107 protein-coding genes (1 of these 107 running past the window's edge) are annotated in these 115,343 nt (G+C 42.2%); 52 read left to right on the top strand and 55 right to left on the bottom strand.

Features of this window, described 5'->3' with window-relative positions:
* The 4 genes in view from ACXAH9_RS09755 to ACXAH9_RS09740 are tightly spaced (at most 59 nt apart) and all read right to left on the bottom strand, a layout consistent with a single transcriptional unit that may run on beyond the window.
* Window positions 1–175, bottom strand: the start of a protein-coding gene (locus tag ACXAH9_RS09755) for a prolipoprotein diacylglyceryl transferase (RefSeq protein WP_474894676.1). It extends 920 nt beyond the left edge of the window; only the first 175 of its 1,095 coding nucleotides appear in the window; its start codon is at window positions 173–175; its stop codon lies beyond the left edge, outside the window.
* Window positions 176–228: 53 nt separating this feature from the next.
* Window positions 229–1,686 (bottom strand): TrkH family potassium uptake protein, encoded by a 1,458-nt coding sequence (locus ACXAH9_RS09750; protein WP_474894675.1) that lies wholly within the window; start codon window positions 1,684–1,686, stop codon window positions 229–231.
* Window positions 1,686–3,026 (bottom strand): Trk system potassium transporter TrkA, encoded by a 1,341-nt coding sequence (gene trkA, locus ACXAH9_RS09745; RefSeq protein ID WP_474894674.1) that lies wholly within the window; start codon window positions 3,024–3,026, stop codon window positions 1,686–1,688. The genes ACXAH9_RS09750 and trkA overlap by 1 nt, the downstream gene beginning before the upstream one ends.
* A 59-nt stretch (window positions 3,027–3,085) precedes the next feature.
* The gene (locus ACXAH9_RS09740; RefSeq protein ID WP_474894673.1) at window positions 3,086–4,444 is read right to left on the bottom strand and encodes an alanine/glycine:cation symporter family protein; all 1,359 of its coding nucleotides are present in this window, start codon (window positions 4,442–4,444) and stop codon (window positions 3,086–3,088) included.
* Window positions 4,445–4,558: 114 nt separating this feature from the next.
* Here ACXAH9_RS09740 and ACXAH9_RS09735 point away from each other — a divergent pair, with 114 nt between their 5' ends.
* Window positions 4,559–5,320, top strand: a complete 762-nt coding sequence (locus ACXAH9_RS09735) for an alpha/beta fold hydrolase (protein ID WP_474894672.1) — start codon at window positions 4,559–4,561, stop codon at window positions 5,318–5,320.
* A 162-nt stretch (window positions 5,321–5,482) separates the two neighbouring features.
* Here ACXAH9_RS09735 and ACXAH9_RS09730 read toward each other — a convergent pair whose 3' ends face one another.
* Window positions 5,483–5,632: a DUF2905 domain-containing protein gene (locus tag ACXAH9_RS09730; protein WP_474894671.1), complete on the bottom strand. Its 150-nt coding sequence runs from the start codon at window positions 5,630–5,632 to the stop codon at window positions 5,483–5,485.
* Between ACXAH9_RS09730 and ACXAH9_RS09725 the strand changes: the two genes are divergently transcribed.
* The 4 genes from ACXAH9_RS09725 to ACXAH9_RS09710 are packed head-to-tail and all read left to right on the top strand — an operon-like array spanning window position 5,633 to window position 8,783.
* Entirely contained in the window at window positions 5,633–6,343 is a 711-nt protein-coding gene (locus ACXAH9_RS09725; RefSeq protein ID WP_474894670.1) for an SAM-dependent methyltransferase, read from the top strand.
* Window positions 6,344–6,402: 59 nt separating this feature from the next.
* On the top strand, window positions 6,403–7,656 hold the full coding sequence (gene metK / locus ACXAH9_RS09720; RefSeq protein WP_474894669.1) for a methionine adenosyltransferase: 1,254 nt from the start codon (window positions 6,403–6,405) through the stop codon (window positions 7,654–7,656).
* A gap of 3 nt (window positions 7,657–7,659) precedes the next feature.
* Entirely contained in the window at window positions 7,660–8,073 is a 414-nt protein-coding gene (locus ACXAH9_RS09715; RefSeq protein WP_474894668.1) for a nuclear transport factor 2 family protein, read from the top strand.
* The gene (locus ACXAH9_RS09710) at window positions 8,070–8,783 is read left to right on the top strand and encodes a DJ-1/PfpI family protein (protein WP_474894667.1); all 714 of its coding nucleotides are present in this window, start codon (window positions 8,070–8,072) and stop codon (window positions 8,781–8,783) included. Before ACXAH9_RS09715 ends, ACXAH9_RS09710 begins: the two co-directional genes overlap by 4 nt.
* Window position 8,784: 1 nt before the next feature.
* Here the strand turns inward: ACXAH9_RS09710 and ACXAH9_RS09705 are convergent, their stop codons facing one another.
* Window positions 8,785–9,462 (bottom strand): SDR family NAD(P)-dependent oxidoreductase, encoded by a 678-nt coding sequence (locus tag ACXAH9_RS09705; protein WP_474894666.1) that lies wholly within the window; start codon window positions 9,460–9,462, stop codon window positions 8,785–8,787.
* Window positions 9,462–10,109, bottom strand: a complete 648-nt coding sequence (locus ACXAH9_RS09700) for an NADPH-dependent F420 reductase (RefSeq protein WP_474894665.1) — start codon at window positions 10,107–10,109, stop codon at window positions 9,462–9,464. Before ACXAH9_RS09700 ends, ACXAH9_RS09705 begins: the two co-directional genes overlap by 1 nt.
* Before the next feature lie 37 nt (window positions 10,110–10,146).
* Here ACXAH9_RS09700 and ACXAH9_RS09695 point away from each other — a divergent pair, with 37 nt between their 5' ends.
* Window positions 10,147–11,313 carry a hypothetical protein gene (locus ACXAH9_RS09695; protein ID WP_474894664.1) on the top strand — a complete coding sequence of 389 codons (1,167 nt, stop codon included), beginning with the start codon at window positions 10,147–10,149 and terminating at the stop codon, window positions 11,311–11,313.
* On the opposite strand, the gene ACXAH9_RS09690 is transcribed toward ACXAH9_RS09695, so the two are convergent.
* Window positions 11,314–11,832, bottom strand: a complete 519-nt coding sequence (locus ACXAH9_RS09690) for a DUF4442 domain-containing protein (RefSeq protein WP_474894663.1) — start codon at window positions 11,830–11,832, stop codon at window positions 11,314–11,316.
* A gap of 109 nt (window positions 11,833–11,941) precedes the next feature.
* Between ACXAH9_RS09690 and ACXAH9_RS09685 the strand changes: the two genes are divergently transcribed.
* Window positions 11,942–12,658, top strand: a complete 717-nt coding sequence (locus ACXAH9_RS09685) for a DUF2306 domain-containing protein (RefSeq protein WP_474894662.1) — start codon at window positions 11,942–11,944, stop codon at window positions 12,656–12,658.
* On the opposite strand, the gene ACXAH9_RS09680 is transcribed toward ACXAH9_RS09685, so the two are convergent.
* Together ACXAH9_RS09680 and ACXAH9_RS09675 are read right to left on the bottom strand one after the other, a co-directional pair.
* Window positions 12,612–14,282, bottom strand: a complete 1,671-nt coding sequence (locus ACXAH9_RS09680) for a M1 family metallopeptidase (protein ID WP_474894661.1) — start codon at window positions 14,280–14,282, stop codon at window positions 12,612–12,614. The two genes, ACXAH9_RS09685 and ACXAH9_RS09680, sit on opposite strands and share 47 nt — an antisense overlap.
* 104 nt (window positions 14,283–14,386) lie before the next feature.
* Window positions 14,387–17,251: an FAD-binding and (Fe-S)-binding domain-containing protein gene (locus ACXAH9_RS09675; protein ID WP_474894660.1), complete on the bottom strand. Its 2,865-nt coding sequence runs from the start codon at window positions 17,249–17,251 to the stop codon at window positions 14,387–14,389.
* A 142-nt stretch (window positions 17,252–17,393) separates the two neighbouring features.
* Between ACXAH9_RS09675 and ACXAH9_RS09670 the strand changes: the two genes are divergently transcribed.
* From ACXAH9_RS09670 to ACXAH9_RS09595, 16 genes are all read left to right on the top strand, one after another.
* Window positions 17,394–17,945, top strand: coding sequence for an RNA polymerase sigma factor (locus tag ACXAH9_RS09670; RefSeq protein ID WP_474894659.1), 552 nt, complete (start codon window positions 17,394–17,396; stop codon window positions 17,943–17,945).
* 88 nt (window positions 17,946–18,033) lie between these two features.
* On the top strand, window positions 18,034–18,828 hold the full coding sequence (locus ACXAH9_RS09665) for a HEAT repeat domain-containing protein (protein WP_474894658.1): 795 nt from the start codon (window positions 18,034–18,036) through the stop codon (window positions 18,826–18,828).
* Window positions 18,829–18,845: 17 nt separating this feature from the next.
* Window positions 18,846–19,673, top strand: coding sequence for a DUF4097 family beta strand repeat-containing protein (locus ACXAH9_RS09660; protein WP_474894657.1), 828 nt, complete (start codon window positions 18,846–18,848; stop codon window positions 19,671–19,673).
* 30 nt (window positions 19,674–19,703) lie between these two features.
* Complete coding sequence (locus ACXAH9_RS09655; RefSeq protein ID WP_474894656.1) at window positions 19,704–20,531, top strand: DUF4097 family beta strand repeat-containing protein; 828 nt, start codon at window positions 19,704–19,706, stop codon at window positions 20,529–20,531.
* Window positions 20,532–20,651: 120 nt separating this feature from the next.
* Window positions 20,652–21,587: a bile acid:sodium symporter family protein gene (locus ACXAH9_RS09650; RefSeq protein WP_474894655.1), complete on the top strand. Its 936-nt coding sequence runs from the start codon at window positions 20,652–20,654 to the stop codon at window positions 21,585–21,587.
* A gap of 156 nt (window positions 21,588–21,743) precedes the next feature.
* Entirely contained in the window at window positions 21,744–23,576 is a 1,833-nt protein-coding gene (locus tag ACXAH9_RS09645; RefSeq protein WP_474894654.1) for a peptidylprolyl isomerase, read from the top strand.
* Between the two features lie 70 nt (window positions 23,577–23,646).
* A complete protein-coding gene (locus ACXAH9_RS09640) occupies window positions 23,647–23,907 on the top strand; it encodes a DUF493 family protein (protein WP_474894653.1) in 261 nt (86 codons plus the stop codon).
* Window positions 23,908–23,918: 11 nt separating this feature from the next.
* Complete coding sequence (locus ACXAH9_RS09635) at window positions 23,919–24,155, top strand: 4a-hydroxytetrahydrobiopterin dehydratase (RefSeq protein ID WP_474894652.1); 237 nt, start codon at window positions 23,919–23,921, stop codon at window positions 24,153–24,155.
* A gap of 167 nt (window positions 24,156–24,322) precedes the next feature.
* Complete coding sequence (gene rsmI, locus ACXAH9_RS09630; protein ID WP_474894651.1) at window positions 24,323–25,003, top strand: 16S rRNA (cytidine(1402)-2'-O)-methyltransferase; 681 nt, start codon at window positions 24,323–24,325, stop codon at window positions 25,001–25,003.
* Window positions 25,000–25,785 carry an inositol monophosphatase family protein gene (locus tag ACXAH9_RS09625; protein WP_474894650.1) on the top strand — a complete coding sequence of 262 codons (786 nt, stop codon included), beginning with the start codon at window positions 25,000–25,002 and terminating at the stop codon, window positions 25,783–25,785. The genes rsmI and ACXAH9_RS09625 overlap by 4 nt, the downstream gene beginning before the upstream one ends.
* 34 nt (window positions 25,786–25,819) lie before the next feature.
* Window positions 25,820–26,650, top strand: coding sequence for a DUF4349 domain-containing protein (locus ACXAH9_RS09620; RefSeq protein ID WP_474894649.1), 831 nt, complete (start codon window positions 25,820–25,822; stop codon window positions 26,648–26,650).
* 90 nt (window positions 26,651–26,740) lie between these two features.
* Window positions 26,741–27,229, top strand: coding sequence for a 2-C-methyl-D-erythritol 2,4-cyclodiphosphate synthase (gene ispF / locus ACXAH9_RS09615; RefSeq protein WP_474894648.1), 489 nt, complete (start codon window positions 26,741–26,743; stop codon window positions 27,227–27,229).
* Window positions 27,230–27,318: 89 nt separating this feature from the next.
* On the top strand, window positions 27,319–28,545 hold the full coding sequence (locus ACXAH9_RS09610) for a carboxypeptidase-like regulatory domain-containing protein (protein ID WP_474894647.1): 1,227 nt from the start codon (window positions 27,319–27,321) through the stop codon (window positions 28,543–28,545).
* Complete coding sequence (mnmC2, locus tag ACXAH9_RS09605; RefSeq protein ID WP_474894646.1) at window positions 28,542–29,204, top strand: tRNA (5-methylaminomethyl-2-thiouridine)(34)-methyltransferase MnmC2; 663 nt, start codon at window positions 28,542–28,544, stop codon at window positions 29,202–29,204. Before ACXAH9_RS09610 ends, mnmC2 begins: the two co-directional genes overlap by 4 nt.
* A gap of 46 nt (window positions 29,205–29,250) precedes the next feature.
* The gene (locus ACXAH9_RS09600) at window positions 29,251–29,508 is read left to right on the top strand and encodes an FISUMP domain-containing protein (RefSeq protein WP_474894645.1); all 258 of its coding nucleotides are present in this window, start codon (window positions 29,251–29,253) and stop codon (window positions 29,506–29,508) included.
* 137 nt (window positions 29,509–29,645) lie between these two features.
* On the top strand, window positions 29,646–29,849 hold the full coding sequence (locus ACXAH9_RS09595) for a hypothetical protein (RefSeq protein ID WP_474894644.1): 204 nt from the start codon (window positions 29,646–29,648) through the stop codon (window positions 29,847–29,849).
* Here ACXAH9_RS09595 and ACXAH9_RS09590 read toward each other — a convergent pair whose 3' ends face one another.
* Entirely contained in the window at window positions 29,850–30,569 is a 720-nt protein-coding gene (locus ACXAH9_RS09590) for a hypothetical protein (RefSeq protein ID WP_474894643.1), read from the bottom strand.
* A 146-nt stretch (window positions 30,570–30,715) separates the two neighbouring features.
* On the opposite strand from ACXAH9_RS09590, the gene ACXAH9_RS09585 reads away from it, so the two are divergent.
* Together ACXAH9_RS09585 and polA are read left to right on the top strand one after the other, a co-directional pair.
* A complete protein-coding gene (locus tag ACXAH9_RS09585) occupies window positions 30,716–31,195 on the top strand; it encodes a hypothetical protein (RefSeq protein ID WP_474894642.1) in 480 nt (159 codons plus the stop codon).
* Between the two features lie 50 nt (window positions 31,196–31,245).
* On the top strand, window positions 31,246–34,005 hold the full coding sequence (gene polA, locus ACXAH9_RS09580) for a DNA polymerase I (protein ID WP_474894641.1): 2,760 nt from the start codon (window positions 31,246–31,248) through the stop codon (window positions 34,003–34,005).
* 205 nt (window positions 34,006–34,210) lie between these two features.
* Here polA and ACXAH9_RS09575 read toward each other — a convergent pair whose 3' ends face one another.
* Window positions 34,211–34,597, bottom strand: a complete 387-nt coding sequence (locus ACXAH9_RS09575) for an endonuclease domain-containing protein (RefSeq protein WP_474894640.1) — start codon at window positions 34,595–34,597, stop codon at window positions 34,211–34,213.
* A gap of 79 nt (window positions 34,598–34,676) precedes the next feature.
* Here ACXAH9_RS09575 and ACXAH9_RS09570 point away from each other — a divergent pair, with 79 nt between their 5' ends.
* Both ACXAH9_RS09570 and ACXAH9_RS09565 read left to right on the top strand, forming a co-directional pair.
* Window positions 34,677–35,627, top strand: a complete 951-nt coding sequence (locus ACXAH9_RS09570; protein ID WP_474894639.1) for a threonine ammonia-lyase — start codon at window positions 34,677–34,679, stop codon at window positions 35,625–35,627.
* Window positions 35,627–36,508: a diacylglycerol/lipid kinase family protein gene (locus ACXAH9_RS09565; RefSeq protein ID WP_474894638.1), complete on the top strand. Its 882-nt coding sequence runs from the start codon at window positions 35,627–35,629 to the stop codon at window positions 36,506–36,508. The genes ACXAH9_RS09570 and ACXAH9_RS09565 overlap by 1 nt, the downstream gene beginning before the upstream one ends.
* Before the next feature lie 81 nt (window positions 36,509–36,589).
* Here the strand turns inward: ACXAH9_RS09565 and lgt are convergent, their stop codons facing one another.
* Together lgt and ACXAH9_RS09555 are read right to left on the bottom strand one after the other, a co-directional pair.
* Window positions 36,590–37,372 carry a prolipoprotein diacylglyceryl transferase gene (gene lgt / locus ACXAH9_RS09560; protein WP_474894637.1) on the bottom strand — a complete coding sequence of 261 codons (783 nt, stop codon included), beginning with the start codon at window positions 37,370–37,372 and terminating at the stop codon, window positions 36,590–36,592.
* A 9-nt stretch (window positions 37,373–37,381) separates the two neighbouring features.
* Window positions 37,382–37,864 carry a PaaI family thioesterase gene (locus tag ACXAH9_RS09555; protein ID WP_474894636.1) on the bottom strand — a complete coding sequence of 161 codons (483 nt, stop codon included), beginning with the start codon at window positions 37,862–37,864 and terminating at the stop codon, window positions 37,382–37,384.
* Window positions 37,865–37,899: 35 nt separating this feature from the next.
* Between ACXAH9_RS09555 and ACXAH9_RS09550 the strand changes: the two genes are divergently transcribed.
* Together ACXAH9_RS09550 and ACXAH9_RS09545 are read left to right on the top strand one after the other, a co-directional pair.
* Window positions 37,900–38,787: an MBL fold metallo-hydrolase gene (locus ACXAH9_RS09550; RefSeq protein WP_474894635.1), complete on the top strand. Its 888-nt coding sequence runs from the start codon at window positions 37,900–37,902 to the stop codon at window positions 38,785–38,787.
* Window position 38,788: 1 nt separating this feature from the next.
* Entirely contained in the window at window positions 38,789–39,352 is a 564-nt protein-coding gene (locus ACXAH9_RS09545) for a pentapeptide repeat-containing protein (protein WP_474894634.1), read from the top strand.
* A gap of 14 nt (window positions 39,353–39,366) precedes the next feature.
* Here the strand turns inward: ACXAH9_RS09545 and ACXAH9_RS09540 are convergent, their stop codons facing one another.
* The 3 genes from ACXAH9_RS09540 to ACXAH9_RS09530 form a co-directional block, all read right to left on the bottom strand.
* Window positions 39,367–41,736 (bottom strand): ABC transporter permease, encoded by a 2,370-nt coding sequence (locus ACXAH9_RS09540; protein WP_474894633.1) that lies wholly within the window; start codon window positions 41,734–41,736, stop codon window positions 39,367–39,369.
* 180 nt (window positions 41,737–41,916) lie between these two features.
* Window positions 41,917–44,292 (bottom strand): ABC transporter permease, encoded by a 2,376-nt coding sequence (locus ACXAH9_RS09535; RefSeq protein WP_474894632.1) that lies wholly within the window; start codon window positions 44,290–44,292, stop codon window positions 41,917–41,919.
* A gap of 60 nt (window positions 44,293–44,352) precedes the next feature.
* Window positions 44,353–44,706, bottom strand: coding sequence for a DoxX family protein (locus tag ACXAH9_RS09530; protein ID WP_474894631.1), 354 nt, complete (start codon window positions 44,704–44,706; stop codon window positions 44,353–44,355).
* 48 nt (window positions 44,707–44,754) lie between these two features.
* On the opposite strand from ACXAH9_RS09530, the gene ACXAH9_RS09525 reads away from it, so the two are divergent.
* The 3 genes from ACXAH9_RS09525 to ACXAH9_RS09515 are packed head-to-tail and all read left to right on the top strand — an operon-like array spanning window position 44,755 to window position 48,961.
* Window positions 44,755–46,995, top strand: a complete 2,241-nt coding sequence (locus ACXAH9_RS09525; protein WP_474894630.1) for a penicillin acylase family protein — start codon at window positions 44,755–44,757, stop codon at window positions 46,993–46,995.
* 6 nt (window positions 46,996–47,001) lie between these two features.
* On the top strand, window positions 47,002–48,360 hold the full coding sequence (locus ACXAH9_RS09520) for a hypothetical protein (RefSeq protein ID WP_474894629.1): 1,359 nt from the start codon (window positions 47,002–47,004) through the stop codon (window positions 48,358–48,360).
* Between the two features lie 13 nt (window positions 48,361–48,373).
* Window positions 48,374–48,961, top strand: coding sequence for a membrane or secreted protein (locus ACXAH9_RS09515; protein ID WP_474894628.1), 588 nt, complete (start codon window positions 48,374–48,376; stop codon window positions 48,959–48,961).
* Window positions 48,962–49,197: 236 nt separating this feature from the next.
* Here ACXAH9_RS09515 and ACXAH9_RS09510 read toward each other — a convergent pair whose 3' ends face one another.
* Genes ACXAH9_RS09510 through ACXAH9_RS09495 form a run of 4 tightly spaced genes read right to left on the bottom strand, consistent with a single transcriptional unit; the run spans window position 49,198 to window position 52,798 of the window.
* Window positions 49,198–49,986, bottom strand: coding sequence for an MOSC domain-containing protein (locus ACXAH9_RS09510; protein ID WP_474894627.1), 789 nt, complete (start codon window positions 49,984–49,986; stop codon window positions 49,198–49,200).
* Window positions 49,987–50,019: 33 nt separating this feature from the next.
* Window positions 50,020–50,583: a hypothetical protein gene (locus tag ACXAH9_RS09505; RefSeq protein ID WP_474894626.1), complete on the bottom strand. Its 564-nt coding sequence runs from the start codon at window positions 50,581–50,583 to the stop codon at window positions 50,020–50,022.
* A gap of 8 nt (window positions 50,584–50,591) precedes the next feature.
* A complete protein-coding gene (locus ACXAH9_RS09500) occupies window positions 50,592–52,256 on the bottom strand; it encodes a glutamine--tRNA ligase/YqeY domain fusion protein (RefSeq protein WP_474894625.1) in 1,665 nt (554 codons plus the stop codon).
* Window positions 52,257–52,306: 50 nt separating this feature from the next.
* The gene (locus ACXAH9_RS09495) at window positions 52,307–52,798 is read right to left on the bottom strand and encodes an N-acetyltransferase family protein (RefSeq protein WP_474894624.1); all 492 of its coding nucleotides are present in this window, start codon (window positions 52,796–52,798) and stop codon (window positions 52,307–52,309) included.
* A gap of 39 nt (window positions 52,799–52,837) precedes the next feature.
* Here ACXAH9_RS09495 and ACXAH9_RS09490 point away from each other — a divergent pair, with 39 nt between their 5' ends.
* Window positions 52,838–53,278 (top strand): SRPBCC family protein, encoded by a 441-nt coding sequence (locus ACXAH9_RS09490; protein WP_474894623.1) that lies wholly within the window; start codon window positions 52,838–52,840, stop codon window positions 53,276–53,278.
* 22 nt (window positions 53,279–53,300) lie between these two features.
* Here ACXAH9_RS09490 and ACXAH9_RS09485 read toward each other — a convergent pair whose 3' ends face one another.
* Window positions 53,301–55,970 (bottom strand): FtsX-like permease family protein, encoded by a 2,670-nt coding sequence (locus ACXAH9_RS09485; RefSeq protein WP_474894622.1) that lies wholly within the window; start codon window positions 55,968–55,970, stop codon window positions 53,301–53,303.
* The gene (locus tag ACXAH9_RS09480) at window positions 55,967–56,299 is read right to left on the bottom strand and encodes a PadR family transcriptional regulator (RefSeq protein WP_474894621.1); all 333 of its coding nucleotides are present in this window, start codon (window positions 56,297–56,299) and stop codon (window positions 55,967–55,969) included. Before ACXAH9_RS09480 ends, ACXAH9_RS09485 begins: the two co-directional genes overlap by 4 nt.
* Window positions 56,300–56,431: 132 nt before the next feature.
* On the opposite strand from ACXAH9_RS09480, the gene ACXAH9_RS09475 reads away from it, so the two are divergent.
* The gene (locus ACXAH9_RS09475) at window positions 56,432–56,905 is read left to right on the top strand and encodes a hypothetical protein (RefSeq protein ID WP_474894620.1); all 474 of its coding nucleotides are present in this window, start codon (window positions 56,432–56,434) and stop codon (window positions 56,903–56,905) included.
* A gap of 78 nt (window positions 56,906–56,983) precedes the next feature.
* Here the strand turns inward: ACXAH9_RS09475 and ACXAH9_RS09470 are convergent, their stop codons facing one another.
* The 6 genes from ACXAH9_RS09470 to ACXAH9_RS09445 form a co-directional block, all read right to left on the bottom strand.
* Entirely contained in the window at window positions 56,984–59,632 is a 2,649-nt protein-coding gene (locus ACXAH9_RS09470) for an ABC transporter permease (RefSeq protein WP_474894619.1), read from the bottom strand.
* The gene (locus ACXAH9_RS09465; protein WP_474894618.1) at window positions 59,625–59,963 is read right to left on the bottom strand and encodes a PadR family transcriptional regulator; all 339 of its coding nucleotides are present in this window, start codon (window positions 59,961–59,963) and stop codon (window positions 59,625–59,627) included. The genes ACXAH9_RS09470 and ACXAH9_RS09465 overlap by 8 nt, the downstream gene beginning before the upstream one ends.
* A 232-nt stretch (window positions 59,964–60,195) precedes the next feature.
* The gene (locus ACXAH9_RS09460; protein ID WP_474894617.1) at window positions 60,196–62,928 is read right to left on the bottom strand and encodes an ABC transporter permease; all 2,733 of its coding nucleotides are present in this window, start codon (window positions 62,926–62,928) and stop codon (window positions 60,196–60,198) included.
* A complete protein-coding gene (locus tag ACXAH9_RS09455; RefSeq protein ID WP_474894616.1) occupies window positions 62,925–63,269 on the bottom strand; it encodes a PadR family transcriptional regulator in 345 nt (114 codons plus the stop codon). Before ACXAH9_RS09455 ends, ACXAH9_RS09460 begins: the two co-directional genes overlap by 4 nt.
* Window positions 63,270–63,409: 140 nt before the next feature.
* A complete protein-coding gene (locus tag ACXAH9_RS09450; protein WP_474894615.1) occupies window positions 63,410–65,992 on the bottom strand; it encodes an ABC transporter permease in 2,583 nt (860 codons plus the stop codon).
* Between the two features lie 4 nt (window positions 65,993–65,996).
* Window positions 65,997–66,362, bottom strand: a complete 366-nt coding sequence (locus ACXAH9_RS09445; RefSeq protein WP_474894614.1) for a PadR family transcriptional regulator — start codon at window positions 66,360–66,362, stop codon at window positions 65,997–65,999.
* Between the two features lie 180 nt (window positions 66,363–66,542).
* Here ACXAH9_RS09445 and ACXAH9_RS09440 point away from each other — a divergent pair, with 180 nt between their 5' ends.
* Together ACXAH9_RS09440 and ACXAH9_RS09435 are read left to right on the top strand one after the other, a co-directional pair.
* Window positions 66,543–67,331 (top strand): DUF6503 family protein, encoded by a 789-nt coding sequence (locus ACXAH9_RS09440; RefSeq protein ID WP_474894613.1) that lies wholly within the window; start codon window positions 66,543–66,545, stop codon window positions 67,329–67,331.
* Window positions 67,332–67,386: 55 nt separating this feature from the next.
* Window positions 67,387–68,421, top strand: a complete 1,035-nt coding sequence (locus ACXAH9_RS09435) for a TolB-like translocation protein (RefSeq protein WP_474894612.1) — start codon at window positions 67,387–67,389, stop codon at window positions 68,419–68,421.
* An 8-nt stretch (window positions 68,422–68,429) separates the two neighbouring features.
* Here ACXAH9_RS09435 and ACXAH9_RS09430 read toward each other — a convergent pair whose 3' ends face one another.
* From ACXAH9_RS09430 to rbfA, 4 genes are all read right to left on the bottom strand, one after another.
* Window positions 68,430–69,674: a PDZ domain-containing protein gene (locus ACXAH9_RS09430; RefSeq protein ID WP_474894611.1), complete on the bottom strand. Its 1,245-nt coding sequence runs from the start codon at window positions 69,672–69,674 to the stop codon at window positions 68,430–68,432.
* A gap of 77 nt (window positions 69,675–69,751) precedes the next feature.
* Complete coding sequence (locus tag ACXAH9_RS09425; protein ID WP_474894610.1) at window positions 69,752–72,664, bottom strand: DEAD/DEAH box helicase; 2,913 nt, start codon at window positions 72,662–72,664, stop codon at window positions 69,752–69,754.
* Window positions 72,665–72,745: 81 nt separating this feature from the next.
* The gene (locus ACXAH9_RS09420) at window positions 72,746–73,972 is read right to left on the bottom strand and encodes an FtsX-like permease family protein (protein ID WP_474894609.1); all 1,227 of its coding nucleotides are present in this window, start codon (window positions 73,970–73,972) and stop codon (window positions 72,746–72,748) included.
* Window positions 73,969–74,331 carry a 30S ribosome-binding factor RbfA gene (rbfA, locus tag ACXAH9_RS09415; protein ID WP_349566511.1) on the bottom strand — a complete coding sequence of 121 codons (363 nt, stop codon included), beginning with the start codon at window positions 74,329–74,331 and terminating at the stop codon, window positions 73,969–73,971. Before rbfA ends, ACXAH9_RS09420 begins: the two co-directional genes overlap by 4 nt.
* 93 nt (window positions 74,332–74,424) lie before the next feature.
* Here rbfA and ACXAH9_RS09410 point away from each other — a divergent pair, with 93 nt between their 5' ends.
* Window positions 74,425–75,795: a hypothetical protein gene (locus ACXAH9_RS09410; RefSeq protein ID WP_474894608.1), complete on the top strand. Its 1,371-nt coding sequence runs from the start codon at window positions 74,425–74,427 to the stop codon at window positions 75,793–75,795.
* On the opposite strand, the gene rpiB is transcribed toward ACXAH9_RS09410, so the two are convergent.
* From rpiB to ACXAH9_RS09395, 3 genes are read right to left on the bottom strand one after another with little or no spacing between them, the layout of a single operon-like run.
* Window positions 75,785–76,213 carry a ribose 5-phosphate isomerase B gene (gene rpiB / locus ACXAH9_RS09405; RefSeq protein ID WP_474894607.1) on the bottom strand — a complete coding sequence of 143 codons (429 nt, stop codon included), beginning with the start codon at window positions 76,211–76,213 and terminating at the stop codon, window positions 75,785–75,787. The genes ACXAH9_RS09410 and rpiB overlap by 11 nt on opposite strands.
* Window positions 76,210–77,037, bottom strand: a complete 828-nt coding sequence (tatC, locus tag ACXAH9_RS09400) for a twin-arginine translocase subunit TatC (RefSeq protein ID WP_474894606.1) — start codon at window positions 77,035–77,037, stop codon at window positions 76,210–76,212. Before tatC ends, rpiB begins: the two co-directional genes overlap by 4 nt.
* Before the next feature lie 3 nt (window positions 77,038–77,040).
* Entirely contained in the window at window positions 77,041–78,315 is a 1,275-nt protein-coding gene (locus ACXAH9_RS09395; RefSeq protein WP_474894605.1) for a serine hydroxymethyltransferase, read from the bottom strand.
* 52 nt (window positions 78,316–78,367) lie between these two features.
* Here ACXAH9_RS09395 and radA point away from each other — a divergent pair, with 52 nt between their 5' ends.
* Genes radA through ACXAH9_RS09380 form a run of 3 tightly spaced genes read left to right on the top strand, consistent with a single transcriptional unit; the run spans window position 78,368 to window position 81,082 of the window.
* Complete coding sequence (gene radA, locus ACXAH9_RS09390) at window positions 78,368–79,723, top strand: DNA repair protein RadA (protein WP_474894604.1); 1,356 nt, start codon at window positions 78,368–78,370, stop codon at window positions 79,721–79,723.
* Window positions 79,723–80,376: a 7-cyano-7-deazaguanine synthase gene (locus tag ACXAH9_RS09385; RefSeq protein WP_474894603.1), complete on the top strand. Its 654-nt coding sequence runs from the start codon at window positions 79,723–79,725 to the stop codon at window positions 80,374–80,376. The genes radA and ACXAH9_RS09385 overlap by 1 nt, the downstream gene beginning before the upstream one ends.
* On the top strand, window positions 80,363–81,082 hold the full coding sequence (locus ACXAH9_RS09380) for a class I SAM-dependent methyltransferase (RefSeq protein WP_474894602.1): 720 nt from the start codon (window positions 80,363–80,365) through the stop codon (window positions 81,080–81,082). Before ACXAH9_RS09385 ends, ACXAH9_RS09380 begins: the two co-directional genes overlap by 14 nt.
* Before the next feature lie 2 nt (window positions 81,083–81,084).
* On the opposite strand, the gene ACXAH9_RS09375 is transcribed toward ACXAH9_RS09380, so the two are convergent.
* The 3 genes from ACXAH9_RS09375 to ACXAH9_RS09365 are packed head-to-tail and all read right to left on the bottom strand — an operon-like array spanning window position 81,085 to window position 85,234.
* Window positions 81,085–82,626, bottom strand: a complete 1,542-nt coding sequence (locus tag ACXAH9_RS09375; RefSeq protein WP_474894601.1) for a DUF5723 family protein — start codon at window positions 82,624–82,626, stop codon at window positions 81,085–81,087.
* Window positions 82,627–84,303 (bottom strand): hypothetical protein, encoded by a 1,677-nt coding sequence (locus ACXAH9_RS09370; protein ID WP_474894600.1) that lies wholly within the window; start codon window positions 84,301–84,303, stop codon window positions 82,627–82,629.
* A 28-nt stretch (window positions 84,304–84,331) separates the two neighbouring features.
* Complete coding sequence (locus ACXAH9_RS09365; protein WP_474894599.1) at window positions 84,332–85,234, bottom strand: 1-aminocyclopropane-1-carboxylate deaminase/D-cysteine desulfhydrase; 903 nt, start codon at window positions 85,232–85,234, stop codon at window positions 84,332–84,334.
* A gap of 17 nt (window positions 85,235–85,251) precedes the next feature.
* Between ACXAH9_RS09365 and ACXAH9_RS09360 the strand changes: the two genes are divergently transcribed.
* Complete coding sequence (locus tag ACXAH9_RS09360; RefSeq protein ID WP_474894598.1) at window positions 85,252–86,277, top strand: RluA family pseudouridine synthase; 1,026 nt, start codon at window positions 85,252–85,254, stop codon at window positions 86,275–86,277.
* A gap of 35 nt (window positions 86,278–86,312) precedes the next feature.
* Here the strand turns inward: ACXAH9_RS09360 and ACXAH9_RS09355 are convergent, their stop codons facing one another.
* The 5 genes from ACXAH9_RS09355 to recJ form a co-directional block, all read right to left on the bottom strand.
* Window positions 86,313–87,899 carry a SulP family inorganic anion transporter gene (locus tag ACXAH9_RS09355; protein WP_474894597.1) on the bottom strand — a complete coding sequence of 529 codons (1,587 nt, stop codon included), beginning with the start codon at window positions 87,897–87,899 and terminating at the stop codon, window positions 86,313–86,315.
* Window positions 87,900–87,952: 53 nt separating this feature from the next.
* Window positions 87,953–88,231 (bottom strand): hypothetical protein, encoded by a 279-nt coding sequence (locus tag ACXAH9_RS09350; protein ID WP_474894596.1) that lies wholly within the window; start codon window positions 88,229–88,231, stop codon window positions 87,953–87,955.
* A 76-nt stretch (window positions 88,232–88,307) separates the two neighbouring features.
* Window positions 88,308–89,834 (bottom strand): GH3 auxin-responsive promoter family protein, encoded by a 1,527-nt coding sequence (locus tag ACXAH9_RS09345; protein ID WP_474894595.1) that lies wholly within the window; start codon window positions 89,832–89,834, stop codon window positions 88,308–88,310.
* A 7-nt stretch (window positions 89,835–89,841) separates the two neighbouring features.
* Window positions 89,842–90,573 (bottom strand): LPS export ABC transporter ATP-binding protein, encoded by a 732-nt coding sequence (gene lptB / locus ACXAH9_RS09340; RefSeq protein ID WP_474894594.1) that lies wholly within the window; start codon window positions 90,571–90,573, stop codon window positions 89,842–89,844.
* Between the two features lie 14 nt (window positions 90,574–90,587).
* Complete coding sequence (gene recJ / locus ACXAH9_RS09335; protein ID WP_474894593.1) at window positions 90,588–92,285, bottom strand: single-stranded-DNA-specific exonuclease RecJ; 1,698 nt, start codon at window positions 92,283–92,285, stop codon at window positions 90,588–90,590.
* Window positions 92,286–92,373: 88 nt separating this feature from the next.
* On the opposite strand from recJ, the gene ACXAH9_RS09330 reads away from it, so the two are divergent.
* The 3 genes from ACXAH9_RS09330 to hemH are packed head-to-tail and all read left to right on the top strand — an operon-like array spanning window position 92,374 to window position 94,645.
* The gene (locus tag ACXAH9_RS09330; RefSeq protein WP_474894592.1) at window positions 92,374–93,006 is read left to right on the top strand and encodes a hypothetical protein; all 633 of its coding nucleotides are present in this window, start codon (window positions 92,374–92,376) and stop codon (window positions 93,004–93,006) included.
* A 27-nt stretch (window positions 93,007–93,033) separates the two neighbouring features.
* Entirely contained in the window at window positions 93,034–93,624 is a 591-nt protein-coding gene (locus tag ACXAH9_RS09325; RefSeq protein ID WP_424962488.1) for a VTT domain-containing protein, read from the top strand.
* Between the two features lie 4 nt (window positions 93,625–93,628).
* On the top strand, window positions 93,629–94,645 hold the full coding sequence (hemH, locus tag ACXAH9_RS09320) for a ferrochelatase (RefSeq protein ID WP_474894591.1): 1,017 nt from the start codon (window positions 93,629–93,631) through the stop codon (window positions 94,643–94,645).
* A 36-nt stretch (window positions 94,646–94,681) separates the two neighbouring features.
* On the opposite strand, the gene ACXAH9_RS09315 is transcribed toward hemH, so the two are convergent.
* The 5 genes from ACXAH9_RS09315 to ACXAH9_RS09295 all read right to left on the bottom strand — a co-directional run bounded on the left by ACXAH9_RS09315 (window position 94,682) and on the right by ACXAH9_RS09295 (window position 98,472).
* Entirely contained in the window at window positions 94,682–95,152 is a 471-nt protein-coding gene (locus ACXAH9_RS09315; RefSeq protein ID WP_474894590.1) for a hypothetical protein, read from the bottom strand.
* Window positions 95,153–95,178: 26 nt separating this feature from the next.
* Window positions 95,179–95,631 carry a hypothetical protein gene (locus tag ACXAH9_RS09310; protein ID WP_474894589.1) on the bottom strand — a complete coding sequence of 151 codons (453 nt, stop codon included), beginning with the start codon at window positions 95,629–95,631 and terminating at the stop codon, window positions 95,179–95,181.
* Window positions 95,628–96,773, bottom strand: coding sequence for a cysteine desulfurase family protein (locus ACXAH9_RS09305; RefSeq protein ID WP_474894588.1), 1,146 nt, complete (start codon window positions 96,771–96,773; stop codon window positions 95,628–95,630). Before ACXAH9_RS09305 ends, ACXAH9_RS09310 begins: the two co-directional genes overlap by 4 nt.
* Before the next feature lie 12 nt (window positions 96,774–96,785).
* Window positions 96,786–98,168: a phosphoglucosamine mutase gene (gene glmM, locus ACXAH9_RS09300; protein ID WP_474894587.1), complete on the bottom strand. Its 1,383-nt coding sequence runs from the start codon at window positions 98,166–98,168 to the stop codon at window positions 96,786–96,788.
* A gap of 76 nt (window positions 98,169–98,244) precedes the next feature.
* Window positions 98,245–98,472 (bottom strand): hypothetical protein, encoded by a 228-nt coding sequence (locus ACXAH9_RS09295; protein ID WP_348279408.1) that lies wholly within the window; start codon window positions 98,470–98,472, stop codon window positions 98,245–98,247.
* 180 nt (window positions 98,473–98,652) lie between these two features.
* Between ACXAH9_RS09295 and mazG the strand changes: the two genes are divergently transcribed.
* Both mazG and ACXAH9_RS09285 read left to right on the top strand, forming a co-directional pair.
* Window positions 98,653–99,447: a nucleoside triphosphate pyrophosphohydrolase gene (gene mazG, locus ACXAH9_RS09290; protein ID WP_474894586.1), complete on the top strand. Its 795-nt coding sequence runs from the start codon at window positions 98,653–98,655 to the stop codon at window positions 99,445–99,447.
* 41 nt (window positions 99,448–99,488) lie between these two features.
* Window positions 99,489–99,779: a hypothetical protein gene (locus ACXAH9_RS09285; RefSeq protein ID WP_474894585.1), complete on the top strand. Its 291-nt coding sequence runs from the start codon at window positions 99,489–99,491 to the stop codon at window positions 99,777–99,779.
* A gap of 121 nt (window positions 99,780–99,900) precedes the next feature.
* Here the strand turns inward: ACXAH9_RS09285 and ACXAH9_RS09280 are convergent, their stop codons facing one another.
* On the bottom strand, window positions 99,901–100,266 hold the full coding sequence (locus tag ACXAH9_RS09280) for a DUF1573 domain-containing protein (protein ID WP_474894584.1): 366 nt from the start codon (window positions 100,264–100,266) through the stop codon (window positions 99,901–99,903).
* 128 nt (window positions 100,267–100,394) lie between these two features.
* Here ACXAH9_RS09280 and ACXAH9_RS09275 point away from each other — a divergent pair, with 128 nt between their 5' ends.
* Both ACXAH9_RS09275 and ACXAH9_RS09270 read left to right on the top strand, forming a co-directional pair.
* Window positions 100,395–101,630, top strand: a complete 1,236-nt coding sequence (locus ACXAH9_RS09275) for a sensor histidine kinase (protein ID WP_474894583.1) — start codon at window positions 100,395–100,397, stop codon at window positions 101,628–101,630.
* Window positions 101,623–102,309 (top strand): response regulator transcription factor, encoded by a 687-nt coding sequence (locus tag ACXAH9_RS09270; protein ID WP_474894582.1) that lies wholly within the window; start codon window positions 101,623–101,625, stop codon window positions 102,307–102,309. The genes ACXAH9_RS09275 and ACXAH9_RS09270 overlap by 8 nt, the downstream gene beginning before the upstream one ends.
* A gap of 53 nt (window positions 102,310–102,362) precedes the next feature.
* On the opposite strand, the gene ACXAH9_RS09265 is transcribed toward ACXAH9_RS09270, so the two are convergent.
* Window positions 102,363–103,196, bottom strand: coding sequence for a T9SS type A sorting domain-containing protein (locus ACXAH9_RS09265; protein WP_474894581.1), 834 nt, complete (start codon window positions 103,194–103,196; stop codon window positions 102,363–102,365).
* Window positions 103,197–103,337: 141 nt separating this feature from the next.
* Between ACXAH9_RS09265 and ACXAH9_RS09260 the strand changes: the two genes are divergently transcribed.
* The 3 genes from ACXAH9_RS09260 (at window position 103,338) to ACXAH9_RS09250 (ending at window position 106,429) form a co-directional block, all read left to right on the top strand.
* The gene (locus tag ACXAH9_RS09260; RefSeq protein ID WP_474894580.1) at window positions 103,338–104,951 is read left to right on the top strand and encodes a sensor histidine kinase; all 1,614 of its coding nucleotides are present in this window, start codon (window positions 103,338–103,340) and stop codon (window positions 104,949–104,951) included.
* A complete protein-coding gene (locus tag ACXAH9_RS09255) occupies window positions 104,941–105,633 on the top strand; it encodes a response regulator transcription factor (RefSeq protein WP_474894579.1) in 693 nt (230 codons plus the stop codon). The genes ACXAH9_RS09260 and ACXAH9_RS09255 overlap by 11 nt, the downstream gene beginning before the upstream one ends.
* 67 nt (window positions 105,634–105,700) lie before the next feature.
* Entirely contained in the window at window positions 105,701–106,429 is a 729-nt protein-coding gene (locus tag ACXAH9_RS09250) for a 1-(5-phosphoribosyl)-5-[(5-phosphoribosylamino)methylideneamino]imidazole-4-carboxamide isomerase (protein WP_474894578.1), read from the top strand.
* On the opposite strand, the gene ACXAH9_RS09245 is transcribed toward ACXAH9_RS09250, so the two are convergent.
* The 4 genes from ACXAH9_RS09245 to ACXAH9_RS09230 all read right to left on the bottom strand — a co-directional run bounded on the left by ACXAH9_RS09245 (window position 106,426) and on the right by ACXAH9_RS09230 (window position 111,363).
* Window positions 106,426–106,776, bottom strand: a complete 351-nt coding sequence (locus ACXAH9_RS09245) for a hypothetical protein (RefSeq protein WP_474894577.1) — start codon at window positions 106,774–106,776, stop codon at window positions 106,426–106,428. The two genes, ACXAH9_RS09250 and ACXAH9_RS09245, sit on opposite strands and share 4 nt — an antisense overlap.
* 162 nt (window positions 106,777–106,938) lie before the next feature.
* A complete protein-coding gene (infB, locus tag ACXAH9_RS09240) occupies window positions 106,939–109,653 on the bottom strand; it encodes a translation initiation factor IF-2 (RefSeq protein ID WP_474894576.1) in 2,715 nt (904 codons plus the stop codon).
* Between the two features lie 20 nt (window positions 109,654–109,673).
* Window positions 109,674–110,915: a transcription termination factor NusA gene (gene nusA, locus ACXAH9_RS09235; protein ID WP_349566582.1), complete on the bottom strand. Its 1,242-nt coding sequence runs from the start codon at window positions 110,913–110,915 to the stop codon at window positions 109,674–109,676.
* A gap of 1 nt (window position 110,916) precedes the next feature.
* Window positions 110,917–111,363 (bottom strand): ribosome maturation factor RimP, encoded by a 447-nt coding sequence (locus ACXAH9_RS09230; protein WP_474894575.1) that lies wholly within the window; start codon window positions 111,361–111,363, stop codon window positions 110,917–110,919.
* 328 nt (window positions 111,364–111,691) lie between these two features.
* Here ACXAH9_RS09230 and ACXAH9_RS09225 point away from each other — a divergent pair.
* Window positions 111,692–115,343, top strand: a 3,652-nt coding sequence (locus ACXAH9_RS09225; RefSeq protein ID WP_474894574.1) for a beta strand repeat-containing protein, incomplete at its 3' end; no start/stop codon positions are given.

The raw sequence follows: 115,343 nt of genomic DNA, 5'->3' as shown, positions 1-115,343 counted from the left end.
GTTCCACATCCTTTTCCGGTCGTCCTTCCGCTTTGAAAATTCGAAAGAAAACCTGCTGGGAAAGCAAGAATCCTAACGCAAACAACACACCATACCATCGTGGAGCATAGTCTGTAAAAGGGATGGTGAAAATGGCCGGATCTACCGTCCAAATGATATAGCTGAGGATATTCATTTATTCATTTTTTGATGAAATCGCTCAAAGATGAGTTAATCTATTGAAAGGCCTTAAACTTTTCTCCAGAAAAATGGAGTAAAGAGGATAAGGACAGTAAATAGTTCAAGTCGGCCTAGTAGCATCATAAATGAAAGAATCCATTTAACCCCTGTAGGAAGGTGAGCAAAATTGTCAACAGGCCCAACATCGCCAATCCCCGGCCCAATATTACCAAGTGTAGTTGCTACTGCTCCTAAAGAGGTATTGAAATCAATTCCAAACGAGGAAACAGCGATCGCCCCAAAACACACAATAAGGATATAGATCATGATGAAGGCCAATACATTAAAAGTAATGTCCCTGCTAACAGATTTCCCATTAAACCGAACGGGAATAATCGCTGATGGGTGCAGAATCCGCTTTAGCTCTAGCAAACTGTTCTTGATTAGGAGGATATGTCTTACAAGCTTCACTCCGCCGGCAGTTGAGCCAGCAGAGCCTCCGGCAAACATCAACAGAAAGAAAATCACGGTTAGAAAGGATGTCCATGCGGTATAGTCATGTGTCACATAACCGGTGGTGGTTACCACGGAAACAATCTGGAACAATGCGTCGCGAATGGATTTCTCAAAGGTGTCATGACCAAGATTGAAAATAATTAACCCCACAATCAAGGATGAGATAACACAGAAAATGAGATAAAATCGAAACTCTTCGTTTCTTAACACTTTCCGAAACTTGCCATGCAGTCCGAAATATGTCATGGTGAAATTGGTTCCTGCCATGAACATAAAAAAGATGATTACATACTGAATGAAGGGATCTTGATAATGAGCGATGCTAGCGTTTTTTGTTGAAAAGCCCCCTGTAGCCATGGTGGTAAGGCTGTGATTGATCGCATCATAAAACGTCATTCCCCCGGCCCATAGCAACACCAGCTCAGTCACTGTCAATCCACAGTAGATGATCCATAAACGTTTGGCAGTTTCTTTTATTCGAGGTTGGAGCTTATCAGGAGAAATACCGGGCGCCTCTGCTACAAACAGCTGCATCCCACCAATTCCTAGAAGAGGAAGGATCGCAACCGTTAAGACAATAATCCCCATTCCTCCGATCCATTGAGTCAAGCTTCTCCAAAAAAGGATCCCTTTGTCCACAGACTCAATGTCTGTAAGTACAGTTGCCCCGGTAGTGGAAAAGCCAGAGAGTGTTTCGAAAAATGCATTGGTAATATCAGGAATCGCCCCACTAATTAAATACGGTAGTGTTCCGAAAAAAGACATGGAAAGCCACCCCATCGTAACGATAAGGTATCCATCTTTTTTCCGCATCTCATTAGTACGAAGATTTCTGGTAAGCAGGAGTAGAAGAGACCCGACACCAATTGTAATGAACGAGGAGCTTATCAGGGCCAGGTGGTCACCCTCATTATAATAAAAGCTGAAAGGCAAACAAGTGAGCATGAAGCCTCCGTTGATTAGAAGCAGAATGCCAATTACTTTGAAAATTACCTTATAGTTAAACTGCATTATTTGAAGAAGCTCTCCACTTTTCTAATACATTCTGGCTTTGACAATACGACCACCCGGTCTTTGGGTTGAAATTCAAAGTTTCCTCTAACAGCAATTCCTTTTCCATCCCGAATTACACCACCAACAATGGCTGTTTTTGGAAAATCCAAGTCTTTCAGTGGCTGCTCAGTTATTCTTGATTTCTCTCCAAGTTCAAACTCAAGTATTTCTGCATCAACACCATGAATACCTGCGATATTTAATACTTCGCCTTTTCGGATGTATCTAAAGATAAAGCTGGCTGCTATTAATTTTTTATTGATCAGCGTATCGATACCAATGCTCTGAGAAAGATGGATATAGTCCACATTTTCCACCAGTGCGATGGTTTTTCTGACTCCCTGGTTTTTAGCAACCAGAGAAGCCATAATATTAGTCTCGGAGTTTTCTGTAAGCGCTACAAATGCGTCCATCCGATCAATGCTTTCCTCTTTCAAAAGGTTAATGTCACGTCCATCACCATTGATAATCATGGTATCCGGCAGTTCATCAACCAGGTGGAGGCATTTTTCTTTGTCCGCCTCAATCAACTTAATATTGTACTTTTTGCTAAGGAGCTTAGCAGTGTTTATTCCAACCTTGCTGGCCCCAAGGATCATCACATTTTTGATCTCAAAACTTTCTTTTCCGGCTAGTGAAGTCACCCGCTCAATTCCATCAGGTTGGGCAATGAAATACGCATGATCTCCATCCTGAAATTTATTTTCACCGTATGGAATTATGGTTTTGTTGTCCCTGAGAATCGCTACCGTAGTGAAATTGTGGTCAGGGTTCAAATAAGCCGTTTCGGTTAGTGTTTTTCCATAAAGCTGTGACCCCTCGTCCACAGTGATACCCACTAGCGAAAGCATTCCCTTTTCAAACTCAAAGGTGTCGGTTAAAGCAGACTGTTTGAGTAATCGTTTGATCTCCCTTGCCGCAAGTGAGGCCGGGGATATAATCTCATCGATTCCAACATTGCTTAGATTTAACTCATCACGTGAGTGAAGGAGCTCTGTATTGGATATACGTGCAATGGTTTTCTTTGCTCCCAGACTTTTCCCCAAAATGCAAGTTGTGATATTCGTCTCCTGAATAGAAGTAACGGCAATTAGCAAGTCGGTTTTTCCAATATTCGCTTCTTTTAAGATACGTGGGGAAGTCGAGCTCCCACGCACTGTGCTTACATCCAGGTGTTGAGAGACATACTCCAGCACAGTTGGATTTGAATCTATGATTACAATATCCTGCTCTTCGGCGGTTAAAAGCTTTGCAAGATGAAACCCCATCTCACCGGCTCCAGCTATTACAATTCTCATCCTATCTTAAATGATATCGGCACAAAGATATGGCATCTAAGTACCAGCATTCCAAATGATTACGATTTATATACTTCACTAAAATACTTCTTGGTGGCTTGCATCACTTTGGGAGCAAGTATCACTGCTGAAATCATAGTGGGAAAAGCCATCAGTCCATATGCTACAAACACCAAATTGACCACATCTGTTAAAGATGCTACTGAACCCACCAGGACTAAGGCAATGTACCAATAATAAAAATACTTGCCGTATCTCGCTCCAATCAAAAAAGACAAACATTTCTGGCCATAATAGGCCAGCCCAAAAATGGTGGTGATTGCAAAAACCATTACACAGATCATTAATACTATGGGGCCAACCCCAGGCAACCCTATTTCAAAGGCTCTTGCTGTCATTACTATCCCATCTGCCTCCCCACTGTTCCAAACCCCCGTGATCAAAATACAAATACCGGTCATTGTACAGATGATGATAGTATCGATGGTTGGTCCTAGCATTGCTACCAATCCCTCTCGTACAGGTTCCTTTGTTTTAGCTGCACCGTGCATCAGTGGTGCCATCCCGATCCCTGCTTCATTTGAGAATGCAGCTCGTTTAGCCCCCTCTACAATAACAGCTCCAACAGCTCCTCCCAAAACTGCTTTGGCAGTAAATGCATCTTCAATGATGAACATAAAGGATGGAATAATTTCCTCAGGGTTCGTGATCATTATCGAAAGCACACTTAGCACAAATAGAATCACCATGAAAGGAACCAGCTTGGAAGCAACATTTCCTATTCGCTTGATCCCTCCTAAAATCACAATAGCAACAAGCGTTGCAATCACAATCCCTACGGTCAGGTTAACTGTAAATGAGCTTTCGATACCTGCCGGAATAAGGACCACATTTTTAAAAACTGCTACCATCTGATTGGTCTGGAAAACGGGAGTAGCTCCAAAAAAGCCAGCCACACAAAAGAAAAGCGCTAGTGGCATCCATTTTTTTCCCAGGGCTTCACGGATTACGTACATAGGCCCTCCTTGTAATTCACCCTCAGAGTCTTTTCCTCTAAACTGAACAGCAAGCGTACAGGTGAAATATTTAGTTGCCATTCCCACAAACGCACTCATCCACATCCAGAACATTGCACCTGGACCACCAGCAGCTATAGCCAAGGCCACTCCGCTAATGTTGCCCATTCCTATGGTCGCGGCAAGCGCACCGCTTAATGCCTGAAAATGGCTGATTTCCCCCGGGTCGTCAGGGTCATCATACTTTCCCCTCAATATATTAACTGCGTGAAGGAGGTATCTAAAAGGAAGGAATCGCGAATAAACCAGTAGAAAAAGCCCTCCTCCTAAAAGAAGAATAAGCAAAGGAGGTCCCCATATGAAGTTTACCGCATCTGCAAGAAATGTGCTGATCGAATTCATAAAGCTCGTGAAGGTAATATGTAACTTTGAGTCAAAAACATTTTATTGGTAGGAAATGAACAAAACCAATCATTTTGTCCTTTCATAGACCTGTAATCAAATTCTTCCTGATTAATGAAATTAAACTTTAGAACATTGGGGTCGGGTGATCCCCTCATCATTATGCATGGGGTATTCGGATCGTCTGATAACTGGCAAACCCTTGGAAAAGTTTTCGCAGAAAATTTTAAAGTCTATCTGGTGGACCTAAGAAATCACGGGAATTCACCACACAGCGACGAGTTTGACTATGATGTGATGGTAAAGGATGTGGTAGAGTTGATGGATGATGAAGGTCTGAAAAAAGCACATATTCTAGGCCATTCCATGGGTGGAAAAGTAGCCATGCACCTCGCCACACAGCACGCTGATAGGGTTGATAAACTGATAGTCGTGGATATCGCTCCAAAATATTACCCTCCTCACCACCAGCAGATTTTTGAGGGGTTTCATTCAGTAGATCTCGATAGCCTTGAAAACAGAAAGGATGCAGATGAACAAATGTCAAAAGTGATTTCCAACATGGGCGTTCGTCAGTTTATCTTGAAAAACCTGGATCGAAAAAAAGATGGAAGCTTTGGGTGGAAGCTAAATGTTGATGCTATAGAGCGAGCTATTGAAAGCGTGGGTGAGGGCATAGAAGGTGATGTTAGTTTTGACGGAAAAACCCTTTTCATTGCCGGAAGCAAATCAGATTATATTACGGAGGAGGATCATGATCTGATTCGCGAGCATTTTCCAAAGGCATTGATTGCGAGCGTTAAAGATGCCGGCCACTGGGTGCACGCTGAGAAGCCGAGGGAATTAGGAGAAATGGTGATGGAGTTTCTGAGCTAAAGGGAAGCCAATTATTTTAACCACGGAGATAACTGAGTGCATACACGGAGAAAACAGAGTGTTTCACTTAGTGTCCCCTGTGATTTTTGTGGTTAAAGAAATGCGTTACCTGATTTTATTCCATAAATAACCAAACAGCATTAAAACCAAACTGATAAGAATTTATGTGGTGATCGGGAAGTAAAAACTGAAATTTTCTCGCTCAATACGGATTTCTCCCGGAAGCCGACCTAATACGATATTCGGAACAAACTCCATGATTGCACCTACAACAACGAGTACTAATCCAATTAAAATCAATATTTTGCCCATATGAGTCAAGGTAAATTATTTCTGATTCCTACCTATCTGTCAACGGATAACGATGCGTCATTTGTTTCTCCAATGGTAACAGAAGTATTAAAAAACACAAAGCACTACTTCGCGGAAAATGTCCGTACTGCACGGAGGTTTATTAGCAGTCTGAAAGCCGGGATCACCATAGAGGATCTGGAGTTTTGTGTGCTAGACAAAAAATCAAACTGGGATCAGATGTACCCGCTATTTGAGCCTGCCAGAAATGGACAAGATATGGCGGTGATCTCAGAAGCAGGCGTTCCCTGTTTGGCCGATCCGGGTAATTTGGCAGTAAGTTTCGCCCATCAGACGGGCATACAGGTGGTACCCATGCCAGGAACCTCCTCCATTCAAATGGCGCTCATCGCCTCGGGGTTTAATGGGCAGCAGTTTACGTTTCATGGTTATTTACCAATCGATAAAAACCCTCGGCAGAAAAAAATTAAGGAATTGGAGCGGTTAAGTCAATCAGGATATACACAACTCTTTATGGAAACGCCTTATCGTAATCACCAATTGATTACAGATATTTTAAAATCTTGCCGGGCAGACACCTTGTTAAGTATTGCTGCAGATATCTCAGGATCGAATGAAAAGATCCTGACACAGCCCATCTCAAAGTGGCAGAAGACTGACATTCAGATACATAAAATCCCGGCGATATTCAGTTTTGGTCAATTCCCCTAACAGAGTTCAGCGAATCTTCTAAATTTGCCGACCAACTTTTAAATTAATATCAAACATACATGCCTTACTTATTTACCTCAGAGTCCGTTAGTGAAGGACACCCAGATAAGATTGCAGATCAGATTTCAGATGCACTTCTCGATCATTTTCTTGCTTTTGATCCAGATAGCAAGGTAGCCTGTGAAACCATGGTTACCACGGGGCTGGTGACCCTGGCCGGTGAGGTCAAAACTACCGCTTATGTAGACGTGCAGAATATTGCCAGAGAGGTCATTAACCGCATCGGGTATACCAAAGGAGAATACATGTTTGATGGGAACTCGTGTGGTGTTATTTCTGCCATTCACGAGCAATCACCAGATATCAATCAGGGTGTAGATAGAGATTCTGAAGATGAGCAGGGAGCCGGTGATCAGGGCATGATGTTCGGCTATGCCACTACAGAAACCGATAATTACATGCCTTTGGCATTGAATATTTCTCACAGCATTCTAATGGAACTTGCTGCTATTAGAAAAGAGGGGAAGGAAATGACCTACCTGAGACCTGATGCCAAATCTCAGGTGACCATTGAATACGATGATGACAACCATCCGGTTCGAATTGACGCGATTGTAGTGTCAACCCAGCATGATGACTTTGACAATGAGGATAACATGCTGAAAAAGATCAAAGAGGATGTGATCAATATTCTTATTCCTCGAGTGATCAAGAAAATGAAGCCGGACAATCAGGCTCTTTTCAATGACCAAATCAAATACCACATCAACCCGACCGGAAAATTTGTAATAGGTGGGCCACACGGTGATGCCGGACTTACTGGAAGAAAAATCATCGTAGATACTTACGGAGGAAAAGGCGCACACGGAGGGGGTGCGTTCTCAGGAAAGGATCCATCCAAGGTAGACCGCTCTGCCGCCTATGCAACGCGTCATATTGCAAAAAATCTGGTAGCTGCCGGTGTTGCAAATGAAATATTGGTACAGGTGTCATATGCCATTGGAGTACCTGAACCGATGGGTATTTACGTGAACACATACGGCACAGCCAATGTGGACATGAACGACGGTGAAATCGCTAAAATCGTTGAGAAGATATTCGATATGCGCCCTGCATATATCATCAAGCGATTGAAACTAAAAGAGCCGATCTATTCAGAATCAGCTGCGTACGGCCATATGGGTAGAACACCCGAAGTGAAGCAGGTGAACTTCATAGGAAATGGAGGCGAGGAGGTGAAGAAAGTGGTAGAAACCTTCACCTGGGAAAAATTGGATTACGTAGATCAGGTTAAAGAGGCCTTCGGTCTGTAAGACATGGAGGAGGTTTTGAGTAGCTGGCACAACGTGGTGAAAAACCAGGATGCCAGATTGCTTAAATCGATACTAGATAAAGACGCGGTATTTTATTCTCCAATTCTTTTCAATCCTCAAAAAGGCAGAAAGAAGGTCTTGACTTATCTGCATTCTGCTGCTAAAATGTTTGAGGAAGCCAACTTTCACTATGTAAAGGAAGTCATCGGTTCTGAAGAAGCGATTCTGGAATTCAATGCAGAAATTGATGGTATTCATATAGACGGTGTTGATATCATAACTGTAAAAAACGGATTAATCACAGAGTTTAAAGTGATGCTCCGCCCATTGAAAGCCATTGAAAAAGTGGGTGAAAAAATGAAAGCTCAGCTGGAAAGCATGAGTCTCTGGGACAAGCTTAAATGGAAGCTATCATGAAAAACATTCTGTTATTTTTATTCATTGCTTTGTTGGGGTGTAAACCATACAACACAAATAAAGACATTGTGATTGAACCTATCGCTTCTGGCCAATCCTTCAATGCAGCATTTCTTATGATTGATGGAGTATACAACTCTGAGCTCATGGCACCATTCGACATCTTTCAGCACACCATTTTCCATACTGAAGGTGGTATTCAGGTTTTCACCGTCGCAGAAACGATGGATACCGTCACTTCCTTTGAAGGGTTAAGGCTGCTTCCTGATTATTCATTCGATAGCGAAGAACTTCCGGAAATCGACATATTGGTTGTTCCCAGCGCAGAGCACAACATGGATTCCGACTTAGAAAATGAAACACTAATAAACTGGGTTTCTGAAATCGGTAGCAAGGCTGATTATGTAATGTCGCTTTGCGACGGGGCATTTGTTTTAGCAAAGGCAGGACTGGTTGATGGAAAAGAGTCGACTACTTTTCCATCTGATATAGTCAAATACAGAGAAACATTTCCTTCTTTGAAAGTTCATGAAGGAGTTTCCTTCGTTCATCATGACAACCTGCTAACCTCAGCTGGCGGTGCGAAATCGTATGATGTAGCGCTCTATTTAGTCCATTATCTTTACGGAGATGAAGTAGCGAAAGGTGTTGGCCGTGGCTTGGTGATCGACTGGGAAGTGAATGATTATGCCTTTGTTCGGGTGGAATAACTCACCAATCAATCACCTTTTTATCTCTCAAAAATTTCCCATTCGGAATTTCATCTGCTGTTGCTAACCAGACCGCTGTTTCAGCTCCCTTCTCGACAGGTCTTGAAGCACCAGCACCTCCCATGTCTGTTCGCACCCAGCCTGGACACAGGGCATTTACTTTTACGCTAGCCCCAATTTGCTGATACGTCATGATTGTTAAGGAGTTTAAAGCTGTTTTGGAGATTCGATAAGCCGGATGATCCGCTCGTAAATCATCAATGGCTCCCATCCCACTGGAAAGGTTAATGATCCTGCCATCTGATGACTTTTCTAAAAGTGGAGCAAGCTCCTGAATAAGCATCCATGGGCCTAAAACGTTTGTTTCAATGGTCTGCTGAACCACTTCGAGATCAGCATTCAAAACATTCATACCATCATCAATCAGAATGCCTGCATTGTTGATCAACACATCCAGTTCACCCACCTCGTCCTTATACTTTTGAGTGAATGCCAGGATATTATCCTTTTTGGAAACATCCAGTTCACGAAACTTAGCTCCAACCTCTATAGCAGCATCTTCACCTTTTTCGACCGATCGTGCAGTGAGCACCACGTCGTGCCCCTGCGCTACCAGCTGTCGACAGATTTCTTTTCCGATTCCTCTATTTCCCCCTGTAACGATGATTTGTTTTCGCATTATCTCAAAAGTTTAAACGCATGTGACCATTGATTTTCTTTGAAGCCGGGAATACACCAGAGCATACAAAGTGGCTCTATCGCCCGGGCCGCCTCTACAGATCCCATGTCTTCGGTTTCCCAGCCAAACAGATCCAGAATGGTTGAGACTTCTTTCTTCGCAGACTCATCATTTCCGGCAATAAACATGGATGGTTTTTGGCCTTCTCCAATCTCCGGGTTGACCATCAGATGAGCCCCAACTGAGCTAAAGCATTTCACAAAATGTGCTTCAGGATTCGATTCCTGTAAGTCCTCCATTAACGATCGGTTAATGTCTGTAAAAAACTGAAGCACCCCATTCACGGGACCAGCTTTTTCATCAATCGGATTGGTGGCATCTATCACAGTTTTTCCATTGATCTCATCTCCGGCCATTTTCAACACATCCTTTGCTGCATACCCTTTCACGGCTAAAACGATGATCTCACCAAAGTCTGCTGTTTCCGAGAATGATCCGGCACTCCCCTTTTCTCCGGCTTCCTTTTTCCAGTCATCCAGTTTGCTTGAGTCACGTGTCCCTATCATCACAGCATGGCCGTGTTTGATAAATCCGTCTGCCAGGGTGCGTCCTACTACCCCTGATCCTAATATTCCAATTTTCTTCATGTTAGATTAGTGTTTTATTTGCCTAAAATTTGCGTTCATGCACGTCATAGAAGTACAGGATAAAAAAACAGCCAAAGAATTTTTGCAGTTCCCCATTCGTCTTTACAAGGATGAGCCCAACTGGATACGACCACTTGACAAAGACATCAATGGGGTATTTGACCCGAAGGTGAATAAGTTTTTCCGAAATGGAGAGTGTACTCGCTGGATTTTGAAGAATGACAAGGGAGAAACAATTGGCCGAATAGCGGCTTTTATCAATCAAAAGACGGTAAACAAAGACAATGATCAGCCCACCGGTGGAGTTGGTTTTTTTGAATGCATCGATGATCAGGAAGCTGCTAACTTGCTCTTTGATACAGGGAAAAATTGGCTGGAAGAAAAAGGGATGGAAGCGATGGATGGCCCTATCAATTTTGGCGATCGCGACACCTGGTGGGGGCTATTGGTAGATGGGTTTGACCGACCACCCAACTATCAATGCAATTACAACTTTCCGTATTATGTAGACCTATTTGAAAAGTACGGCTTCCAAACTTACTTCAAGCAGTTTACTTTCGGCAGACCGGTGATGGACCCATTGAGTGACCGACTTTATGAGAAGTCTAAAGTTGCTAATGAGGATCCTGATTATACCTTCAGGCATATTGAAAAAAAGAAGCTAGAGGAATACGCAGAGGACTTTCGCACGGTATATAATGATGCCTGGGCACGACACCCGGGTGTTGCTAAAATGACTTCTGTACAGGCCAACGCGATCATAAAAAAAATGAAGCCAATCATGGATGAAAAAATCATGTGGTTTGGCTATCACAAAGACAAGCCGGTTGGTTTTTACATTAATATTCCTGAGCTAAACCAGGTGTTTAAGCATGTAAACGGAAAGCTGGACCTCATTGGGAAGCTTAAGTTTCTCTATCACAAACTTATGCGCACCAATACCAAAATGATCGGTTTGGTTTTTGGAATCTCTCCTGATCATCAGGGCAAAGGAGTGGATGGTGCTTTAATCATGGCAACCCGAGACATGGTGCAAGACAAATACACCCGATACAAAGACCTGGAGATGAACTGGATCGGCGATTTTAATCCAAAGATGCTCAAGGTAGTGGAGCAGGTTGGTGGTGATGTGGTGAAAACGCACCACACGTATCGATACCTTTTTGACCGAACGAAGGAGTTTAAACGCATGCCAATAAAGTGATCATTGCTTCCTGGATTTCTTCTCTTTGTAAAATTTCTTCTCTGCAACATAAATCACTTTTTCTATCTCACAGAAAAGCTTTCCTTCTTTGCTCGTGAGCCTGACCGGTTTAATCAGGTCAACTTCTTTCTTTTCGGAGATATCTGCTTTGAGTTGGTTAATTTCATCATCTGAAAATGCAAAGACAGCATAGGCATCTGAGCTGGCCGGACGTTTAAATTTTACTATCGACGACTTGTCCCAGACCACATAATCCTTTCCCAGGATTTGAATCAGCTGAACCATGTAAATGGGATCAGTAGCTGAGAAAAGGCTGCCACCGAATATCGTCCCCACATAGTTTTTGTTCTTGTAAGAGATGGGGATTCGTATTTCCACACTGCTAAAATCAGGCTCCACTTTTGTAACTCTCCCGGTCGTTCTTCTGTACATCGGAGACAAATTGAAAAACAGCTTGAAAAGTCTGTGCTTTTGCTTTGGAAAATAGGTACTCGAAAACTTTGATAACGCCTGGTACATAGAACTAAGTTAGTTTGCATCATACAACTCATCCACCCTATTCAACAGTTCAGTATGGTTTTTTTTGAATTGGTGGATTCTGTTATTGAATTGCAAAAAGCATTTCAAGATGGAACAATTCCTAATCATTTCTCACATCCTTTGTGGAGGAACCGTGCTCCTCCTCGGGCTGGTACAAATGTTTAACCGAAAGGGTGGAGCCAATCACAAAACCATTGGTAGGGTATATGTAGCAGCCATGTGGTGGATTTGTATCAGCGCATGGGGCATCATTTTGTTTTATCGGTTTAGCGCCTTTTTAATGGTGATTGCCGTCCTCACTTTCTATGCTTCTTTCACAGGTGTACGAGTGCTTCGTAGAAAGAAAGTTGGGTCCGAAAAGTGGTATGACAGAGGGGTTGCTTTAATGACAGGACTCTTTGGTATTGGTCTCATAGTTTATGGAGGCCATTTAGCCTTTAATACAAATAATCAGATACTTGGCATCCTGTGTTTGCTATTTGGGTTTTTCACTGCAAACTCAGGCATTCAGGATTTCCGTTTTTTCATTCGTAAGCCCGAGAGGGTCAAAAGCTGGTGGCTGAAGCAACACATTGAAGCCATGGGCGGTAGTTACATTGCTGCCATCACGGCATTTGCTGTGCAAAATCCTGATATTTTCATGCCTGGCAGCTCCTATCAGTGGTTGTTGTGGGTATTACCTGCAACAATTGGCAGTCCACTAGTTTCTCGAATGGCTAATAAATGGATGAGAAAGTCAGGTGTTACAGTTTTAAACATCAGTCCAATTCCTCAGTCAGGATATAACCAAAATCCTCAACCTTAAATGTTGGAGTGCTGCGTAGATTCATTATCTGTATGGATGTCGTGGGAATTATGTTCTCTTTGTTATCGCCCACGGTAGCTACAACAGTAAAAGGAAAATTATCTTTAAATCCGGTTTTCCATTTATACTTTAAGGTCGATTGTGCAGAATCATAGGAATACTGAAGAACAGGTGGTGATTTTTCTTTCAGATATACTTCAAAAAGAGGCTGAAAATCTCTCCCCGCCATTTCGTTGAAATACGAAATGAAGGTTTCCGTGGAAATGTTTTGCCTGGCATAGCGCTTCAAAGCTCCTTTTAATAGGGAGAAAAATTTTTCATCATCATCCAGCTGCCGCCTTAAGGTATGGATAAAGAGCGCTCCTTTATAATAAATGTCCGCATCTTTTGGGCTCACCCAACTGTTGTATCGTACGCCACAAGGCTTCAAGATTGGGCGCTCATTATCTACATATGGAGGAAGGTTCCAAATGTAGTGATCATAATAGTTCGGCTGATAAAGTTCGGCTACCACTAACGCCTCTGAATAGGTTGCAAACCCTTCATGCAACCACATATCACAATAGTCCATTCCGGAGACCAGATTGCCCCACCACTCATGTGCCAGTTCGTGGATTAAAGTCGCATTCACTTTTAATGAATAGGCAGGGGGCGCATAGTCATTGTAAAAGTAAGAACCCATCGAAATGGCCGATTGATGCTCCATGGCTCCACCACCCAGCGTAGACTGCACAATTTTACACCCATCTCTCCACCAGGGGAATGGTCCGTATAATTCTTCAAGCTCTTTTAAGTGAAGCGAGGTTTGTGAATATATGGAGCGTGCAGTATCAATTTGATGGCTTAGGGCATAGACCTCTATTTCTCTATCCTTACCCGTGATATCAGTGTAGGGAAAAGTTATTTTTTCATAATTGCCGATGTTGAACGAGATGTTGTAAATATTGATGGGGTTAAGAACTGAGTGATGATACACCCGATTAACGCCATTGATTGTAACACTATCCAACTTTCCGTTTGCCACAGCTACGAGGGGATTGGGAACTTCTACACGAATGAAGCACTGTTCTGTTTCCTCATACAAAAGTTCTTTACAGGGCATCATGTAGTGTGCCCCGATACCCTCGGTCTGGGTGGAAATCCATGGGTTACCATTCCTGTCGGTTCGCCACATAACAGGTCCCTGGTTTGCCATGTTTGCGGGTTTACCGCCATAGTCTATGGTAATTGATCCCATTGTGCCGGCTTCTGTTTGCTCCGTAAAAACGATGTAAATCAAATCCTTCTGATGCTTCCAGGTTTTCATAGGAATGGAGCTTTCAATGTTGTCTACTTGCAGCTTTCGGTGGAGGTCTATCAGGATGGAATCTTGAAGCATCTCTATCTCGAAATCAATACGCATGGTGCCTTCGATTCGCTCTTCTTCCGGCTCGACTTTTACGTACCAATCATAGGTAGTGATATCGTATGCCCTGAGGCGATTAGCTTCTCCTTGAAGGTAATCTCGTTTCGAAAATCGCGGAAACCCTTCTTTCTTTTTTGGGAAATAATACTTGACGAAGGGTTTGTATCTGCATGCGCCTGTCAGCAGCGATATTGTGATTAGGAGGATTAACTTTTTCATTTTGCTTTCAAAATGCTTTAAATGCGTAGTTTACGTCTTATGCTAAGATATATTACGTTAAACGCTTTCCTACCAATTAACCCCACTACTGATGAAACAAACCCTTATAAAATCTCCACAATATGCCTGGCTACTTTCCCAGTCCCATCCAAAATCTGATGACGGCAGGACGTACCCGAAGCTAGAATAATTGCATCTGACTCTGACTCCCTAACTTTTGGAAACAGTACCAGTTCACCGATTTTCATCGAGACCTCATAGTGCTCTTTTTCATAGCCAAATGAGCCAGCCATACCACAACACCCACTCGGGATCATTTGCACTTCAAATCCCTTAGCGGCTTTTAATATTTTCATCGTAGGCGTCATGGATGAAAGGGCCTTTTGATGGCAGTGGCCATGCACCAGTACTTTCTGTTTTTTGCGTGGAAAATCCTCAGGCTTCAGATTACCTGCATCCAGTTCTTTGGCAAGGAATTCTTCAATAGTAAAGGTTCTCTCCGCGACTTTCAGGGCCTGCTCTTTTTCGTTTCCTCTCAAAAGATCCGGGTATTCGTCTCTAAACGTTAGTATGGCAGACGGCTCAATTCCTACCAGACAGATGTCTTTCTTCAATAAAGAATGGAACAGGCTCACATTGGTCTGCGCTAATTCCTTCGCCTCTTTCAGTAATCCTTTGGATAAATAAGCTCGGCCGCTTATTTCATGATTTGCTGCGCGCACTTCATATCCCATCCGATCGAGCAACATGATGGCCTTTTTCCCGATCTCTACATCCAGATAGTTAGTAAACTCATCAAAGAAGAAATAGACTGTTTTTTTTGGCTTCCGCTGTAGAGAGTGAAATTTTTTGTCAAACCAGGAGCGCAATGTCTGATTTGCCATCTTAGGGATGGAGCGCTTACTGGCAAACCCTAATATGGGTTTGGAAAGGTTTCTTGTCAGGTTAAAGGCCCATGGTGCCTTCTCAAAACGCTCCATGCTCTTGGCATAATTGGCAATCATCTTTGTGCGAAAAGGCACACCTTTTTCCTTCATGGATTGATACTGCCACTCCGCTTTTAACTTGCCCATATCCACATTGGAAGGACACTCCCGCTTGCAGCCTTTGCACGACAAGCACAGATCAAGGACTTCTTTTATCGCCGGCTCCTCAAAAGGGTTCAATTTTTTTGAGCGAGTCAACATCTCACGTAAGATATTAGCTCGTGCCCTTGTAGTGTCTTTTTCATCACGTGTAGCCTGATAGCTGGGGCACATCGTGCCACCTGTAAGTTCCGATTTTCTGCAATCTCCGGAACCATTACACAGCTCTGCAGACCGAACAATACCCTGATCTTTGGAGAAATCCAGCATGGTTTCAAATTCTGGAGTATCTTGATTCTTCTCATATCGAAGCGAGGTATCCATGGGTGCTGTATCCACAATCTTACCTGGATTAAAGATGTTGTTTGGGTCCCACGCTTGCTTCACTCTTTTAAGTAGCTGGTAGTTTTCCTCCCCGATCATTTTTGGAATAAACTCCCCACGTAAACGACCGTCTCCATGCTCTCCGGATAGCGAGCCATTGTACTTCTTGACCAGGTCAGCTATCTCTTCTGCTATGGTTCGGAAGAGTCTGACACCTTCTTCTGTCTTCAAGTTCAGATATGGACGCAGGTGCAACTCCCCAGAGCCCGCATGGGCATAGTGTACGCTGTACAAGCCATGCTTGTGGAGGATTTTGTTGAAGTCACCGATATAGTTTGGCAGGTCTTTTACATCTACTGCTGTATCCTCAATAACAGGAGCTGGCTTGGTGTCTCCTGGGATATTGGAAAGAAGTCCAAGCCCTGCTTTTCTCAGGTTCCAGACCTTTACAATATCATCCCCTTTAATGATTGGGAATGCATAGCCTAGTCGTTGTTTCCCTAATTCAGTCAGAAAATTAAGTATGCGAATATCTACTTCTTTCTCAGTCTCACCTATCAGCTCAACAACTAAAATTGCCATCGGCTCTCCTTCTACAAAAAATCGATTTTCCGCCTGCTCTTTGTTTCGTGCAGTTGCTTCCAATATGTAGTGATCCATCAGCTCGCAGGCATACGGCTGGTAGTTTAAAGCCACCAGATTTGCCTTCAGCGCATCGTCAATGCTCTTGGTATGAATGCACACTAATCTTTTTTCACCTTTTGGAAGCTTGGTGATCTTCAGTTTGGCAGCAGTAACAAATGCTAGTGTACCTTCTGAGCCCGCAATCAATGAACAGAAATTAAATGGCTTCCCTTTCGGATTGAAGGGTTGCATATCTGCGAGCAAATCCAGGGCATAACCGGTATTTCTTCGAGGGATGTCCGGCTTAGGAAATTCCTTTTTTATGCGTTTGACGTTTCCTTCATCCAGGAGAATGTCTGAGATATTTTGGTAGAGCTTATTTTCTAATTCGGAGGAACCTCTCAAGTCATCAGAAGCTTTAAAATGGGCTTCCGAACCATCGGAAAGTAAGGCTTTGGCCTCCAACAAATGTTCTCGGGTGCTACCATACACTACTGAATTTGATCCACAGCTATTGTTCCCGATCATGCCCCCGATCATGGCGCGATTGGCGGTGGAGGTTTCAGGCGCAAAAAAGTAGCCGTGTTTTGAAAGCTCCCTATTTAGCTCATCACGTACAATTCCCGGCTGAACCCATACATATTCTTCCTCAACATCGATCTCAAGAATCTGCGTGAAGTGTTTGGAGACATCCACCACAACGCCTCCACCCACAACCTGGCCGGCTAAGGAGGTTCCGGCTGTCCGAGGGATAAGTGACGTATTGTTTTCCCTGGCAAAAGAGATCAACTTTTTGAGGTCTTCCTCATCCTTTGGATAAGCCACCGCTTTTGGAACTTCTCGGTATGCGGATGCATCTGTCGCATAGATACGCCGAATGGCTTCACCGGTGTGCAGCTCTCCTTTTAGCTCTTTTTGAAGTCCCGAAAAGTTCATCGTTCAAACCTAATCAACTCACCCCATTTCCTTTTGGAAATTTCCCCTCTCTTTCAAGAGAAGGGGCAGGGAGAGTTAAATAATTTCCAATCCCCATGTAACCTTCCGAAATTACTGAAGTTTCCCCGACAGAATGCACCGAATGAACCTACTGGAAGACCACAGTCTGATGTTGAAAGTGAAAGAGGGAGAGGTAGATAAACTCAACCTGCTTTACAAAAGGTATAGTCGCCGTTTTTTTGGCTTTTTCTATGGGATGACCCATGATGGAGCTACCAGTGAGGACCTAGTTCAGAATGTGTTCATGCGTATTCTAAAGTATAAACATACCTACAAGGAAAACGGTGATTTTGAAGTGTGGGCCTTCCAGATGGCGCGTAATGTGCATCACGACCATTATAGAAAGAACAAGCGCTATGCCTTTCAGGAAGATATGAATCCTTATGAGGAACGCTTAAGTGAGAACAAAAACCAGGAGGTGGAAATGGAAAAATGTGATGAGTTGAGTTACCTGAAGAAGGCGTTGGCCAATCTTTCAGACGAAAAAAGAGAGCTGATTGAGTTGGTGAGATTTCAAAAAGTGAAATACGCCAAGGTTGCGGAGATGCTTGGAGTGACTGAAAGCGCCATAAAGGTGCGAGTGCATCGAATATTGAAAGAATTGAGAGAATCCTACATAAAAATGGATGTGTGATTCTAAAAGAATAAACTGTCAGGTTGAGCCTGTCGAAACCTACACTTCGACAGGCTCAGTGTGACAGAAATCTCAAAACGAGATAACTATGAAAATAAATGAAGCAAAAGCAGAGGAGCTCTTGCAAGATAAGCTTGCCGGAAACATCAGTGAGAATGAAGGAAAAGCACTAGCTGACTTTCTTGCATCAAATCCTGAAAAGGTGAAAGAGCTGCAAGATTTAGAGCAGACCTGGAACTTATTTGAGGAAATTGAACGGCCGGAACCGAGCGCTGAGATGGATGCTCGATTTGAGGGTATGATGGCAGCCTATACCGAGAAGCAAAAAGAAGCTCGTCCGAATGTGCTGGATTGGATTGTAGCACAAATGACCAAAAGCTGGCAGGTAGGTTTAGCCTCTCTGGTGATGGGCTTGTTCATTGGTTGGTGGATGTTGCCGTCGCAGGATCAGAAGGAAGACATAGCTCAGCTGAGCAGTGAAATTCAAAGCATGAAGGAAATGATGATGCTGACGCTAATAGAGCAGCCAAAGGCACAGGAACGAATTCGGGCGGTAAACCTTGCTGCTGAGTTGCCAAAGGCGGATAAAAAAGTCATCAATGCGCTGATATCCACATTAAACCACGATGAAAACATCAATGTGCGATTGGCGTCATTGGAATCTCTAGTGCGCTATGTGGATGAGCCAGATGTAAGACAAGCATTGGTAGACGCATTGAAAATGCAGGAGTCACCACTCATATTGGTGGCCATTGCAGATGTGTTGGTGGCCATCCAGGAAAAATCTTCTGTAAATGCGATGGAGCAACTAAAAGAAAATACTCAAGATGAATTCGTAAAGGAAAAGCTTAACGAAAGTATAGAAACACTCAAGAATACATAAACTCAAAATAAGGACTAATGAAATTATTACTCATACTATTAACACTGATCGATCCTGTTTTCAAGGAGGACAAAAAAGAGATCAACAAAACCTACTCCATTGAAAACCTAGGTCAAATGACCGTGGTTATCGACAATATCAATGGAGATGTGGAAGTGGAGGCATCATGGGACAATAAAGTTTACTTAAGCCTGACAATTATCATGTCCGCAAAGACAGATGATCTATTAGAAAAAGCAAAGGAAGAGCTGGAGCTTGGGGAGTTGATAACTGATGATACCCTCATGTTTTCTACTAAAGCACCATTTATTAAAAAATGTAAATGGGGCAATTATACCGGCTATGATAGGTACGACTATCCCAAATATTCTTTCAAATATCAATACAAACTGAGAGTGCCCAAAGATGTCTCCTTAGAGGCAAAAACGGTGAACAATGGAGATGTACTTGTGAAGAATATTGATGGCCCTGTAAAGGCGTGTAATGTGAACGGCGAGGTAGAAATCAGGAATGCAAGAAAAGTACTCCAGGCATCCACCGTAAATGGAGATGTGACCATCAATTTTCTGGAGAGTCCAAAGGAAGCCATTGATTTCCATACGGTAAATGGGGATTTCAAATTTGACTTGCCTGAAAACTTCAGTGCCAAGGTCTTCTTTGATTCCATGCATGGAGATTTATACACATCATTTGACTATAAACGGATGAGTCCGAAAGTAGAGAAAAGTGAACGAGACGGGACTTTCAAAATTGGAACCAAAACCGGTGTGGAAATAGGATCAGGAGGCCCAGAGCTATCTTTTCGAAGCATCAATGGAAATGTATATTTAAAAAAAAGTGAATAACCGCACCTAAGAGTGCATAAAAATAGAAACATGAAAAAGTTAGTTATCATATTATTTCTTGTAGCCTCCGCTAGCGTTTGGGCACAGGATTTCAACGAACGGTTAGCGATTCCATTAAGCTCACCAAATGCAAAAGGCAAATTGGAAGTAGGCCTTGTTCGTGGTGACATCAAAGTAGAAGCCTATAACGGGAAGGAAGTAATCATCGAAGCAACAGCTAAAACCTCTGATCATGACCATGACGATGATTGTGCAAGCTGCGATGATGATAACGATGATCGCCCCGTTCTTGCAGGCATGAAAAAGATTGCCAGTAGCCCAATCGAGCTGAGTGCGTCGGAGAATAACAACCGGGTAAAGATTGAAACGAACTCATGGAAAAAGCCCATCAATTTGTCAATCAGAATACCGGCTAATTTTGACCTGGAGGTTTCTACTGTACATGGAAAGGTGGATGTAGCAGGCATTAGTGGCATTCATGAGATATCTGCTGTACATGGACCATTGACACTAAAAGACATGAGTGGATCTGTTGTATCCAATACGGTCCATGGTGACATCATTGCCAACTTTCTGAAAGTAACTCCGAATGAACCCATGTCATTTGTCACGCTGCATGGTAACGTTGATGTGACCTTCCCCGGAAATATTAAAGCTACGGCTAAAATGCGCTCAGACAGAGGTGAGATTTACACCGATTATGATATGACTGTTGATCGCTCCAAGCCGGAGGTAAAATCAGACGATGGTAAATACAAAGTGTCTATTAACTCGTGGGTCTATGGCGATATCAACGGTGGAGGTCCGGAGTACACATTTAAAAATATGCACGGAGATATCATTATCCGAAAGAAGTAATTACTTCATCACTCTTCTCGGAGAAAATCCCCCTTTGAAGCCGTCGTGGATCAGGGGGTGAGGGGGATGTTTAGAACCCACCCCTACCCCTCCCAGGAGGGGATTTGTTATCTTGCCTGAATGGATTCCATCGATCAGGTCACCTTAAACTTCAGTGAGGCCAATCTTTTTTACCTGAATCTAAGCCTCGGCTTTATCATGTTTGGTGTTGCAATTAATCTCCGGGTGGAAGATTTTATTCGGGTGATCAGGAATCCCAGGTCTGCTTTGGTGGGAATGATTTCTCAATTCCTGATGCTTCCTGCATTGACCTTTCTACTGATCCTAATAATTCAGCCAAGACCCAGCTTTGCATTAGGGATGATGCTGGTAGCGGCATGTCCCGGAGGAAATATCTCCAATTTTATGACGGCTATGGCCAGAGGGAACACCGCCCTCTCCGTTAGCCTGACAGCAGTGTCCAGCACATTGGCAATTGTTATGACTCCTGTAAACATCGCCTTCTGGGGGAGCATATATGGTCCCACTGAAACCATTCTGACAGAGGTGAGCCTGGACTTTTGGCAATTGCTGAAAACAATTACCATGCTGTTGCTCATTCCGATTGTTTTAGGAATGGCTTTAAGAAAAGGGAAGCCTGCAATAGCTGACAAACTCCATCCGGTCATGCATTATAGCTCCATCGCCATTTTTGCCGGTATCGTGATCATGGCCTTTAGTGCCAATTTCAATCTTTTCCTCTCCTATATTCATCTGGTAATATTATTGGTGCTGGCCCACAATGCTGTGGCGTTATTAGCTGGATATAATCTTGGAGCACTTTTCAATCTGGAGCAACAGGATCGCAGATCCATCGCCATAGAAACCGGCATCCAGAATTCCGGTCTGGGCCTGATACTCATTTTTGGTTTTTTTGATGGACTGGGTGGAATGGCCATTGTGGCCGCCTGGTGGGGCATTTGGCACATCATTTCCGGTTTGAGCCTGGCATATATTTGGAACAATAGACCGGTCATAAACCAATCAGCAAAATCAAACATTCAAACGGAAGTCTGAAAATATTCACTCTCTGAGTGCTGATTGAAAAAAGCTGAGCACTAACCATTTGATCTCCTGATAATTGTGGCTCATTTATTAAAATCCACTGTGTGGGTCAATAGCAAATTATTTCCTTATTTTTGCCGACCTTATTCAAAAGAGTATTTAGATAATATGGCACTAATAGGCACACTGAGAAACAAGATGGGAAAGATCGTGGTGGGAGCTATCATGGTCACGATGGTTGCTTTCATCGGCACGGATTTGATTGGAAACGCTTCCTTCTTAGGTGGAGGAGACAATCCTGATATCGGAGAGATTGCCGGAGAAACGATCTCCAACACTCAGTTCCAAAATAAAGTAGACGAGCTGTCTTACAACTTTGCTATCAACACCGGGAGAAACCCGCTACAGCAGGAGACAGACCAAATCAGAAATCAGGCTTGGAATGCACTGATCCTGGAGAAGGCATATGATAAGCAATTCGAAGAGCTAGGCATTGAAGTTACCAATAAAGAATTGGTCGACATGGTTCAGGGGAGCAACATCAGCCCTCAGATCAAGCAGTTTTTTGCAGATCCTCAAACTGGTCAGTTCAGAAAAGAAAATGTAACTGCTTTTCTTGGTAGCCTTCAGCAGGCGCCACCACAGCAACGAAATTCCTGGATTTCATTTGAGCAGTCGTTGGTTCCAAGCAGGAAGCTTGAGAAGTACTCAAACTTATTTACCAAGACCAACTACGTAACAAAGTACGAGGCGAAAGATGAGTATGTGAGTCAGAATGCCAACGCGACCATAGACTATGTGTACGTTCCATTCCTTAGCATGGCAGATTCCTTAGTAAGTGTTACAGATGGTGAGCTCCAGGCGTATCTTGATGATCATGAATCTGAATTTCAGCGCGAGGAAACAAGAAATATGGAATATGTCATTTTTGATGTTGTACCATCGGGTGCAGATTCCTCCATCGTTGCAGATGAGGTTGCCGATTTACAACAGTCATTGGCAGCAGCTACGAATGATTCCAGCTTTGTAAGCATCAATTCAGATGATCCTTACCCATTCATCACATACACGGATGATAACCTGCCTGCGGTACTTCAGGATCAGGAAATTGGTTTTGTGTCAGAGCCTGAGATAGTAAATGGGGCATACGAGTTTTACAAGCTTTCGAGAAAAGATGAGCTGGCTCCAGATAGCGTCTTATACCGTGTGGCTAAAATGAAAAAAGAATTTTTCGTTTCTGATGAAACGATCAACGAAGTATACAGACAAGCTGACCTTTTTGCTGCATCTGCTGGTAATGTCGAAGAATTCAGAAGGCTTGCAGAAGAGCAAGGTTTGAATGTCAGAACGGCTAACCGAATTGGAAAGAATGCCCAGCGAGTAGGGCAAATGTCTGAGGCAAGAAGCTTGGTCCTTTGGCTGTATAATGATGCTTCTACTGGGGCGGTTTCCGACGTGAAGGAAGTAGGTGACCGATACATTGTAGCAGCGATGACTGCTGAGCAAGAAGAGGGAGTTGCCAACCTGGAGGAAGTAAGAAACCAGGTAGAGAGAAGAGTTCGAAACGAGAAGAAAGCAGAAGCAATCATTAGTAAGGTGAAAGGTCTGAATGCAGGAGATATCGAATCAATGACATCTGGATACGGAGAGGGAGCTAAGTCTGGGTCAGCTGATTTCCAGATGTTCTCAAATAGTATCACTGGAGTAGGTTATGCACCGGAAGCAATCGGGCTTTCTTTTGCATTGGATGAGGAGGAAATGACGAACGCTTTTGACATTCAGGACGGAGTGATTGTAGTTAAACTTATCGCAAAAGATATTCCGGCAGATTTAGATGATTACTCTTCATTCGCATTGCAGGTTTCTCGTCAGCGACTTGGGCAAAACGCGATGGTTGCAGACTTCCCGCTTTCATACTTCAGACTTTTCGTTCCTAGAAAAATAGACGAAGCAGTGAAAGAATTCGCAGAGATTGAAGACATGCGATACAAGTTTTTCTAAAGAAGAAATTGAAACTAAATGAAGCCATTCCGAACTTTATCGGGATGGCTTTTTTTATATTACTAATACTATGAGTTGGGACGAAAAAGCATTTCTGGATAAGCTGGAGGGGGCACATCAGTTCCCAGACAACTACATCTTTAAGTTCATTGTAAAACCTGAGCATCAGGCTAAAGTGGAGGCTCTCCTGCCGCAAGCAGATGTAAAACTCAAGCCTAGTTCAGGAAACAAATATGTGAGTATCACGCTGAGCCAAAAGATGAACTCCAGTCAGGAGGTGGTAGAAGTGTACAAGCAGGCACATGCCATTGAGGGTATTATCGCACTTTAAAAATCAAGATTATGAGTTGGAAAGAAGAAGATAATAAACTGAAGAAAACCTTTGAATTCAAAGATTTTGTCGAGGCTTTTGGCTTCATGAGTCGGGTGGCGATCATTGCAGAAAAGATGAACCACCACCCAAACTGGAGCAATGTGTATAATACCGTAAGCTTTGAGCTTAATACCCACGATGCGGGTGATGTGGTCACCGAGAAGGACCATCAGTTAGCGAAAGCGATTGATGAGTTGGTTTCTTAAACAATTATAATTTGATGTCATTTCGAGGGAAGTGCAACGAAGAGAAATCTCATTGTCAATGTGTGAGGTAAAGATTTCTCACTGCGTTCGAAATGACAAATAAAATTGAATATGCTGTCTGTGATCATTCTCTGTGTCCTCTTTGGTTAAATCTCTAACTTAGCCTTATGACCGTCGAGCCCGGCAAACTATACCTCGTCCCTACACCCATCGGCAACCTGGCCGATATGACCTACCGAGCAGTAGAGGTCCTGAAAAACGTTGACTTAATTTTAGCTGAGGACACACGCACATCTGGTGTGTTGCTAAAGCACTACGACATTGGAACTCCTGCGCAAAGTTTTCATGCGCACAATGAGCATAAAAAAGTAGAAGATGCAATTGTAAGGCTAAAAGAAGGCAAGTCCATCGCTCAAATATCAGATGCAGGCACTCCAGGCATTTCCGATCCAGGATTTTTGCTTGTCCGAGAGGCTCTTGCCAATGAAATTCCGGTGGATTCACTTCCGGGAGCTACCGCATTTATTCCCGCTTTGGTCAAATCCGGGTTTCCTTGTGATCGTTTTGTTTTCGAAGGGTTCTTACCTCACAAAAAAGGGAGGCAAACCAGAATTGAGTCAATAAAGGAGGAAACGCGCACAGTCGTTTATTACGAGTCCCCGCACAGACTCCTAAAAACCTTGCAACAATTCAAGGATATTTTGGGGGATCGAAACGTTTCGGTTTCCAGAGAGTTAACAAAGAAGTTTGAAGAAACGGTGACCGGGCCTGTTGACGAAGTGCTTGCATATTTCAGCACCAAATCCATCAAGGGAGAATTTGTCATTGTTCTAGAAGGAGCCAAATGAATCTCGAAAAGTTAACCGAAAAAGTTGCGAATGTAGCCATGAAAACCGGAGGGTTTATTCGTGAGGAAAGAAAACGGTTTTCTTATGATGAGGTAGAGTTTAAAGGAGATAGTGACCTGGTTTCATACGTTGACAAGGAATCTGAGAAACAGATTATTGCTGGCTTAGAAAAAATTCTTCCGGAAGCTGGATTTATAACTGAAGAAGAAACCACCGAGCAGGGGCAAAAAGAATTCACCTGGATCATAGACCCTCTGGACGGCACCACCAACTTTGTTCACGGGATTCCCAACTACTGTGTAAGCATTGGCTTGATGCATGAAGGGAAGATTGTTTTAGGGGTAGTTTATGAAGTTGCCAACGATGAGTGTTTTTACGCCTGGAAAAACGGTGGAGCATACCTAAACAAACAACCGGTCAGGGTTTCGGACGCAAAATTTTTCACAGACACTGTACTCGCCACTGGATTTCCATATTATGAATTTGAACGGTTGGATGAATACTTGCTGATTTTACATCAACTAATGGAGGGGACACAGGGACTGAGGCGCATGGGTAGCGCTGCAGCAGATATGGCCTATGTGGCATGTGGTAGATATGGAGGGTATTTCGAGTACAACCTCAATTCCTATGACATAGCTGGAGGGGTAATTTTGGTTAAAGAAGCAGGGGGAACAGTCACAGACTTCAAAGGAGGTGATGACTACATCTTTGGTCGGGAGATTGTTGCTGGTGGGGCGGTACACCCTCAGCTACTGCATGTAATCAAAAAATACTGGTAGGATTGTTGTAGCTTCATCTGCAAAATTAATAACGATGAAGACTCTCACTATGCTCTTGACCTTTCTAATGGCTGCCTGTGGCGGCAATGATGGATCTAGTTCCTCAATGGCGGATATGGAAGTCCCCATGACGATGCAACCGGCAGTAGAAGAAGCTACTGATGCCGCCTACCGAAAAGTTTCTGTTGATGAACAGATTCAAGATGAAATAGAAAAGAAAGTCATTAAAACCGGCGGACTTTCCTATCGTGTGGAAAGCACCAAGGAGGAGTATCAACGGATCAGCAAGCTTCTTGATCAGTATGATGCGTATATCTCCTCGGAAAACGAGAACAAAGGATACGACCGCATCAATTACAATGTAAGTCTTAAAGTTCCGCCGCAACATTTTGATGCACTTATTAAGGAAGTTACCGAAGGGAAGAGACTTGACAATCGCTGGGTGAACACTGATGATGTGACCAGCAGGTATTATGATTTGCAATCACGCATTGAAAACAAAAAGAAACTGGAAGAACGTTATCAGGAGATTCTGAAGAAAGCCGATAAGATCAGCGATATCCTGGAGATCGAAAGAAATTTGAATCAGGTTCGTTCGGAAATCGAGTCACTTCAGGGACAGTTTAAATTGCTGAATCATCAAATCAATTACAGCACACTGGATATCTCCTTTTACGAGCTCGTTCCATACGAATTGGATCAGGAACAGCGTCCGGGTTTTGGTACGCGTTTGCTCAATGCCATGTCCGCAGGGTGGCAAGGCTTTCAAACCTTCATCGTTTATTTACTGGCACTTTGGCCCTTTGGATTGTTGGCACTAGGTATCGTTTGGGTGGTTAAAAAAATAAGAGCCCGCAAGAAATAAGATTAGACAAAGCTCAATCAGGAGTTATTCCCCCTTTGAAGGGGGGTGTGATTGGCTGTGGGTAAGCAGGGGGATGTTTATCTTTACACCATGGCAAAACCCAACATACGTGTCGGATACGGTTACGATGTACATGCCCTGGCAGAGGGCGTGGATTTTTGGATCGGAGGAATTAAAATCACTCATACTCACGGAGCATTTGGACATTCAGATGCGGATGTATTGATTCATGTGATTTGCGATGCTTTGCTTGGAGCAGCCAATATGCGGGATATTGGTTTTCATTTCTCAGACAAAGACCCAAAATACAAGGGGATCGATAGCAAAATCTTACTCAAAGAAGTTATCAGGATCATTGGGGAGAAAGGTTACAAAGTTGGAAACATCGATTCTACTGTATGTCTGGAAATGCCTAAACTAAACCCTCATATTCCTGAGATGAAAAAGGTTCTTGCCAAAGTAATGCAGATAGAAGAAGACGATATTTCCATCAAAGCAACTACCACCGAAAAATTAGGGTTTGTTGGAAAGGAAGAGGGTGTGGCGGCTCACGCTACCGTGTTGATTTATAAGGATTGAAGGAAAAGCAGCCCCTTTTTTAAGGTGTCATGCTGAACTTGTTTCAGCATCTAGACCTTGAAATAAATTCAGGGTGACTAGTTTCGCTTATGCACAGAGCAATTCTAGCATTAACCTTAATAGTCCATAGCTTTTTAGTAAGGCCTCAAGAACCTTTTGATTTAACAGCTCAAATAGAAAAGTACACCTATTTAACTACAGAATCTTCACAAAATACAGTAACCTTCAAAGGCCGAATTCTGGACGAGAATAAAGAAGGAGTCCCCTTTGCGAATATTGGAATCAGAGGAACACTTTATGGGACTGCCGCAGATGAGAATGGTTTTTTTAGCCTAAAGCTTCCCGAATCCGAAAAGGGTAAGAGCATAACAATTTCATGTGTGGGTTTCCAATCGGTAACTGTACCTGTTGCTGAGCTACATGGAAAATATCAGTTTGTTCTCGATGACGATATTTCTCAGCTTCTAGATATAGAAGTCAAATCCAAGCGTATTACAGCTCGTGATGTAATAAAAGAAGTCATCAAGCGTATTCCAGAGAACTATTTACAAGACCCATACACACAGTTTAAGCATTTTAAGATAAAAATTAAGGGACGGAATAGTGATTTTTTCTTGTATGAAAAAATATCAGAGGAATATGATCAGGATGGTTATCAAAGCACTCCTATGTATGGACTAGGTAAAATAGAAAGCTTTCGAATTATCCATCAGGCCAGGATTGGCCATATAGATTCAACGGGAAAAGTGTCAGAATTTAAAAACGTGAGTACTGATATTCCCACCCATACAGCATGGGCAGATGCTGTTAATATCAGATTCAATAATTTCTTATCAAGAAGCAAACAGAGCAAGTACGATTTTCAATTTAATGAAAGAGGCATGAGTAGCCCCGACACGATCTACATAGATTTCAATATTGATAATCCGGGTCATAGAAGTACCACTGCATTAAACCCAATGAAGTTTTCTGGCTCTATCCTAATTGATGCCCAAACTTACGCAGTTCTTGAAATTCATTCATTGGCAACTCTAGATAAGGAAAAAATGCAAATGTCTAAAGTTTACAAATCATATATAAATAGTGAGCCAGTGTGGTGGGAAAGAGAGATTGTTAAGTACAAAAAGATTAACGATAGATATTTCTTTAAATCATTTCAGAGGTTGTCGAATTGGGATTTAGATAGCAATGGATTCATTGAGATTATTGGACTTGGAATTACAAAAGGTGCTCGAGAGGGAGAATCTAGAGAGAAGAGGCCCTTGGAAGAATACAACCAAGAAAAATGGAACGACATAATTGGGTCAAATCAATGAGTATCAAAATAATAACAACCGAAGACGGCTCCCATAGCCTATTTGATGAGGATCTAAACGAAACTTACCACTCTACACGGGGAGCAAGAGGAGAGTCCATGCATGTTTTCATTAAAGAAGGATTGGAGCACTGGCGATCTCAAAATAAAGCAGAGGAAATTCGAATATTAGAGATTGGATTAGGAACCGGATTAAATGCTTTTCTCTCCGCTCTGTTTGCAGAATCACAGAACCAGAACATAAATTTTACCTCGCTAGAACCATTCCCAATTGGCAAGGAAATATATGAGAACCTCAACTATCATCGTTCCGCTGGTGAGGAACAATCCTTCATGTATATTCATGATACGACCTGGGAAAAACCAGTGGGAGTCAATACTCGCTTTGAGTTGCTTAAGCTACCAGTCAAACTCGAGGATTTCACAACTGCAACCACATTCCACATTATCTACTTCGATGCATTTGCGCCAAGCAAACAACCCGAAGTTTGGTCTTTGGATAATCTAAACAAATGCTTTTCCCTGCTAGAAAAAGGAGGAGTCTTGACTACATACTGTGCTCAGGGCCAATTCAAGCGAAATCTTGCTGAGGCAGGATTTCAAGTAGAAACACTTCAGGGTGCGATGGGTAAAAAGGAGATGGTAAGAGCACTTAAGTGATCAAGAGCACACCACTAAAGTGATCAGCCTTGATTAATTGAGTTACATGAAACTCATTTCTTTCATTCTATTGATCATTCTCCACGGGGTTTCTTTAGGTCAATCTTTGTTGGTTGATGCACGCGACGGTCAAAAGTATAAGACTGTAAAGCTTGGTGAGCTTTATTGGATGGCAGAAAATCTCAGATATGAAGCTGAAGGTTCTATTTGCCTGGATGATTGCGACAAGATAAGATTCTACGATTTTCAATATTTGGAGGGAGTATGTCCGGAAGGATGGCGGCTACCTACGGTAGAAGAATGAGAGCTGTTCACCCATTCATTTGAAGGTGCTGAAACGGTAGAAATGATGGAGGAGACCAAAAGCACTATCGGGTTGACTTTCTCGATCAATACAACATTTTTGAATCCAACGTACTAAATATTGAACCTTATGGGCGAATGGAGGGAGGGAATGTTGATGACGGCATGTTCATTGATTTCTGGACTGTTAACCCCGCAGCAGATGATCGTTTTCACATGCATTTATCTCCATACTCAATTACCGGACATGCTCACAAGTACAATTTGAAGTCATCTAAGCCAGAGGAATATCGATTGTTTGCTGTGCGATGTGTTTGTGAGGCTCGAAAGATCAAGAAATGATTATTGCCACTTAATTAGTCCTTCCAGGAAATTTTGAACAGCCTCTGACGAACCTATCGGAACCCTTAACAACCTTAACAAAACGGTTAGCAAGGCGATGATGGTTGCCGGATGTTTCACCTTGCCAAAACGAATCGCATAAACAACCAACAACGGAATGAAAATGAGCTCGGCACTCAAGGCCACCAGCATGGGATTAAGTTTCTCAACGGGTACAAGAGCTCTCCATAAAATGATCATTCCACGTCCCAATGCAGGCATCATCAGGTAAAATACTGAGCAGATCATCCACCAGGCATGTTCGTGTAGAACTTTCCTAAATCGAATGGCTTGAATTATAGCAAATCCATAAAGAAGACCTAATATGAGCTCGATGACCAAGGTGCCATAATAAAATGATAACGGCGGTCCGGGCCTGGATGGATCATAAACAGCAGCTCGCTTTAAAGGAATATCCAGCAAACTCATACTTGTGAATACAATTCCTCCAGCTATTAAAAAGCCAATCATTCCTAAAGTTCTATGATTGGAAGTTTTACCCTTTTCAATGAGATAAGGCTGAATGACCATAAGGATAAACCAACTCGTGACCAACCAATAATGAATATGGAACTCCCAGGAAGTTGTTGTAATCTTTGGCCAGTAAAAATTGAATATTCCGACTTGAATAATAACCAATGGAAGGATCATCCAGAGGTGTAGGTTCTTGTATTTTTCCAATGTGCGATAGGTTAGATGTCATAAGTTAACAGGAATGTTTCATATATCGGTCTTCATATATATTATTCAAATCAGTTATCTGTTGCAACAGAGGACAATAACATTTCATTGGATTATCAGTTTCAATAATCATAAGCTTAACCATTATGAAGAAACGATACAGTACAATCATTCTTTTTCTATGTATTTCTCTGGCCTACGCCCAAAAAATGGCTCAAGAGGATCTCCAATTACTGGAAGGACAATGGACCGGAGATTTGGTCTATTTGGATTACTCATCAAATAAGGAGGTGAAAATTCCGGTAGAAGTAAGTATTGATAAAGTGAAAGAAGGAAAATACAAGTTCAACTATGTCTATCCTAAGGAGCCTAAAGCCAACTCAAAAAGTACCGTAATTATTGATTTGGATAAAGAAAAAATAGCTGGTGAAAACATTGAAAAAGTTCAGCTTATAGATAACCTGTGGACAATAGTGGCCTATTCCAGTGGAAAAGATAATGGTCAAAAGGCGCGTTTCATAAAAACCTACATCATTGGGGAAACGAGTTTATCTATAAAAAAAGAGGTTCAGTATGAATCCAGCGATGAGCGATTCATGCGCAATGAATACCGCCTGAAAAAATAGATTTTTTCTTAAAGAATTCAATTAACAAGCTGGCTATTTAACTTAGCCGCATGTCTGAAAAGAAACTCTTCCTCCTCGATGCATTTGCATTGATTTATCGTGCTCACTTCGCCATGAGTCAAAACCCAAGACTGACCACTAATGGCATAAATACTGGAGCAATTTTAGGTTTTACAAATGCCCTATTAGAGATAATCACCAAAGAAAAACCTTCGCACATTGGGGTTGCATTTGATACGCATGCTCCTACATTCAGGCATGAAGATTATAAAGAATATAAAGCCACAAGACAGGAACAGCCGGAGGAAATAAAAGTAGCGATTCCATACTGTCTAAAGATCGTTGAAGGGTTTAATATCCCTATTCTTATGAAAGATGGTTTTGAAGCCGATGATCTGATTGGAACCATAGCTAAGAAAGCCAGCAAGGAGGGCTTTAAGGTTTACATGATGACGCCAGATAAGGATTTTGCCCAACTAGTAGATGAAAACATCTTTTTGTTCAAACCAAGAAGAATGGGTAATGGAGTAGATATTATGGGCATTCCTGAAGTGCTGGCAAAGTTTGACATTGACAAAGTGGATCAGGTGAGAGATGTACTCGGACTGAAAGGGGACTCGGTAGACAACATTCCCGGGATCCCTGGCATTGGTGATAAAACGGCCTCCAAGCTGTTGAAGGAATTCGGTTCTGTCGAAGGGATTGTGGCCAATGTAGACAAGCTGAAAGGTGCACAACAGAAACGTGTAGAAGAGTTTGGTCAACAGGGTATTATGTCCAAAGAGCTGGCCACTATCAAGATTGATTCACCTATTGAGTTCGATGAGAATGCCTTAATATACGGTGATCCCAATCCGGAAATTCTGAAGCCAATCTTTGATGAGCTTGAGTTCAAGACCATTGCCCGAAGGGTATTCCAGGAAGAAAATGACATCAAAAAAGGGGACACTCAGCAGCTAGGCCTATTTGATTCTGCCGGTTCTTCTGGAGAATCTTCCGATAAACGATCCTCAATCGAAACAACTGATCACACCTATCACCTGGTAGACACCATTGATGAAGCAAAACAGCTTGCCGACAAACTATCCGGTCAAAAATCCTTTTGTTTTGATACGGAAACAACAAGCCTAGAAACCAGAGAAGCAAAACTGGTAGGGATCGCCTTTGCCATTGAAAAAGGAGAGGCCTGGTATGTGCCATGCTTCGAAAATGCGCAGGAAATAGCTGATGTATTCAAAGAAACCCTGGAAAATGAAAGCATTGAAAAGGTCGGACAAAATCTGAAGTATGACATTCAGGTACTTCGAAACTATGGAGTGAATGTCAAAGGAAACATCTTCGATACCATGTTGGCTCACTTCCTGCTGGATCCGGAATCCAACAATAGCATGGACTGGCTGGCAGAAAAGCTACTCAACTATAAAACAATATCCTTCGAAAGTCTGGTGGGTCCAAAAGGAAGAAATCAAAAAACGATCGATCAAATTGAACCGGGAAAAGTGAAGGATTATGCCTGTGAGGATGCTGATATCACAATTCAACTAAAGGAGGTTATTGAAAAGGATATTGAGGAGCGAAAACTTCAGCGATTACTCCACGAAGTAGAAGAGCCACTATCCTTTGTTCTTGCTGACATGGAATACCAGGGAGTTAAGGTAGATACGAGTTCGTTAGAGAAAATGTCAAAGGAACTGGATGAGCTCAGCCGAAAAGTACAGCAAGAGATTTTTGATATTGCCGGAATGGAGTTCAATATTGGTTCTCCTAAGCAACTCGGCGAAATACTCTTTGATAAACTCAAGCTGGTAGACAAGCCGAAGAAAACCAAGTCGGGGCAATATGCGACTGGTGAAGATATTTTGTCCAAACTGGCGGATGAGCATGTGATTGCAGAGAAGATTCTGACCTTCCGTGAGTATCAAAAACTTAAGTCTACCTATGTCGATGCTTTGCCAAAACTGATCAGTCCGGCGGATGATCGCATCCACACGGATTATCGTCAGACGGTGGCAGCCACAGGAAGGCTCAGTTCGAATAATCCCAACCTTCAAAACATCCCAATTCGAACAGAAAAAGGGCGTGAAGTTCGGAAAGCGTTTGTGCCGAGGGATAAAGACTACCTCATCATGGCAGCTGACTATTCGCAGATCGAGTTACGAATCATGGCGGCATTTTCGAAAGATGAGCACATGGTGCAGGCCTTTAAAGAGGGCCGGGATATTCACGCAACCACAGCATCCAAGGTATTTGGAGTAGACATTGATAATGTGGAGCCGAACATGCGCCGAAAAGCAAAAGAGGTCAATTTTGGAATCATCTATGGTATCTCCGCGTACGGCCTTTCACAAAACCTGAATATTGCTCGTGGGGAGGCACAGGAGATTATTGATTCATATTTCAAAGAGTTTCCGAATGTGAAGAAATACATGGATGAGACCATTGAGCAGGCTAAGAAGGATGAATACGTTGAGACGATTTTGGGAAGGAGGCGATACCTGAGGAATATCAACTCACGAAACTTCACCATGCGTGGATTTGATGAACGAAATGCCATCAATGCACCTATTCAGGGTAGCGCTGCGGATATCATCAAAATAGCCATGATTGACATTCATAAATGGATGCAATCAGAAAAGTTGAAATCGAAAATGATCATGCAGGTACATGATGAATTGGTTTTTGATATGCATAAAGACGAGCAGGAATTATTGGTAAGCAAAGTGGAGGATTTCATGAAAAACGCCCATCCATTGGAAGTGCCAATGGAAATAGAAATCGGGATTGGTCAAAATTGGCTGGAGGCACATTAGAATTGGTATAATCACCCCCTAGCCCCCTCGAGGGGGAATGTGGTGTGCCTAGGAGGAAAGACCTCCTTAAATAGAGTTATTTCCAACCATATTGGAGATTCGTTATTTGTCATGCACATAGTAATCCTATTGAAACAAATCAAATTCGTAATCTTGGAATGGTCGAACGTGAAGATTTGCAGCCCTAAGTTCCCCCTTGAGGGGGTTAGGGGGTGGCCTTTTGATCCAAAATCCAATTCTCAATCGTTCTCACCACATTACTAATGTCAGACAGAACCTCAGAATCTTCAAAACGCAGAACGAAATAACCCATCTCTTTTAGCTCCTTTTCTCGAGCCTGATCTTTGGCAGCCACCTCTTCAAATTGATGTGTATAGCCATCCACTTCAATAATCAGCTTCAATTCTTTACAGAAGAAGTCTACGATGTAATTACCAATCGGCCTCTGTCTCAAAAACCGATATTCCATCATTTGCTTTTCTCCGAGCACCTCACGCAACATGACAGTTTCAGCTTTCGTAGGGTTTTTTCTAAGCTTTCTAGCTAGCTGCTTTAGGTTTTTATTGTAGTTGTTGTTGGAATATTTGTTCATATCCCCCCTAGCCCCCTCGAGGGGGAACAGATTCGTTTTAAATTTGATAAAAATCTCAAATAAATAGGATTCCATTTCTATGCTTACATCTCCTCCTTCCTTCTCCGACATCAAGCGTGCACACCAGCGCATTTCAAAGTACATCTACAACACGCCAGTAATGACCTCAGCCAACCTGGATGAGTTGGCAGGATGTCAAATGTTTTTCAAATGCGAAAACTTTCAAAAAATAGGCGCCTTTAAAATGCGTGGAGCTACGAATGCCATTTTCAGCTTCCGCCCAGAAGAGCGAACGAATGGCTTTGCATGCCACTCATCTGGCAACCATGGACAAGCTGTAGCATTAGCAGCTAAGCTGGCAGGTTCAAAGGCCTATATAGTGATGCCAAAAAATGCATCGAAAGTAAAGGTTGATGCGGTAAAGGGGTATGATGCAGAGGTTATTTTTTGTGAACCCAATGATGACTCAAGAACGAAGACATGTGAAGAGGTGGTTGCAAAAACCGGGGCTACATTGATCCACCCATTTAATGACTATAACATCATAGCAGGTCAGGCAACTGCCTCAAAAGAACTAATTGAGGAAGTGGACAATCTGGATGCAATAATTACTCCGGTCGGAGGAGGTGGGCTTGCAGCAGGCAGCTCACTGGTTGGACATTTCCTGGATCCAAATATGGAAATCTACCTCGGAGAGCCTGCGGCAGTAGATGATGCCTATCAGTCTTTGAAAGCAGGAAAAATTATTCCTAACAAAACATCGGAAACCATTGCAGACGGTCTAAAAACAACGATTGGGGAAAAGAATTTCTCGATATTGAAAGAGCACGTAAAAGAGGTCTTAACGGTTACTGAGGATGAAATTGTTGCTGCAATGAAGCTGATATGGGAACGCATGAAGATAGTCATTGAACCATCATGCGCCGTTCCTTTTGCAGCTATTTTAAAAAACCCCAAAATATTTGAAGGAAAACGTGTGGGAGTCATCCTTACCGGAGGAAATGTGGATCTTACCAAACTTCCATTCTGATGCCCAGAAAAATCTTTGTCATCTGGAATCCCTTTGCCGGAGGAAAAGCATTGAAGATTTGTAAGAAGCTATCTGAAACGCTTAACGATCTTCAGATTGAATATCAGGTTTTCGATACCAATGAAAGCAAAAGTGCCACCACCACTATTGAAGAATTTTTGGATCAATCATTTACTGACCTGATCATCATTGGGGGTGATGGCACCATCAATGAGTCGGTGAATGGATTGAAATACGATATTCCGGTTTCTATTCTCCCAGCAGGGACTGGTGACGACTTCATTAAGAATGTTTCGATAGGTAAAACGATCAAAGAGCAAATTGATACAGCCATCAATGGAGAGATTAAACGAATTGATTTAGGACAGTGTAATGACCGGAAGTTCGTTAATGGGGTAGGGATTGGATTTGATGGTCAGATCGTGGAAGATATGGCGTCAAAGCGTGTTCCACTTTTAACTGGTCATGCCGCGTATTACTTTCATGTACTTCGTATTTTGGGAGGCTACAAAGAGCGAAAGTTTGAATATCAAATTGATGAACAATCTCTCCGGAACGACTTGATTCTTCTGACAATCGGCAATGGAACCACCTTTGGTGGAGGATTCAAGCTGATGCCCGACGCAAAGATTGATGATGGACTACTCGAGGTTTGTGAAATTGGAAAAGTATCCGGCCTGAGAAGGTTTCTGAACATCAATAAACTCTCCGGTGGAACACATGGGTCGCTGAAAGAAATAAATTTTTACAAAGCAAAATCAGTAAAAGTTGGTGCTAATAATCTGCTTTATGCTCACATCGACGGGGAGCGGATGGGCCAGCCGCCCTTTGAGATCAAAGTATTACCAGAGGCTTTACAGCTTAGAATAACATCCCCCTAGCCCCCTTCAAAGGGGGAGTTGGTTCTCGTTTGTTTAGAAAATGTCCCCTTGAGGGGACAATATGGGTGTCTTTATGATTAATCAATTCTTCCTAAACTTCGCCTTCTTCTTAAATCTCAAATACGCCCAAACTGTCACTGCGATCACTCCCAGACTAATAAACTGCGAGTGCGAAAGAACACCCTCAATGATGTAGCCTCTTTCTTCGTCACCTCTGAAGATTTCAATGATTCCCCTTCCCACTGCGTATAGAATGATATAAATGAAAAAGAGCTGTCCTTCAAATCGGTTGTGACGTTTCAGCATCAATAGAATAATGAGAATACCAAAAATCAACCCGGCTGAATAAAGCTGTGTGGGATGAAGAGGTGTATTAAGTGTCTCAGCCTGAGAAACCGAATCTGTAAACGTGACACCCCATGGCACATCTGTTGGTACTCCATGACAACAGCCTGCAAAGAAGCACCCAATTCTACCAAGCCCATGAATGATGCATGCAGTGATAGCCAGCCGATCCATCAAAGGCCAAAGGGGCCATTTTTCTTTTCGGAAATACCAGACGATGAGAGGCACAGCAAAAAGCAGTGAACCATAGAAAACAAACCCCGTGCGGAAGTTCTGTTTCATATTGCTCCATGAGCTGAAGTAATAGCCGGGATTTTCAAGATAGAAAAAGAGCTTACCTCCTACAAAAGCTGCGACAATCACCATAATGGCAAGGTTCTGGATTTTGTCTTTTTCAATGCCCAAGTCTCTGTTGGCTACATGGCTCATGTAAAGAAAACCCAATGTAGCCCCCACCATGATTAAAAAACCATACGTGTGTATTGTAAAATCGCCGATAGAAAACAGTTCCGGATGCATGGAATAAAATTAGCTTTTAAAAACGGTTTCTTTATTCTCACTACCGTCAAAAACGCGAATAGCTATAACATCAGCCTCAGCCGTTTTCTCTCCATCAGCAGAAAAGAAGTCGCATTTCAACACCGTTTTTCGTCCCTTTACTTCTACCACTTTTGCGCGGAGTTCAACCTCAGTATTGGGTGTTGGCTTCAAATACTTTACGGTAAGTGTTCCGGTAGCGTAACGATACTCCGGGTCAGTGTTAAGTGATCTGCCCTCACGCTTGTAAGCATCGGCCATGGCAGTACCCATGCAATGACAATCAATAAGGGTAGCCATAATCCCACCATTCATCAGGTTGCTCCATCCGTGATACTTTTCTTCCGATTTCCACTTGCACACCGACTCATCGCCTTCCCAGTAGCTCTTGATCTGTAACCCTTCATGGTTATGTCCGCATCCAAAGCATACGTTTTCCGGCATGTGATCCTGGAAGTATTTAGACTCACTCATTTTTGTATCTTTATGATTGCCAAAATTAACCGAATATGTATCACATCCTTGATCTCCATTTTCAAAATTACGAGCATGCTATCGCAGCATTTCTCATAGAAACGGACGATGGCCCGGTACTCATCGAATCCGGTCCTTATTCTACCTTTCCCAGCCTGGAAAAAGGCTTGGCAGATCATGGATATAAAGTTGGTGATGTAAAGCACGTGTTGCTTTCTCACATTCATTTTGATCATGCAGGAGCAGCCTGGGCGTTTGCTGAAAAAGGAGCCAGGGTCTATCTACACCCTTTTGGTCATGATCACTTGCATGATCCCACAAAGCTGGTGGCATCCGCTACAATGATTTATGGAGATCAAATGGATACGCTATGGGGTAAAATGGATGGGATTCCAAAGAAGAATCTGAAAGTAATGGAGCATGAGGAGTCGGTAGAAATTGGAGGACAAAGTTTCCGTGCGCTACATACTCCTGGGCACGCCAAGCACCACATTGCCTGGCACTGGAAAGACACCATTTTCACCGGGGATGTGGCCGGGGTTAAGATCGAGGGAGGACCGGTGGTGCCACCATGTCCACCACCCGACATCAACATCGATGACTGGTTGTACTCCATTGATTTAATACTATCAAAGAACCCAAACAGACTTGTATTGACACATTTCGGAGAGGAGATGAACCCAAACATCCACATGCAGGAGTTGAAGGAAATTTTAAAAGACTGGTCCGATTGGATGAAAGCTAAATGGGAGTCCGGAATGAGCAACGATGAAATCACTCCCGTGTTTATGGCCTATACAGCAAAGCAATTAAAGGAACGAGGTGTTTCAGACCATGGGGTCAAATTATATGAAGCGGCTAATCCATCCTGGATGAGTGTGGCTGGACTGGTGAGGTACTGGAAAAAGAAGCAGGGAAACTAGTATGCTCATAGCCGATAAGAAATTTGAAAAGCTGAGTGAGTTAAGCAACCGGAATGAATATGAGGGATGCACTTTTCTGAACTGTAACCTCGCTGATGAAAATTTTTCCACTACGAGATTCATTGAGTGTGAATTTGTTGATTATAACCTAAGTAATGTACTTGTTAGCGAGACTTCCTTTCGTGAGGTAGTTTTCAAAAATTGCAAGATGATTGGCATCCAGTTCGATACCAGTAACCAATTGCTTTTTGATGCCTCCTTTGAAAGCTGTCAGCTGGAACATAGTGTCTTTTTCCAAATGAAGTTGAGGCAAGTTCATTTCAATAATTGTCAATTGACAGACGTAGACTTTTCAGAGGCAGATTTAAGTAATAGTGAACTCCATGGTTGTGATCTTTCAGGTGTAAAATTTGATCATACCAGTCTTGAAAAAGCTGATCTTACCGGATCTTACAACCTTGTGATAGATCCGGAAATCAATAAAATAACTCAGGCTAAAATCCCACTTTCTCAGCTGCCAGGATTGTTATCTAAACACAAACTTAAAATCACACGAGATTATTAAAGGCGTTTCGCAGCTTACTCGTATCTCAGTGATTCTACAGGGTTTTTTATAGCGGTGATATAAATCCTCCCGGAAGCAAAAATCAAGGCTATAAACACGAGAATAAAGAATGGCAGCAGATAGGTAATCAAAGTCCCTGCCTGGTATACTTCGAAAATTGACCCCATCAGGAGGTCGAGTGTAAAGTATGCTGCAATCGAGCCTAGCGCAGTGGAAAATAACAGTAACCAAAAGAATTGCGCATTCATCATGACAATGATATTTTGAATGGTCGCTCCCAGCACTTTACGTACACCAATCTCTTTTATTCGCTTAATGATGTTTAATGAAACCAATGTGTAGAGACCTATGGTAGATAGCACCAGAGAAAGGAAGGCCATGAATTCGAAAATAAGCATGATATTCACATTTACTTCATTGGCCGCCTCTACCTCACTATCATATTCAGCATTAAATGGTTGGTTAGGAGCTACCTTAAACCATTCTGCCTGTAGCTGACCATACAGCTTTATCGGATCCATATCACTTTTGATCAGGAGGTAATTCATTTTATCGGGATTAGGGAAACGAATGCCTGTGGGCTCAAGCTCATAAAAGAACCCATCGTCATAAAAATCTTTTATTATACCTACGACACTAAGCCGGGTGGAATCGTCGATCTGCAAAACCTGTCCAATGGGGTTTTTCCAGCCAAAATCTTTGACGAGTTGCTCATTCACCACGATGGAATTTCTCTGATCATGCTCCAGTAGCTGATCATCAAAAAATCTACCTTCAACCATCTCCAAGTCCATCAGGTCAAAATATTCGGTTGTAAACTCCATCATATTGGCTTCAACCTCATGCTCGCCATTTTTAAGAGTACGAGAATAGCTCCAATCGCCAATTCTGTTGTATGTAGCTGCCACCTGGTCTATTCCTGTAATTTGCTCTACTAAAGGCCTAAAGCTCCGGTATTCTGCTTCAGAATTGAACTCTACCGAAAGGAATGGATCCTTGTTGAACCCAAGATCATAGTTCGATTGATACTGAGCATTATTGTAAAAGGCATAAGCAGAGACTAAAGACATGGCAGTCAGCAAGTATTGCATTCCAAGCAATACCTTGGAAAAGCGACTGCTTCCTCCAATGCTTAAATTTCCTCTCAGGATGCTTACCGGCTGATATTTGCTGATATAGAGTGACGGATATGCACCCGCAATTACTGCTGTTACTAATAGCAGCAACCCAAGGAAAAGGTAGATTTCAGGATCGGAGGCCAGGTCCAGATCAATGTCGATAAAACGCCAGAGTGAGCTATATGCCGGGACCAACAGGTCTGCAATTGCAATTCCCACAATAAGCGCCCCAAAACAAAGCAAAATATTCTCTCCCATGAACTGAAAGATCAGTTGTCTGCGCTGGCTACCCATAACCTTTCGAATGCCTATTTCTTTTAACCGCTTGCTGGAGATAGCAATCGAGGTATTGGTAAAGTTGAAACAGGCAATGAGCAGGATCATGATTGCCATGATGCCAGGTCCAATGATGGCGGAGGAAGGAGGTGCTTCGTTCAACCAGTTCGAGCGAATCTTCTCTGATTTTCTGCCCAGAGTGGACAATGGCTCAAGGTAGTATCCGGCAAGTTGGAAGTTATTCCGGGAGCTGTTTTGTACTTCAATGCAGTTTTGGTTGACATAGTCAATTAGGTTTTGAGGATACTGACCTTCGGTCATCACAAAGGAGGCGGCATTGAAATACTCCCAGGCATCATTTTTAAAGTCGCGAAGCTTCAAGTAATTATCGTAATGGGTGATTGCATTAAAGGTCATAGACGAATTGCGGGGAATGTCCTCGATCACCGCACCTACTCGCATTGGCACTTCCTTGTCATCTAAATCTAAGAGAATGATTGTTTCTCCAATGGGGTCGACTTTACCAAAATAAGCCTCCGCCATTTGCTCAGTAAGGACGATATTACTTCTATCCTTAAATGCTTCTTTGCTCCCGTACTTTAAGGTGTAAGTGAACATATCAAAGTAATCATCTTCTGCAAATCCAAGGTGTTGTTTCAGAACCTTTTCGTCTTTTTTGAAGACCATGCTCAAGGATTCATAGCGCGAGTAGTGAGTCACCCCGGAAATCTTGTCTTTTATCTGTGCACCTAATGCAATAGGAGTAATACCATAGGGCACTTCTTCACCCTGCACAGCCTTGTACGAATGGATTTTATATATCCGGTCATGGTTGAGATGCGACTTATCAAAGTCTGCATCGTATTTCCAGTTTAAGTATCCTACGATACAGCATGCCAGCGAAAGCCCCAGACCCACCAGGTTAATGAAGACGTAAGTACGGTTTCTGGAAAAGTTTCTGAATGTGATCTTGAGAAAATTATTAAACATGGCTAGGGTTGCTTTATTACTATCGTTGTAGTCCAACAAACATGCCATCAAATATAAATATCTAACTAATAGTTAGTTAACTATCATTCCGATCAGCAGAACTGTTCGAAAACGAACTAATTGCTGTGCACTATAGTGACTGAATCGAAAGGATATTCTCTGTCCTTGTTTAATAGTGAACTATTCGTCTCGAAGCGACTCAACCGGGTTCTTTACCGCGCTATTTGCGATTCGAATGGAAGCTATTGCAACCGCCAGGAGCAGAAGACCAAAGAAAGGAAAGAGTACTGTGAAATAGCTGATTGCTTTGTAAACCGAAAAAATGGAAGCCATCAGTCCATCGATTGCAAAATAGCTGGCGATTGCTCCCAAAGCTGCCGCCACCAAAAGCAACCAGAAAAACTGATGATTCAGAAGCACCACGATTTGAGAAACAGATGCTCCCAGCACTTTGCGCACGCCTATTTCTTTGATGCGTTTGATCACATTGAGCGAAACCAGTGTATAAAGACCAATGGATGATAGGATAAGAGCAAGTATGCCAAGAAAACGAAACATCTTCATGATGTTTTTATTGACGAGATCTGTTCCACTAAGGACGACTTCCTGAAGCTCTGCATTAAATGGGGTATTAGGAGCTACTTCATACCAGGTTGATTCCAAGAGATCAAAAAGTGGGCTTCCGGACATGGTGCTCTTTACGACTACAAAATTCATTTCATCTTTATTTGCCAAACGGAACCCAACAGGCTCCACCGGATCGAAGAAACCATACATGTAGAAATCTTTTAAAACGCCAACTACCGAAAGTCGAGTGCTATCATCAATTTGAACAACCTGACCAATTGGTTCTTCCCATCCAAACTCTTTAACCAACGCTTCATTGACAATGATTGAACTTTCTCTATCGTATTCCGCAAGGTCTGATTCAAAATACCTACCTTTCAAGATGGATAAGTCCATCACATCTTTGTATTCCAGCGTGAAATTCATCATGTCAGATTCAACCTCCTTTTCACCAGATCTTAGCGTGCGTCCATACGTCCACCAGCCGATATGGTGAGTACTCCCAGCCATGGATTCCACTTCTGGCATTTGCTTTACGAGATTGCTAAATTTTTCATATTCCGACTGACTTTCAACCCTTACACCAATAATGTTTTCTTTATCAAAACCCACATCAAGTTCGGACTGATACTTTGCATTATTGCCAAAGGCTAAAGCAGAAATTAATGCCACGATGGTAATCATGTACTGCAAGCCCAGCAATGTCTTCGAAAACCAATTGGTACCTCCAAGAGATAGATTGCCTCTCAAGATTTTGACTGGCTGATAAGAACTGATATAAAGCGATGGATATCCACCAGCAATTAAGGATGTGAAGATCAATAGTCCACCTAAGAACCAATAGATCTCCGTGTTGGAGGTAAGGTTCAATTCCAAATTAATGAAGTCCCACATGGCGCTATAAGCTGGGACAAAGAAGTAGGAAATGCCTAATGCCAAGACCATGGATAAAAACGAAAGCATTAGGTTTTCGCCCATGAATTGAACTATAAGCTGCTTACGATCACTTCCCATGACTTTTCGAATGCCTATTTCTTTCAGGCGTTTGCTTGAGATGGCTATAGAGGTATTAGTGAAATTGAAGCAGGCAATTAGCAACATTAGAATGGCCATAATTAACGGAGTAGTGATAGCGGGAGGGGGTGGCGGTTCGTTTAACCAATTGGACCGAATGTTTTGTGCATGCTTTCCAAGTGTAGTTAGCTGCTCAAGGTAATAGCTGCTAATTTGGAAATCCTCTCGTGCGCTGTTTTGAATCTCGACGGAGTTTTCATTGATGTAATCCAGCAGGTTTTGAGGAAATGCATTGCGCTCTGTCATTACAAATGTTGCATCGGTAAATCGCTCCCAATCGTTGGGTTCCAGCTCTCGAATTTTCAGGTAATTATCCCAATGGGAGATTGCTCTAAAACTAATGGAAGAATTTTGTGGTATTTCATCCAATACTCCCCCTACGGTCATCGGGTATTGTGTTCCTTCCTCTGTAATGACGGTGATGATTTCTCCAGTTGGATCAGCCTCTCCAAAGTAGGTTTGAGCTGCTCGAGCACTCAGGATGATTTTGCTTCTATCTAACAATGCTTCCTTGTTACCATACTTAAATGGGAAGGTGAACATTTCAAAAAAGTCATCTTCCACAAAGGCGATACCCTGGTTGAATACTTTTAAGTCCTTTTTCATCACAAGTCCTGCCGTCGCGTACCTTGAATAATGAGAGATTCCTGTGACTTTATCCTTTATTTGGGCACCTAAAGGCATAGGAGCAATCCCATATGGCACTTTCCTATCCTGAACATCTTTATAGATGTGGACTTTGTAGATGCGTTCATGATTGACATGGTTTTTATCATAGTCGGCAGCAAATTTCCAGTTGAGGTAACCGACAATGCAACAGGATAGCGAGAGGCCTAATCCGATGAGGTTGATAAAAACGTATGATTTATTTTTTCGAAAGTTCCGAAAAGTAATTTTGAAGAAGTTCCTGAACATAAGCATTAGGAGTTGGTGACCACTAATACTATAGATTCCAGAAATCTTGAAAGGTTGCTTTTAGGTAAAAGTATATGCCCACCATATCAGCACAAATTGCAATGGAAGCCTAAATGCAAGTATCCACACCATCTTCTTTTTTCTGTATCCTTTCATGAAATGATAGATGTTGGCGGGAAACACAGCTATAAGTAAGGCAATCACACCCCAAGCCGCAAGTGAAGTGTATGATGGGATTAATAATAGAATTCCCAGGATGATTTCTGCTATGCCACTGACCCAGTTGATCAGTTTTTTACTTCCTAGAAACGGCGGGATGATCTTCTCATAAAACCGAGGCATGATGAAGTGGTTGATCCCGGCCAGGATGTAAAGAATCGCCATGATCCAGAGGCTGATTGTTTCGGTAGACATCCTTCTAAATTAGATATATTTGATAAACATCAAATTCAACCCAAACCTATGTGCAGAATTCTCACCCTTCTTCTACTAGCCCTCATTGCTTGTGGTCCTGAAAAATCCACAGATTTAGCCCAACGTGCAGAAAAAGTTACGATCATCAGAGACGATTTTGGAGTACCACACATCTATGGTAAAACGGATGCGGATGCAGTCTTTGGACTGCTTTATGCACAATGTGAAGATGATTTTCGGCGGGTAGAGCGCAACTTTACCTGGGCCATCGGAAGACTGGCAGAAGCGGAAGGAGAGGAAGCACTTTATAGCGATTTACGAGCGAGACTCTTCATGACAGTAGAAGAGGCCAAGGAGTTTTACGCTTCTGCACCGGATTGGCTGAAAGAGTTGTGTCAGGCATGGGCAGATGGCATCAATTATTACCTCGAAACGCACCCCGAAGTGGAGCCTAAAGTGATCACAACTTATGAACCTTGGATGACCATGTACTTTACAGAGGGTTCAATTGGTGGAGATATTGAGCGTGTTTCTACAAAGCGGATAAAAGCGTTTTATGAGCAACTTGAATTAAATGAAAACCCTCTTTCATCAGACAAAAACAGCGAATATTCCCCTTCTGGAAGCGGTTCGACGGTTCGAGGTGAAGGGGTAGGTCAATTAAAAGAATCGTTTTTGGCTGATGAACATGAGATACTAGAGGAGCCTCAAGGCTCCAATGGCTTTGCCATCTCCGGAGACCTGACCGAATCAGGCAATGCCATGCTGCTGATCAACCCACATACTTCCTTCTATTTCCGGGGAGAGGTGCATGTGGTAAGCGAAGAAGGATTGAATGCGTATGGAGCAGTCACCTGGGGACAGTTTTTTGTTTACCAGGGCTTCAATGAAAACACCGGTTGGATGCACACTTCTACCTACACGGATGTGATCGATGAATTTAAAGAGACCATCATCGAGAAAGAGGACGTCCTATACTACCAGTATGGCGAGGAGGAGCGAAAAGTAGAGGTAAAAGAAGTGACACTGAAGTACAAGCAAGGGGGTGAAATCAAAGAAAAGACTTTCCCTATTTATCGAACGCATCATGGACCGATCACATACAAAGTAGACGATCAGTGGACAGCAACGGCACTCATGTGGGAACCGGTCAAAGCATTGGAGCAATCGTACACACGAACAAAAAAGAAAAACCTGGAAGAATTCAACGAGATGATGAACATCCGTACCAACTCTTCCAACAATACGGTTTTTGCTGACTCAGAGGGAAACATCGCCTACTACCATGGCAATTTCATTCCGATTCGTGACGAGCAGTTTGATTATTCGCAACCAGTCGATGGCAGCAATCCTGCTACCGATTGGCAGGGCCTCCATACGGTGGACGAGGCGATAACGGTTAAAAACCCTCCAAATGGGTGGATTCAGAATTGCAATTCCACGCCGTTTACTTCTGCAGCAGAGTACAGTCCGAAAAAGGAGAACTACCCGAGATACATGTACAGTGCACCGGAAAATTTCAGGGGCGTAAACGCCATTCGTTTGCTTTCTCAAGCGGACAACCTTTCGTTAGACGGACTGATTGAGTTGGCGTACGATCCTTACCTACCTGCATTTGAGAAGGTGATACCTGTCTTGATTGAAGCTTACGATAATTCCAATAAGGATACAACGATGTGGGATGCCATAGAGGAACTAAGAAATTGGGATTTCACTACAGGGGTGGATTCCAAGGCGATGACGCTGGCACATTTTTATGGAATGAATCTGGATAAATATGGGGGTGCTCCCGAAAAGCTCTCCTGGATGGAGGCGTTTGACTACTTTTCTGAGATTCCAGAAGAGAAACTGCTTGAAATTTTTGAAAAGACCATGGATGAAATGAATAACCGATTCGGTACCTGGCTGATTCCGTGGGGAGAAGTGAACCGATTTCAGCGGACCTCAGGTGCAATTGATGCATCGTTTAATGACGATGCTCCAAGTATACCGGTAGGGTTTACGACTGCTAGATGGGGTCACCTGGCGGCCTATGGCATGAGAGGGCAGCATGATGTAAACAAAATTTACGGAACGAGAGGGAACAGCTTTGTGGCGGCTGTGGAGTTTGGTGACAAGGTGAGAGCCAAAACCATTTTGGCAGGCGGACAAAGCAGCGACCCAAACTCTCCGCATTTTGATGATCAGGCACAGATGTATGCGAATGGGCAATTCAAAGAGGCAGCCTACTATCGAGAAGACGTTGAAGCCAGAGCAGAAGAAACGTATAAACCAGGGAAGCGTAATTAGTCAAACATGAAACCACTCAAAGTTCTCCCATTTTTATTGGTTCTGTTATTGTTTATTAACTGCAGTAATGAAAAAGGGCCTATTCCAATCTCTGACATGCACACGTATGATGTGATCCAAACACAGATTTGGGACACACAGTGTATTAGCTGTCATTCAGCTGGCTCAACGTTTGCAAGACAATCCGACCTGGTCTTAACAACCGGAAAATCATATGATCAATTGGTTGGACGTGCCCCTAATAATAATGCAGCACTGGAAGATGGTTTAGAGCTGGTAGGAACGGAGGGCTTGCCCAGTCTTTTTAAAAGCTTTTTGTGGGAAAAGATAAATGCCAACGATCAGGAACACTTCTACTCTGACCATCCGCTGTATGGAGCAATCATGCCCTTGGGTGGCGACTTTTTGACAAATGGAGAACTGGAATTTATCCGTGAATGGATTATTAAAGGAGCGCCTAAAAGCGGTCAGGTTGCTGATGTGTCATTGCTGAATGACGAAACAAGGTTCAAAGAACTTCCTTTTGAGCCGCTGGCTGTGCCAGAAAGTGGCTATCAGTTTCATTTAGGCCCATTCGATATTGAATCAAACACAGACAGAGAATTCTTTTACTATGAGCCTCCCTTTAGTGAAGATGATATCTTTATCAATCAGATCGAGATATCTATGCGAAAAGGCAGCCATCACTTTATTTTTTACGCATTTGAAGAGGGCACCCCGTCTGTCTCCATCCCTGAACCCTTGACTATTCGCGATTTATACGATGAGAATCAACAACTCATTACCCGTAATTTGATCCCTCTTCTGTATCATGAATTTATAGCGGGAACGCAGTGGCCAAGGATGAATTACAGGTATCCCGAAGGAGTTGCCTTGAGATTTAAAGGAGGCAAGGGACTCGACCTTAATGCGCATTATGCCAACCGTACAGACGAAACAATGACAGGTGAAGTTTATGGGAACCTGCACACTATTCCAGCATCTGAAGTCCAGCATGTTGCCGAAGTACTAAATCTGAATAATCAAAATTTTGTTCTGCCTGCTGGCGAGGTTACGACCATCCAAAAAACCTACTACTTTAATGAGCGGATTAACATCTTCCAGTTGTTTTCTCATGCTCATGAGCACATGACAGAGTTCAAAGTATATCAAGTGGGTGGAGCCCAGGATGGCGAGCTGATCTATATTTCATACGATTGGGAGCACCCTCCTATTCTTGAGCTTGATCCTCCACATGTTTTGGAAGCAGGTGAAGGGTTGCGACTGGAGGCCACTTACGATAATTGGGAAGACAGAGATTTAACTTTTGGCCTTCGCAGTTCAGATGAAATGATGATCCTTTTTGGGGCTTATTATAAAGATTAAATCAGACAGCAAGATGAAGACGCTAATTATTATTTTTTGTTTATCGCTCTTTTCTCACGTTCAAGCTCAATCACTAATCGGGTCATGGGAGTGGACCGAAACCAGAGAAGATGGTCAGAAGGTAAAAGGTGTGGTAACGTTCACTGAAAACTATCAGGCGGCCGCATGGTTTGATGCGGAAACAGGCGCTTTTATTGAAGCGAATGGTGGCAGCTGGACATTGGATGGTAACACGATGACTGAAGTGCCTGAGTTTCATACCACTGACACTTCGAAAATTGGAGTTCCACGGTCATTTGAAATCGAATTTAATGGAAATGACAAGATGCGTATCGTTGGAATGGAGAACTGGGCAACTCGCGTTGATGATGGAACACCGGGAGATCTCAATGGCGCATGGCTGATGTCTGGCAGGAAGCGTAATGGAGAGATACAGGAACGAGATACGAACCGACCAAGGAAAACAATGAAGATTCTTTCAGGAACGCGTTTTCAATGGATTGCTTATAATACTGCGACGAAGCAGTTTATGGGTACTGGGGGCGGAACCTACACCACTGTAGATGGTAAGTACACTGAGAATATTGAGTTTTTCTCATGAGACGACAGCCGGGTGGGCATGAGTCTGGAATTTGACTATGAACTCAAAGACGGGAAGTGGCACCACTCCGGCAAAAGCAGCAAAGGTGACCCGATGTATGAGGTTTGGAGCAGGAGAGAGAATTAAATCAGAATGTTATTCCGACCACTCTTTCTGCTGGCAGGCTTGAGCCGGTAATTATAAGATTCCTGATCCCTTCGCTTTGTTTCGTCAGGAATGACGGACCAGTCTTGGGATCAGCTCAGCTTAATCCCATCCCCAACCCTAATCTTCCCTGTCTCTATCGCCAGCGCATTCACTCCAAAAATCACCTCTTTGCCCTCTCGTCTGTAGGTAGCTAGTGTTTTGAGCGGTTCACTTCCTTTTTTACCAGTTTCCTGATCGACCGTTGTGAAGACGCATCGCTTGCATGGGTGAGTGACGTGGAACTTTACTTCACCGATTTGAATGTCATTCCAATTATCCTCCTCGTAAGGTTGACTTCCTTCGACGACTATATTCGGACGGAACCGATTCATGGGGAGCTCCACTTCCATTCTGGAATTGAGATCATCAAGCGAAGACTGTCCGATGATCAGATAGGGGTAGGCATCTGCAAAGCTGACATTTTCATTGTTGATGGCCCGATCAGGGTTTACCGGACGAGATCCACCTTCGGTCATAAAAACCAACTTGCAGGATTCACCGGAAACCGCTGAAAACCACTCATTGATATACGTAGCAGCTTCCAGTGCCGCCACTTGATCATCCCAGATAGTTACATGAATACTGTTTCCATTTTCTACCGTGATTGGAATTTTTAAATCAGGCATATCGCGATGCGAAGCAATAATGTTTTCATCAGACAATGAAATGCCTACTTGTGATAGATGTGGATGCGTGCGCTGGGTGACGTGACCATTGTCTTTGTTCACTATCATCCAACGCCTGTCATATCTAAAGCCTTTTTCCATCGCTTCAACCTCCTGAAGAGAGATTCCTTGCAAGGATTTAATGGGGTAGATATAGAGGCCTGAGACTTTCATTAGGGGTATTATATCAGCAAGACGATTAAGATCTCAATTATCATTAGAATTCCTACTTTCATACAGATCAATAGCTTGTAGATAATTGATGGCTCCTCTTTTTGTCAAATCATGAATGAAGCCGTCAAGTTCAGGATGCTTCTTTTTAATCCATGATACTAAAGAATCACGCTGCATCAGCCACCTGTTCCAATCTGCATTGGGACATTCTAGCAGTTTTATTTGCAAAATTTTATGGTTAGTAAAAGATATTTCATATCGACAAATTAAAGGGTCATTCTCAAGAAATCTATACCGTCTTGAACTTGATTCAACGGTCACCAAAAGGCTATCTGTGCTATTTATTAATTCGATAACCTTATATGATGTGTTAAAAGTGGAGTCCCACTTAAACTGCTCATAGAAGCTTGACAATGAATAGGAAACAGAATAATTCCCTTCAACAATAGTAAGGCTGTCTCCGATTAACTGACTTAGCTTTTGAAAATCAGCAGCGTTCAAACTTTCATAGTATTTCTTAGCGATATCAGCATGTGACTTCTCATTACAAGAAAACACTGCGAAAACTATCAGCAAGAAATGCAACAATCTTTTCATAGAAACGGCTACTTCTTCGCCCAGTTATCCCTCAACGTAATCGTACGGTTGAAAACCAGGTTATCCGAAGTGGAATCTTCGTCCACACGGAAATAGCCGATTCGCTCGAACTGCATCTGGTCACCAACTTTCGCATCCTTCAGAGAAGGTTCTACAACCGCTTTTTTGTTGATCGTAAGTGAATCCGGATTCAGGTGATTTTTAAAGTCATCCTCTATGGTGTTCAGGTTTTCTGTCTTGAACAGGCGGTCATACTCTCTCACTTCTACATTTACCGCATGTGGTACGGAGACCCAACCTAGGGTGCCTTTTACTTTCTTGCCGCTGGTGTCTTGCCCACTACGGGTTTCAGGATCGTATTCAGCATACAATTCTTCAATGGTGCCATCTTCTGCTTTTTTATACCCGGTGCATTTGATGATGTAGGCAAATTTCAAACGCACCTCACGGTCAGGCCCAAGTCGGTACCACTTTTTCGGACTTGGTGGATCTTCTAAAAAGTCTGACTGATCGACATAGATTTCTCGAGTGAATGGCATCTCTCGTGTTCCGGCAGACTCATCTCCAGGGTTGTTCACCCCGGCCATCATCTCCACTTTGTCTTCCGGCCAGTTAGTGATGATCACTTTCAGCGGGTTCATGATCCCAAACACCCGATTGGTTGTGGCGTTCAGATCTTCACGCACGGCATGTTCCAGCACTGCAATGTCTGTGATGCCATCTCTTCTGGCTACTCCAATGGTGTCAGCAAATTTCCGAATGGAAGCAGGTGTAAATCCTCTTCGTCTGATCCCTGAGAGGGTCGGCATCCGTGGGTCGTCCCATCCATTGACATGACCCAGCTCTACCAGTTCCCGTAGCTTTCGCTTACTTACGATCGTATAGCTAAGGTTTAATCGTGCAAACTCCGTTTGCTTGGAAGGAAAAATTTCTAACTCTTTGATAAACCACTCATATAGCGGCCGGTGCACTTCAAACTCCAACGTACATAGTGAATGGGTCACACCTTCAATGGAATCAGATTGTCCATGTGCAAAATCATAGGTTGGATAGATGCACCACTGGTAGCCCGTCCGGTGGTGAGGCAATTGCTTGATACGATACAGGATTGGATCACGCATGTGCATGTTCGGAGAGCTAAGGTCGATTTTAGCTCTTAGTACCTTTTCTCCATTTTTAAATTCACCTGACCGCATGCGCTCAAACAGATCCAGATTTTCTTCTACTGATCGATCCCGATAGGGGCTTGGCTTCCCTGGTTGAGTCGGGGTGCCTTTAAGCTTATTGAATTCTTCCTGGGAAAGGTCATCCACGTAAGCAGAACCTTTTTTGATCAGCTTAATCGCCATCTGGTAGAGCTGCTCAAAGTAGTCAGAGGCGTAGTACTCTCGATCTTCCCAATCGTACCCTAGCCATTTGATGTTTGATTTAATGGAGTCTACATATTCGGTTTCTTCTTTCTCCGGATTGGTGTCATCAAAACGTAGGTTACACTTTCCTCCATACTTTTCAGCCAGACCGAAGTTAAGGCAGATGGATTTGGCATGACCAATGTGCAGGTATCCATTGGGTTCCGGAGGGAATCGTGTTACAATTGAATCGTACTTTCCTTCCTTCAGATCTTTCTCGATCAATTGCTCGATGAAGTTCAATGATTTCTTAGCCTCGTCCATAATTTGAAATTAGTGTGCAAAAGTAGGGGAATGATTATTGAAATTCTATGCTATGAAATAATCAACTCCCAATAACCTACATCAATCCAGCGGCCAAACTTAAAGCCTACTTCTTTGAATTCGCCGATCTTTTTGAAACCCAGTTTTTCATGAACAATTCTGCTTGGTTCATTGGGCAAGGACATTCCTCCGATGACCGCATGAAAGCCCAGGGTTTTCAGCTGTTTCATCAGCTCCGCATATAGGGGTAAGCCATAGCCTCTGCCTCCCTGATCTTTGTGAAGGTATATGGAGGATTCAGTAGTCTTCGAATATGCCACCCGAGCTTTCCACTGAGTTGCGTATGCATAGCCTATGATTTGTTTTTCTTTTTCCATCACTAGCCAGGGAAGCTTCAGGTCAGATTGGACACGGTGAATTCGAAGCTCCATTTCATTAGTTGAAATTGGGTCTATTTCGAATGTCGCATGTGAGTGGAGGATATAATGATTGTAAATCTCCACAATTGATTTTGCATCATTTGATGTGGCTGACCTGATCATAGATTAAACTTAAAGCAATAAAGCGAGTTGATATCTGTAATGAGGATAAAGATTGTTACCAAAGTTCAAGCAAACATTGATCAGGTAAAAGCAGGATTTACTGAAGATCTGTTTCTGTCACTCAATCCGCCCTTCCCTCCGGTTAGGCTGTTACAATTTGATGGATGCAAGACCGGAGATGTAGTCGAACTGGAACTGAATTTCATTCTTTTTAAGCAAAAATGGATCAGCAAGATTGTCGAAGATTATGAGTCTGAATTCCAGTGGTATTTCATTGATCTTGGAACAAAACTTCCCTTCTTCCTGAAATTCTGGAAACATGTTCATGATGTTCGCAGAGCTTCAAAAGGATGTAAAATAGTGGATGATATAAGGTACACAACAGGCACACTTTTGACTGATATGCTGGTGCTTCCTCTTTTGTATCTACAATTCTTGTATCGCAAGCCCATTTATAAGCGAAGGTTTAAAGAAGAATAAAAGCATTGTATTTCAGCATTATCTACTCATCTTTCAATGCATCCACAGGATTTGCTTTGGCCACCTTCCAGGATTTGTACCCTACCGTAAGAAATGCAATGGCAAGGCTAGCCGAGATAGCCAAAATGAAAAACATCGGCCCCATGGAGATCCGGTAAGCGTAGTTGGCCAAAAATGCATTCATCATAAAGTAGGACAAAGGAGCAGCTATTGCAAAGGCAATGAGCATCAGCATGATCAGCTCTTTAGAGAATATATTCCAGATAGATAGCTCTGAGGCACCCATCACCTTTCTTATACCGATTTCTTTGGTTTTCTGGTTTGCCATGAAGGAGACCAGGCCGTAAAGTCCCAATGCCCCAATAATTATGGCGATGATTACGAATAGTCGAAAAAGCTTACTCACGCTTTGTTCCAATTCATACATCCCTGCTATTTGGTCATCGTAAAATTCAAAGTCAAATACATAGTTGGGGAAGACCTTTTCCCAGCTTAGCTCGATGTGTTCCAGCGTACCTTTTAGTGCTTCGAAGCTTCCATGCTGATCACTCAGCTTGATGCTGGCCTGGAAAATATTCCACGAATAGTTGGCCAGAAATACGTTGTTGATTTCGGAATGTAATGAGGCCGAATGAAAGTCATCCACAACTCCAATAATTGTCAGTTTTAGCGAGCCCCTTCCGTATTGTACCTGCTCTCCAATAGCCTCATTCGGGTCACTAAAACCAAGGGTATTGACCAGTTTTTTATTGACCACCACGTGGCTGGACGGATCTGTTTTCTTAAATGGCCCGCCAGCGATAAATTCCATTTCATACACATCGAAATAATCTGCATCAACATTTTTCAAGTTTCCGCTGTAGTCCTGTCCTTCGATATTGGGATGAAAAATAGGATTGGTTGAGTTGAAGGAGGCGATGGGTCCTGCCGTATTCAAGCTTACATTTTTGATCCCGGAATGATTGATCAAATTTGTTTTTAGAATCTGCAGCTTGGTAGAATCATTTTCGGGTAGCTCCACGGTAAGGATAGACTCCTCGTTGAAACCAAGATCTTTTTCCTGAAAGAAATTCATTTGGGCATTGAGGATAAGTATACCGATAATGAGAATCTGAGAGATGGCAAACTGCAAAATCACGAGTCCTCTTCTCAGTGACAGGAAGCCTGATGTCTGCTTAATGTTGAGACTGTTTTTGATTGCGAGCACAGGATTCATTTTAGCCAGAATGGTGGATGGATATAGTCCGGAAAGGAGCGTAACACCCAACATGGCCGGCAGCAAAAAGTATAGAATGCTGAGGTCAGAAGTGAAGTTCAGGTCAATGGGGTAGGGATAGATGTCCTGCACGGGTTTAGCCATAATGGAGGCAACTGCCAACCCCATAAAGGTTGCCAGGATAGTGATGACAAATGTTTCGCAGAGAAACTGAACCACCAGCTGTCGCTTGCTGCTCCCCATTGTTTTGCGAACGCCCACCTCTTTTGATCGCTTCACTGCCTGAGCAGTAGCCAGGTTGATGAAGTTGATGCAAGCGGTGAGGATAAGGAAGAGCCCCACCAGCCCAAAGACTGTTAGCTCTTCTTTGGTCGCCGTGATGCCTGCATAGGTTTTTCGAATGGTATCGCTATAGTGCAGATCGGATAGTGGTTGTAATCTATAAGTTCTGTTTTCGGCCGTATGCTCTGGCAGATACTTGTCTACGATAGTAGCCAGCTGAATCTCGATTTCCAATGGAGAAGTTCCCTCCTTGAGCAGCACATAACAGTTGGTCGCGCTATTGTACTCTTCCCAGCTTTTTCCATCATAAAACCACTTGTTGGTGACATCCTGATCCTTGTAATGAAAGATGATTTCAAAAGGAAAATCAGATGCTTTGGGCATATCTTCCACCACAGCTGTTACAACTGTAGTACGTTCATTTTCCAGAATGATGGAGCGACCGATAGCGTGGTGGAGGTTAGCATCTGTTAGATCAAAATACTTTTCCGCTACTGATTGAGTAAGGATCACTTTACCCGGATTGTCCAATGCATTATGAGAATCGCCTGCCAGAAAGTTCAATGTAAAAAGATCCAGGAACTGAGGCTCGACGAATACCACTCCGTCCTCTTCCTTATATCTTGTAATATTTCCCTTGTCATCTTCAATTCCAATTAATCCCTCGTTTTCATAAAACATCATTGTTGCATTGAGCTGAGGGAATTCGTTGCGAATCGCCTCCGCTAAAGGGTGGGTCTGGCCTCTGAAAAGCACTTTACCATTCGTGGTTTCCTGTTCATTGATTACCCGATAGAGTTGGTGATAGTTGGTATGGTGCTTGTCGTAGCTAAGCTCGTGGCTCAATATTTTGTAGATCAGGAGACCGCATGCGATCCCCATGGCTAGTCCGGAGATGTTCATCAATGCGTAGACTTTCTCACGCTTGATGAACCTGATTGAGGTTTTGAAATAGTTTTTTAACATGCCTAAATAGTTGAGTTTTTGCCGGTCATAGACCGGATTAATTATTGAGCGCCTGAAGAAGCGTAGAACGGTCCACGCGAATCGTCTTCTGGCTTTTAATAGTCCGTATGTATTAATATCCTCATCGAATTGTTCCTCCAGATCGCCAAGAATTGCTTCTTGCAATCGGGGATCGCAATACCATTTGAAAAACCTGATGAATAGCTTCGGTGGACGGGGAGTGCTCATGCAGAAAAGTTGAGTTGTGGAGCAAGCTTCCACAGGTTAGTCCTTGCATCTTTCATTTCTTGAAGCAGGACTTTGCCCGCATTGGTGATTTTGAAGTAGCGCTTTTTTCTACCTCCTCTTTCCTTTGTAGCACCACCCATAAAGGATTCTAAAAATCCCTTTTCTTCTAAACGATATAGCGTGATGTGAACCGAACTGAGATTTACTTCTCGATTTTGATGCTCCTTAATTGCCTTGACTACAGTATTTCCATAAGCATCTTCACCGAGGATTAAAACCATAGTAAGAATGAGCTCTTCAAACTCACCTAAAAAATTTGTTCTACCCATTTTTATTGAATTTGTAAAACAAATATACGGATCATTTCTATTTAAGTTGTAAAAGAAATGAATTTTGATTCGTAACTTCTGTGTGATTGAGTCAAAGTGACCCATCAAAGGGTGTACATTTGTTGTCCTGAAATGAAGGCAGCATCACTGGCAGATATTAAAAGAGAACTCAAGCAAAGAAGCCCTGACGAATTACTGGCTATTTGTTTACGTCTGGGCCGGTTTAAAAAAGATAATAAAGAACTTCTAACCTATTTACTCTTTGAGGCTGGAGATGAACAGAGCTATATCAAACTGCTGAAAGAGGATATCGATGACATGATGGAAGAGATCAATATGTCTCACCTCTATTACGTGAAGAAAGGCCTTCAGAAAATTGTTCGCTCACTCAATAAGTCGCTTCGCTATTCAGGACAAAAGCAAACAGAAGTGGAGGTTCGATTGTATTTCAGCCGGTGTATAAAGGATTCTGGTATTGCAATAAACAGGAACACGACGATTAATAACCTGTATCATAGAGAAATCAAGCGAATCAATAAAGCACTTGCAAGCCTTCATGAAGACCTGCAAGCGGATTATAGGTTTGAGTTGGATAAAATCAAATGACCTTCCTTTAGCATCCTCTGGAGGCTTCAGTTCATGTAGTGTGACTGTAACTCTGTCCAGCGAATATGTTACCAACAGTTATTCAACTTTTAGTGATTCCACCGGATTTGCTTGCACTGCTTTGTAAATAAAAATATAGATCGTTCCCACTGCCAATATCAAGATAACCCCTAAACCCATAGATATATTGTAAAATGAAATTTCTGGGGCATTGTATACTTTACTTGTCCAGGCTATATTGATAAGGACAGCCAATGGTGTGGACATAACGATGGCAATGGCAATAACCCAAATGAACCCTTTGGATAGTCCGAACATTAGGCTAGGCAGTTTAGAACCCAAGACTTTTCTAATTCCAATTTCTTTGGTTTTAAGCTCTACATGGTGAATAACCATGCTAAATTGACCGAGGCATGCAATTAGAATTGCAATGAAACCAACAATGCCAATGATATTCACGAGCTCGGAAAATTCTGAATTTATATCTTCCATTCCGTACTCATATGTTTGATAATCCATTCTGCGATTGTTATCGAATGTGTTCCAAACAGATTCAATTATTTCTGAACCCTGCTTCGGAGAAACTCCTGCAACCTTTATATTGATAGTAGAAAGTGATTCTGGCTTGTATTGTATAATTAGGGCCCCACTTTCGACGAAGATAAATTGATAATTAAAGTCTTTTACCACTCCAATCACCCTCTTTTTTTCAGAGGTCGTTTTACGCGTGTCCTTATCGAAAGATTGTATTTCGATAATTGTGTTTAATGCACTCAGTGCATTCTCATGTCCCAGAGCGTGCATGGCTTTTTCATTAATAATGACATTGCTACTCTCATTTTGTGGACGACTAGAAAAATTCTTTCCTGCGATTAATTCAATACCTAAGTTTTCGAGTGCGTATGCATCGATGGAAAAAATAGAAGACTTGATATTTCTATCAGTGGAAGAGCGATTAGTTATTTCTACATTTTCAAAGGGAGAGATAACTGGAAGGTTTGAGACAGCAGAAACGCCAGCTACTTGTGGGTTCTTCAACAATTCTGTTCGAAATGTCTCGTATGGGATATTATTTGTTTTGGGTACGTTTATAATATTGGTATGATCAAAACCGTAATCAGTGGTGACAAAAACCCTAGCCTGCTGATACAGTATAATTGTTGTTATGATAAATATTACCGAAAAAGAATACTGAAAAAAAACCAGAATCTTTCTGAAGATGAACGAGGGAGACTTTCTGGAGCCTGTAGATCCCTTCAAAACAGAAATAGATTTGAAAGAAGAAAGGTATAATGCCGGATACACCCCAGACACAAAACCTAAGATTATTGCAAAAGCTATGAATGAAATATAGATGTTGAAGTTGCTATTGAAATTCATAGTAATGGCTCCATCAATATCACGCAAAATCTTCAGGTCATTAAAGATTGGAACCAAAACCTGAAGTAAGAAAAAGGCACAGATAAGCGACACGAAAATGACCAGCTGGGCTTCCATCAAAAACTGAGTAATAACTTGTCTTCTGCCTGCACCAAGCACTTTTCTTACGCCAACTTCTTTTGCTCGTTTTAACCCTCTAGCAATAGCCATGTTCATGTAATTAAAACTAGCAGAGAGGATCAGAACCAGACCGAGAATACCGAAAAAATAGGCCACAAAACCAGGAGTTGTAATTCCAATTTCATTTCGGATCAACGAACCCAGGTTTATTTGATCGAGTCGTTGCGTTTCAAAATGATACAGACCTTTTTTCTCATCAGGTATTTTAATATCTAGACTAGCAATGTAGCTTTCAAGAATCTCAACAGAAGTTTCCTCTTGCAACCTGAAATAGTTATAAAACACTTTCGAACCTTTCTCCCAGTCTGTCAGTAATTTTTTATTTTCCTCCTTATTTGAAAACGCACTGATAGGTATGATTATATCATAAGAAAGATGAGTTTTATACTTAGTCTTATCGATCACTCCCGACACAATGAAATCACCTAAATCTTGAATGGTAATCGTTTTTCCAATTGCTGTACTTTCACCAAATATTTTGGTCGCCATTTCTTTAGAGATAATCAGATTGGTTTCATTATCTAATGCACTTACCTTGTCTCCTCTCAGTAAATCGAAGTGAAAGAAGTTTAGGAAATTGGAAGATGCATATAATCCGCTGAATTGAAATTCATCTTCATCGATTGTCAAGAGTCCAGTTTTTTTGACGATTTGTGTTGCCGATGTAACTGACTCTATGTTGAGTGAAACAAGCTGGTTAAATTCATAAGGAGAAGTTCCATATGAATAATTTTTATCCTCTGCAACATCATGAAATACTGTGATGGCACGATAGGTGTTGACTGCATTTGGGTTATGTTCATCTTGAGTATCCTGATCAAAGATGAAGAGTATGATAAGCATTGTTATTGCCATGCTTACTGTCAAGCCGAACACATTTATTGCTGTGAAGCCTTTCTGCTTTAGAAGGTTTCTCAGTGAGATTTTAAGGTGATTTTTAAACATACCGTAATAGTTGAGTTTTATTGATCCTTCTGCTGGTTTTATAATGTCCTTTCTAAACAGCAGGAGAACGTCCTTTATAAATTTTCGATTGGCCTTTTTCTTTCCTAGTGCTTCCACTCTTTCCTCATAGAGTTCCATCAGGTCTCCTTCGATAGGTCTGACCAAATCAGGATGGCAATACCATCGAAAGAATTTGAGAAAAAGCTGGGGTGGATTATGCATTGAATAGTCGGGCAAACTTTACATCAAGAGATATAGCTGGTATGGCATCCCAAAGCGAGTTGCGAGTCTCTTTCGTATACTCCATGGCTTCTTTGCCGAGCGCAGTAATCTTGTAATAGCGCTTAGGACGTCCTGCCCTCTCCTGAGTAGCATCTTTGTCGTGCGATTCCAAATAATCTTTATCCTCAAGTCTCTTTAAGGCCGACTGCAAGGCACCTACACTAACGCCGCGATTTAACCTAGTTTCAATTTCTTTTTTAATGGAAACACCATACGCATTGTCGTAGAGAATTGCGACTGTAAGCATTACGATCTCTTCGAATTCACCCAATTGAAATTTTTTCATTTGTCTAAAAGTTGAATAATGAGCGATTTGCTACCCCTATGATTACATTCGATTCGTGTTCTCAATAATTGGGTTAGGCCTGTCTGCCGACAGGCAGGCGACACGCTTATAATTAATTCCTATTTGTAGAGTTTACGAAGAGACTAAATTTTTGTTATAAATTCCTAATTGTAGTAATATTTAAATGATGGATAGAATAGGAGTTAGTATTATTTGGCTATTCATCCTTTAGTGTCTCTACCGGGTTTCTATTAGCTGAACGAATGGCCTGAAAGCTGATGGTTGAAATGGCGATGATTAATGCTGCTGCTATTGCCACTACAAATACCCATATCTCGATTGGTGTACTGTATGCAAATTCCTGAAGCCATTCGCTCACAAAGAACCATGCAATCGGACAAGCCAGAAGGATAGCAACGAATACCAGTCGGGTAAATTCTGTCGAAAATGATACAGCCAGCTCGGCAATACTGGCGCCCAATACTTTCCGTATCCCCAGCTCTTTGATGCGCTGCTCTGCCGAAAATGCAGCTAGTCCAAACAACCCCAGACAGGCAATGATCATCGCCATGCCGGTAAACAGGTTAAGAATGGTAGCCATTTTCTGTTCAGAGCGGAACGTGGCTTCAAAATCCTGATCCATAAAGCTGTACTCAAATGGGACAGACGGATCGATCTGCTTCATTTCTTCTTCCAATGAGATCAACAACTTATTCAGATCTTCTGTGGTGGAGATCGCTTCCGAGTTAAATCGCATGGAGTAGTAAGACTTTCCCCCACCATAATCCCATACATGATCATTTTGATGATGAATGAGAATCAATGGATCAATTTCGGATTTGACGCTTTGAAAATTAAAGTTTTCAACCACTCCGATCACTTCATGCGCTTCTTCTCCACCAGATGCAAGGGCAACAGATTTACCGACAGCCTCATCAATCGACCAGCCAAGTGCCTTGACAGCCTCTTCATTTAGGATGACTTTATACTTGTCATTTTCATGGGCAGCTTCAAAATTTCTTCCTTGCAAAAACTCCAAGCCAAGGACGTTGAGGTAATCTTCATCGACTCGAAGGTTGCTCAGTTGCACGACCGGGTTATCCGGGCCATCAGCACGGTATCGATCGCCAGTCCATACAAATGGAGGGACGCCAAAAGATTTTCCCACCACAGAGAATTGTGGATTTGAAGCAAGCCGATTCTTAACATTTTGGGTATCAAAACCAAGTTCCTCTACATTGTGCAATTGCAGGATATTTTCTTTGGCAAACCCTACATCTACTTTTGATGCGTAAGTCAGCTGTTTTTGCACAAAAAAGGTACAGATAATAAGAGCTATTGAGATGGTAAACTGGAATACGACAAGCCCATTCCTGATGCTTCTCCCCTTAAATCCCGTATTTATCTTCCCTTTCAATGACTCTATGGGGCGAAAAGATGATAAGTATAATGCGGGGTAGCTTCCAGCCATAAAGCCCAGAAGCAGGATGAAAGCGGTCGCTACGAAATAGAAGGTAGGATTGCTTAAATAAGGAGACAATTCAATTTGCTTGTCAGCGAAATGATTGAATGGACCGATTGTCAGCTTGACAAGGATAAAAGCCAGAACTGTCCCAACACTTACGAAAAGCACGGACTCCAAAATGAATTGCTGAATGATTGATTCTCGCTTCGATCCCATCACCTTTCTCATACCCACTTCCTTTGATCGGTTGGTGGCACGAGCTGTAGACAAGTTCATGAAATTGATGGCGGATAGGATTAGAACGAGTAAACCGATAGCACCGAATATTTGCGAGAATAATGGGTTTCCAGTAGGACCAAAAGCATGGCTTGATGGTGTTCCTGAAATGTAAATCTCTCTCAATGGCTGTAGCTCAAGTTTCCAGAGGTTGCCGGCAGTAAACTCCTCGTAGCTTTGCTTAAAGATACGCTCGGCAGTGGGAGGAGCCCACTTTGGAGGGATTTCCTGAATCTCATGCTCCAGTAAAGCAATGTTTGTTCCCTCGCTTACCAAGCCGTAGGTGGAGAAAGTCGTCCATATCCATTTCCACCCATGAGCTTGCATCATTTCAGACTCACTTTTTAAAGAAACCAGGGCGTCAAACTGAATATGAGATTGAGAAGGCACATCCTTAAGAATCCCTTTCACTGTAAAAGATTTCCAGGATCCATCGTATTGTTTAATCTCCACATTGCGACCCATTGCTTCAGATGGAGACACTTCTGGCCCAAAATATCGTTTCATCGTTTTTTCAGTCAGCAGTATGGCCAGTGGATCTTGCAGCGCTGATTTGGCGTCTCCTGAAATGAAAGGAAAGGTGAATACCTCAAAGAAATTTTCTTCTGCAGCGTACAACCTGTTTTCCTTAAAGGCATTACCCTTATTGCCGTTGGATGAAGTGGTTACAGTCATGGCCCCAAGGGACATTAAACGCGTTACCTCTTCAAATTCCGGAGCATCTTCTCGCAAGGCTGTGGCAACATTTGGACCGGTTGCCGACATGGTATTATTCCAGTCGCCCCAAATAAACGGTTGATTTACACGATAGATCCTGTCTCCTTTTTCATGAAACGAGTCGAATGACATTTCATCATGGATATACAGACCGATTAGGAGACACGTGCTGATGCCGATCGTGAGTCCTAAAAGATTGAGTACAGTAAATTGCTTTTGCCTGATCGCATTCCGCCAGGCGATTTTTATATTGTGTTTATACATGCCGTAGTAGTTGATTTTTGTAGTCCCTTCAAAGTTTTTGATAATGGATGGGCGTAGAAGTTTGATTACTTCCCAAAAGAATACCCAGTTAGCACTCCATTTATTTTTAGTCCTTGAATTGTATTGATAGAGTTCAATTAGGTCTCCTTCCACGAAGCTCACGAGTTCTGGATCACAAAACCAGCGGAAAAAACGTAATAGAAATTTGGGAGGGTATTGGACACTCATGAAAGAGTGAATTTAAGATCTAAGGCTACTTTAGGTATCTCATTGTAAAGCTGATTGCGTACTTCTCTTGCGTGTTCAATAGCATCTTTTCCAGCAACCGTCAATTGAAAATACCGCTTAGGCCTGCCACCTCGATCTCCGGTGGATTCTCCTTCTTTTGAAGAAATGTAGCCTTTTTGCTCTAGTCTCTTTAATGCGGATTGAAGTGCCCCCACACTTACGGATCGTTTAAGCTTTTCCTCTATTGATAGCTTGATGGAAACGCCATATGCATCTCCGAATAGCACACCAACCGTCAATAAAACAATCTCTTCAAATTCACCTAATTGATACTTACCCATAGTTGTTTCCTAATTGCAGTGTTGCAATTCTAGAGCAATATTAGGTTAATTCCTAATTGTAGTGTTGATTTAATATCAAATAAAAATCCGACTTGGATGAAGTCGGATTTAAAAATAGCTTTTTGGTCTCTCAAGATCGATTATTCATCTCGAAGTGAGTCTACCGGATTAACAAGAGCAGCACTGAATGACTTAACGCTTACGATTGATAGTGTAATAAACAAAGCACCAAAGCATGAGGCTATTAATACCCATCCTTGAATTTGAATTCTATATTCATATTGCTCAAGCCAATTACTAATTAAATAATACGCTATAGGTAGCGCAAAGAGACATGAGATAAGTACAAGTAGTACAAACTCAATGGAAAGCAGTTTCCATATATTATAAATAGATGCTCCTAGCACCTTTCTGATGCCAATCTCTTTGGTCCGTTGTTCCACCATGTAGGCTGCAAGTCCAAATATTCCAAGGCTACTTATTAAAATTGCCAAGAGAGCAAATACATGTGAGATGTTAGCTAGTTGTTCGATCTTCTTAAATTTCTTATTATGAAGATCACTGATAAAGTCAATGCTAAAGGGTACGTTATGCAAGTGTTTTTTATGAATTTCTTCAATGCCTGAAATAGCATCTAATACAGGTATTTTGGGGTTCAATCTTAAGATCTGAAAATTTCGTAATTCTACTGGGCTCACAGCATAAATGGTTGGTCTTACTTCGCTAAAAGGACTCTCCATCAGGAAATTTTTAACGACACCTATTATTCGTGATTTGTTAGACCATTTAATACTCGTCTCAAGAGGATCTGTTAACTGCATGTATTCAACAGCTGCTTCATTGACAATAATAGCTGCGGAATCACTATTGAGTTCCTCGGAGAAATCTCTTCCTTCAATAATCTCCCAATCAATCGTTTGACCAAAATTATGGTTCACAATAAACGTACATAATTGCGGCTGAAGTCCTGTATCCATTCCATCCCAACTAATGTTTCCACTTTCTGTCCATATTCCTGTTAGAGGCGCGGAGGATTGTGTGAAGTGAGTGATCAAACCAGATGCTAAAAGGTCATTTCGGAACGCATCATTGGTTGACCAATGTTCTACCGCATGCATTGAAATAGAAACAATTCCACTTTGATCATAACCCAGTGGCCGATTACTTGCATGATTTATTTGCTGACTCACAATCAATGTACCAATGATCAAAATAACAGCAATGGTAAATTGAAAGACAACTAATGACTTTCTGAAAAAAACAGCAGAAAGGGTGTTATGGTATGTTCCTTTTAATACTCGAATTGCACTGAAAGTTGAGAGATAGAAGGCTGGATAACTTCCGGAAACCAGCCCAATGCTCAATGCAAATCCAACACCACTTGCCCAAAATTGGAGAGAATTCAAAGGGAAAGAAATTTGCTTATTGATTAAAAAATTGAAGAAGGGTAGTGAAAGGAATGCAAGTGCTGAGGCAAAAACGAAGGAGATAAATACCGTCAATATAGACTCAGTTAGAAACTGCGCAATTAGTTGGCGCCTCGTTGTACCGATAGATTTTCTAATACCTACTTCTTTAGCTCTTCGAATGGACTGAGCCGTGCTTAAGTTCATGTAATTCACACACGCCAGAAGCAAAACAAATCCTCCAATGATCCCAAACCACCAAACGTATTGAATATCACCTCCTGTCTGAATGCCATTTTCCCAGTTGGACCGTAAATGCCAGTCCCTCATGGGATGAAGAAAAACTTTGGTATCATAGATTTTATCTTTTTCAGAGAGATTGTTGTGAATAATTCTTTTGACTTTTTTGTTGACGTTATCCAGGTTGACGTCCGGTTTTAGCACCACATACAATCTGTTTGTGAAGCTGCCCCAGTTAGTTTTGTGATCACGCCATGAGATTGATGACTCATAAAAATCCCAATCTCCTATGAAATTGACACCATGGAATGAGCTATTTGATGGAATATCCTTAAAAACTCCTCTTACAGTCACATACCAGTTCCTTTTAGCTTTAACCGTTTTTCCAATTGGATCTTGATCTCCAAATAAAGCCTTTGCCAGTGATTCCGAAATCAGCCCACTACCCATTTCGGAGAGGCTATTTCTATTTCCCTTTACCATACTTAGAGAAAGGAGATCTGGAGCTCCCACATCCATAAACCCTCCCTTGGCGGTGATTGCTTTTTCATCATACGTTACGACCATGTTTCCAAGCCAGGTAGAATAGATTACATGTTCAAAATCATCCGCGTATTCATTTTTTAAGGCCAGATGAAGTGGATAAGGAACAGAAACAGAATTTTCTATATTTCCATTAATGTTCTCCTGAACACGGACCATTGCCACCCGATCATAATTCTCATTCTGTTTGTTGAATGAAAGCTCACTTTCTATCCATAATCCGATGAGCATTGCAATGGTCAGTCCCATCACAAGTCCTCCAATGTTTAGGAGAGTAATTGATTTTCTTCGAATGAGATTTCTGTAACTAATTTTTAAATAGTGCTTCAGCATGCCATAATGGTTCATACGATAGGTCCCATCAAATCTTTTAACAATTCCTGGCCTTAAGAGCTTTAGAACCTCCCATGTAAAACGCCATCTGGATGGCCTTTTTTCAAACCGTTCCATAAGGTCACCCTCAATGTCTTCCACATAGTCCGGATGGCAGAACCAGCGAAAGAAGCGAAGGGGATATTTTGGGGGTTGCTTCATGCGCTTAAACCTCCTTGGTTTTTAAAACCTTGGAGGCTTTATTAAACTTCACCACAAATTCAGGAACAGCATTCCATAGTCCTAGTCGCTGTTCCTTGGTTTCCTGAAGAATGTTTTTACCCGCTGAGGTAAGATGGAAGAATCGCTTTCTCTTTCCACCACGCACGCTGGTTGCTTCTCCAAACTCTGAGGTTAGGTAGCCTTTTTTCTCTAGTCTTCGAAGTACAGTTTGTAGTGCTCCGATACTCACCTTTCGGTTGAGACGCTTTTCCATCTCTTCAATAATGGCAAATCCATATGCTTCATCAATAAGGATGGCCACTGTCAGCATCACCACTTCTTCAAATTCTCCGAGTTGATGTTTTCCCATGATTTTACATTTTTACCTTAAATGTAGTATTAATAATTAATCTTATACCTTAATTGTAGTTTTAATGTTGCGTTATCAATTCGATTTTTGAATGTAGTCCAGCTTACCTTTTAGCATGAAATGATTTTCCAGAGCTACAGGAGGCCTTTTTTATCGGCTACATTTGAAGAAATTTTTTTTATGAAGAATCTCACTTATTTAGTTTTTTCTGTATTTATAGTCGCTTGTCAATCAGGGAAACAAGACCAGGAGCAACAAAAATCAGAAGCTACTTACAAAGCTCCCGATCATCACTCAGAATCGCTTACTAAGGTTTTCGACGCACATGGAGGCTATAATCAATGGTCAAAGATGAAGTCCCTTTCCTACGTGAAAGGGGGCGAGTCAACGATAACCAACCTTCAAAATAGAAAAATCAGACTCGAATCAACTAAGCAAATTATCGGATTTGATGGTAATGAAGTTTGGGTGACACCCGACACAGTGGATGCCAGACGAGCCCGGTTTTATCACAATCTGTACTTCTATTTCTATGCAATGCCATTCGTCGTAGGAGATCCGGGAGCATTTTACGAAGATGTAGAACCTCGTGAGATTTTAGGTAAAACGTACAATGGAATCAAAATTTCTTACGGGGAAAATATTGGAGATGCCCCAGATGATAATTATATCTTATGGTATGATCCTGAGACCAACAAAATGGAATGGCTCATGTACACAGTGACCTATCGAAGTGGAGAACCTAGCAATACGTACAAGTTGATCAAATACGATCAATGGATAGAAATCAAAGGACTGTTGTTACCCACAGCCATTCAATGGCATCAGTTTAAGGATGACTCAGTTGGTGAGATGAGCAATGAGGTTGTTTTCGAAAGCATTGAGCTCTCAGAAGAGGCTCCTGCAGACAGCTTATTTGTGATGCCGGAAAACGCACAGATAGCTCCTCTGAATGTAGGTAAGGGTTGATAATAGGAAGGGAAGCGATAGAGTGGTTAGATTTGAGTGTTAATTCGCCTGAATCATGAGAAAATCATTTTTATCAATCATTCTGTTTTGTGTCAGTGCCATAGCATGGTCACAGGAAAAATCTCCCCTAGATGACCTTCCAGATTATATTAAACCTCTTACTTATTTCGGCCAGCGCGCTGATTGGTCACACGACGGTGAGCGGGTGCTATTCATTGAAAAAACATTTGGTGATGTCTATGAGGTAGAAGTGGCCACTGGCATCATACGTCCAATGACACATCATTTTTTCCATGAAGGGTTTGTTCGAGCTTTGTACTTATCCAATGGGGATATTCTATTGTCTGGGGCGAAAAATTTTGATTCTAACGATCCATGGAAAAGTAGAGATGCTAGAAATACGGAACTGTGGGTGTTGAAGAAAGATTTGAAATCACCACCCACACCATTGGGTGTTCATTGCAAGGAAGGGCCGGCAGTATCTCGGAAAAAAATGAACATTGCCTGGGCGTTGGGGTCAACGATATACAAGGGCGAAATAGAATATGACAATGGTAAACCAAAACTGAAAAACTGGAGGCCTTTGTTTACTTCTGGAGATTTGCCATCCCCTGCAAAGGGCTGGGATATGGAAACGCAAAATTTCAGACCAGGAAATGAAAACGAATTGATTTTTTATGCCTTCGGCGGCCAGTTTGGCTTTCAGGCAGAGGTATTTGGCTATGATATGGAAAAAAAGGAGTTCATCAATTATTCAAAAAGTGAGAGCACCTATGATGAAGCAGAAGGGACGTTTCCAGATGGATTAAGTATACTCGTTGAGAGCAATCGTCACCGCCCAAAATACAAAGGCATGAAGGAATTCCTCACGCTTGACATTTATAAGTTAAAACTCGACGGCTCAGGTGAAGTGGAGCGTGTTACTTACTTCAATGAAAATCCGGAATATAAGGCCTCTAATCCCGTGGTAAGTGACGATGGAAGGTATATGGTATTTCAACATGCCCATGCTGAAGATCCAGCAGGTAAAGGCAGAGGCCTACTTCTTTTGGATCTAAAGACCTGGGAAAAGAAAAAAGGAAAGCGTTAATCCCTCACTTATATAATCCTCTTTAATCTGAATGTAACTTTCATTTTTTCCCTGTCTCGATAGAGTTTAACCCTGATTTTTTTACCATCTCGTAATTGTAACAAGTTGTAGATATCCGATAAGGTATGGTACCTTAGACTTTTTCCATTAATGGACTGAATGATGTCTCCTCTGCGGATATCTGCTTTAAAAGCCGGGCTTCCTTTATCTACATTGATCACCTTCAGAGTGTCCAGGTTTTTACCTATAGTATTTAAAGACATTCCACTCATATCATATTCAAATGGGTCTTTGTAGTTATCACCTTTTCTCAGGTAAACCTTCTCGTTTGTATAATCAAAAGTAACATTGAAGCGATTGAGCAGCTCCCCCCCAAATGTTCCAATCCTTGCACCCCGTTTGATTATTTTGTTATAAGCACCCTCATATGGTGCAGAAACCAGCATTTCACTGAAGTCGAAGCAATCGATCATTACAGAGTCCATGCGTCCGACATGTCCTGGTATTTCGCCTGCAATTCCCCTCCCTAATCGGGTCTCGATCGTTTTTTCGGGTAGGTCAATACCATCAAGGTAGTTGTAGTCAATCAGTGCGGCATGACTGGCTCCTGTGTCGATCATGATTTCCAGATTCTTTTTTTTGCTGTCCTGCTTGATAGTTGCATTCAGAAAGGGCTTGGAACCACGTATTTCAATGGGAACTTCAACAGTTCTACGGCTTTTTTTAAATCGCCTGGGGTCATAGAGCGTCAATACATTATCATCATAGTTGATGTCAACAACAAAACGTGAAAAAATATCATAGCCAATAATGCCATGCACATCATCACCAATATTTTCAGAGAGTTGGAGGTAATCCTCCTTTAAGACGAGCATATTCATATTGTGACCGATAACCCCGCCAGGCAGTCCAAATGTGACCTGATTGGCAATATAAGCCTCCACAGAATCAATTAAACCCGGACCATCTATCGTGATTTCTCTGATGTAATTCACACCAAGAATGTCAGCATAAAGCTTTTCAGTAAGAATGGCGCTTTCTACGCCGGTATCAAGAATAAACTTGAGTGTAAGAAATCGATTGATGGTTATAGGAATAATTATTAGGTTGTTGTGTTGATCGAATGGGATTTCAATCTTACGGGCACTCTCAGGCATTTTAAAGCCAAACTCCTTCTGACCTGAAGCGGATGAGCAGAAGCAGGTATTTATTACTAAAATGAATGCAATCAGACTTATAATCGGATTTCTCATAGGAAAGTCTCTTACGTAATGAATTACACTCATCTAACAACACGAACAAAATCTAACCCTTATTTGATTGATAAAATTTACTCAAATAGATCTTGAATGTCGTTCTGTGAGAGACTTTTTACGAAACTTTCTTCTACGGTTATAAGATCAGAAGCCAACCTTTGTTTGTGCTCCTGTAGTTTAATGATTTTTTCTTCTATGGTGTCCGTACTTACAAACTTGTAGGCAAAGACTTTCTTGGTCTGACCGATACGATGAGCTCGATCAATAGCCTGAGCCTCTACAGCCGGATTCCACCATGGATCAAGAAGGAATACATACTCTGCTTTGGTCAGGTTCAGACCCGTTCCTCCGGCTTTCAATGATATCAGGAAGATGGAAACATCGGGATCGTTTTGAAATCGCTCCACTTGCTTCTGACGGTCCTTGGTGGAACCGTCTAAATAGGCATAAGACAGATTCTGACTCTCCAGGTAATCTGAAACGATTTTTAGATGCTTGACAAACTGACTGAAGATAAGCACTTTGTGTCCCTTTGAGATTGTATTTTCAACCATATAAGTGACCTCTTCCAGCTTTCCAGAGCTCTGATCGTATTCAGGATCGACCATACCCGGGTGATTCGCAATCTGACGTAGTTGAGTAAGACCTTGTAGCAAGACCATGTGTGATTTAGCAATTCCATCCGTCTCAATCACATCCATGATTTTACTGCGAAAAGCATTTTTTTCCTTTTCGTAAAACTCGCGCTGTGCTTCAGACATGGTGCAGTATCGAACGTTCACCACCTTTTCAGGCAGATCGTCAGCTACCTGGCTCTTCTCCCTTCGTAACAGGAAGGGCTTGATCAGTGCATTAAGTTTTTTTGTTTTGTATTCGTCTTTCTGTTTCTCAATGGGCTTGAGATATTCCTTCTTGAAGTAGCTCTCATTACCGAGCAGACCTGGGTTTAGAAAGCTCATCTGTGACCACAGGTCAAGGGTACTATTCTCAATAGGAGTACCTGTCAGAATTAGCTTTCTTCTTGATTTCAATTCCCTCACTTTTTTGGAAATGAGCGAATCAGGATTCTTTATGGCCTGCGACTCATCCAGAATGATGTAGTTGAAATAGAACTCTGAAAGGATATCGGTATCTACACGGGTGGTGCCGTAGCTGGTGATCACCACATCATATTTTCCAAATCTGGCCGTATCCTTGACGCGGTTAATTCCTGTGTAGTTAAGGATTTTAAGCTTTGGCGTAAACTTCTTTGCCTCCATTTCCCAGTTGTAAAGGAGGGAAGTCGGCATAATCAGCAAACTGGTGCTATCCGGATTTTCGTTTTTCTGATGCTGCAATAACGCCAGGGCCTGAATGGTTTTTCCAAGACCCATATCATCGGCCAAACAGCCCCCAAAATTGTAATCCTCCAAAAACCTGAGCCAGTTATATCCGGCTAGCTGATATGGCCGCAAGTCACCCTTAAATGAGTTTGGAACAGAATAATCTTCCATTTTCTCAAACTCCAGAAGCTTCTCCAGTTTGCGATCCATCGTCACTTTGGCAAGCTCACTCTCCTTTAACTCCTGCACCAGAGAGACATGTATTTTGTTCAAGGTGATGCCATCATCAGTCTCTGATGAAAATGCGAAGAGATCCTTGTATCGGGTAATCCATGACTCGGGGATGACACCAATTTCTCCGTTAGGGAGCATGACCTCAGTCTTCCCTTTTAGAATGCACTTTCTAATCTCTTCAAAAGGCACCTCGAAATCTCCGAACCTGATCTTGGCTTTCAGATCAAACCAATCTACCCCTTCGCTCACCTCCAAATCGATGGTTGATTCTCCAACGAAGAACTTTTTCCCTTGTTGATTTTGCTTGATAATGAAGTCCTGGAGCAGGTCACTATTTCTTCCGATCCAGTCAAAAGCAGCTGTTTTAGGTAGAGTAACTCTGGAGTTTCTTAACTGAAGGCCTTTGGTAGCCAGCTCTTCAATGATTCCTTTTTCACCTTCATGATCACGGCTAATCCGATGGAAAGTATAATTGTCAGCTTGCTTTTCCATTGAGACACTTACCTTGCTCAGCTTGTCAGCGTTAAAGTTGTGTTTTCCATAATCGAAAGACAGTTCCAATAGCAGCTTGTCATTTGATGCGGCCGGGGCATTTCCATTATCATCAAAAAGTGAAGCATTTTGTGAGGTTTGGAGCTCACTTACTGTGATTTTTGGAGTGGGTTTTGGCTTGTGAGTAACTATGTCAAATCCTTTAGCATAAACGTCAAATTCGGAGATAAGCGGACCAACAAACTTTTTGTAATAGGTTTCCTCAATGTCTTTAGGGATCAGAATAAACTTTTTCTTCAGAAACGGCTTGAGCTTCCCTCCGCTTACTGGTTTCTGGAAGGTAAAAAGCTGGTCGTTTGCCACGAGCCATGCCGGCTCTTTGCACAAGAGGTAACTTCCATTGTTTAGGAACTCTACCTTTTCACCCCGCAGCTTTATGGTTGGGAAATAATGGGTGTTGTCTTCATTTTTTCTAAAGTGGAATAGGATAGTGGCTTTTTCATCAACCACTTCAATTTCCTTCCATGCCGGCTCTCCATCCTTACCCATCTCGAATAGGCGTTTACCGGCAATCAGAGACAAAATCTGAGAACGTCTTCTTTCTATATAGCTTTCTATTTCACCTTGAAGTAGTTTATCTCCCGTGTTTTTGTCATAGACTTTGAGGAAAAAATCCTCTGGTTTCTGCTTTTTTTTCTGAAAGTGATTGGCAACCTGATCTTGCTGAATCTGATCCATCAGTTTGATGATCTTAAAATCATTCTCGTCCAGGCGGGCACCAAACTCCTCCGCATTCTTTGCAGAAATATTCTGATGAGAGTAAGTGAGTTCACCTTTATCATTCAGTTGTACCACAAAGGATTCAATCAAGTATCCCAAATACTCGTGATCGTAGAGCGAGTAAATTAATTCAAATGGCTTGTCTGGTGATACTTTCACAGATTTTTGAAATCAGATAAACTTCGAAAATAGTAAAAATCCGAAACGTGAACATCAAGAAATTGCGAAGAGTTTGTCTGTTTATTGTAAAGTGTGCGTAGAAAAGGATTTCCCGGCCTTTATAGCAGGCTGGATAGAAGCCAAAACGGTAATAATGATGATGGCTAAAATGGTAAGCAGAACGTCAGGAATCTCGATTTTGACCGGATAGGCACTCATGACTGCAGAGTCCATACCCATTCCTACCATTCCGTAATGTTGCTGGAGTAAGCTGAGGCCTATTCCCAAAATTAAGCCTACCGCAGCTCCTGAAAAAGCTACGATGCACCCTTCATATAGAAAAACATTTCGGATCAGCTGAGAAGAAGCGCCTTGAGCAAACAGCACAGAAATGTCTTTCTTTTTCTCGATCACCAACATGGTAAGTGAAAAGAATATGTTGATTGAAGCTATTCCTATAATAGAAACGAGGATAAGAAATACGAAGAGTTTTTCAATTTTGAGAACCTTATACAAATCACTGTGAAGTTCTTCCCCAAGTTTTACATCAAATTTATCGCCCAGGACACCCTGCAGACGCTGCTTAACTTGAGCTGCGTTTGAATCTTCATCCAGATACACATCAAAGGAAGAAAGTCGATTTTCATAGTTTAATAGTTCTTTAGCGAACTCAATCGGGACAAAGACATAGTTATCATCGTAGTGCTTTTCTATGGCAAAAACTCCTCCAGGGATAATATTAAGCAGATTGTACATTCTGGTAGGGTTCACCACACCCGGACCAATATCTTTCGGATAATACATCTGTAACGTGTAGAAGTCATTTTTTAGACTGAGCGAGAGATCATACTGGACCCCACGCCCGATCAACGCATAGCCAATACTATCTCTTACCAAAGGAAATTCGCCTGAAACCATTACATTTTTGATGCCGCTGTATTTATCAAAGTCACGGCTGACACCCTTCATCCTAACCAATCGCTGCGCCTCTTTGTATTCGACCAGTACGTTATCTTCTACTACTTCCGCCACACCCAAGACCCCATCTATTGACCTTATTTTTTTAGCATTTGTAGCATCATCTTTAAATGATTTTCCTGATGAAGGCAAAATCACAATATCAGGGTCAAAGTTTCCATACATGGAACGGAGGAGGCCCTCCAGCCCATTGAAAACTGAAAGGGCCAATATCAAAGACATAGTACCTATCGCGACCACCACCATAGAAATGATGGAGATGACGTTGATAAAATTTTTCTTTTTTCCTGAAAGGAAATATTTCCGCGCTATGAAGAAAGGAAAATTCATTGCTCCTCAGGCGGTATGTTTAGCTTGTTTATGAGGTTATCAATCTTGGACGCTTTCTCTTCGGTATCATCATGGAAGAAAGCCAGCTCTGGAATAATGCGCACCCTATTGCCGATCTTTTTACCAAGTTTTAGCCGCACTTCACTTTTAATATCATCCAGATGTTTGAAGACTTCCTCTGCTTTGTTGATGGGGAAAACACTAATGTGCACACGTGCTAGCCCAAGATCCGGTGATACCGAAACCCCAGTGATTGTTCCCAGAGCAGAACCAAAATAATGTGATGGGTCTTGCTGAAAGATTTCTGCCAGATCTTTTTGAAGCTGTTTGCTGTATTTTATTTGACGCTTACTTTCCATATATCTGCAAATATCCTAAGATAATCGTTAAGCGGTTTAGCCAAATGGCCTAATTTCGAACTCTACCTTATTTCACATCAAAATTCAGACTGTTTGTTACGGTTTTTTAGAATAAACGATCCTTATCGCCTGGCAATTATCTTCATATTGATGGTTGTCATCAGGCTTATTCAGGGAGCCTTTATTGATGAGCAATCATTCTATGGATTAAAGTGGCTGCTCTTAGGAGAATGGCTCAATCAGGGATTCAAGATGTATGCAGAAACATTTGATTACACGGGCCCAATTGCAGCCTTTGTCTATAAGTATCTGTATTTCATTTTTGGCCGAAGTAATTTCATTCACTATGGGTTTAGCTCGCTTGTGATCATTTTTCAGGCAGGAATTTTCAACCAGCTGCTATTGAAAAACAAAGCCTACGACGAGAATAATTACCTGCCGGCATTTTTATACGTGATTTTGATGATGGCTGTGCCGGACTTCATGACACTCTCCCCTCAATTAATGAGTCTAACTTTCGTTTTGATGTCGTTGAGAAATGTTTTGAGGAGAATAGATAATCAGGTGACTGATGAGCTCTTTCTGAACTCAGGAATTTACCTGGGTGTTGCAGCCATGATCTACTTGCCATCAATGATCTTTTTCTTTGTGTTTTTGTTTGCGTTGATTTTGTTTTCTACCGCAGTTACAAGGCGATTGCTACTTTATCTTTTTAGCTTTTTGATGGCATTCTCACTCTGTGCACTGTATTTCTATTCGAGGGGGCATGCTTCTGTTTTCATCGATAGCTATGTGACTCAGAATCTCCTTCTAAAGGCGGGATCGCCCGTGAGCACAAACGAATTTCTCTTAATCAGTGCAGGGTTTATTTTCATTTTCGTTCTTTCGGTGTTCAAAACCTGGGGTTCTGCGAGACTCACCAGCTTCCAGCAGAAAATACAGCAGGTGATTTGGTTGATGTTTTTCGGAGGAGTAGCGACCTTTTTCCTATCTAATGGAAAGTCATTTCATGAAATCGTATTCATTGTACCTGTGATAGCATATTTCTGGACTCATTATTTCATTCTTTTGAGAAAGCGCATCTTTCAATTTGTTATGCCAGGATTCATGATCTTTGGCATATTATTCTACGCTATCTATTGCTATACGAATTTCACGGATCCCCTGCTAGTTGAAAGCAGGCCGACAGAAAAAAGACTAATGGTTCTGGGAGCTGATCTGGGATACTACCAAAATGAAAAGATGTTAACCCCTTGCTTTAGTGAGCATCACGCCCGAAAAGCATTTGAAGGATTGGCTTACTACAACACTGCGGCTGGATTATATGAAATATTTCAAAAAGCAGATCCTGAGATTATAATTGACGGGATGGATATGGTACCCGCTGTATTTAGCCGGTTTCCGAAAATGGAATCTGCTTACCGAAGAACTGGTTCGCACAGATACGAGAAAATCAGCAATTAATTTTATTCACTCTTCTTTCGTGTCTGCCACCTTCAAAGTCTGTTTTGATGAAAGTGTCTACCAAACTTTCAGCGTATTCATAAGCTACAAATCGGGCCGGCAGGCAAATAATATTGGCATTGTTGTGTTGTCTGGCCAATGCAGCCAATTCGGTATTCCAGCACAGAGCGGCTCGTACATTTTCATGCTTATTGGCAGTCATTGCCACACCGTTTCCACTCCCGCAGATTAAAATTCCCAGGTCAAAATCTTCTGATGCAATGGAGGTAGCTAATGGATGCACATGATCCGGGTAGTCAACAGATTCGTCTGTGTTTGGTCCGAAATCCCGAATCTCATACCCGGCAGCTTCCAAATGTTTGATTATTCTTTCTTTGTACTGAAATCCGGCGTGATCGCCTCCTATCGCTAATTTCATGATTCTTTATTTTGTCGGGCTTCTCTTTTTTCTATTCGCTTTGCTATTACAATGCTAAACTGGTAAAGCATCATTAAAGGTAAAGCAATCAGTATTTGACTGAATGGATCTGGTGGTGTAACAACCGCTCCTAATATCAAAATTACGATAATTGAATGTTTTCTATAAGCCTTCATGAGTGCTGAGCTCACTATGCCTGCTTTAGTGAGAAAATAAACGATAACCGGGAGTTGAAATAAAATCCCACAGCCAAAGACGATCAGCGTCACCGTGTTGATGTAGGAAGAAAGATCAAAGAGATTTTGAAGCGACGGATCTACCTGATAGGTAGAGAAAAAGCGAACTGAGATAGGGGCAATCATGAAATAGCCAAACAGCACTCCCATCATAAAAAGCACTGAGACAGAAAAAGTAGCACCTCTTGATGCTTTTCGTTCTTGTGGCCGAAGGCCTGGCTTAATAAACCTCCATATTTCCCAAAATAAATAAGGAAAACCCAGTACAAGGCCCACAACGAAAGAGACACTAACATGGGTCATGAATTGGCTACTCAGTTTCCGGCTAACTAATTCAAAAGAGAGCGTATCAATGCACAATGCAGGGGTCCCTATCAGATCGGCAAGTTGACAAAGTTTTTGGTACGTCCAAAAGTCAGCGCGGGAGGGGCCTAGAATGACAGTGCCAATGACAAAGTCTTTCATGGCAAATGCTGCAATTGCAATAACCACAATAGCGATCAGAGAACGGATGATGTGCCATCGTAATTCTTCGAGATGATCCAAAAAGGACATCTCTTTTTCATCAGGTATCTGATCCAGCGGCATTATTTATCCCTTAAATAACGGAAACTTGGACATCCAGCTGTTCACTTCAGTTTTCACCTCAGCTAATTTACTTTCATCTTCTTTGTTGGTGATTACCGTGTCAATGAGGTCAACGATCTTCACCATATCATCTTCACCCAAACCACGAGTGGTAACAGCAGGAGTGCCCACTCGCATACCAGAGGTCACAAACGGACTCTTGTCATCGAATGGAACCATGTTCTTATTTACGGTAATGTCTGCTTTGATCAGCGCATTCTCAGCATCCTTACCCGTAATATCCTTAGATCGAAGATCAATCAGCATGAGGTGATTGTCCGTGCCTTTTGAGATCACGTCATATCCTTTCTTCACAAACGTATCTGCCATGACCGCTGCGTTTTTCTTTACCCGAAGCAAGTAGTCCATGTAATCATCAGAAAGTGCCTCTCCAAAAGCCACAGCCTTAGCAGCGATTATGTGTTCTAGCGGTCCTCCCTGAGTACCGGGAAATACTCCTGAATCAAGCAATGAGCTTAGTTTTCTCACTACTCCCTTCGGTGTGGTTATTCCCCATGGGTTTTCAATATCATCTCTAACTAAGATCATTCCTCCTCTCGGGCCCCTCAAGGTTTTGTGCGTGGTAGTGGTCACAATGTGGCAGTATTCCAGTGGATCATTCAAAAGACCTCTCGCTATCAAACCAGATGGGTGGGAAACGTCAGCCAGCAAAATAGCCCCCACTTCATCAGCAATGGCTCGGAACCTTTCGTAATCCCAATCGCGGCTATATGCAGACGCACCACAAATGATCATCTTTGGCTTTTTTTCTCGAGCCACTTTTTCCAGCTGATCATAATCGATGAGACCAGATTCTTTTTCTACCCCATAAAAGTTTGGTTTGTAAAGCTTTCCGGAAAAGTTCACACCAGATCCATGCGTGAGGTGTCCACCATGTGAAAGATCAAAACCAAGAATTTCATCTCCGGCATTTAAGCATGCCAACATTACTGCAGCATTTGCTTGTGCTCCTGAGTGAGGCTGGACATTTGCCCAGGTCGCCCCGAAAAGCTCCTTGGCTCTTTCCCTTGCCAGATCTTCAATCTCATCTACTACTTCACAGCCACCATAATATCTTTTACCCGGTAGTCCTTCTGCATATTTGTTGGTAAGGACACTTCCGGCTGCTTCCTGCACCTGAGGCGATACGATATTTTCTGAGGCTATCAGCTCTATTCCTTCAATCTGCCGCTTTTCTTCAGCCTTGATTAGGTCGAAAACTTTCTGATCTTTTTGCATGGCTCAAAATTAACTTAGACAGTTTATATCTTAGCCGTTATCCCAACGTAATATGGCCAAAACCAAAACAGTCTTTTATTGTCAATCTTGTGGTGCCGAGTCTGCCAAGTGGGTAGGTAAATGTCCTTCATGTGGTGAATGGAATACCTATGTGGAGGAAGTGATCAGTAAAAGCACCGCAGCTCCTGTTGATTTTTCTACTGAAAAAAGTCGACCTGTAAACATCAAAGAAGCCGGTGAAGAGGCATTAAAAGAGCGTATGAAAACAGGAATTCTGGAATTGGATCGTGTGCTTGGTGGGGGTATTGTTGATGGGTCGCTAGTATTAGTAGGAGGAGAGCCTGGAATTGGGAAATCCACGATCATGCTTCAAATGGCCATCCGGTTGTCTCAAAAGACACTTTATGTTTCGGGTGAGGAAAGTGCTGAGCAGATAAAAATGCGGGCTGAGCGGATAGGCACTACAGCAGATCATTGCTTCCTGTACGCGGAGACCAGCTTGTCTGAGGTTTTGCGACAGGCGGAAAGCCACAGTCCTGATATTCTCATTATTGATTCCATTCAAACACTTCATTCGGATCGGATCGAAGCAGCCATTGGATCGATTTCCCAGGTGAAAGAATGCACAGGTCAGCTGATGAAGTTTGCCAAGCAAAAAAGAATACCTGTGTTTTTGATTGGTCATGTAAACAAAGACGGAGCTATCGCTGGCCCCAAGGTGCTTGAACATATGGTTGACACGGTTCTTCAGTTTGAGGGGGATCGTCATTTGTCCTATCGGATATTACGGACCATAAAGAACCGGTTTGGCTCAACTTCAGAGCTGGGCATGTTTGAAATGAATGCAAATGGCCTGAGGGAAGTGACAAACCCTTCAGAAGTATTGATATCGCCACGGGAGCCGGGGTTGAGTGGTATTGCCTTAGGCACTACCATGGAAGGAAATCGTCCGTTGATTTTAGAAACGCAAGCTCTTGTTAGCCCCACGAGCTACGGAAATCCACAGAGAAGCACTACGGGCTATGACTATAAGCGATTGACCATGCTACTGGCAGTGATGGAAAAGCGATTGGGTATTCGGCTGAGCACACAGGATGTGTTTTTAAATATTGCCGGAGGCTTAAAAGTTCAGGATACCGCGTTAGACCTGGCAATTTGTTCCGCCATCTTTTCCTCGTTTGAAGATGCTCCGATCGGAGAGGATGTCTGCTTTGCTGCAGAAGTTGGGCTGGGTGGTGAAATTCGCCCGGTCAGCCGGATAGAAAACAGAATCAATGAGGCAGAGAAGTTGGGATTCAAAGAGATTTATATTTCAAAACACAACCTCAAAGAAAAAGACCTGGGTAAATTCAAGATAAAAGTCAATTCTTTTTCCAAACTTAGTGATACGTTTAGACACCTGTTTTAGTGATCACTACCAAAGAAAGACCTGGTATTTTATGCATGTTTTCGGGAGGGATTGACTCCACAGGAGTATTGCATCAGCTACTTACTAATAAGGAATTTGAGGAGCACCCGATCATTCTTCATCACATTCACATACATAATCGTGAAAACCGAGCTAAGGCAGAATCTTTAGCTGTTAAAGAAATTATAGCATACTACAAGAGCAATGTCCGAAAGGAATTTTTGGTGACTGAAAGCAACTTCAGCACGATGGGGTTTGCAGCGCTTCGCTCAAATCGATTCCCATTTGATATGGATATATGTGCTTTTTTAGCAGGTAATATTTGTGCAGCCAGGAAAGACATAGGGTTTGTTGCGATGGGAAGAACCAAAACGGATGTTGATACAGGTGGAGATAATTTCGCTATGAGAATGAAGCGGGCACAGGCCATCTTTCAAAGCGTGCTCTCACTTGAGGAAAGAATGCTGCCTAAATATATTTTCCCAGTTGTTGACTTCACCAAGAAAGAGATTTGGGACTTCTTACCGGAGGATGTAAGAGATAACACCTGGTGGTGCAGAAGACCATTATATAAGGAGAATCAACGCCCTAAGCCGTGTGGAAAATGTATTACTTGTGAAGACGTGAAAGATTTTGTCAATGCAAGGGTATGAAGACATATTCAATCAGCGTGGGCGATCGTATCACCTGGCAATGGAAAAATATCCCCATGCAAGGGAAGAAGAATTTCAAGCTGCAGTAAAGCGCCTTAATCAAACTGCGAAATCGACTATTCTGGATTTGCCTGCGGGTGGAGGTTATCTTCAACATTACTTAAGTGAAGAAATCAACTACCTCGCATATGACTTTTCGGGGGAGTTCAATGATAATCACTCAAAAATCAAAAAGTGCAAAGAGTCTAAGGTAGAGATTGATGATAGATCTATTGATGAAATAGTAAGCCTAGCTGCGATACATCATATTATTGACCGGAAGGGATTTTACTCGGAGATGTACCGAATCCTGAAAGATGGGGGCAGGCTCATCATAGCGGATGCAGTAGCAGGGAGCAGGATAGATGAATTCTTAAATGGATTTCTGGATCAATGGAATAGCATGGGTCACTGTGGAAGATTCATTAAAGAGGAAGATCTCAATGAGATTAGGGAAGCAGGATTTAAGGTTAAAATGGAGGTAGATAAGTACCACTGGAATTTTGAATCCAGGGAAGGCGCCATGGATTTTTTTCGACTTCTTTTTTGTCTGGATTTAAATCCTTCTGATCAGGAGATCATAGTCGCTTTCAAAAAACTGGGAGTGATGGAGGAAAGCGGATTTTCAGTAATGTGGGAATTGGGCTTTCTAAATTGCCAAAAATAAAATTACTCGTTATCGGTGTTTTTCTTGCCGGTTCTTCCGTTCAGACTTTTCTTTTTTACATCCTTATCACGCTTAGTACGCTTATCTTTTAGCTCTCTACGCTTCTGCTTTTTGATAATAGAGTAGATGCCGTCTCTTTTCTTTGTTTTCACTTTCTTTCCGAGGAACACATTTGTGTCTAAACCCTTCGCTCCTTGAATTCGCCCTCGTGTAAGACCACTTTCGATTTCCTGAGTTTTCTTACCAATAACGAAGTTCATACCAAACCTAAAGTCCACTGCTTTTGATTTTGGAACATTAAAGTTTATAACATGATCAACGGCCAAATACATTTGAACCGGTCCGCCATTAGCTGCAAACGCTGCGCCAACATTGAAGAACTGCTGAGGCAATTTGGTAACACTAAGAGATCCTGTAAATGCACGTCCGAATTTTTGTGTAACGCCACCCCCGTACATCATCTTGAATTTTCGCTGTATCCAACGAGATCCAACGGTTACATAGAAATCGGTCTTTGGGCTGTAGTGATAGATCCAGCTTCCGTAGGCAGTTGTAGGCAGCCACGCTTTATAAGGATCAGAATTTTCCCTGGTATTAAATTTATCGAAAAGAGAGTCTTCTAATGACTGCTGAAGATTTCCAATATCATTTAAGTCAACGCCATTGTAGGTGAAAGATGTATCACTTAGAATTTCATTCTGTATGTTTTCCTTCCAGTTAATGAATCCAATATCAACGATTGATCCAGTGAGGGTATAATACCTATTGAGGTGATAGGTTCCACCTAAATCCAATGCAAAACCTGTGTTACCATTCATCACCAAATGAGATCCAATATCGCCTTCATCTCCATTGTAAATATCTAAACCGGAAGTTCTGTACATGGCATTTTCCCATTCAGCAGAAAGTTGGAAAGCTTCGCCGCTAGACCTCAGTTTAGCTTTTGCATTTCCTGGTGTGCTAATATCAGCGAACCCAATCAAAAATTTAGCTCGTATTCCAGCAGTCAATTGATCGTTAATTGGTGCAGCCAGTCCAAGACCAAATTCTCTAAAGTGAGTGGCCCTTACTCCTACATTGTTAACTTTTACATCATCGTTTAGAGATGCTGAGTTTCCGGGCTTGAAGACAAACCCTACCATTTCCTTGGAATATAGAAAATCTCCCTCCACCCGTTCATTTGCAGTGAAGCTGATCATGGGGCCTGTGCTAAAGCGATATCCGATGTGTAGTAAGTTGATGCTTGCTTTCGTAGACACCATATTTTGTCTCTGAAGCTCTCCCAATATTTTATCTACATCTATAAGCGTGCCGTTTTCCTGCTTGGTGAATGCTTCACTATAACTCACTTTATTATTTACATTGACGTGAACGCCGGAAATTACAGGCAGGCCTATAAACCATTTTCCCTCTGGAATCAGAGAGGGATTGATTAGGTTGTTTTGAAAGGTTGCATTACCCAAATGTTGAAAGGCCACACTAGTTTGTGCGTTCAGACAATTCAGGGAGGTTAGAAATAATATGGTGATTGCAAATTTTTTCATCTATAAATCCAGGTTGAACCTGGCACCAATGCCTACTTTTAATGTGAGGGTATAATCACCTAAAATTTTAACATATATATCTCTTGATGTTTGACTCACGGGCGTATTTAATGTCATTGTTATCACTACTCTGGCTGCTCCACTTAATAGTTGTAATTCTTCGTTAGTTAAGGAAATGGTATGGGTTTCTCCACTAGGGTCCGTTACGTCTCCATTTATATTGATCAGTGGTGCTTTTATAGCTGGTATATTCGTCAATCTTTCTATTTGATCAGGGTGGTTTGTTGTAGCTGAGTCATAACGCGGGTCATTCTCATCTGTAATTGGAAAAAGAACGGTACTATCTTCCGCCTGAACCTCCAGACTTATTGTTCCAGTAAATGGGAGTTCATTTAGTGTTACAAGGCGAATGAAAGCAGAGTCAAGGTTGGTAGCATCAAATCCATTCCTCATGCTAAACGCACCCTTTTCTTCGTAATCTTCCAGCTGAACTTCAAAAGGAACTTCAATAGCTATATATGCTGTTATCTCACTGGTCGATTGAAGGTAGTTTAAATCCGTTTGATTTTCCGGATTAGACCTTCCTTTAACATCGAAAATAAGTTGCTCTGGGGAAGCTCCCATCAATTTGATTAGGTTGGAGTTTGTTCTGTCAATTGTAATGGTGGATTGTACTGTTTCACCAGGGGTATTGATATCAGGGCTGTTTACATCAGAACCTTCAATGATTGGTGGGTTATTTACAATATTTCCAATAAGAAAGGTTTGGTTTCCCTGTTCATCAACTCCATGCAAACCAGAAAAGTCAACTTCAACTGGAATTCCAAAGGAATTTCTAAAATCGAAAGTCATACTTGGATTACCAAAGGTTATTCCTTCCCTTGCGGCTTGACTAAAGAAATCAATTTCTAACGACTGATTACCTACTTGAACGGTATCCTGATCAAATTTTCCATAGATGAGACCGAATGTTTGGTTACCAAAGGTTAATGTAAAGCTTAAATCCTCTAGACCAGTCAATGATTGGCCAGCAGCCAGGTTAACAGTAGCTTCAAGGTCAACTGTAAATGTATTGTTTCCCCCTGTAAGCTTTGTTACATGATTTATGAGTGACCTTGTTTGAGTATCCGAATCGACCGGTGCAGCAGTGTTAGCTATTGTTCCTGATAGTGTTATAGGGACACCATTATTAATATTCGTGGTGTTTTGAACTGTGTACGTATAATCTATATCTGCAGGAATTTCTGAGTCGGTGGTAAAGGTCAGGTCGCCTGTAAGATAAAAAAGAGAGTCAACCACTTCGCCATCCACAGAGTTATAAACCAAATCGAATGAGGCAGTAAAAGTTTCTTGCCGTGCGGCTCCAGCCAGATAGGCTGGTGGATTGGTGCTTCCCGTTTGAACTATGTCATTGAAGCGGATGAAGTCTTCCGGAGCACTGTAAGTAATAGTATCGAAATAGGATAGAGTGTATAAGGAAGTTGAGTCCTGCTCAAAGTCTAATGAGTCACCTGTCTGCTTCTCTAAAAGATCCGACATGACATAGGTGGCTTGCCCCAGTGGAAATACAAATGGCCCCTGGATTGGAGTAACTTCCAAATTATCAAACTCCAGCTCTCCCACGTTGCAGGCTGTGAACAACACTGCGGAGATAACTACATACACAAATTTTTTCACCGCTGACAAATTGATCTAAAATTAAGTCTTATTGAATAATATTTTCATTTTTTCGATTAAAGCCTGTAATCCCTTGAAGGCCACCTGTGTGTAATAGCACTATTTTAAGATTTTTTTCAAATTTATCGGTTTTAATCATATCCCAAACGCCAAAAAATGACTTTCCTGTATAAATCGGGTCTAAAGGGATATCGAAGTTTTCTTTAAACCAATTGATAAAGTCGATCAATTCACTGTTAACTTTCCCATATCCACCAAAATGATAACCATTAATAATTGAGTAATTTTTATTCTGGATGTTTAGTTTTTTGAGTAATTCGGATATTTCATTAAAAATAAAATCACCCTTCAGGCTACTTATACCCATTACATGTTGGTTTCTTCTTGCAGACTTTGTCAGCCCAGCAAATGTACCCCCGGTACCAATGGGAGTCACTATCACGTCGAAAGGAACGGATATCTCAGGAATGATTTCTTCGCAACCTTTTACAGCCAGTTCGTTTGTACCGCCTTCTGGGAGAAAATAATGGTCTGGATAGCTTTTTTCGATTTGCTCAGGGTTATCACGAAAGTTTCTGAATTTGGTTCGATCGACAAAATGCATTTTCATACCTTTAGCATGCGCAAATTGCAATGTTGGATTGCTGGTCTCATTCAATTCTTCACCCCGTATGATCCCGATCGCTTTCATGTTGTTTTCATTTGCAGCTGCAGCAGTGGCTGCAATGTGATTGCTATAGGCACCCCCCATCGATACCAATGACTCGTACTTTTTATGCTTCATTTCCTCTAGGTTGTACCTCAATTTCCGCCACTTATTCCCCATGATTTCCCGATGAATGAGGTCGTCTCGTTTAACAAAAAGCTGAATTTGCTTTTCCAGCAATAGCGGGTGCGATATTTCTTGAGTTGGTGTAGGAAGAGTTGCCATCGGTTAAATTTACAGCCATGATGGATGAAGCCAACGAAATTGAAGGAGACTTATACGAGCATCATAATATCATTGTAGATGCCGGACAGGAGCTCTTACGAATTGATAAGTTTTTAATGGATCGCCTTCCCAATGTTACTCGTAATAAAGTGCAAGCAGGAATCAAAGAAGGATTTGTAAAGGTAAATGGCAATGATGTAAAGCCGAATTATAAAGTTCACCCAGGCGATGAAATTTCTGTCATGCTGCCTGAACCTCCTAAAGATGAAGAGCTTGTACCGGAGGACATCCCGCTAGATATTGTGAGGGAAGATGATCATCTGTTGATCGTAAACAAACCTGCTGGAATGGTGGTGCATCCTGCCTACCAAAACTGGTCAGGGACACTTGTCAATGCACTGGCTTTTCATTTCCAAAACCTACCCGAAATGAAAGGGAATAATGGCCGGCCTGGTTTGGTCCATCGCATAGATAAGGATACATCCGGGCTGCTGGTGATCGCAAAGACTGAGCAGGCAATGAACGGTTTAGCAAAGCAATTTTTTGACCATACGATTGAGCGAACCTATTATGCGCTTGTTTGGGGAGTTCCAGAGGAAGAGAAAGGGACCATTGATGTGAATGTGGGTAGAAGTCTTAAAGATCGAAGAGTAACGGCCGCTTTTCCTGAAGGTGATTTAGGGAAGCATGCTGTTACACACTTTGAAGTGTTGCAAGACCTGCGGTATGTTTCACTTTTAAAGTGCAACCTGGAAACGGGTAGAACTCATCAAATTCGTGCTCACATGAAGTACTTAGGACACCCGCTCTTTAATGACGAGTCATATGGTGGTGCTGAGATTGTAAAAGGGACGGTCTTTACCAAATACAAACAGTTCGTCCAAAACTGCTTTAAAATGATGCCACGACAAGCACTCCACGCAAAAACACTAGGCTTTGTTCATCCAATAACAAAAAAGAGAGTCTTTATTGATTCCGAACTGCCGGAGGACTTTTCCTCGGTACTTGAAAAGTGGAAAAACTATATTGATCACACAGACTAAATAGAAAGGCCTTCATTTCTGAAGGCCTTTCTATTTTACATGTCTTTTGCTGCCCTTTTGAGTTCTTCTAATTGATTGGTGTGAACCTTTTCTAAACCTAAGAACTCCAACTTAATGTTTCGATACTCTGCATTTTGCTTAAAGTCCTCTAAAATTTCCATAATATCTGGATGGATAAAATGAGATCGTGTAGCATCAATGGTTATATCTGCATCATCAGGCAGATGAGAAACAGTTTCTATGATGCTGGCCTTATTTAGAAAGGTGAGGTTTTCAGAAAGCTCCAACTTCAGTTTGGTTTTTCCATTGTCATTAGTAGTGGTGACGTTATATGGTTTTTTGAAGTTGTAATACAACACCTGGAAAATACCTACAGCCAGCCCCAGAAGGATACCAATCAGAAGGTCTGTAAAAATGATGCCTAATATGGTCACCATAAATGGAACAAACTCTGACTTTCCAGCAGCAAACATTTGCTTAAATAGAGAAGGACGTGCTAGTTTATACCCAACAACAATCAATATTGCCGCTAAACTTGATAAGGGTATTAAATTAAGCACATGGGGAATGGTGATAACAGACACCAAAAGCAAAACTCCATGCATGATTGCTGCCAGCTTTGTTTTACCTCCAGACTGAATATTAGCTGAACTTCGGACAATTACCTGGGTAACCGGCAACCCTCCTACCATACCAGAAACCATATTACCAACACCCTGAGCCATCAGCTCTCTGTTGGTAGGGGTGATTCGCTTTTGAGGATCTAACTTATCTGTTGCTTCCACGCAAAGAAGTGTCTCCAACGATCCAACTACAGCAATGGTAGCTCCAAGGATTAATACATCCTTTCTGAGAATGGCAGAAGGATCGAAAAAGGTAAACTGGTTGATGAAATCTGTAAATGATCCAGCAACAGGTAAACTCACCATGTGTGTCTCATCAATGTACAGTTCAGACCCATAAAAAAGCTGGTTAATGATTATTCCAGCAGTAACTACTACCAGTGGGCCTTGTACAACCTGGAATAGTTTTATGCGCTTCATAAAAGGTCGTTCCCAGAGAATCAAAATCGCCATTGAGATGATGAATATGATCAATGCTCCTTGCTGGATGTAGTCCATCATAGTGATGAGTTCAGAAAACGTATTTTCACCGTCGGGCTGAATAAACTCTAAGTCTCCTTCTGGGTCAGCATCGTAACCTACCGCATGAGGAATCTGCTTTAGAAAGATGATAATACCTATCGCAGAGAGCATTCCCTTGATAACAGAAGAGGGAAAATAATAGCCAATGATACCGGCCTTGCCTATCCCTAGGAGAATTTGAATAACACCACTGACCACTACTGCGGCCAGAAATACAGGAAATGCTTCCAATTCCTGGATAGCAGAAAGTACAATGACTGCCAGGCCTGCTGCTGGTCCACTTACACCCAGAGAAGATCCACTAATGAGACCTACGATAATTCCTCCTACTATCCCAGCAATAACACCTGAGAAAAGAGGAGCTCCGGAAGCCAGTGCGATACCTAGGCAGAGAGGTACGGCTACCAAAAAAACCACCACACTGGCGGATAAATCAGCTTTGAAATTATTAGTTATACTGGTTTTGTTAGAATCCATTTTGATTTAAAGTTGTCGATGAGTAATACAATTGAATAAGTTGAGCGTATATTTCAGAATCGCTCAGGAGGGGGGGTATGCAAATCAATGGATGGAGAACTCCAGCCGTTGTGCTGGTTTCTCGCTGAGTGCTTAAGATTAGCCGTTAGGTCTTCATTATTGCTTAGGTCATACTCCTGACCAGTTGTTTTTTCTTTTTCCTTCTCAGTATTTTCCTCTTGTTCCGAGTCTACCTCAATCGAAATTAAGTCCCCATACTCAATTGGAATTTCACCCACCATGGTCACACATAGTAGAAAGGCTAGGTATTGTATGGCGAGAATATTTCGCATAAGATTACTCCACAAGGGAAAATTACTTGTACAAAGGTAAGGCAGGAGCTGTACGAGAAAAGATATTCATCTAATTTTATGATGAATGGGATTTGTACTCAATCAATTGATCAAGGTACTCCCTGCTATTAGCCAATCGCGGGACTTTATGCTGGCCGCCAAGCTTTCCTCTGGCTTTCATCCAGTTGTAAAAGGTGCCTTCAGGAGCAACATGAATAACAGGTTCTCGCAGTGCAATGTCTTTATAGCGTTTAGCATCATAGTCGGAGTTAACCTCACGCAATTTCTCATCCAGCAGTTTTGAGAAGCGTTCCAAATCGTCCGGTTGGTTTGAAAACTCAATGATCCACTCATGTCCGCCTTTTTTACCCTCATCCAGATACATTGGACCGGCAGTGAAGTTATCAATTGTGGCGTTGGTTCGTTTGCAGGCTTCCGCGATAGCCACTTCCGCATTATCAATGATTAGCTCCTCTCCAAAAGCATTTATAAAGTGCTTGGTTCGACCTGATATCTTAATCCGGAACGGATCAATACTGGTAAAAGTGACTGTGTCACCGATACGGTATCTCCATAGCCCTGCATTGGTTGTGATGATTATTGCATAGTTCTTCCCAACTTCAACCTCATCTAGTGTCAGCGTTTTAGGGTTGTCACTGTCCAGCTCACTAAAAGGAACAAACTCATAATAAATGCCATAATCCAGCATCAAGAGCATGTCCTTACTATCTGTTTGATCCTGAATACCAAAGAAGCCTTCCGATGCATTGTACGTTTCCATGTATCGCATCTTTGGTGAAGGAATCAGTTTTTTGAATAGATCCTCATATGGGGTGAAAGAAACAGCTCCATGGAAAAACACCTCCAGATTTGGCCAGATTTCCAGGATATTGCTGGCATTGTTTCTTTCCAGCATTTTTTCAATCAATACGATCATCCAGGTAGGCACACCGGAAATGTTAGTCACATTCTCACTGGAGGTGATCTCTACCATCTTATCAATTTTCTCTTCCCATTCATCCATTAGCGCAATATCCAGACTGGGCGTACGAACCATCTGCGCCCACCAGGGTAGGTTTTTAAGGAGCACAGCGGAAACATCTCCGTAGTAAGAATTTGAATTTTCATCAAACTGATTGATCTGATGGCTCCCTCCGATAACCAAACCCTTTCCGGAAAACATCTTTGCGTCGGGGTAATTATTGAAATAGATACTCAGAAGGTCCTTTCCTCCTTTATAATGACAATCATCGAGTGCTTCCTGCGATACCGGTATGAACTTGCTTCTGGCGTTGGTAGTCCCTGATGATTTAGCAAACCAGCGAATTTCTGAAGGCCAGAGCACATTCTGTTCACCCTTCATCAAACGCTCTATATATGGGAAAAGCTGCTCGTAATTGACGATTGGGACTTTACTCTTAAAGTGTTCGTAGTTCTCTATGGTATCAAAGCCATACTCCTTTCCATACTCGGTTTTGGCGGACTTCTTAATCAAATCTTCCAAGAGCTCATTTTGAACTTCGTGTGGGTATTTCATGAAAAGCTCAATCTGGTGAATGCGCTTTTTCATGACCCAGGATAATATGGAGTTTAAGAGTTCCATCGCTGTATTAAATCTTCCTTTTTAATTCGAAGTGCTTGCCAAGATAAACTTTTCTCACTTGTTCATCGTTCGCGAGCTCTTCAGCGGTTCCGGCTTTTAATAGTCGACCTTCAAACATCAAATATGCCCGATCTGTGATTGATAAAGTCTCATTCACGTTATGGTCCGTGATCAAAATACCAATGTTTTTGTTTTTCAATTGAGCAACAATTGTTTGAATTTCTTCTACGGCGATCGGATCTACTCCAGCGAAAGGTTCATCCAACAATACAAAGCTTGGATCAACCGCAAGAGCTCGCGCAATTTCTGTTCTTCTTCGTTCTCCTCCGGAGAGAACCTTTCCAAGGTTTTTTCTTACGTGCGTCAAGCTAAATTCCTCCAGCAGGCTTTCGCATTTTTCTTTTTGTTCTTGCTTGCTTCTATTAGTCATCTCCAATACAGCAAGGATGTTGTCTTCTACGCTCAGGTTTCGAAATACAGATGCTTCTTGTGCCAAATATCCGATCCCAAGTTTGGCTCGCTTATACATCGGTAGCTCAGTGATGTCTTCTTTGTCAAGGTATATGTGTCCTTCATTCGGTTTGATCAGTCCCACGATCATGTAAAAAGAGGTTGTTTTACCGGCTCCATTTGGTCCAAGAAGCCCTACAATCTCGCCCGTTTTAACTGAGACTGAAATGTCATTAACGACTTTCTTCTTTCGATATTTCTTGATGAGATGTTCTGCGCGTAATTCCATAAAAGAGGTGCAATTTATGCATCAAATCTTACATCCTTGAGATTCAGGATGAGGGACTTGTTGCCCATGTAATTATTTTCCTCCAGGTGGTAGGCAATATGGAAAGGAACTCCTGGTTTAATTTGTTCCATTTTGTCTGCCATCCCAAATCCAATAAACTCAAAAAGCTTGGTGCTGTTATCAGCACTCAAAAATCCTTTTATGTGTTTGTCTTTGATCACCTTTGGAGTGGTGTCCACAATTACATATTTTGTGCCAAAGACGGGTGACATATTCTGAGGGCCAAATGGAGCCATCTGACTCATGATGTTGTAGGTCTTAAAATTGATAAATGACAATGGGATTTCCGTATCAATTTCAACTTTCGGGATAAGTTGTTCTGGCAAGATTCGCTCGCTCACCACTTCTTCAAAACGGTCAATAAATTGCTCGACATTGTCTAGTGGAAGTGTAAGTCCTGCGGCATGGGTGTGCCCACCAAACTGCTCCAGCAGGTCTGCACACTCAGAGATAGCATCATGCACATCGAATCCATCCACCGAACGGGCAGAACCGGTAGCTTTTCCATTTGATTGTGTGAGAATAATTGTAGGTCTGTGGTAGTGTTCTATGCACCTGGAAGCGACAATTCCAATGACGCCTTTGTGCCAATCTTCTTTAAACAGCACGGTCGATTTACGTCCCTCAGATGAGGAGGCAATCATCTCTAATGCTTCGGCTGTGATGGTCTGGTCAAACTCTCTTCGCTCTTTATTACGATCATTCAGATTGTCTGCAAAAGCACTGGTCTCTTTGGCGTCACCAATAAGCAGGTTTACAGACTCTTTTGCGTGTGTCAGACGACCTGCTGCATTAATCCTTGGTCCTATGGAAAATACTACGTCAGAAACCGAAAACTCATTTTTCTTCCCGCTGACTTCAATCAGTGATTTTAATCCTGCAGAGGGAGACTGATTCAGCTTTTTCAAGCCGTAAAAAGCCAGTATACGATTTTCATCTACGATTGGGACGATATCGCATCCAATGCTTACAGCCACCAGGTCAAGGAAATTAAAAAGGCTTTCTTTTTCAATGGTATTTTGCTGGCAAAAACCCTCAAGCAATTTGAATCCTACCCCACATCCGGATAATTCCTTGAAAGGGTATTTGCAGTTAGGTTGTTTGGGGTCCAGCAATGCAAAGGCATCAGGTAATTCATATCCAGGTAGGTGATGATCACAGATAATCAAATCGATCCCTGCATCCTTGGCCTGCTTTGCCCTGTCAATGGCACGAACACCACAGTCCAGGGCAATGATAAGCTTGAATTCATTTTCTATGGCATGATCAATTCCTTTTTTGGAAATGCCGTATCCCTCGGTGTAGCGATCCGGGATGTAAAATTCCAGTTGATCAGTGAATCCCTTCAGGAATAAATACATCAAGCTAACTGAGGTGGTCCCATCTACATCGTAATCACCGTAGATTAGAATTTTCTCTTTATTGAACACCGCTTCAGTGAGACGATTGACAGCCTTATCCATGTGCAGCATGAGAAAAGGATCGTGAAGGCTGGATAGAGATGGCCTGAAAAATGCTTTTGCCTGATCAAAGGTATATACGTCACGCTGTGCTAAGATTATTGCCAGGTATTCATTGATATTAAGTTCTTTGCTGAGCTTTTCAACAATTTCTTTGTCTGGTTCTTCCTTATATACCCATCTTTTTTCCACGGGTTGAAGTTATAAAACGAGGACCAAAAAATGAGAAATTATCGTATGTGATACTGAATGTTTATTTTGTGTACGATAAAGAATGGTGATGAAAATCGCGCTAAACGAAATATGGAATTTTCTAAAGATGGTCAACACAAAGGAGCAGGGTTGGTCCTATGCGCTTTGTGCCGGTGAAGTAAAGGTGGATGCATTGTCTACGGAAACCATGTTGGCACTTAAAGATGATGATCAGTATGATACTGAACTGCTACCTTCCATTTTCACCTTTCGGGAAATCCTTTGGCAACCAGATGTGTTTACGGAGGCCAGCATGAGTATTCCTTCTTTAAGAATCCTTCAGGCATTTTGTGAGGAAACGTGCGTTGAGCTGGAAGAAAAAGGAGGGGTTGTTAACAACATTTATATACCTCTGATAAAAGGAGTGGGTGTTTGTTGTGGGAAAGCAATGAAGTCGCTGGAAAAGGACAAAGCAGACGTCAAAAAGATATTGGGAGACCTTCGCACTTGCGTTTTCCCGATCATCAAATTTTTCATCTACCATCCTAAAAACCGGAATGATTACTTTCAGGATGCACAAAACCGTCTGAACTACGCCGTTAAAATCATGCTAACCCAGTTTTATGGTAGATACACCGAGCTGGAGGATCCTTTTTGGAAGGTATCGTTTAAGAAAACAAAACCGAAAAAGGATGTGGAAACTAAGTCGGAGGAACAATAATTTCGCATTTCCAGTTTAGCTTCCAACATGATTCGAAGAACCCAAAGAGAATTACCCGATCGAAGAAGGTTTCTACTAAGAAATCTTCTCAGGGGATTTTTGTGGTTGGCTGTCATCGTCATCGCATTTATCTATGCACGGAAAAACTATGATTTTACGCTGGAGACAGTTTTAGGTCCTGTGTATGATCGCCCAACAATCGTCTATTTTATCTTTCTTGCATCAGAGGTCATATTTGGAATCATTCCACCAGAGTTTTTCATGATCTGGTCATTGCGCAGCGAGGTGCTGTCCAATTACATCAGCAACATCATTGCTTTGTCTGCAATATCCTATGTGGCCGGCATAATTGGTTTTGGGATAGGGGCGTACCTGAAGAACACTCGCTTTTATCGAATCATGAAGATTCGGGTATTTGGAAAGTTTGAAAAACATTTGAACAACTACGGAGGTTTTCTGGTTGTTGTGGCCTCACTGACTCCCCTTCCTTTTTCAGGTATTGCGATGCTGGTGGGTTCCGTACATTATTCATTTAAAAAATATTTGTGGTTTTCACTTTTCAGATTCCTGCGGTTTCTTGCGTATGGAATTGTGATATGGGAAGCCAACATTTTCTAATCCTATGGCAAAGAAGAAAGGTGTTTTATTGGTAAACCTGGGAACGCCAGATTCCACCAAAGTCTCTGATGTCAGAAGATATCTGCGTGAATTTTTGATGGACAAGCGGGTTATTGATATTCCAGCTTTTCCACGATTTCTTCTCGTTCAGGGAATCATAGCCCCTTTCCGTGCTCCAAAATCAGCCAGGGAGTACCGAAAGCTCTGGGATGAAAGGGGTTCACCTCTTAAATATTACACAGAAGATATAACCGAGCTCTTAAGTAAAAAGCTAGCTGAAGATTATTCGGTAAAGTTTGCCATGCGCTATCAAAATCCCTCTATACAATCTGTGCTTGAGGAATTTCGAAAGGAAGAAGTAGCAGAACTTCATGTGATTCCATTGTTTCCACAATACGCTTCTGCAACCACTGGCTCGGTGATTGACAAAGTGATGGAGATCACAAAGCAGTGGCAGATTATTCCGGAGATCAGATTCACTTCACAATTTTTGGAGGAGGAACTGTTCATAGAAACCATTTGTGATCAGGGGAAAACTTTGATGGACAAGGAAGACTATGACCATTTCGTCTTTAGCTACCATGGCCTGCCTGAGCGGCAAATCAGAAAAGGGTCTTATGGAGATTACTGCCAGCTGGGGAAATGCTGTAACACACTAAATGAGCACAACCGCTATTGCTATCGGGCACAGTGTTTTGAAACGACACGTTTGGTCACAGCTAAACTGGGAATAAAGGAAGAAGATTACACCGTTTGCTTTCAGTCTCGACTAGGCAAAGACCCATGGGTAAAGCCGTACACAGAGGACGTACTTAAAGAGCTGGCAAAAAGTGGCACAAAGAAAGTGCTTGCTTTCTCCCCGGCTTTTGTATCAGACTGTTTGGAAACGACTATTGAAGTAGGGCAGGAGTACCATGAGGAATTCATTGAAGCCGGGGGGGAAGTATGGGATCTCGTGCCCAGCCTGAACAAAGAGGAAAAGTGGGTGGAATGTCTTAAGCAATTAGCAATTAGCAATTAGCGTTTTGAACGGTATTGTTAAGAGAATGAGATTAATCTAATTTTGATATTTAACTTTTCCACATTGAGCAAATTTCTCAGCTCTGTTCAGGTTGATTTTCAAAGAAGGGAGGATCTCTTCCATGTGCATATTGAAAGCGATGATTTTCTCAGCTGGGACATCATTTAAGACACGAAACGCATAAAACTCAATTTCCGAGTCCATATTGAAATATATCTTATTCACTAGTTTAACAGACTCTTCCGTTTCCCATTCAAAACCTCTTTCTTTCAACTTGTTTCCTATTTGTTGGTGAAATTCGTTCCACGATTCAATCACTTTTGGAAGCTGCTCTTGAGAGCTGACCCGAGGGTCAAGCAGGTTTGGGTACTGTTCGTCCAGATTTAGCAAATTCAGGTTATCAATCGATTGCTGATCGTGGAGGCTAAAAATTACCACCGATGATTTTTCTTCTTTTGGAGTGGTACAAGCAACTGCTATTGTCAATATCAGGATAAATTTTCTCATAAGGCAAGAATGAAGATTTAAGGGCGCTATTCCAAATCTAAATTTGTATCGTCAAAGTCAAACTCAAAGTTGACAGCCTTAGGCTTCACTCTTTTCATGTTCCAATGCAGTACAATCCATAGTGAGCACATAATGACAATGATGCTAAAGATAAAAAGCAAGCCACCATCATCATTCACAACAAAACCCAGCTTGGTGAAATGCATGAAATTGGCCGCACTAATGATGCTAAGCGAAATGATAGCTCCAAAAATATAGTAGTTGGTCAGCAGTAAGATGGTTGCAGTCGTTTCGATGCTGGCGATCAGATAGCGACCCCATGGTTCCCAGCCCATTTGTTCAAAAATCCATACGCTTTCCTCAGCCCCAATGAATTTAAATGGAAGTGTCTGTGCCAGAATAATTGCCACAATTAATCTGGGAATAATATGCATCAGGTCTTTAACCTGAAACTGATAGAATATTGGTTTTAATTTCATGCAGAGGTAGTCTCCGGCTGATAAAGCTCTGCAAGCTTCTCAACCGCATAATCCACTTCCTCTAAAGTATTGTATTTGCTGAAAGAAAACCGAATGGCTCCACGATTTTGATCCCTGTTTAGCTCCGCCAAGACATGTGAGCCAATACTTGAACCACTGCTACATGCACTTCCTCCGGAAGCAGAAATGCCTGCAATATCCAGGTTGAACAGCAACATATCGTTATCATCATTAGGTGGCAGGCATACACTCAAGACAGTATATAGGCTCTTACCCAGGTCATCTGAAACACCATTGAAAGCGATTCCATCGATGGACGCTTTGAGCTTTTCAATCATATGTGTTTTCAGTCCCTCAATGTGCTTGCGATGGCTTTCCATTTCAGCGTAGGCAATTTCCATTGCCTTGGCCAAACCTACGATACCATAAACATTCTCAGTACCGCCACGCATGTTTCGCTCCTGTGCTCCTCCATGAATGAACGGGTGAATTTTGTTTTTGTGGTTGATATACAAAAAGCCCACTCCTTTAGGGCCGTGGAATTTATGTGCAGATCCAACGGCAAAATCCAGTTTAAGCCTGGACATGTCATGGACGTAATGAGCCATGCTTTGTACGGTATCTGAGTGAAAGACCGCATTGTATTTTTCACACATGTCACCTACACGCTCCAGGTCAAGTAAGTTGCCAATCTCATTGTTGGCATGCATCAACGAAACCAGGGAATTAGGCTCTTTCTTCATAAGTGACTCTAGATGATTATAATCAATCACTCCGTCACCATCAAGATGGACATAGCTGACTTTAACTCCGTCTTTTTCCAGTTGTTCTACTGTATGAAGTACGGCATGGTGCTCAATTTTACTTGAGATGACATGCTTGATGCCCTTGTCGTTCACGGTGCAGCGGAGTGCTGTGTTGTCTGCTTCCGTTCCTCCCGATGTAAAGAACACTTCTGCAGGAGCTGCATTCAGCAGGTCAGCCACTTTTTTTCGGGATCGCTCGATGGCCGTTCGCACCTGTCTTCCATGTGAGTGAATAGAGGACGGGTTGCCAAAATGCTCAAGCATGTAAGGCTTCATGGCCTCAAATACTTCCAGGTCGATTGCAGTGGTGGCAGCATTGTCAAAATAAACCTTCATACCAAGTAGAGTTTAGCTGGAAATCACTTCCTTGATGTCCATCATCAGTTTTTTGGCCAAATGCTCGGCTGTATTCTGACTCTCAGACTCTGCAAAAATACGAATAATCGGTTCAGTATTCGACTTTCGCAACTGTACCCACTCTTTGTCAAATTCAATTTTTACTCCATCGACTGTATTGATGGGCTGGCCCTTGTATTTTTCTTTGATGGCATCAAGCACACCATCAACATTTATCTCTGGTGTAAGCTCGATTTTGTTTTTGGAAATATGATAGTTAGGATAGGTAGCTCTCAGCATAGAGGCACTCTTCCCGAACTTGGCAAGATGTGTCAGAAATAGCGCTATTCCCGCGAGGGCATCTCTTCCATAGTGTAGGTCTGGCACGATCACACCACCGTTTCCTTCGCCACCGATTACTGCATTTGTTTCTTTCATTTTGGAAACTACGTGCACCTCGCCCACTGCTGAAGCATTATACTCACACCCGTGTTTTTCGGTAATATCCCGAAGGGCTCTTGTGGAAGAAAGATTTGAAACAGTGTTTCCTTTTTTCTGTGAAAGCACATAATCGGCAACAGCTACTAATGTATACTCCTCTCCAAACGGCTCTCCATTTTCACAAATAAGTGCCAACCGATCTACATCAGGATCTACCACCACACCCAGATGATAATTTCCATTTTCCAACTCACTACTTATTTGCTGAAGGTTTTCCGGAAGGGGTTCCGGGTTGTGAGGGAAATTTCCGGTTGGTTCGCAAAACAATTCTTTTACTTCTACACCCATTTGTCTCAATAGCGGAACAATGGAAACACCACCCGTACTGTTCACTGCATCAACTACTACCTTAAAGCCGGCAGCTCTAATCGCTTCTACATCCACCAGTGGATGCTTCAGGACTTGCTCGATGTGATAATCGATATAAAAATCGTTGGTGGTCAGTTTTCCAAACTTTCCTGACTGGGCAAACTCAATGTCTGTAGATTCGGAATAGTCCAGTACTTTCTTTCCTTCCTCTGCAGAAATGAACTCTCCACGATCATTAAGGAGCTTAAGCGCATTCCATCCGGCGGGATTATGGCTTGCTGTTAGAATTATTCCACCCTGAGCTTTCTCTGCCATCACGGCCATTTCCACAGTAGGTGTGGTACTCAAGCCTAAATCCACCACGTCAATGCCCTGATTGATCAGGGTATTTGCTACTAGCTGTGTGAATGATGCGCCTGAAGGGCGTGCATCTCTGCCAATTACAACTTTGGGCTTTTTGTTGGTCTCTTTGAGCCAGGCACCATAGCCGGCAGCAAATTTCACAACATCTAAGGGCGATAAATTTTCTCCGGCTTTTCCACCTATCGTTCCACGCAGGCCGGATATTGATTTGATTAAGGTCAAAGCGATTAATTTTTAGCGGTGCGCAAAGATAGAAATGTAGGCAGAAGTAAAAAGCCTTCTGGCAAAAGTCTGCAGATCAGAACTTTGCTAAAACCTTGTTTACTTCAGAATCCGGATTACCACAGTCTTCACCGGGCTTCACGGTCTTCCCACAAAATCCACAAGATGCACCTTCTTTATTGAGGTAAGGGTTCTGAGAAGCGCAGGTCCCCTTAAATTCCCCATCTTTTTTTAGCAAAATGCGGATGGATAACCCCACAAAAAACAACGCGAATATTCCGATTCCTAATAATACTACCTGCATTCGTTCCGATTTTGATGCAAAATTAGCCAATTTGCGGCTGTAGTTTGTGAACAAGCTGATTTGAATAATGATTCACTTAATTACACCCCTATAATCCCATCAACGGGACAATTCCCCCTTCGATGGGGGTGCGATTGGGAGAAGCATTGGCAGGGGGATATTAAAGACTGATTTTCAATAATGACCAAAAAACCACTTTCCGCTCCGGACCTCAACAGAAAAGCCAAACTCGAAGCATTTGACCGGCTGCTCACCATCATGGATGAGCTACGTGAGAACTGTCCATGGGACAAAAAGCAGACGATGGAGACGCTGCGACATCTCACGATAGAGGAGACCTATGAGTTGTCAGATGCGATCATTGAGAATGATCTGGAAGAGGTGAAGAAGGAATTGGGAGATTTGATGCTGCACTTGGTTTTCTATGCCAGAATTGGGAATGAAAAAAAATCTTTTGATGTGGCGGATGTGCTGAACCAGGTTTGTGATAAACTAATCAACCGGCATCCGCATATCTATGGGGACGTAAATGCAGAAGATGAGGAAACGGTAAAAGCCAATTGGGAGAAGATCAAGCTCAAAGAAAAAGGCAATAGATCGGTGCTGGGTGGTGTGCCAAAATCTTTGCCTGCTTTGGTGAAGGCGATGCGAATTCAGGAAAAAGCCAGAGGAGTTGGTTTTGATTGGGACAATCAGGATCAGGTGTGGGAGAAGGTACAGGAGGAGATGAATGAATTTCAGGAAGAAAAGGATAAAGAAAAGAAAGCCGGCGAATTTGGTGACTTGTTATTCTCATTGATTAACTATGCCCGTTTTGTGGACATCAACCCGGAAGAGGCATTGGAGCGAACCAACAAGAAGTTTATCAAGCGCTTCCAGTTTTTGGAATCTGAATCGAAGAAAGATGGGAAAAGCTTGGGAGAGATGACGCTGGAAGAGATGGATGAGTATTGGGAGCGAGCAAAATTTATTTGAAGATTTAGTGATTGATTCGATTTGAGGATTAATTAAATTTTATGAGAGGGTATGGCGTATTGGATTTTATGGTTAGGACCTATAGAAATAATAGGGCCTTACTAAAGGAGAAAAAACCTCTAAAAAAAATTTACCAGGAGAATAATCTCCATTACATAAAAAAGAAAGCCCAAAAGAAAGCCAATGAATATAATCCTGAAGAGAGAAAGGTTTTTTTAGAAAGATTTTATAGAAAGCAGAGAAAAATTAGAAGAAGAAATTTGATCCTTCTAATGATAACCATTACTGCATTTACAATCCTCACCTGGATGATTTTTCGAATAATTGGATGATTTTAAACTGTGTCTCCAAATCGAATCAATCGTAAATCGCTCTCCGAAACCCACTCTATCTCTTAATTAAAAGAAACCACCCCAAAGGCCATGATTGAAATTTGAGGCAGTCTTTCAAGATCTATTCTATCACCTCTCCATTAAAATACAGATAAGTGTAGTCGTCAGAATCCGATGTTTTAATTCGGATATTCTTTTTGAATGCACCCAGTTTAGCAGATTTGAAGTTTGCAGTGATTGAAGCTGTTTCTCCCGAACCTATTTCTCCTTCAGGGAACTTTACATTGGTACATCCACATGAACCTTTAGCCTCTAAAATGCGGATAGCACTGTTCGTGTTGTTCGTAAACTCAAAAGACAATTCCTTGAGTTCATTTTTGGATACTTCTCCCAGATCAATAGAAGTTGTTTTCCATGTGATAGATGACATGCCGGCCACCACAGCTACTGCGATTCCAAGCATTACGATAAAAGTTGCTTTTCTCATATTCGAAATTTTTATTTGAATCAAAGCTGCGTTCACTTCCTTCAAATCACTGTTAACAACCTCCTAATGATTGTTAATGAGTTGTTAAACCTCATTTTTTCACTTTCTTTCCTTTTACTTTTGATGGTATGAAGAATGCCCACATTCGTGTTTTAGTCATTCTTGCCATTCTTTCGTTGGTCGGGATTATTGGTACTCAGGTTTTTTGGCTCAATCGAGCCATCGCCCAGCAGGATCAGGTTTTCAATCATAATGTGCAGGTGGCTTTACGCAATGTGGTGGAATCATTATGTGAAGCTAATGGGAAAGATTTCCCCTCTATCAACCCCATCGAGCAGGTATCTGGCAACTACTTCATCGTAAGAACCAATGATAAAATTGACCTGGCAAACCTTGAGTATCTGATCTCTGCAGAGATAAAAAAAAGGGCCATATCGCAGGACTTTGAATATGGTGTGTACGATTGTGCTAATGACCAGATGGTGTACGCCGAAAATGTAAATCTGGAATACGCTGAAGAGAGAGACCCTATTCCGGTATTGAAGAATGATGAATATTATTTTGGGGTTTACTTTCCTGAGAAATCTAGAAATCTATTTGCGGGATTTGACCTGTGGAAGTTTACCACTGCTATCTCACTGGTAGTGATCATTTTTTTCGGATTTGCCCTTTTTGTTATTCTCCGCCAGAAACGATTAAGTGAGGTTCAGAAAGATTTTATTAACAATGTGAGTCACGAGCTAAAGACCCCATTGGCTACTTTGACACTTGCCTCATCCACCCTTAATGAGCGCACCGCCGAGAAAGACAAGAAGTATGTTAGCATCATCCAGAAAGAAGTAGGAAGACTACAGAAAAATGTGGAAGACATTCTGCATTCTGCATTGCTGGAGTCAGATAGGAAAATACAGAAGGAACCAGTGGATCTTGGTGAATTTTTAGAAAGGTTGATGGATGAGGTTAAGGAAGAATATGCGTCCAGGATGATTGGATGGGATTTCAAGTTAAGCGGAGTGTCCAACTTAAAATCTAATCAAACACTGCTGGAGAATGTCCTGAGGAATCTAATAGATAATGCAGTGAAATATGGAGCTAAAAACATTGAGCTTAAGGTCAGTCAGAATTCTAAAAAAACGATGATCTCTGTAATTGATGACGGTGTGGGTATTGAATCAAAGCACCACAAAAAGATTTTTAGAAAATTCTATCGAATACCTGAGCCAAATAATCAGCACAATCAAAAAGGATTTGGTTTAGGACTTCATATTGTTTCTTCGTTGATCAGAAAGCTGGGCGGAAAAATTCAAATAGAATCTGAACCTGGGAAAGGGAGCACATTTAAAATCACACTACCCAATGGCTAAAATCTTACTGGCGGAAGACGATGAAAATCTTGGATTTATGATCGAGGATAATCTGCAGGAGGCTGGTCATGAAGTCACCTGGGGTAAGGATGGATCAGAAGCACTCGAGCAATTCGAGAAAGGCCAATTCGAGCTTTGTGTTTTAGATGTAATGATGCCAAAAATGGATGGTTTTGAATTGGCCACAAAGATTCGATCAATAGATGAATTCATTCCTATCATTTTTCTTACTGCTAAATCACAGGAGGAAGATCGGCTTGAAGGCTTTGAAGTAGGCGGAGACGACTATGTAACCAAGCCCTTTTCTATAAAAGAGCTGGAGTACCGCATCAATGTATTCATAAGGAGAAATCAGCCTCATAAAGCTTCAAAGAGCAGTCAGTCGGTGGGGTTTGGTCGTTCAACTTTTGATGAAAGAAACCTGGTTTACTGCTGCAATGAAACTTCACATTCGCTGACTCAGATGGAAGGAAACTTGCTTAAACTCCTTTTACAGAATCAAAATGTACTAGTAAAGAGAGAAGAAATTCTCGAGAAGATATGGGGTGAGAATGACTACTTCAAGGGGCGAAGTTTAGATGTCTTCATTACTCGATTGAGGAAGTACCTGAAAGAAGATTCTGCATTGGAGATTAGAAATCATCATGGCGTTGGGTTTAGCCTGGTAGTATCGGACTAAATAAAAAAGCCGATTGATTTCTCAACCGGCCGCTCTTTTAAACCAAAACCATACTAATTGATAACAATCTTTTTTGTTAGGCGCTTCTTGCCCTGACTGATCTCTAGCAAATAGATTCCATCCTGCTGTCCTGATAAATCAATAGTTTCAGAATACAATCCTCCAAAACGTTCGAAGTATCGGCTGAATACTTCCTTTCCGTCCATGTTGGAAACCTTTATAGACAACTCATTTTCCTCAGGAACTTTGAAACGAACCTTGAACCTTCCGTTTGATGAAGGGTTAGGATAGAATGAGAGGTCTTCCAGTTCAAGTTTATGACCTTCATCTACTCTTCCTTTTTTTCCGAACGCATCATCCACATCTGTTATTTTGATTCGTTTCAGTTCGATTACTCTCACCTGTCTGTCATCATCATCGTGAAAGCGTCCCATCAGTGCTTCCATCTCATCACTAAATTTCTTCATCTGCTCCCTAAATTCTTCCATGTCCATGTTGTCCATGTTAAAATTGAAGAATCCATTGAATGAGTCATCATCCGGATATTTGAAGAAAAAGCCACCACCATCATCATCTTCGTCACCATGGAAATACTTAAAGAACGAATGGTTTTGATTTTTGAGTTGATCCAGATGAAGAAAAACGTCATCATCCATGTCATCATCAAACCAAAAATTAAAACCACCTTCCTCACCAGCAAACTCCTGGTAATTGGGGTCAGCCCTCATCTCTTCGGTGCTGTTGTACTCACCCTTAAAGGTCTTCTTCTCACCGTTTACATCTTTGGTGATCTCCACCACTATTTTCCCTTCATCTGATTGAGCAAAGGTTGCCCTACAGGTAAGCAGGGAAGCGACCAAAGCTATGATTGTCCATTTCGTTTTCATCTTTATTCCGAGTTTTAATTTCCATTCTTCGCTAATCGAAAGTACGGAAGCCTCCTCTATCTTGCTGTTAATCAGTCGTTAATCCTTGTTAAAAATGGTTAAACAGGAACTGTGCTTACCCGTTCGTCGTATTTTTGAGGTATGCAGCGAAAGACACTGAGATGGATAATTGGCCTGATGGGAATGGCCATGATGGGGCTAATAGCTTTTCAGCTCTACTGGATCGATTCATTGGTAACTGCCAATGAAGAACGATTTAGAAAAGATGTGCTGGATGCATTGAACACAGTGGCTAACAAGCTGGAGAGACAGGAAACTTTTGTCGCATTGCAAAAGCTGAATTATGTGAATTCCCCTCTGTACGAGCAGCGAGAAAACCTACACATTCAGCAGGCGGAGAATGTTGAAAGACTGGCAAAACAGAAGCAAGGTGGCAATGTTGAAATCTTAGAGCAAGGCAATCGACAAATCTTCTATTTTGCAGATACGGTAAATGAAGGCGGTTTTGAGTTCGTTGTTAATTTCTCCAGTGTAGCTGATCGGTTTTTCTTTGAAAATGCCCCACCCCCACCTGGTTCAACGATGGAAAAACAGCTGGAAGAAAGAGACGTTAAGATTCAGCAACTCGAGAATAAACTGGCGAAGGTTTCCAGGAAATATGAACTCACTTTTGATGTGGTTCGTGATTTGATGGGGCCGAATCGTTCAATGACCTCTCGTTTCAGTCCACAACAGCTAGACTCTTTGCTAAAAAATGAATTAAAAAGTAAAGGCATAGATATCACATATGAATATGGAGTCATTCAACCACAGCAAAATAGGTTTCTGCTATTGACAAGCGGAGGTCAGAAAAGCGAACTTGCCAAAAGCGAACTTAAAGCCTCGCTGTTCCCGAATGACATTTACGATAATGACAGTATACTGACGATAAGCTTTCCTGATAAGCAAGGCTATCTGCTTGGCAAGGTGTGGTCAGCTATGGTGAGCTCGGGTTTTTTGGTCTTAGTCATTCTATTCTGCTTTGGTTACAGCATACGCACCATTCTTAGACAGAAAAAGCTTTCTGAGATGAAAAATGACTTTATCAATAATATGACTCATGAGCTCAAGACACCTATTTCTACTGTTTCTCTTGCGGTAGAAGCATTAAATGATAAAGACATTGAGCAGAGCGCGCTTCGTACGAAATACATCAAAGTAATTGGTGAGGAAAACAAACGCCTCGGGAATCAGGTGGAGAAGGTGTTGCAAATCGCTGCGATTGATAGAAATGATTACAACCTTAAAGAAGAAATTCTACACATGGGTGAGATGGTGAAAAGCGCTGCTGAACATATCACCATGCAGGTGGAGCAAAGAGGAGGACGTCTCAATATTATTGAAAAAGCAGAGAAGGACTTGGTTCATGGGGATGAGCTTCACTTAACGAATATTATCCTCAACTTGCTTGACAATGCAAACAAGTATTCACCTGATTCGCCAAATATCACTTTACGCACAGCTTCGGATGAGGAGGATTTTATCTTGTCCATTCATGACAAGGGCATTGGGATGACACGAGAGCAGCAAAAGCATATTTTTGAGAAATTTTATCGTGTTCCTACTGGAGACCTTCACAATGTAAAAGGATTTGGACTGGGACTTGCATATGTTCAGAGAATCGTTGAGGCACACGGTGGAAGTATCCATGTAGATAGCGAGCCGGGAAAAGGAAGTAAATTTTCAATCACAATACCATTAGCGGATGAAGCCTAAATTATTGATCGTAGAAGATGACCCGAATTTGGGCGAAATATTAAGTGAATATCTAGGGCTGAAAGGCTATGATACAACGCTAATGCGTGATGGGGAAGAAGGTAGCAATGCTTTTAAGGAGAGTGATTATGATCTCTGCATTCTGGACCTTATGATGCCTAAAAAGGACGGATTTACACTTGCTAAAGAAATTCGATCGATAGATGAAGAAACTCCTATTATTTTTCTTACTGCAAAGTCCATGAAGCAGGATATCATCAAAGGATTTACTATTGGAGCGGATGACTATATGACCAAACCTTTCAGCATGGAGGAGCTTCTGATGCGCATTCAGGCTATCTTGAAAAGGTCGGTGAAGAAGGAGGAGGAAGAAGTTTTTCCAAATCCATTCGAAATCAAAGGGCTTACTTACTATTACCAGGAGAACAGGTTGATTACCCCGGAAAGAGAGATAAATCTTACAACAAAGGAAAATGAGCTTTTGAAGATATTCTTCGAAAACCTGAATCGAACAGTAGAGCGAAGCACAGCATTAAAAAAAATCTGGAAGGATGACAGCTATTTCAATGCACGCAGCATGGATGTCTATATTGCCAAAATCAGAAAGTACCTTCAGGATGAACCCAGCCTCAAAATACTGACAATTCACGGCGAAGGATTCAAATTAGTTGAGGTCAACTGACAGGATTCTGGTCAGAATAATATATCTTTAAGTAGAGCATCCTAAAAGGAATCAATCTCAATTTATTGTGTTACTAGTTCCATCAATATCAGTTATTGAAGGCAAAACCATTCGCCTTACTCAGGGAGACTATTCAAGTGAAAAGGTCTACACCGATACTCCTATCGATGTTGCCAAGCAGTTTGAAGACCATGGTATTTCGCGCATTCACCTAATTGATCTGGATGGCGCGAGAAAAGGCACTTCTGTGAATTACGACATTCTTCACATGGTGGCAGCCTATACGGATTTGAAGGTGAATTTTACTGGGGGAATCCACACAGATGGAGATGTCATCAAGGCATTTGAATATGGCGCGGAAAGTATTACTGCGGCTTCAGTTGCTGTTTCTCACAAGGAGCAATTTGCCAATTGGCTGATGTCTTATGGTAGGGAAAAGATTGCGTTAGCAGCAGATAGCCTTCAAGGAAAAATTAGAATCAGAGGGTGGCAGAAAGCTACTTCAAATGACTTATTTGAACACATCGCCTACTTCTATAATCGAGGTTTAAAATACCTAAAGACAACCGATATTTCCAAAGACGGAGCAATGGAAGGCCCATCATTTGACCTTTACAGGGAATTATTAGCTGAATTTCCGGATCTCTGCATTTTTGCAAGCGGAGGTGTGAGAGGGATGGATGACATCAAACAGCTAAGGGATATTGGCCTTTACGGAGTAATCTTCGGAAAGGCCTTTTATGAAGGAAATATTTCTCTGGATGATATTGACAACTACCAGTCTGTAGTAGCTTAAGGGGACTCCTCTGTATCGTATTTGAATTTGTAAAGGAAGTAGAAGATGAAGTTATATTTACTCACAGAGTCATCTTCCAACGAATCAGCCTTTACCTGTGTTTTTTCGGATTCCTCAGTTTCACGAGATTCTTCTCTAACTTCTTCTTGATAGTCTGCTTGTGAGGCAGGAGAGGTATAATTTCCATCCGGGCGAATCATTGTCTGGTCTGACTTTCTTCTCCCTTCTTGCTGCTCCTGAGATTTGGCTTCTTGTCCGTTAGTAAACGTACCTGCAAAGCCCAGATTGATCATGAAAATCAAAAGGAGAGCGGAGAATATGTTTCGGTAATTTTTCAAGACTTTCATCTTAACCAACAAAATAACGAAATAATTAGCGGAAGGTTCAGCTTTTTTACAAAACTTAACTTTCACTGTTGGAGTATTTCCAGATTAAATATTGCTGATTTGATATAAATGAAAAAACCTATCTAAATAGACAGGCTTTCATATTTCTTAAACATCGTATTATTACAGTGTTCGTTTCACTTCTTTTACCTCAAATCCTTCAATGATATCACCAACTTTGATGTCGTTGAAGTTCTTAATGCTCAGACCGCACTCGTAACCGCTCTTCACTTCAGAAACATCTTCTTTGAATCGCTTCAACTGGTTGATCTCTCCGGTGTAAACCACAATTCCATCTCGAATCAACCTTACTTGATTTGATCGCTTCACGATTCCATCGGTAACGTAACATCCTGCTACAGTTCCTACTTTTGAAATCTTAAAGACATCTCGCACTTCAATGTTACCAGTGATTACTTCCTCACTTGTAGGCTCAAGCATACCTTCCATTGCATCCTTCACATCATTGATTGCATCGTAGATGATGGAGTAAAGTCTGATCTCAATTTCTTCTGTTTCAGCCAGTCTTCGCGCACCGCTCGATGGTCTCACCTGGAAACCAACAATAACCGCATCAGATGCAGAAGCAAGCAATACGTCAGATTCTGAAATTTGCCCCACTGCTTTATGAAGAATATTCACCTGAACTTCTTCAGTTGAAAGTTTAAGGAGTGAATCGGCCAATGCTTCGATGGATCCGTCCACATCACCTTTTACAATTACGTTAAGCTCTTTGAAGCTACCAATTGCCAGTCTTCTTCCAATCTCATCAAGTGTAATGTGTTTCTTAGTTCGGATGGACTGCTCTCGAAGGATTTGCTCCCTCTTATTGGCAACCTCCCGTGCTTCTCTATCGCTTTCCATTACGTTGAACTTGTCACCTGCCTGAGGTGCACCGTCTAGTCCTAGCATCAGCACTGGTGTAGAAGGTCCTGCCTTATCAAGCTTGTGTCCACGATGGTCAAACATCGCTTTCACCTTACCGAAATAAGGCCCTGCAAGTACGACATCACCGATTTTAAGCGTACCCGCTTGTACCATAATGGTAGAAACATAGCCTCGTCCTTTATCAAGAGAAGCTTCCACAACAGATCCTACAGCCGGCTTGTCCGGGTTAGCTTTAAGCTCAAGTAATTCAGCTTCTAGTAAGACCTTATCTAGTAGTTCATCAATTCCTTCTCCTGTCTTTGCAGAAACATGCTGACACTGATATTTACCACCCCAGTCCTCAACCAAGATATTGATATTAGAGAGGTCTTCTTTGATCTTATCCGGGTTAGCGTTTGGCTTATCGACTTTATTAATGGCGATAACAATTGGAACACCTGCTACCTGTGCGTGATTGATGGCCTCTTTTGTTTGCGGCATCACTGAATCATCTGCAGCAACTACAATAATTGCCACATCCGTGATCTTAGCTCCACGTGCACGCATCGCTGTAAACGCTTCGTGACCAGGAGTATCAAGGAAAGCTACACGCTTGCCACTATTGGTCATCACATCGTATGCACCAATATGCTGAGTTATACCTCCAGCCTCACCTTCAGTCACTTTTGATTCTCTGATGTAATCAAGAAGGGATGTCTTACCATGATCAACGTGACCCATGATTGTTACAATCGGGGCACGATCTACCAACTTGCTTTCATCATCCTCCTCTTCTATGATGTCGGTTTCTTCTTTGGCCTCTGTAAAGTCTACATCAAAGCCAAATTCATCAGCGATAACTGTGATGGTTTCAGCATCCAATCGCTGGTTGATGGAAACAAACATTCCAAGTGACATACATGCTGATATAACATCATTGGCAGAGACATCCATCAAGGACGCCAGGTCACTGGCTGAAATATATTCTGTTACTTTTAGTGTTTTTGAAGCTTCTTCCGCCTGCAGCTGCCTCTCTTCTTCTTCCTCAGCTCTGGCTGATCTTTTATCTTTTCTGTATTTGGATCGTTGAGATCCTCCTTTACCACTGCCCCCGCTAAGTTTGGCGAGAGTTGCTTTAATCTTATCCTGAATTTCCTTATCGGAAAGCTCCTCGGTTTTTCTTCCGGAATGAGATCTTGCTCGATCTCCTCTACCACCTCCTTTTTGATGTCCTCCGCCAGATTGTTGTATACGTTTTCTCGGACGTTTCTTTCTATCTTGATTGGAATCCGAAGATGCTACAGGTTTAGGCTTGTCTTTAGGCAGCTCGATTTTATCCAACACCTTCAGCCCTCGAAGTGAATCAGCTTTTGCCTTAATCACCCCTTTATCATCATCTTTTTTGTCTTTCTTTTCGTCAGACTCCTTGGATGCTTTCTCCTCAGGCTTTTTCTTGTCTTCTTTTGGCTCTTCTCTTTTAGCTTCTTCCTCCTTCTTGGCTTCCTCCTTCTTGATTTCTTCCTTCGCAGGCTTTTCTTCTTTCTCCTTCTTGGCTTCTTCTTTTGCCGGCTTTTCTTCTTTCTCCTCCTTCTTCTTTTTATCCAGGTCGATCTTACCTACAACCTTAGGGCCGTCTAATTTTGTTCTAGCAGAAATCTTTTCAGGCTCTGGTTCCGCCCCTACATTATCCTTTATAAGGATTCTTTCATCTTCACTTTTCTCGTCCGCAGAAACTTTGTCTGCATTGATGACCATGTTATCGGTTTTACCCCCGATTGTTAATTCAGATGCCTCTTCTTTGTCATGAGCTGAGTCTGCAAACGCACGGGCAAGCATGTCATACTGCTCTTGTGGAATCTTAGAGTTAGGATTTGAGTCTACCTCATGCCCCTTCTCTTTCAAGAATTCCAGGATAGTATTCTTACCTACGTTTAGCTTTCTTGCTACTTGACTTAATCTGTATTCTGCCATATAAACCTCTCAAAATTACTTTATTCGAACTCCTGGCTTAGAACTCGAATCAATTCATGAACTGTTTCTTCCTCTAAATCCGTTCTTCTTACTAAGTCGTCTGTTCCAAGTCTTAGAACGCTTTTAGCTGTATCCAATCCAACACGTTTAAGCTCGTCGATGACCCAGTCTTCTAATTCATCAGTAAACTCATCCAGATCAACATCTTCCTCGGAGCTTTCGTCCAACTCTCGGAACACATCGATCTCCATTCCCACCAATTTACTAGCCAATTTAATGTTTTGGCCGCCTTTTCCAATGGCCAAAGATACCTGATCTGGCTTGAGATAAACAGATACTCTGTCTTTCTCTTCGCTAATTTTCATGCTTGTGATCTTAGCAGGACTCAATGCACGCGCCAGATAAAGCTCAAGATTGTCTGTAAAATTGATTACATCTATGTTTTCATTTTGCAGTTCACGCACGATTGAGTGAATACGTGATCCTTTCATTCCTACACAAGCACCTACCGGATCAATTCTGTCATCATAAGATTCTACAGCCACTTTTGCTCTTTCTCCCGGCTCTCTTACCACATTCTTTATCGTAATCAATCCGTCATAGACTTCTGGAACTTCAGCTTCAAAGAGTCTTTCAAGGAAAACAGGAGATGTTCTGGAAAGGATGATCTTCGGATTTCCATTAACCATTTCTGCTCTGTGAACTATGGCACGAACAGTGTCTCCCTTTCGGTATCGGTCCTTTGGAATCTGCTCTCCTTTTGGAATGGTAAGCTCATTACCCTCTCCGTCAGTTAATAACACCTCTCGGCCAAGTACCTGATACACCTCACCCTGAATAATCTCACCAACCAGGTCTTTATATTTCTGGAAGAGAATGTCTTTTTCAAGATCCTTAATTTTTTGGATAAGCGTTTGGCGAGCAGTCATCACAGCTCTTCGTCCAAAGTCTTCTAACTTGATTTCCTCAGCTACTTCTTCACCAATTTCAAAGTCTGGCTCGATTTTACGAGCTTCTGAAAAGCTGATTTTATCATGATCCCAAATATCCTCAGAATTGTCATCCACAATTTCACGGAACCTCCAAATTTCAAGATCCCCATTGTCTGCGTTGATTACAATGTCGAAGTTATCATCTGTCTCATATTTCTTTCGAATCATCGTTCTGAATACATCTTCCAGAATTCTGATCATGGTCGGGCGGTCAATGTTTTTGCCTCTGGCAAAGTCCGCAAACGAATCAATTAATACTGACGCTTCCATCTTACTTGAATGATACTTTTACTTTTGATTGTTTTATTTCTTCAAAACTCAGCGATTGATTTACTTTCTTTCCTTTCAATATAATCGCATCTTTTGTTACTTCTAATAGTTCACCTTCTTCCTTCTGCCCGTTGATTAGCTCCACCTGAAGGCCTCTTCCAACATTTTTTTCATACTGACGATGAAGTGTTAGTGGAAAATCTAATCCCGGCGAAGACACTTCTAATGTGTATTTGCCAGGCATTATGTCTTTCTCTTCTAGCTCAGCTCCTATCTTTCGGCTAATACTGCTACATTCATCAATTGAGATTCCCTCATCTCCATCAACGAAAACAAGTACCTTTTGATTTCCAGTGTTTCCTTTGACTTTTACATCTACAAGAAACAATGAATTGTTATCTGTAATAGCACCTTCAGCTATTTCCCTGATTACCTGCTCTTCTTTCATTTCTATGAATGAAAAGAGGGGACTGATGTCCCCTCTTTCGGTATTCTTATAATTAACTCTTGCAAAGGTAGGAAACTAAAATGGAAATATGCTATTTCGCTGTGAAAATCTCGAGATTCGACTATTTCGAATCTGTTCAAACAATAAAACGCAGTGTTCATCTAAAGTTAAACACCATAACATGTTGATTTTTTGGAAATTATAACCCATTGATCTAATTTTTACACACAGTTACAGGAATAGTCTCACCGCCAAAATTTTAACCAATTACTAAACCATTAAAGACCGACTTGACTGGTCAGCCTTAGTTCAATAAATATCCCCAATTATGAGCTTTTATAAGAGCGCAGTATTTGCTGCATTTATTCTAGCCTACTCATTGTCCTTTGCACAGGACAACTCAGTAGGAATTAACACGAATTCGCCAAACGAAAACGCAGTTCTGGAGCTGGTTTCACCAAATTCGAATCAGGGATTTCTGGTTCCCAGAATAACAACTGCCCAGCGAAATTCTATGTCACTCAACAATTCAGACAATGGGCTGATGGTTTTTGATACTGACTTGGATTTATTCTTTTATTGGAATAACGGAGGTTGGAAAGCAGGACTTGGGGTAATAAATGTAACTACGGCAGGTGGGGATCTGACCGGAAATTACCCTAATCCTGTTATTCGAACTGCGGCCGTTACTGAACCTAAGATAGCCGATGATGCTATTTCAACTGATAAGATTCAAAGTAGTAGTATCACAACTGATAAGTTAGATAATGGCTCAGTTACTACTAGCAAAGTTGCTAACCTGGCCATAACTGGTGATAAACTTGAAAATATAAGCACAATCAGTGCTGCGACCTATGGAACTGACGCTTTCAATGTTTTGCAGCTTACCATAGATCAGAAAGGACGGATTACTGGTATTTCAGAAGTTGTCATTCAAATTGGGTCTGCAAATATTATCAATGGGTCCATTCAAAATGCTGACATTGCCAACGGTACCATTACTATTTCTAAGATCAACCCACAAGGAAATACGGATGTTGTTTTAACAGTAAATTCTTCGGGAGGAATTCAATGGACAGATCGCGCAGAATTTGCCTCTTCAGCCCTTGCTGCAAATAATATTTTCATTGGAAGTACACTTGGGGTAGCTGAAGGATTGCCTGTCTCGGGTGATGTATCCATCACCAATACAGGTTCAAATGCCAATGTGCAAATTGAGCCGGGAGTTATTGTTAATGCAGACATTAATGCTGCTGCAGGGATTAATGCTCAGAAGCTTGCCGATGGATCAGTTTCAAATACGGAATTTCAGAACATTAACAACCTCGATCAGAAAGTCTCAACAACTGACAATGTAACGTTTAATAATATTCAGGTAGATGGTACTCTGGGCTTAGCTTCTGGCACGACGGTGAATGAGTTATCGACCGACGGCACGTTGTTAGACAACAGTGATGATGCGTTACCGACAGAACGGGCGGTTAAGACCTATGTTGATACTGAGATTTCAAACTCGGTAACTGCCGACAATGGTGTTCGGGAGAATCCGGACGGCAACATCCAGCTGGGCGGAGACTTGGTTGAGCCGACAACCGACATAGGCGTCATAACGGGTACAACGTTGTTGATCACTGATAATGCGGACAACACTACACTTGGGTTCGATGCGACGGGCAACATCACCGTAGGCGATGGCACGGTTACAACGGGCACGGGTCAGGTAACGCTCAATGGCAATGTGGATGCGACCAGTGGCGTAGACATTACAGGTGGAGCGCTGACCGTTGACAATCAGGCGATCACCCAAACGACCGGGGGTCAGGTGACGCTAGCGGGTAATCTTGATGCGAACAATGGCGTTGATATAACGGGCGCTGACTTGACTGTGGCTACCAACGCTGACTTGAACGGCACGCTTGATGTAGCGGGTCAGACCGACTTAGCGGCTACCGGGGTAGCGACGAATGTTCGTGGGACGTTAGGTGTAGCTGAGCAGGCAACTTTTACTGGCAATGTGGATGCGACCAGTGGCGTAGACATTACAGGCGGAGCGCTGACCATTGACAACCAGGCGATCACCCAAACGACTGGCGGCCAGGTGACCCTTGCTGGAAACGTAGATGCGAACAATGGTTTGGATGTGACGAATGCGGACTTGACGGTAGGAGGCACGAACTTCACCGTAGATGATGTGACGGGCGATGTTGCCACCGCGGGATCGATCGACATCACCACCAACCTCTCATTCGATGGCGCGAACACGGTAGAAGAGATTGTGACCTCAGGCACGGTAGACTTGGCGACCCCATCGGACAATGCCCTTGTGACAGAGGGAGCTTTAGCTGGCGCTATTGGAAACCAGGCGGGATCAGGTCTGACATACGATGGAGCTAACAATGAGATTGATTTAGGAGGTGATCTTCAGGGGGATGCGATCATCGGGACAGCCGGGCTTGGTAACTTCTCGGTAGAAAGCGATGATACCGGAGCAGGCACATCATATTTTGAGGTAGCCGACGGAGGCAACATCACCGTAGGCGATGGCACGGTTACAACGGGCACGGGTCAGGTAACGCTCAATGGCAATGTGGATGCGACCAGTGGCGTAGACATTACAGGTGGAGCGCTGACCGTTGACAATCAGGCGATCACCCAAACGACCGGGGGTCAGGTGACGCTAGCGGGTAATCTTGATGCGAACAATGGCGTTGATATAACGGGCGCTGACTTGACTGTGGCTACCAACACTGACTTGAACGGCACGCTTGATGTAGCGGGTCAGACCGACTTAGCGGCTACCGGGGTAGCGACGAATGTTCGTGGGACGTTAGGTGTAGCTGAGCAGGCAACTTTTACTGGCAATGTGGATGCGACCAGTGGCGTAGACATTACAGGCGGAGCGCTGACCATTGACAACCAGGCGATCACCCAAACGACTGGCGGCCAGGTGACCCTTGCTGGAAACGTAGATACGAACAATGGTTTGGATGTGGCGAATGCGGACCTGACGGTAGGGGGCACGAACTTCACTGTAGATGATGTGACGGGTGATGTTGCCACCGCGGGATCCATCGACATCACTACCAACCTCTCATTCGATGGGGCGAACACGGTAGAAGAGATTGTGACCTCAGGCACGGTAGACTTGGCGACCCCATCGGACAATGCGTTGGTGACTGAAGGAGCATTAGCTGGCGCGATTGGCAACCAGGCGGGTAGTGGTTTAACGTATGATGGGGTGAATAATGAGATTGATTTAGGGGGTGACCTGCAGGGCAATGCGATCATAGGCACGGCGGGTCTTGGCAACTTCCAGGTCGCTGATGATGCGGCTGGTACTACCAACTACCTCACCGTAGCTGATGGAGGAAACATTACGATTGGAGATGGCAACATCACTTCGGGCAATGGTACAATCACGACGGGTACAGGGCAGGTAGACTTCAACGGGAACGTAGATGCGAATGCGGGCTTGGATGTGACAGGTTTATTGCAGGCGGATGATAATGTGACGTTGGGGGTTGATAACACAGATGCCTTGGTAGTGAATGCGAATGCAGACTTCAACGATGTGGTCAATGTAGACGGGGCTACCACGCTAAACAGCAACGTGACGATTGCAGATGGGGCCACATCCACAACGATCAACAACGATGACATCAACATTGGTAATGCGTTAACAGACGCGGTAGACATTACGGGTAACCTGACGGTAGCCGATGGAGCGTCGACCACAAGCATCAACAGTAACACGATCAATGTAGGAAATGGAGCTACCGATGACATCAATGTGACGGGGATTATAGATTTGGGCGGAGGTCAGATCACCGCAGCTACGAATGTGGATGCGCAGAATGGATTAGATGTGACGAATGCGGACCTGACGGTAGGGGGCACGAACTTCACTGTAGATGATGTGACGGGTGATGTTGCCACCGCGGGATCCATCGACATCACTACCAACCTCTCATTCGATGGGG

The sequence above is a fragment of the Ekhidna sp. ABH4_415 genome (genome assembly GCF_056161305.1).
The sequence above is the reverse complement of the archived record's forward strand: the minus strand, read 5'-3'. Positions and strand labels throughout refer to the sequence as shown.

Coding starts and splice junctions, on each gene's coding strand:
- ACXAH9_RS09750 (WP_474894675.1), bottom strand. CDS start 1,686: ATGCAGTTTAACTATAAGGTAATTTTCAAAGTAATTGGCATTCTGCTT.
- trkA (WP_474894674.1), bottom strand. CDS start 3,026: ATGAGAATTGTAATAGCTGGAGCCGGTGAGATGGGGTTTCATCTTGCA.
- ACXAH9_RS09740 (WP_474894673.1), bottom strand. CDS start 4,444: ATGAATTCGATCAGCACATTTCTTGCAGATGCGGTAAACTTCATATGG.
- ACXAH9_RS09735 (WP_474894672.1), top strand. CDS start 4,559: ATGAAATTAAACTTTAGAACATTGGGGTCGGGTGATCCCCTCATCATT.
- ACXAH9_RS09730 (WP_474894671.1), bottom strand. CDS start 5,632: ATGGGCAAAATATTGATTTTAATTGGATTAGTACTCGTTGTTGTAGGT.
- ACXAH9_RS09725 (WP_474894670.1), top strand. CDS start 5,633: ATGAGTCAAGGTAAATTATTTCTGATTCCTACCTATCTGTCAACGGAT.
- metK (WP_474894669.1), top strand. CDS start 6,403: ATGCCTTACTTATTTACCTCAGAGTCCGTTAGTGAAGGACACCCAGAT.
- ACXAH9_RS09715 (WP_474894668.1), top strand. CDS start 7,660: ATGGAGGAGGTTTTGAGTAGCTGGCACAACGTGGTGAAAAACCAGGAT.
- ACXAH9_RS09710 (WP_474894667.1), top strand. CDS start 8,070: ATGAAAAACATTCTGTTATTTTTATTCATTGCTTTGTTGGGGTGTAAA.
- ACXAH9_RS09705 (WP_474894666.1), bottom strand. CDS start 9,462: ATGCGAAAACAAATCATCGTTACAGGGGGAAATAGAGGAATCGGAAAA.
- ACXAH9_RS09700 (WP_474894665.1), bottom strand. CDS start 10,109: ATGAAGAAAATTGGAATATTAGGATCAGGGGTAGTAGGACGCACCCTG.
- ACXAH9_RS09695 (WP_474894664.1), top strand. CDS start 10,147: ATGCACGTCATAGAAGTACAGGATAAAAAAACAGCCAAAGAATTTTTG.
- ACXAH9_RS09690 (WP_474894663.1), bottom strand. CDS start 11,832: ATGTACCAGGCGTTATCAAAGTTTTCGAGTACCTATTTTCCAAAGCAA.
- ACXAH9_RS09685 (WP_474894662.1), top strand. CDS start 11,942: ATGGAACAATTCCTAATCATTTCTCACATCCTTTGTGGAGGAACCGTG.
- ACXAH9_RS09680 (WP_474894661.1), bottom strand. CDS start 14,282: ATGAAAAAGTTAATCCTCCTAATCACAATATCGCTGCTGACAGGCGCA.
- ACXAH9_RS09675 (WP_474894660.1), bottom strand. CDS start 17,251: ATGAACTTTTCGGGACTTCAAAAAGAGCTAAAAGGAGAGCTGCACACC.
- ACXAH9_RS09670 (WP_474894659.1), top strand. CDS start 17,394: ATGAACCTACTGGAAGACCACAGTCTGATGTTGAAAGTGAAAGAGGGA.
- ACXAH9_RS09665 (WP_474894658.1), top strand. CDS start 18,034: ATGAAAATAAATGAAGCAAAAGCAGAGGAGCTCTTGCAAGATAAGCTT.
- ACXAH9_RS09660 (WP_474894657.1), top strand. CDS start 18,846: ATGAAATTATTACTCATACTATTAACACTGATCGATCCTGTTTTCAAG.
- ACXAH9_RS09655 (WP_474894656.1), top strand. CDS start 19,704: ATGAAAAAGTTAGTTATCATATTATTTCTTGTAGCCTCCGCTAGCGTT.
- ACXAH9_RS09650 (WP_474894655.1), top strand. CDS start 20,652: ATGGATTCCATCGATCAGGTCACCTTAAACTTCAGTGAGGCCAATCTT.
- ACXAH9_RS09645 (WP_474894654.1), top strand. CDS start 21,744: ATGGCACTAATAGGCACACTGAGAAACAAGATGGGAAAGATCGTGGTG.
- ACXAH9_RS09640 (WP_474894653.1), top strand. CDS start 23,647: ATGAGTTGGGACGAAAAAGCATTTCTGGATAAGCTGGAGGGGGCACAT.
- ACXAH9_RS09635 (WP_474894652.1), top strand. CDS start 23,919: ATGAGTTGGAAAGAAGAAGATAATAAACTGAAGAAAACCTTTGAATTC.
- rsmI (WP_474894651.1), top strand. CDS start 24,323: ATGACCGTCGAGCCCGGCAAACTATACCTCGTCCCTACACCCATCGGC.
- ACXAH9_RS09625 (WP_474894650.1), top strand. CDS start 25,000: ATGAATCTCGAAAAGTTAACCGAAAAAGTTGCGAATGTAGCCATGAAA.
- ACXAH9_RS09620 (WP_474894649.1), top strand. CDS start 25,820: ATGAAGACTCTCACTATGCTCTTGACCTTTCTAATGGCTGCCTGTGGC.
- ispF (WP_474894648.1), top strand. CDS start 26,741: ATGGCAAAACCCAACATACGTGTCGGATACGGTTACGATGTACATGCC.
- ACXAH9_RS09610 (WP_474894647.1), top strand. CDS start 27,319: ATGCACAGAGCAATTCTAGCATTAACCTTAATAGTCCATAGCTTTTTA.
- mnmC2 (WP_474894646.1), top strand. CDS start 28,542: ATGAGTATCAAAATAATAACAACCGAAGACGGCTCCCATAGCCTATTT.
- ACXAH9_RS09600 (WP_474894645.1), top strand. CDS start 29,251: ATGAAACTCATTTCTTTCATTCTATTGATCATTCTCCACGGGGTTTCT.
- ACXAH9_RS09595 (WP_474894644.1), top strand. CDS start 29,646: ATGGAGGGAGGGAATGTTGATGACGGCATGTTCATTGATTTCTGGACT.
- ACXAH9_RS09585 (WP_474894642.1), top strand. CDS start 30,716: ATGAAGAAACGATACAGTACAATCATTCTTTTTCTATGTATTTCTCTG.
- polA (WP_474894641.1), top strand. CDS start 31,246: ATGTCTGAAAAGAAACTCTTCCTCCTCGATGCATTTGCATTGATTTAT.
- ACXAH9_RS09575 (WP_474894640.1), bottom strand. CDS start 34,597: ATGAACAAATATTCCAACAACAACTACAATAAAAACCTAAAGCAGCTA.
- ACXAH9_RS09570 (WP_474894639.1), top strand. CDS start 34,677: ATGCTTACATCTCCTCCTTCCTTCTCCGACATCAAGCGTGCACACCAG.
- ACXAH9_RS09565 (WP_474894638.1), top strand. CDS start 35,627: ATGCCCAGAAAAATCTTTGTCATCTGGAATCCCTTTGCCGGAGGAAAA.
- lgt (WP_474894637.1), bottom strand. CDS start 37,372: ATGCATCCGGAACTGTTTTCTATCGGCGATTTTACAATACACACGTAT.
- ACXAH9_RS09555 (WP_474894636.1), bottom strand. CDS start 37,864: ATGAGTGAGTCTAAATACTTCCAGGATCACATGCCGGAAAACGTATGC.
- ACXAH9_RS09550 (WP_474894635.1), top strand. CDS start 37,900: ATGTATCACATCCTTGATCTCCATTTTCAAAATTACGAGCATGCTATC.
- ACXAH9_RS09545 (WP_474894634.1), top strand. CDS start 38,789: ATGCTCATAGCCGATAAGAAATTTGAAAAGCTGAGTGAGTTAAGCAAC.
- ACXAH9_RS09540 (WP_474894633.1), bottom strand. CDS start 41,736: ATGTTTAATAATTTTCTCAAGATCACATTCAGAAACTTTTCCAGAAAC.
- ACXAH9_RS09535 (WP_474894632.1), bottom strand. CDS start 44,292: ATGTTCAGGAACTTCTTCAAAATTACTTTTCGGAACTTTCGAAAAAAT.
- ACXAH9_RS09530 (WP_474894631.1), bottom strand. CDS start 44,706: ATGTCTACCGAAACAATCAGCCTCTGGATCATGGCGATTCTTTACATC.
- ACXAH9_RS09525 (WP_474894630.1), top strand. CDS start 44,755: ATGTGCAGAATTCTCACCCTTCTTCTACTAGCCCTCATTGCTTGTGGT.
- ACXAH9_RS09520 (WP_474894629.1), top strand. CDS start 47,002: ATGAAACCACTCAAAGTTCTCCCATTTTTATTGGTTCTGTTATTGTTT.
- ACXAH9_RS09515 (WP_474894628.1), top strand. CDS start 48,374: ATGAAGACGCTAATTATTATTTTTTGTTTATCGCTCTTTTCTCACGTT.
- ACXAH9_RS09510 (WP_474894627.1), bottom strand. CDS start 49,986: ATGAAAGTCTCAGGCCTCTATATCTACCCCATTAAATCCTTGCAAGGA.
- ACXAH9_RS09505 (WP_474894626.1), bottom strand. CDS start 50,583: ATGAAAAGATTGTTGCATTTCTTGCTGATAGTTTTCGCAGTGTTTTCT.
- ACXAH9_RS09500 (WP_474894625.1), bottom strand. CDS start 52,256: ATGGACGAGGCTAAGAAATCATTGAACTTCATCGAGCAATTGATCGAG.
- ACXAH9_RS09495 (WP_474894624.1), bottom strand. CDS start 52,798: ATGATCAGGTCAGCCACATCAAATGATGCAAAATCAATTGTGGAGATT.
- ACXAH9_RS09490 (WP_474894623.1), top strand. CDS start 52,838: ATGAGGATAAAGATTGTTACCAAAGTTCAAGCAAACATTGATCAGGTA.
- ACXAH9_RS09485 (WP_474894622.1), bottom strand. CDS start 55,970: ATGAGCACTCCCCGTCCACCGAAGCTATTCATCAGGTTTTTCAAATGG.
- ACXAH9_RS09480 (WP_474894621.1), bottom strand. CDS start 56,299: ATGGGTAGAACAAATTTTTTAGGTGAGTTTGAAGAGCTCATTCTTACT.
- ACXAH9_RS09475 (WP_474894620.1), top strand. CDS start 56,432: ATGAAGGCAGCATCACTGGCAGATATTAAAAGAGAACTCAAGCAAAGA.
- ACXAH9_RS09470 (WP_474894619.1), bottom strand. CDS start 59,632: ATGCATAATCCACCCCAGCTTTTTCTCAAATTCTTTCGATGGTATTGC.
- ACXAH9_RS09460 (WP_474894617.1), bottom strand. CDS start 62,928: ATGAGTGTCCAATACCCTCCCAAATTTCTATTACGTTTTTTCCGCTGG.
- ACXAH9_RS09455 (WP_474894616.1), bottom strand. CDS start 63,269: ATGGGTAAGTATCAATTAGGTGAATTTGAAGAGATTGTTTTATTGACG.
- ACXAH9_RS09450 (WP_474894615.1), bottom strand. CDS start 65,992: ATGAAGCAACCCCCAAAATATCCCCTTCGCTTCTTTCGCTGGTTCTGC.
- ACXAH9_RS09445 (WP_474894614.1), bottom strand. CDS start 66,362: ATGGGAAAACATCAACTCGGAGAATTTGAAGAAGTGGTGATGCTGACA.
- ACXAH9_RS09440 (WP_474894613.1), top strand. CDS start 66,543: ATGAAGAATCTCACTTATTTAGTTTTTTCTGTATTTATAGTCGCTTGT.
- ACXAH9_RS09435 (WP_474894612.1), top strand. CDS start 67,387: ATGAGAAAATCATTTTTATCAATCATTCTGTTTTGTGTCAGTGCCATA.
- ACXAH9_RS09430 (WP_474894611.1), bottom strand. CDS start 69,674: ATGAGAAATCCGATTATAAGTCTGATTGCATTCATTTTAGTAATAAAT.
- ACXAH9_RS09420 (WP_474894609.1), bottom strand. CDS start 73,972: ATGAATTTTCCTTTCTTCATAGCGCGGAAATATTTCCTTTCAGGAAAA.
- rbfA (WP_349566511.1), bottom strand. CDS start 74,331: ATGGAAAGTAAGCGTCAAATAAAATACAGCAAACAGCTTCAAAAAGAT.
- rpiB (WP_474894607.1), bottom strand. CDS start 76,213: ATGAAATTAGCGATAGGAGGCGATCACGCCGGATTTCAGTACAAAGAA.
- tatC (WP_474894606.1), bottom strand. CDS start 77,037: ATGCCGCTGGATCAGATACCTGATGAAAAAGAGATGTCCTTTTTGGAT.
- ACXAH9_RS09395 (WP_474894605.1), bottom strand. CDS start 78,315: ATGCAAAAAGATCAGAAAGTTTTCGACCTAATCAAGGCTGAAGAAAAG.
- radA (WP_474894604.1), top strand. CDS start 78,368: ATGGCCAAAACCAAAACAGTCTTTTATTGTCAATCTTGTGGTGCCGAG.
- ACXAH9_RS09380 (WP_474894602.1), top strand. CDS start 80,363: ATGCAAGGGTATGAAGACATATTCAATCAGCGTGGGCGATCGTATCAC.
- ACXAH9_RS09375 (WP_474894601.1), bottom strand. CDS start 82,626: ATGAAAAAATTTGCAATCACCATATTATTTCTAACCTCCCTGAATTGT.
- ACXAH9_RS09365 (WP_474894599.1), bottom strand. CDS start 85,234: ATGGCAACTCTTCCTACACCAACTCAAGAAATATCGCACCCGCTATTG.
- ACXAH9_RS09360 (WP_474894598.1), top strand. CDS start 85,252: ATGATGGATGAAGCCAACGAAATTGAAGGAGACTTATACGAGCATCAT.
- ACXAH9_RS09355 (WP_474894597.1), bottom strand. CDS start 87,899: ATGGATTCTAACAAAACCAGTATAACTAATAATTTCAAAGCTGATTTA.
- ACXAH9_RS09350 (WP_474894596.1), bottom strand. CDS start 88,231: ATGCGAAATATTCTCGCCATACAATACCTAGCCTTTCTACTATGTGTG.
- ACXAH9_RS09345 (WP_474894595.1), bottom strand. CDS start 89,834: ATGGAACTCTTAAACTCCATATTATCCTGGGTCATGAAAAAGCGCATT.
- lptB (WP_474894594.1), bottom strand. CDS start 90,573: ATGGAATTACGCGCAGAACATCTCATCAAGAAATATCGAAAGAAGAAA.
- ACXAH9_RS09330 (WP_474894592.1), top strand. CDS start 92,374: ATGAAAATCGCGCTAAACGAAATATGGAATTTTCTAAAGATGGTCAAC.
- ACXAH9_RS09325 (WP_424962488.1), top strand. CDS start 93,034: ATGATTCGAAGAACCCAAAGAGAATTACCCGATCGAAGAAGGTTTCTA.
- hemH (WP_474894591.1), top strand. CDS start 93,629: ATGGCAAAGAAGAAAGGTGTTTTATTGGTAAACCTGGGAACGCCAGAT.
- ACXAH9_RS09315 (WP_474894590.1), bottom strand. CDS start 95,152: ATGAGAAAATTTATCCTGATATTGACAATAGCAGTTGCTTGTACCACT.
- ACXAH9_RS09310 (WP_474894589.1), bottom strand. CDS start 95,631: ATGAAATTAAAACCAATATTCTATCAGTTTCAGGTTAAAGACCTGATG.
- ACXAH9_RS09305 (WP_474894588.1), bottom strand. CDS start 96,773: ATGAAGGTTTATTTTGACAATGCTGCCACCACTGCAATCGACCTGGAA.
- ACXAH9_RS09295 (WP_348279408.1), bottom strand. CDS start 98,472: ATGCAGGTAGTATTATTAGGAATCGGAATATTCGCGTTGTTTTTTGTG.
- mazG (WP_474894586.1), top strand. CDS start 98,653: ATGACCAAAAAACCACTTTCCGCTCCGGACCTCAACAGAAAAGCCAAA.
- ACXAH9_RS09285 (WP_474894585.1), top strand. CDS start 99,489: ATGAGAGGGTATGGCGTATTGGATTTTATGGTTAGGACCTATAGAAAT.
- ACXAH9_RS09280 (WP_474894584.1), bottom strand. CDS start 100,266: ATGAGAAAAGCAACTTTTATCGTAATGCTTGGAATCGCAGTAGCTGTG.
- ACXAH9_RS09275 (WP_474894583.1), top strand. CDS start 100,395: ATGAAGAATGCCCACATTCGTGTTTTAGTCATTCTTGCCATTCTTTCG.
- ACXAH9_RS09270 (WP_474894582.1), top strand. CDS start 101,623: ATGGCTAAAATCTTACTGGCGGAAGACGATGAAAATCTTGGATTTATG.
- ACXAH9_RS09265 (WP_474894581.1), bottom strand. CDS start 103,196: ATGAAAACGAAATGGACAATCATAGCTTTGGTCGCTTCCCTGCTTACC.
- ACXAH9_RS09260 (WP_474894580.1), top strand. CDS start 103,338: ATGCAGCGAAAGACACTGAGATGGATAATTGGCCTGATGGGAATGGCC.
- ACXAH9_RS09255 (WP_474894579.1), top strand. CDS start 104,941: ATGAAGCCTAAATTATTGATCGTAGAAGATGACCCGAATTTGGGCGAA.
- ACXAH9_RS09245 (WP_474894577.1), bottom strand. CDS start 106,776: ATGAAAGTCTTGAAAAATTACCGAAACATATTCTCCGCTCTCCTTTTG.
- infB (WP_474894576.1), bottom strand. CDS start 109,653: ATGGCAGAATACAGATTAAGTCAAGTAGCAAGAAAGCTAAACGTAGGT.
- nusA (WP_349566582.1), bottom strand. CDS start 110,915: ATGGAAGCGTCAGTATTAATTGATTCGTTTGCGGACTTTGCCAGAGGC.
- ACXAH9_RS09230 (WP_474894575.1), bottom strand. CDS start 111,363: ATGAAAGAAGAGCAGGTAATCAGGGAAATAGCTGAAGGTGCTATTACA.